This is a genomic window from Qipengyuania flava (genome assembly GCF_011762005.1).
GTDB classification, from domain to species: domain Bacteria; phylum Pseudomonadota; class Alphaproteobacteria; order Sphingomonadales; family Sphingomonadaceae; genus Qipengyuania; species Qipengyuania flava.
Genome location: NZ_JAASQU010000001.1, coordinates 1027350 through 1138672, shown reverse-complemented (window position 1 = coordinate 1138672; position 111323 = coordinate 1027350). Strand labels below are relative to the sequence as shown.

Genomic DNA, 111323 nt, shown 5'->3' with positions numbered 1-111323 from the left:
TCTCGACCTCGGCAGGCTTGCTGCCATTGCGCGTGACGAAGAAATCGACCGCCTTCGCGCGGCTCCAGCCCTTGGCGTGAAGACCCGTGTCGACCACCATGCGGCAGGCGCGGAAGGCAAGGCTCTGCAGGTAACCCAGCTTGCCGACTTCGAAATCCTCATAGGCGCCCAGTTCGTCGGCGATCTGTTCGCCATAGAGCGCCCAGCCTTCGCTGAAGGGATTGAACGCGAGGATCGAGCGGATCAGCGGCAGGCGGTTCGAATATTCGCCCTCCCATACGTGGCCCGGGATCGTCTCGTGATAGGTGAGATCGGCGAGGTCGTATTTGCGGTGCAGATCGGTGGTGCGCAGATTGATCCAGAACCGGCCGGGAATGCTGCCGTCCTTGCTGCCCGCGCCGCCATAGGCGCCCGGCGCGCCGACTTCCTCGGCAGGCGGGATACGGCGTACCTCCATCTTGGGATCGACCAGCGTGTTGAAGGCGCGCGGCATCTGCGCCTTGATCCACTCGACCCGCTCCGCGATGAAATCCATGATCTCGGCGCGGCCCGGATCGCCCTCGGCGAATTTGTAGCGCGGGTCCTGCGACAGCGCCTGCATGCGCTCGCCCACCGACCCGCTGGTGTAGCCGATACCGCGCAGGATCGGGTCCATGCGCGCATGCAGCGCATCGAGCTCCTCGAGCCCCTGCCGGTGGACTTCGTCGGGTGACAACATGGTCGTGGTGCTCGAACGCAAGGCCCAGCCGTAGAACTCGTCGCCGCGCGGACGTGCCGATATCCCCGGAGCGTTGCTGGCCACCGCGCGTTCGGCGCGCAATTCCTCGAGCTGCCGCGTCAGCGCCTCGGCAATCGGACCCGCTTCGAGGATCGCCGCGCGATTGGCATGGCTCTCGGGCATGCCCATCGCCTGCAGTTTGCCGCGCAGATCGGCGGCGAACAGTTCGCCCTTGCCCGCGCTTGCGATTGTCTGCTCCATCTGCCCGATCGCCTTGTCGAGCAGGAAGGCAGGCGGCACCACGCCCATGCCGCGGGCTTGGCGGATCCGCGCCAGTTCGCCATCGAAGGTGGCGGGCATCGCCTCCATCCGCTCGATATAGGCGTCGGCATCGTCACCGTTCTCGACCTTGTGGTTCGATTGCATGAACCGCGGCAGCGCGAGATATTCGCCGACGTTCTGGATCACGACATAGGGCGCGGTGCGCCAATTGCCGACGGGCGTGTCGCCATAGGGCAGGGCAAAGCCGTCGAGCGCGAGGTCGTAGGCGCTTTCGACCACGTCGAGGCTGGTCAGCGTCTCGCTGTCGAGCCCCTCGCGCGGGAAAGCGCGCACGCGCTCCAGATCCTGCCGCAGCGTCGCCGCATATGCGTCCTGCCCTGCTGGAGACTGGTCCTCCAGCCGGGCGCGCAGATAGGCATGACGGCCGGTGTCGACGCCCAGCGCCGTGGCGCGTTCGGGTTCGTGTTCGAGCAGATTGTATCCGACCACTTCGAGCAGGCGCTGTGCGCCGATCGCACGCGCTTGCGATATGGCTTCGGGGCGCGCGCTTGCGGCGCATCCGGAGAGCGCGAGCGCGGACGTGGCGCCGAGCCCGGCAAGGGCCTGGCGACGGGTGAGGGCGATGCTGGTCTGGGTCATGGGCGCGGGTGTGCGATGCGTGCGCAAGTCTGTCAAATCCCTCGCGGATCTGGCGGTGTCGTCGTTATCGGCCGGCGCGGATGATTTGCACGCGCCGCGGCACCCGCTAAAGGGAGGGCGATGCTCGACACCGTGCTTTCGATCACCGTCCTCGCCGCGATCCTGCTGGTCGTCGGCGCGTTCCTGATGTGGCGCCGCACCGGCAATGTAAAGAACGCGTTGCTGATGGTGCTGCTGGCCGTGGTCGCTCTGGTCAATGTGGCAATCTGGGTGGTCCCCGACGCGGGCGGAGAGGCCCCGCTCGAACGACTCGAGCAGGGCGTCCGCTGAACCCGACTATTCGGGCAGCTGCCACAGCACCGCGCCGTCGTAGCTGCCGGCCACGGCCTCGCCATTCCCGCCACGCGCAGGTTCGAACCGCGCGCGCTGCGATACGAGCTTGCAGGTCGCCGCGTCGAGCGGCGCATGGCCCGTCGATCCGGTAACCACGCAGTCGGTTACGCGCCCGGTAGCGGCGATGTCGAGACGGAACCGCGCCAGCCCGGTCATCTCGCGGCGGATCCAGCTGGGGCGGTAATCGCCGGTCGACAGCCACGCGCCGGGATCGTTGCGCGGCTTGGCGCCAACCGGATCGAAGCTGGGGCGCGGGTCGGGTCGCGGGAGCTCGAGGCCGGTTCCGGGCACGGTCGGCACGGTCGGCACGATGATGGGCGTCGTCTCGATATAGGTATCGGGCACGGTGAAGTCGCGTGGCGGCTTGGGCGCGTGGATGACGGTGGTGTCCTTGGGCGCCGGCTGCGGGTCGATCGCCTCGGGCGGGGTGGGCGGCGGCGGCTCGATCGGGATGTTCGTCGCTTCCGTCGACGTGATGATTGCGGGAATTGTCCCGGTAACCGTCAGCCCGGCAACGAGAATCGCGCCGATCGCGGCATGGACCCCGATCACCGCGACCATCCCGGCAGGCGATGGACGCGTGCTCTGGTCGATATAGGACATGGCTGTAACTCCTCTTCCAAATCCGGGGGCTTTGCGCCCCTCAGGCTGAAGATGTTACAACGTTACCCTATCTTTCCATAGACATTTCGCGTTTCTTTTCGAAACCTTAGCTGGTTGCCGTACGGGTTTCGAACCGGAGGTCCGGTCCCGCACGGCGCACCGCAATCAGGTGATCGGACAGCTCGGGTCGAGGCGGAAGTCGAGGTAATTGTCGACCGACTTCATCAGCTCTTCCTGCTCGTTTTCGAAGAAGTGGTTCGCACGCGGAATTTCTTCGTGATGCACTGTGATGTGCTTCTGCGTGCGCAGTTTCTCGACCAGCTTGGTGACCGCCTGCGGCTGCACGACCGTATCCTGCGCGCCGTGGATGAAGATGCCGCTCGCAGGGCAGGGGGCGAGGAAGGAGAAATCGTACATGCTGGCGGGTGCGCCGATCGACAGCCAGCCGCGGATCTCGGGACGGCGCATCAGCAGCTGCATGCCGATCAGCGCGCCGAAGCTGACGCCGGCGACCCAAGTCACCTGTGCTTCGGGATGGACCTGCTGCACCCAGTCGAGCGCGCTGGCCGCGTCGGACAATTCGCCCACGCCATTGTCGAAGCTGCCCTGGCTGCGCCCGACGCCGCGGAAATTGAAGCGCAGCGTGGCAAAGCCGCGATTGACGAAGGTCTTGTAGAGCCGCTGCGTGATCTGTTCGTTCATCGTGCCGCCGCCCTGCGGGTGCGGGTGGAGGATCATCGCCACCGGTGCGCGCGGGCGCGGGGCGGGGGAGAAACGGCCTTCGAGGCGGCCTTCGGGGCCGGGAAAGATCACGGTCGGCATGGGAGGTGTACCCTGGTCGAAAATTGGAGCGCTTGCGCCGGACGGGGCTTTGCGCGAAGTGGCGCGCTATATAGGGTTTGCCCACCAAATCGCAATCATTTCGAGCACGTATCATCATCGCGGACCGCATCTATCTCGACCATGCTGCCACCACGCCGCTGCGCCACGAAGCATGGGCGGCGATGGAGCAGGGCTTCCATCACTGGGCCAATCCTTCCAGCCCGCACGCCGCCGGCCGCAAGGCGCGCAGCCTGCTCGAAGATGCGCGCGACCGGGTGAAGGCGGCGCTCGGCTGGCAGGGCGAGGTGATTTTCACTTCCGGAGCAAGCGAGGCGGCAGCGCTGGCTTTGCACCATGCGCAGGCTGGCGCCCGGCTGGTGAGCACGGTGGAGCACGATTGCATCCTGCAGGCAGCCCCCGCCGCCGAACGCCTGCCCGTGCTGGGCGATGGCGCGCTCGATCACGACAATCTGGCCGAGGCGGTGCAACGCGAACGGCCGCTGGTGGCGGTTCAGCAGGTCAATTCGGAAACCGGCAATCGACAGGATATCGCGGCGATCGCGCGGCTCGTGCAGGCGGAGGACGGGCTGCTGCTGGTCGATTGCGCGCAGGGTGCGGGGCGGTTCGATGTGCCCGACTGCGAGATAGCGATCGTCTCGGCGCACAAGTTCGGCGGGCCGATCGGCGTCGGCGCGCTGCTGGTGAAGGACTACGCCATGCTCGCCCCCATTGGAGGGCAGGAGCGCGGCTACCGGCGCGGAACCGAGAACATGCCCGGCGTGCTCAGCATGGCGGCGGCGCTCGAGGCTTGCGGCGAAACCTATCTCGATCCGCGGGTCTTCGAACCGCTCGATACTCTGGCCGGGGAATGCCGCAGGATCGGCGGCACCTGGCTGGCGGATCGCCTGTCCGACCCGACACCCTATATCCGCGCCATCGCCATGCCGAACATGAGCGCCACCGCGCAGGTCATGCGTTTCGACATGGCGGGGATTGCCGTCTCGCAGGGCAGCGCCTGTTCGAGCGGCACGATGAAGACCAGCCGCGTGCTGGAGGCCATGCAGGTCGAACCCGAGATCGCCGCCAACACGATCCGCGTGTCGCTCGGCTGGAACACGACCCGCGCCGAGGTCGAGCGCTTCTGCGAGGTCTGGCTTGAGTTGGCGAAGGCATGACACTCCCCGACTCCAATATTCTCGTCGCCCCGGCGACCGAGCAGGGGTCAGGTTTCCTATTGCCTGCGCAAGCGAAGAAAAGCCCGATCCCCGATCAAGTCCGGGATGACGGCGTGGGGGTGCCGACATGATCTATCTCGACTACCAGGCCACGACCCCGCTCGCGCCCGAGGCGCGCGATGCCATGCTGCGCTGGCTCGACGGGCCGGGCGGCACCGGCTTCGGTAACCCGCACAGCCCGCACCGCATGGGCCGGCAGGCCAAGGCCGCCATCGAGATGGCGCGCGAACAGGTCGCCGCGCTGTTCCCGGCAGGCGGGAAAGTGATTTTCACCTCTGGCGCGACCGAGGCAATCAACCTCGCGATCCGTGGGTCGGGTCAGGACGGATCGGTCTCGGTCTCGGCGATCGAACATGCCGCCGTGCTCGACACGGCGCGCGCTGCCGGATCCTGCCACGTGCTCAACGTCGCGCAGGACGGGCAATGCAACACGCGGCAGGACCTGCCCGCCGATACGCGGCTGGTCTGCCTGATGCAGGTGAACAACGAGATCGGCACGATCCAGCCGACGGTGGAATGGCATCGCAAGGCGAAGCAGCACAACGCGCTGTATTTCTGCGACGCAGTGCAGGCCTACGGCCGGATCGAGGTGACCGGCGCGGACATGATCGCGATTTCGGCGCACAAGTTCCACGGGCCCAAGGGCGTCGGCGCATTATGGGTGCGCGATGGCGTCGGCCTAGAGGAGGTCCAGACCGGCGGCGGGCAGGAATTCGGCCTCCGCTCGGGCACCCTCAGCCCCGCCCTGATCGCCGGGATGGGCGCGGCGGCGGCCGAAGCGAAGGACCGGATGGAGCAGGACCGCGAGCATATCGAAATGCTGTGGGACATGGCCCGCGGCCTGTTCGCCGACTGGACGCTCAATGGCAGCGAGGAGGCGCGCTGGCACGGCAATCTCAACATTCGCCGCAAGGGGCTCGACGTGAACCGCCTGATGAGCGACGTGCGCGACGTGATGTTCTCGGCCGGGTCGGCCTGCGCCAGCGGTTCGGGGCGCACCAGCCATGTGCTCGAGGCGATCGGCTGTTCGAAAGCACAGGCGAAGGCGTCGATCCGGCTGGGCTTCGGGCGCTATACCACGCAGGAAGAGATCGAGCAGGCGGCGGCCCGGATCAATATGGCGGCGAAGGAGCAGGGATTGTGAAGGTCGAATTCGTCACGTCAGGCGGCGAAAGGGTCTCGGCCAATGCCGAGCCGGGCGACAATCTGTTGCGCGTGGCGCAGGCGGCGGGGTTGCCGCTCGAAGGCACGTGCGAGGGGCAGATGGCCTGTTCCACCTGCCATGTCATCGTCGCGGAGGATTGGTTCGACCGCTTGGAGGAGGCCAGCGAAGAGGAAGAGGACATGCTCGATCTCGCCGCCGGCGTCGCGCGCACCAGCCGCCTGTCCTGTCAGATCGATCTCACGCCCGAACTCGACGGCCTCGAAATCCGCATTCCGGCCGAGAGCCATGACATGCGGCGGTTCTAGCCACGCAAAAGCCCCACCGCATCGCTGCGGCGGGGCCCTCGCTGTGAACATAATGTGCCGGTTCAGGCGGCTTCGAGTTGGTCCTGCTCGACCGTTTCGCCGAGCATCTCGATCAATGCCTTGCTGAAGGCCGGAATGTCGCCGGGGTTGCGACTGGTGATGATCTTGCCGTCCTGCGCGACTTCCTGGTCAACCACAGTCGCGCCGGCGTTCTTGAGATCGGTCCGGATCGAGGGCCAGCTGGTCACGGTCTTGCCCTTGACCACATCGGCTTCCGCGAGCAGCCACGGCGCATGGCAGATGGCGGCGATCGGCTTGTTGGCCATGGCGAATTCGCGCACGATGGCCACCGCGCGCTCGTTCATCCGCAGGATGTCGGGGTTGATCTGGCCACCGGGCAGCAGCAGCGCGTCATAGCCGTCGCAATTTTCGATCGCGTCGACAGTCTTGTCGACGGCGACGCTTTCGCCCCAGTTCTTTTCGTCCCAGCCGCGGATCGAACCTTCCTCGAGGCTGACGACGACGGTTTCGATACCCGCCTTCTCCAGATTGGCCTTGGGCTTCATCAGTTCGGACTGTTCGAAGCCATCGGTGGCGAGGATCATTACGCGCTTGGTCATGGGAAACTCCTTGATTTTGTATTGCCCATGGAACGCGCGGAGAGATGGCGCTGTTCCGCCGCGCTCTATGAGGCGACGCTGAGGCGCGATGGGTCGCACGCCGGGGAACGGGTGGGTAACTTTAATCCGGATCGGACCTTGTTGCGCTGGACCGGGGACGCGCAAGACGATCAGCAAGGGGCAGGCAGCGGGAGGATCGGATGATACTCGGCGAGAAAGAAATCAGAGACGGCAGGGGCAATCGCTACACGCTCCGGCTGGACGTCGACGTGCACAGTGCGATCCTCAACGACGGGAAGGTCGAAACCAGCGTCGTCGCAATCCGTCATGTCGATGGTGGCGAGGATATCGAACTAACCGCGCTGGTACGGCTCGAATCCTTCGAGCGTCGGCTGGCGATTATTCTGCCCGAACAGGCGCTGATCTATCTCGATCTGGAATCCTTCGAAGGATTGCCTGCGCGCGAGGATTCAGAAGTGGGGCCGCATGACGACATCGAGCAGGGTGATGCGATCGACCAGGCCGCGCGCGACCTGCTCGACGCGGCGGGGCTGGACCAGGCGATCGAAACGGCGATCCAGTCGCTGCCGGTCCCCGAACCCGCTTTCGGTTGCGTGATCAAGGCGGGCATCAGCACCACCGTCGGCCAGATGATCCGCTGCCAAAACCGGCACCGGATGATCGAACAGCGCCGCAGCCGCGCCTGGGAGATCGTCAAGTGCCTCGGGATCAACGCGCCGGGTATGACGATCAAGGCCGCGCTGCGCACGCTCGGCTGCTGGCTGACCTTCGGTTACCTCTGACCAGCATCGCCGGGGGCTTAGCGGCAGCGGCTTGGCAGTGAGGCGCCGGGCGGCCAAAAAACCTGCCTATATGTGGCGAATGCCATCTCGTCGCGATGCGCGGGGGTTGCTAGTCCTCGACCATGTCCGCCGACGAAATCACCGATTCCGACCCCTTCGACGCGATCGTCGATGCGCCCTTCGACAGCGCGCTGTCCGAGCGATACCTCGTCTATGCGCTCTCCACCATCACCGCACGGTCGCTGCCCGACCTGCGCGACGGGCTGAAGCCGGTCCATCGCCGCTTGCTGTGGACCATGCGCCAGCTCAAGCTCGACCCCTCCAGCGGATTCAAGAAATCGGCACGCGTGGTGGGCGAGGTGATCGGCAAGTACCACCCGCATGGCGACACTGCGGCCTATGATGCGATGGTCCGGCTCGCGCAGGATTTTGCGCTGCGCTACCCGCTGGTCGAAGGGCAGGGGAACTTCGGCAATATCGACGGCGATAACGCCGCCGCCTATCGCTATACCGAGGCGCGGCTGACGAAGACCGCAATGCGCCTGATGGAAGGCCTCGACGCAGGCACGGTCGATTTCATCCCGACCTACAACAATGAGGAAGAAGAGCCGGAGATCATGCCCGGCCTGTTCCCCAACCTGCTCGCCAATGGCGCCAGCGGGATCGCTGTGGGCATGGCGACCAATATACCGAGCCACAATGTCGCCGAGATCGTCGATGCGACGCTCGAGGTGATCGACAATCCGCATGTCGAACACGCGCGGCTGATGGAACTGTTCAAGGGGCCCGATTTCGCCACCGGTGGGATTGTCGCCGAAAGCGCCGATGCGGTTGCACAGGCCTATGAGACAGGGCGCGGCAGCTTCCGCGTGCGCGGGCGCTTCCATGCCGCCGAAGCCGAGAAGGCGGAAGATCGCGAAGCGGGCATCGAACGTCTTGGTGGCGGCCAATGGCAGCTGGTCATCAGCGAGATTCCCTACCAGGTCGCCAAGGGCAAGCTAATCGAGCAGATCGCCGCTGCGATCGCGGACAAGAAGCTGCCCATACTCGAGGACGTGCGCGACGAGAGCGACGCGCAGATCCGCATCGTGCTGGTCCCGCGCAGCCGCAATGTCGACCCGGAACTGCTCAAGGAAAGCCTCTACAAGCTGACCGATCTCGAGACCCGTTTCGGGCTCAACCTCAACGTGCTCGACGCCAATCGCACGCCGATGGTGATGGGGCTGAAGGAGCTGCTCAACAACTGGGTCGCCAGCCAGATCGACATCCTCCAGCGCCGCAGCCGGCACCGGCTGGAACAGATCGCGCGGCGGCTGGAACTGGTTGAAGGGTACATCACCGCCTTCCTCAACCTCGACCGCGTGATCGAGATCATCCGCTACGAGGACGATCCGAAGGCGGTCATGATGGAAGAGTTCAGCCTCACCGACCGCCAGGCCGAGGCGATCCTCAACATGCGGCTGCGCAGCTTGCGCAAGCTGGAAGAAATGCAACTGCGCGGCGAGAAGGACGACCTGCTCAAGGAGCAGGAGGAGCTGGAGAAGCTGCTTGGCAGCCCGGCGCGGCAGCGCACGCGGCTGAAGCGCGATCTCAGTGCGCTGCGCAAGGAATACGGGCCCGAGACCGAACTCGGCCGTCGGCGGACCACGATCGCGGAAGCCGCACCCGCGGTGGAATTCAGCATGGATGCGATGATCGAGAAGGAACCGGTCACCATCATCCTGTCGCAGAAGGGCTGGGTGCGGGGGGCCAAGGGGCACCTGCCGCTGGACCAGGAGTTCAAGTACAAGGAAGGCGATGCGCCCGCCTATGTGCTGCATGCGCAGACCACCGACAAACTGCTGCTGGCGACCGACAAGGGACGGTTCTTCACACTGGGCGCGGACAAGCTGCCCGGCGCGCGCGGCTTCGGCGAGCCGGTGCGCAACACGCTTGACATCGATGCCACTGCGCAGATCGTCGCGGTGATCGTCCACAAGCCCGGCCAGCGCCTGCTGCTCGCGGCCGATACGGGCAAGGGTTTCGGTGCGACGACCGACGACTTGCTCGCCGAGACGCGCAAGGGACGCCAGGTGGTCAATCTCAAGGGCGATGCCAAACTGGTCGTCGCGCATGCGATCGAGGACGGCCACGATCATGTCGCGGTGGTGGGCGACAATCGGAAGCTGGTGGTGTTCAACCTGGAGGAATTGCCGCAGCTCGCGCGCGGGCAGGGCGTAACCCTGCAACGCTATCGCGATGGTGGCCTGTCCGACGCGACCACTTTCACGCTGGCCGACGGGCTCAGCTGGACCATGGGCGGCAAGGAAGGGCGCACGCGGACCGAAGGCGAAATGTGGCAGTGGAAGGTCGCGCGTGGCGGGGCCGGGCGCATGCCGCCGCAGGGTTTCCCGCGCGACAACAAGTTCGGCTGAAATCTACGGAACAGCCGCTGGCTGGCGATGGAAGCCGCCAGCCCGCGCAAGAGAGACTTTCCAACGAAAAGGACCGGAGGCGATCGCTCGCCTCCGGCCCTTATTTCGATAGCCCGAAAGCTGCGCGCTTATTCGCCGGTGGTGTCGGCGGCCGGGGCCGCAGAGGCCATTGCAGCGTCGATCTGCGCATTGGTCATCAGCGCCATCAGGCTGCCATCGGGCGCAGCGGCGAAGTGTTCACGCAGCAGCGTGATCTTCTTGGTTTCATCACCGCCACGGGCGATGATGACGTTGTCGCCTTCGATTTCCAGCACGGTGCCGAGCGGGGCGTTCTTGGCGGTCACGGCTTCGGCGCCGACAACCAGCGCGGCATCGCGCTTGGCCATCGCCTGCTGCTGCGCGGCCTGAAGCATGCCGACGATCTGCGCCTTGGTGGCGTTCAGCGTCGCGCCCTGTTCGCCCGTGCCGAAGGCGGCTGCGGGAACGGGAGCCTTCATGCCGTCGACCACGAGGATCGCGGTTTCGCCGTCGATGCTTTCGACAGTACCGATTTCGGCACCGTCATTGCCGTAGACGGTGGCACCGGCAGTGACTGCGGCGGCTTCCTGCGCGGTGGCAACTGTCGGAGCGACCGCGGCGGTGGTGGTGAGGGCGGCAGCGGCAAGGGCCAGCTTCGCGATTTTCATTCTGCAACTCCAAGACTTGTTATGTGAAACACGCGGCTTTCCCACACGCGAAACGCGCGATTAAGCCGATCAAACTGGAAAGAGCGGGCGAGAAAAATGTCCTGCGCCACCCGTAAGTCCCCAAGGGAGAACGGGTACTCTATTTCACGGATTGCTTTTTTGTGCAACCGCGTGGACCTTATGCTGCATTGCAGCTTAATTCAGCCTGAAGCCCGCGTTCGGCGCGGTTCAGCCGTCGTGCAGGCTCTCGTCGAGCATTTCCACGACGCGTGCGCGGGAAGGAAAGTGTTCGTCGATCCAGCGACGCTCGATGGCCTGTAGCAGACGCGCCACTTCGGGACCCCTGGCAACCCCGCGCGCGACGATTTCGCCGCCCTTGAGCGGAAAGACCGGGACCTCCCAGCCCTTCAAGGGCGACGTATCGGCCCCGGCCAGGAGCAGGCGATCGAGCGCGCATTCGATCCCGACGCTATAGGCGAGTCCGCGAGGATGCCCGGCGTCTTCGGTATCGCGGCGTGCGACGCAGGTCAGCCGGTCGCGCTGCGCGCGCGACAGCCGCAGCCGCGCGGCGACGGCTTCAGCCACCGGTACGATCGGCGGAAGCAAGGCGGCCATTCGGCGCATCGCATCGGGGGCCAATGCCGCATCGCGCTCGGTCTCGACGAGCCGGGCAAGCTCATGCACTTCGCGCGCGCCGCTTTCGGGCAGGATTTCCTGCAGCACGCCGAGTTCGCGCATGCGATGCACGGTGGGCGCCGGATCGGGGAGCGTGAGCAGGTTTTGCAGTTCAGCGCCTACGCGTTCGCGGCTCAGCCCCTTCAACGTCGGGGCCAGCGCCTGGCAGGCCGCACTCGCTTGGGCATCCCACTCGTCGCCGAACCGCGTGGCGAAGCGGAAATACCGCAAAATGCGCAGATGGTCTTCACGGATACGGGTCGCCGCATCGCCGATGAAGCGCACGCGGCGTGCGGCGAGATCGTCGAGGCCGCCGAAATAATCGTCCACCGCCAGCGTCAGCGGATGCGCATAAAGCGCGTTGATGGTGAAATCCCGCCGCGCCGCATCGTCGCGCCATTCCTGGCTGAAGGCGATCGTGGCGTGGCGCCCGTCGGTCTCGACATCGCGCCGCAGCGTGGTGATCTCGACATTGCCGTCGTCGAACACGGCTGTCACCGTGCCATGGTCGATCCCCGTGGGGATCGTGCGAATGCCTGCCGCCTTGCACCGGTCGATCACGGTCGCGGGCGAGTGGCGGGTCGCCGCATCGATATCGTTCGACGCGAGCCCGAGCAGCGTATCGCGCACGCAACCGCCCACCCAGCGGATGTCGTCGGGACCGAGCGCATCGACCAGCCGGGCGAGATTGTCGCGGGCTGTCCAGTCGGTTGCGGGAAGGGTCGTGGTCATCGTTCGGCTTCGTTTCGATTGCGGCAGGGCACCGCCGGGGTTCGCTTCGCCGGTTAGGTGAAGCCGCAGGACACGACAAGCGCGCTCAGTCGAACCAGGCGATCCGTCGCGACAGGTTCCAGCAGATTGCGGCGGTGACGCCCCAGATGCGGTAGCCACCGTGATCCAGTTCCAGATATTCGCGTTCGGCGCCTTTCCAGAACACCGAATTGCGCTGCCAGCTTGCAGCATCCATAAGTTTGTCGAGCGGGCATTCGAACCAGCTTTCGACTTCGCGCGGGTCGGGGCGGATGGGCAAGTCATGCGGAATGGTGGCGAGCACCGGGGTGATGTCGAAGCCGGTGCCGGTCTGGTAGCGATCAGTGGTGCCGATCAGCCGGACCTGTTCGGGCGCGATCGCCAGTTCCTCCCACGCTTCGCGCAGCGCGGCCTCGACTGCGTTCTCGCCCTCGTCCAGCTTGCCGCCCGGGAAGGCGACCTGCCCGGGGTGATCGCGCATGGTGCGCGGCCGCTGGGTCAGCAACACCGTGGGATCGGGGCGTTCGGTAACCGCGATCAGCACCGCTGCGTCGGCCGTCCGGTCGAGATCGGCGAAGCGGCTGTCGCTCATCAATTCGCCGACGTCGCGCGCATGGCCCTGCTCGAACAGTTGGGTCAGCCGGTCGAAGACCGCGCTCATGCAGGCAGCAGCGAGAAGCTTTCGCCGCCGCTGGTCACGGTCCAGTCGTCCCCGCGCTCGAGTGCGATGCGCGCGAGCTGTTCGTAGGTCGAACGGTTGAGCCGCGCCTCGCAGCCGCGCCGGACATGCAGGTAGATCGCCGGACTGTCGTGATCACCCGCCGCGCGGATCGGGTGGTCGGGGCCCGCCACCACCAGCTCGTCGGTGTTCAGGCGAAAGGCGAGGTCACCTTCCGTCTCGGTTACATCGGTGGCGATGAAGCAGGCGTCCTCGACCTCGATCGACAGCTTCTGATAGGGCACGACCAGCCAGTAGCTGCCATCGGCCTCGCGATTGAGCAGGCCCGCGAAGGCGCGGACCATCGCGGGACGCGTGATCTGCGAGCCTTCGTGATACCAGTTGCCGTCGGCGGCGATCCGCATGTGGCTGTCATCGACATTGTCAGGCGACCATTGCTCGACCGGGGGCAGCTTGCGCTCGGCCACGGCCTCGGCGATCTGCGCGAGCGACATTCCGGCGAGTTCGGGGGGCGGAGTGTAAGGCACGGTGCGAGCGATGGCAGAACACTCATGCTCACTCAATAGCCTGCCTGTAGAGACGACTGGGAGGATTTAGACCTGAGTTCCCATCCACGGCCCCAGCATGCCTTCGCCGGGCAGGATCGCCGGATTGCCGCTACGTGCGAGCAGGCGGTGTCTTTCGAACGGGCCGGGGCAGTGCCAGCCCTGCGTGTGATCGGCGAGGAAGCCCCAGCGATCGTAATAGTCGGGATCGCCGATCATCACCTGCGGCAGCGGCGCCGCGCCGTCATCGAATCCGGCATCGATCGCGCCCAGGCTGGCGGCCATCAGCGCCTTGCCGAAGCCTTCGCCCTGCCGACCGGGCATGACCGCGACCGGACCGACCATGATCATCGGATGCGCGCGCCCCTTCGGATCGGTCAGCGCGACGGGCCAGAGCTGGATCGTGCCGACGAGGTAATCCTCGTCGTCGAGCGCAGCGAAACTCAGCGCTTCGAGCCAGTCCATTCCCTCGCGGATGCGATAGGCCGTGCGGGCGTGCCGTCCGTCGCCGAAAGCGGCATCGAGCAGCTCTTCGACCAGCGCCGGGTCGATCGCGGAAAGGGGGACGATGGTCGCCATGGGGCGCGCCGATTAGGCGCGTGCAGCCCCCAAGTCGATATAATTCGCCTTAGCCGGGGCGAAGTTCGAGCAGTCGCCCGCCTTCGCCATCCTCGAGCACCCACAGCGCACCATCGGGCCCTTCGACGATCTCGCGGATCCTTGCGCCCATGTCGTAGCGGGCTGTTTCGGTGGCGCTTTCGCCGTCGATCGCCACGCGCACGATTGCCTGGCTCTTGAGCCCTGCGATCAGCAGGTTGCCCGCGAGACCATCGAACAGATCGCCCGTGTAGAAGGTCATGCTGCCCGGTGCGATCACCGGGGTCCAGCCGATCGCTGCCTTGGCGAAACCGTCGTCCGCGCTGTGATCGGTGATCGCGCCACCATCGTAATGTTCGCCGTTCGAGCGCAGCGGCCAGCCGTAATTGGCACCCTTCTGCACGAGGTTGAGCTCGTCGCCACCCGCCGGACCGTGCTCGACTTCCCACAGGCGGCCCTGCGCGTCGAAATCCATGCCGAGGATGTTGCGGTGTCCCATCGACCAGATATCGGGCAGCGCACCGTCGATAGCGCCGTCACCCGCGGGCGTACCGTCGAGTTCGAGCCGGACGATCTTGCCGAGATGACTTTGCTCGTCCTGCGAGGGCTCCATCTTCTGGCGTTCGCCGCTGGCGAGCAAAATGTGCTCGCCATCGGGGCTGAAGGCGATGCGATGCGAATAGTGCCCGCGGCCGGTGACCTTGGGCGCCTGCCGCCAGATGATTTCGAGGCCCTCGATCTGGCAGGCGGTGGCCTGCGCGCAGACCAGTTGCCCGCGGCCCAGCGCCGCGCCGCGCGTATCGCCGTCGCCCGCTTCGGCCCAGGTGAGGTAGATCGTCCGCGTGCCCACGGAATTATCGCTTTCCGAAGGCAGGAAAGCGACATCGCCGAGCCCGCCCTGGCCGCCGTAATCGACCGCGGGAAGTCCGGTGACGTCCAACTGGCGGTCGTTCGCGGTGTTGACGATCTTTGCCGACCCGGCCTTTTCAGTCACGAACAACATCTGCGTGCCGGGGATGAAGGCCGCGGCCCAGGGTTCGGCAAAGTTGCCGTGTTCGGTGATGGCGAATTCGCCGTCCCAGTCGCCCGCCTGCGCGGCGCCCGGCGTCTGCGCGCTATCCCCCGAACCGGTCGCGCCGCAACTTGCGACGAGCAGCAGCGGCGATAGTGTGGCGGCGAGGATCGAGGTCTGTTTCATGTTCAGTGCAACTCCGCATAAGGGTCTGGGTACCGCACCGCTGGTGGTGGGCGTCGACGAGGCCGGGCGTGGCCCGCTGGCGGGGCCTGTTGTCGCAGCAGCGGTGGTGCTGTGCAAGCCGTGTCCGGGCGGTCTCGACGATTCGAAGAAACTCTCGGCCAAGCGCCGCGCGGCGCTGGAACCGCAGATCCGCGAACGCTGCGCCTGGGGGCTGGCGGTGATCGAGCCTGCGGAGATCGACCGGCTCAACATCTTCCACGCGACCATGCGCGCGATGACGCTGGCGGTAGCGCGGCTGGTCGAAACTCTCGGATGCGAACCCGAGACGGTGCTGATCGATGGCAATATGACCCCGCATGGGCGCCAGTCCGATTGGCGCTGGGCCGATGCGCGCGCGATCGTGGGCGGCGACGGCAAGGAGCGGTGTATCGGTGCGGCGAGTATTCTCGCCAAGGAATATCGCGACCGCCTGATGCGCGAAGCGGCGAAGCGGTATCCTGGCTACGGCTGGGATCGCAACGCAGGCTATGGCACGGCAGAACATCTCGAGGCGTTGCGCACGCGCGGGCCCACGCCGCTGCATCGCCGCAGCTTCGCGCCGGTGGCGCAAGCCGATCTGTTTGCGGAAAGCGCGGCCTAGCCGGCTTCGGAAGCGTTCTCGACCGCCTTGGTCGCGGCGATCTTGCGGCGCTGTTCGGCCACAGCACGGGCCTGGTCGGCAAGCGCCTGCCAGGTCGCCTCGGCGCGCAGCGCGCGATCGCGCACATTGTCGAGCGTGGCCGCCTGGGCATCGGCTGCGGCCTCGGCCGCGCGCGCGGAATAGAATTCGTAGGTCTGGCCGGCCATGCAGCGTCTCCGGGTTCGGAAAAGGGGGGGAAGAAGATGGTCCGCGCGGCGCCGCCCCGTCATGGAAGCGGGCGCCGCGCGATCCGGGGCGCCGGTTAGTCGGCGGCCGACAGGTTGACCGCGCTGGCCTTGCCGTTGCGGCCGGTCTCGATTTCGTAGTTGAGACGCTGTTCCTTATCGAGCGAGTGCATGCCGGCGGCCTGCACGGCGCTGATGTGGACGAAGCTGTCGTCCGAACCGTCGTCGGGCTGGATGAAGCCATAGCCCTTGTCGGTGTTGAAGAACTTTACGGTTCCGGTCTTGCTCATGGTGGTTCCTTTCAAGAACGCGAGAAATTGCCGCGCCGCGACATGCGGAACGGTCGTGCGTCAAATCGTCCGATGAAAGGAAGTCGTCGTCTGGTTTGCGCCGGGGCCACTGAAGGCAAGCGGCGGTCGTCAAAAGCCGAAGTCCGTCGCAAATTTCGACGTCAGCGAACCCGCCCTAGCAGCTTTCGCCCGGTTTCCCTAACGGTTAAATCCGTGCAGCAATTGAGTCCTGCGCGCCACACCGCACCATCTTGAGTCCGCGGATTCGCAGGGGACTCAATATGTTGTGCCGGACACCTTCTGTTCTCTCCAGCATCTGCGCCGGGGTGAGTGGGCACCCCGATTTTCCCGCTTGACCGCGACTCCGTTTGGACTCACCCTGTGGATAACTCAGGACAGGGAAGCATATCATGGGGGTCATCGAGACCACGAAGAGTCGCGCCAAAGCGGCTGTAAAACCGGCGCAAACTCCGAAGGAACTGCTTCCGCTGGGGCAGATCCTCACCGGCGATTGCGTGGCCGCCATGCGCTCGCTTCCCGATGCCAGCGTGGACCTCGTCTTCGCCGATCCGCCCTACAATCTCCAGCTCGGGGGCGATCTCAACCGGCCCGATGGCAGCCACGTCGATGCGGTGACCGATCACTGGGACCAGTTCGACAGTTTCAAGATCTACGACGATTTCACCCGCGAATGGCTGACGGAGGCCAAGCGCGTGCTCAAGCCCGACGGCGGGCTGTGGGTCATCGGCAGCTATCACAACATCTACCGCGTGGGCGCGATCCTGCAGGACCTGGGCTTCTGGATCCTCAACGACATTGTCTGGCGCAAGTCCAACCCGATGCCCAATTTCCGCGGCACGCGCTTCACCAATGCGCATGAGACGCTGCTGTGGTGTTCGCAGGGCGAGAAGGCCAAGTATCACTTCAACTACCGCGCGATGAAGACGCTCAACGACGAATTGCAGATGCGCAGCGACTGGGTGCTGCCGATCTGCAACGGGGCGGAGCGGCTGAAGGAGGGTGGGCACAAGGTCCACCCGACGCAGAAACCCGAAAGCCTGCTCTACCGCGTGCTGCTCTCCACCACCGAACGCGGCGACGTGGTGCTTGATCCCTTCTTCGGCACCGGCACCACCGGAGCGGTGGCCAAGCGGCTGGGGCGCGAATGGATCGGCTGCGAGCGCGAAGGCAATTACCGCGACGCCGCGCTCAAGCGGATCGAGAAGGAACTGCCGCTCGACGAAAGCGCGCTCACCACCATGCAGAGCAAGCGCAGCGCCCCCAAGGTCGCCTTCGGTGCGCTGGTCGAGAACGGCTATATCGCGCCGGGCACGCAGCTGTTCGACAAGAAGCGCCGCTGGACCGCGACCGTCCGCGCCGACGGCTCGCTCGCGCATGAGAAACAGACCGGCAGCATCCACGGCCTCGGCAAGGATTTGCAAGGCGCGCCCAGCTGCAATGGCTGGACTTTCTGGCACTACGAGCAGGGCGGCGAGGTGAAACCGATCGACGCCGCGCGACAGCTATACCTGCTGGCGGTGGAGGACTGAGAGGAATTTGGGCACGGTCGGCAAGCCGCTAGGCGGCCCGATCGAACTGCCGGCTCGGATAGGTCGAGAAGATTCGGCGGTTCGTGCGCAAACAATCCAGATGTTCGTCGCTCTGCGGTGAGTCCGGGGCGACGAAAAAGGGGACGCCCTCCCTGTCCTACTCTCCTCCAACTCGCTAACACTCCGCGCATGATCCAGCGTCTCACAGCTAACGCCTCGTTCGGCCTCGCACCGCAAAACCCCTCTGCGACTTTTTTCGCAGTGGACCGTGTAACACTCGGTCCATGTCGCGGTCCTTGCGCTGGGGAAGTCCAACAATGAGCGGGCAGGTCTATATCCGGCCGATCGGTCTCGTTCCGGGGCCGCAATCCGAACATGGCAATGCGATCCGGCTGGCGGGTGGAATGGTCTATGCGAGCCGCCTTGCCGTGATCCTGCGAAGGGATGGCGAGGTGGTGGAGCGCTGGCTCGCCGCGCCCGATACCATGGGCGAGGTGCTTGGCCGTTTGCCCGATGAACTCGGTGCGGAGGGCGAGGCGCAATGGGCCAATCTCACCCTCGCACACCCGCCGTTGCAACTGGGTACGCGGACCGTGCCGCTCGACCAGCCGCAGGTGATGGGCATTCTCAACGTCACCCCCGACAGTTTCAGCGACGGCGGGCGTTTCCTCGACGACGCCGAAGCGGGGCGCGCGCATGCCGCGGCCATGGTCGAGGCCGGGGCGGCGATCATCGACGTGGGCGGCGAAAGCACCCGCCCGGGTGCCAAGCCGCTGTGGGAAGGTGACGAGATCAAGCGCGTCGTCCCCGCGATCGAGGCCTGCGCCGGCATGGGCGCGGCAGTCAGCGTGGACACGCGCAAGGCGGCGGTCATGGAGGCCGCGCTGGATGCGGGCGCGCATCTGGTCAACGACGTCTCCGGCCTCGCGCATGATCCGCGCAGCGTCGAAGTGGTCGCGCAGGCCGGATGCCCGGTGGTGCTGATGCATGCGCCGGGTGCCGCGCATGAAGACCTCCATACGGGCGGTGGCTACACTAGCGTGGTGTTCAACGTGTTCGACGCGCTGCGCGCAAGGCGCGATGCCGCGCTAGAAGCGGGGATCGATGCGCGCAACATCCTGCTCGATCCGGGCATCGGCTTCGGCAAGAGCCTGGCGGAGAACCTCGCGCTGATGAACGCGCTGCCGCTGTTCCATGCGCTGGGCCATCCGCTGCTGCTGGGGGCGAGCCGCAAGCGCATGATCGGTGCGCTGTCGAAGGAAGCGCCGGTCGATCAGCGGCTGGGCGGCAGCGTGGCGCTGGCGCTCGAAGGGATGCGCGCGGGCGTGCAGATGGTGCGTGTCCACGATGTCGCCGAAACTGTGCAGGCGCGCAATGTCTGGCGCGGTCTGCGCGATGCCGCGCTGACCGACTTCGCCGATCTGCCCGCCTAGGCGCCCGTCTAGCTTCCGGGCGAAGCGGCGCTGCCCGCGAGCAGGCCGCCGTCGAGCGTGAGTTCGGCACCGGTCATGTAGGCGCTGTCGGCGCTGGCGAGGAAGACGCAGGTCGCGGCGACCTCTTCGACCGTGCCGAAGCGCTTCAAGGGCGTATCGGCGACCAGCGCGGCCATCTTCGCGTCGCGGTCGGGCCCGTCGCCCAGCATCGGCTCCCAGATGTCGGTCAGGATCGCGGCGGGGTGGATCGAATTGCAGCGGATCGCCCAGCCTTGCTGCGCGGCGTAGAGCGCGACCGACTTGGTGTGGTTGCGCATCGCCGCCTTGCTCGCGGCATAGGCCGCCGCGCCGGGAATCCCGACGAGGCCCGAGCGCGAGGACATGTTGATGATCGAGCCCGTGCCCCCCGAACTCGCTTGGGCCTTCATCGCGCGCAGGGCATAGCGGCAGCCGAGGAAGCAGCCGTCGGTGTTGACCGCATGCACACGGTGCCATTCGGCGAGGCTCGCGTTCTCCGGATCGTGCTGCGCGGGGCCGTCCTCGAAGCCGGTGATGCCGGCGTTGTTGACCAGTACGTCGATCACGGGGAAGGCCGCCGCCAGCGCGTCCCATTCGCCCTCGCTGGCGACATCGAGGCGGTGGAAGCTGCAGCCAAGCTCGTCGGCGGCTTTCCTACCTTCGTCTTCGTCGATATCGGTAAGCACCACCACCTTGGCGCCCTCCGCAAGGAAAGCGCGGCAAACCGCCTTGCCGATCCCGCGTGCGCCGCCGGTGACCACGCAGACCATGTCGTTGAGCTTGCCCATGGCGACAGGGCTAGGCCGCTCAGGCGGCGTTGTCGATGCCGAGTTCGCTGAGCTTGCGGTAGAGCGTCGAACGGCCGATCCCGAGCCGGCGCGCGACCTCGGTCATCCGCCCGCGGTAATGACCGATGGCGAGGCGGATGATGTCGGCCTCGATCTCCTCGAGCGCGCGGACGTGGCCGTCATCGGTGTACAGCAGCACGCCAAGCCCGCGCGCGCGGCTCTCGCCGCGATCGGCCTGGTCGCCGAGCAGTTCGGCAAGCTGCGGGAAGCTGTGCGCGGTCAGCGCCTCGCGCTGTTCGAAGACGCAGGCGCGGAACAGTGCGGCCTGCAGCTGGCGAACATTGCCCGGCCAGTCGTAGCCTTCGATCAGGCTCAGCCCGCTGTCGGCGATCGAATGGTGCTTGAGCCCCGGTTGCTCGCCGATCTTGGCGAGGAAGTACCGCGTGAGCGCGGGGATATCGCCGAGCCGCTCGCGCAGCGCGGGCATGCGGATGCGCGTGACGGCAAGCTGATCGAACAGCGCCCGCGCGAAACCGCCCGCAACGACTTCCTGCTCGAGGTCGAAATCGCTGGTGGCGAAGACGCGCAGGTCGATCTTGAAGCCATGCGTTGCGCCGGTCGGGCGGACGATGCCGCTGTCGAGCACATCGGCCAGCCGCTCCTGCTGGTCGCGCGGTATGCGGTCGACGTCGTCGAGGATCAGCGTGCCCCCGTCGCATTGCTCGAGCAGGCCGGTCTGGCGGTCGAAGGCACCCGCGAAGGCACCCTGCTCGTGCCCGAACAGCAACGATTCGAGCGAGGCTGCGGGCAGGCCGCGGCAGCGCACGACGCGCAGATTGGCCTTGGCACGGGTGCTGGCGGCATGCATCGCGCGGGCGACCATGTCCTTGCCGGTTCCGCTTTCGCCCTCGACCAGCACATGCGTGTGGCCACGCGCGGCAGTGGCGGCCTTGGCCAGCGCGGTGCGGAACGGTGCTGCGGTTCCGACCATGTCGTCGAAATCCAGCGGGTGGGGCAGCCGCTCGGTCAGCGGCTGCAGTTCGGCATTGGGCTTGCCGCCGAGAACCGCGCCCGCCAGCGCGCCGAGCAGGCGCTCGGGATCGATCGGCTTGATGAGATAGTCGGTTGCGCCCGCGCGCATCGCTTCGACCGCAAGCAGCGGCGAGGTGCTGGCGGTGAGCATCAGCAGGGGAAGGTCGTCTTGTGCGGTGCGCAATTCGCGGATCAGTTCGCAGGCGCCGTCGCCCGGGACCCGTTGGTCGAGCAGTACGGCCGTGACCTCTTCCCCTTCGGGCGCGGCGAGCAGGGCGAGTGCATCGGAACCGGTGGCGACGATCTGGGTGCGCCAGCCCTCGCGGGCGGCGAGCGCGGACACCAGTCGCCCCTGGGCAGGGTCGTCGTCGATCAGCAGCAACAGGCGCGATTGCCGTGTGGGCATGGCTTGCTTGGTTCTCCCTCGGACCCGCATAGGTGAAGCACGTTAGCGTGCGAAGGCCCTATCCCAATAGGGTAAATAGCCGATTAAGCGTGTCGGGCAGGGGATGCGGCGATCGTGGGGCTTGAGCGCAATGCACCTCCGCGATAGACCGACCGCGACTTCAATTTCCAAACGGGAAGCACACACCATGGATTCCGCCAACGACCACAAGGCGCACAACCGAACCTACAGCTCGTTCATCGGCGCCCTCAAATGGTCGGTCCCGCTGGTCGCCATCCTTACTCTGCTCGTCGTCATCCTGATCGCCGAGTAAGCGCATGGCGCTACGCATCGCGGTGCTGAGCGAGCGCGCAGCCGGGGAGAACCGGGTCGCGCTGTCACCCGAAACAGCGAAGAAATTCGCTGCCCTGGGTGCTGTCGTTGCGGTGGAGCAAGGCGCGGGGCTGCGTGCCGCCGTCACCGACGAGGCCTATCGCGAAGCGGGGGCCGAAGTCGGCTCGGCCGCCGCGGTTATCAAGGATGCAGACATCGTCCTCGGCGTTCAGGCGCCGGACGTCGCCCTGCTCGCGGGCGCGAAGCCCGGGGCCTGGGTCGCGGCGACCTTCGATCCGTTTCGCGACAGGGAACGGGTCGAGGCCTATGCCAAGGCCGGGCTCGAAGCGCTGTCGATGGAGTTCATGCCGCGCATCACCCGCGCGCAGAGTATGGACGTGCTCTCCAGCCAGTCGAACCTTGCGGGATACAAGGCCGTGCTGACCGCGGCCAACACCTATGGCCGCGCCTTCCCGATGATGATGACCGCTGCGGGCACCGTTCAGGCGGCCAGGGTCTTCGTGATGGGGGTGGGCGTTGCCGGTCTGCAGGCGATCGCCACCGCCAAGCGTCTGGGCGCGCAGGTTTCGGCTACCGACGTGCGCAGCGCAACCAAGGAACAGATCCAGTCGCTTGGCGCGAAGCCGATCTTTGTGGAGAATGTCGCCGGGATCGAGGGCGAAGGCGCGGGTGGCTATGCCACCGAGATGTCCGAGGAATACCAGAAGGCGCAGGCCGAACTGGTATCGGGGCATATCGCCAAGCAGGACATCGTGATCACCACCGCGCTGATCCCGGGCAAACCCGCGCCGCGCTTGATCTCGGATGCGCAGATCGCCAGCATGAAACCGGGCAGCGTCATCTTCGACCTTGCGGTCGCGCAGGGCGGCAATGTCGAGGGCTCCGTGCCCGACGAGGTGGTGGAGAAGCACGGCGTGAAGATCGTCGGCTATAGCAACACCGCCGGCCATCTGGCCGCTGATGCCAGCGCGCTGTTCGCGCGCAACCACTACAATTTCCTCTCCGCTTTCTGGGACAAGGAGGCGGGCAAGCCCGTGCTCGACGAGGAAATCGGCGATGCCGTCCGGCTGACGCAGGGCGGCAAGATCGTGCACGAGAGGCTCGTATCGTGAATCGGGCCGGGTGGTTGATCCTGATCGGTATCCTTCTCATCCTGCTGTTTGTGGTCGGCGCAAATATGGGCTTTCAGGTGGGAGAACACTTGAATGAGGGCGAAGCGACGGCGGAGGGAAGAATCTGATGGACTTCATTTCGATCCTGTCGATCTTCGTGCTGGCGTGTTTCGTCGGCTATTACGTGGTCTGGTCGGTCACGCCCGCGCTGCATACGCCGTTGATGGCGGTGACCAATGCGATTTCCTCGGTGATCATCGTCGGCGCGTTGATCGCGGCGGCGGCGGCGGATGTGCCGGGGGCGAAGTGGTTGGGGCTGCTCGGCATCGTGCTTGCCAGCGTCAACATCTTCGGCGGGTTCGCGGTGACGGCGCGAATGCTCGCGATGTACAAGAAGAAGGAGAAGAAGTGATGGGTTCGCTCTTCTCCACATCCGTCACCCCCGCGCAGGCGGGGGTCCAGATGACGTCCGTGTTTCGTGCCCTCACCCGTAGCTGGATTCCCGCCTTCGCGGGAACGACGGTGTTTGGCTATACCGCCCCCGCCCACGCGGCGACCGGTGAAGCGGTGAACCCGTGGGTGGCGCTCGCGTATCTCGTATCGGGCGTGTTCTTCATCCTCGCGCTGCGCGGCCTGTCCTCGCCCTCGACCAGCCGGACGGGCAACCGCTTCGGCATGGCGGGCATGCTGATCGCCGTGGCGACGACGCTGGTGACGCACGACATCGCCAATATCGTCGAGATTGCCATCGCCATCGCGATCGGCGGATTGATCGGCTTCCTCATCGCCCGCCGGATCGCGATGACTGCGATGCCCGAGCTGGTTGCGGCTTTCCACTCGCTGGTCGGGCTTGCCGCGGTGCTGGTGGGCTGGGCGGCCTATCTCAATCCGGGTGCATTCGGATTGCTCGTCGGCGACAGCATCGGCGCGGTCTCTAAGGTCGAAATGGGCCTCGGCATCGCGATCGGCGCGATCACCTTTTCCGGCTCGGTGATCGCCTTTGCCAAGCTGTCCGGGCGGATGAGCGGTTCGCCTATCCTGCTGCCCGCGCGGCATGTGATCAATCTCGGCACGCTCGCCGCGATCATCGTGCTGACCGCGTTGTTCGCGATGGCGAGCGGACACGAAGAGACCATGCCGCTGATCATTGCGCTCACGGTGCTCGCTTTTGTCATCGGCTTCCTGCTGATCATCCCCATTGGCGGGGCGGACATGCCCGTCGTGGTGTCGATGTTGAACTCCTATTCGGGCTGGGCCGCGGCGGCGATGGGCTTCACGCTCGGCAACACGGCGATGATCATCACCGGCGCGCTGGTCGGTTCCTCGGGCGCGATCCTCAGCTACATCATGTGCCGCGCGATGAACCGCAGCTTCCTCTCGGTGATCGCGGGTGGCTTCGGTGCGGATGACAGCGCAGGCGGGGGCGAGGCAAAGGAACAGCGCCCCTACAAGCAGGGCAGTGCGGACGATGCCGCCTTCATGCTCGAACAGGCGGACAAGGTCATCATCATCCCCGGCTACGGCATGGCGGTGGCGCAGGCGCAGCACGCGCTGCGCGAGATGACTGACCTTCTCGAAGAGAAGGGCGTCGAGGTGAAGTTCGCCATCCATCCGGTGGCGGGCCGCATGCCCGGGCACATGAACGTGCTTCTGGCCGAGGCGAGCGTCGACTACGACAAGGTCTTCGAGCTGGAGGACATCAATTCCGAGTTCGCGCAGGCCGATGTCGCCTTCATCATCGGCGCGAACGATGTGGTGAATCCGGCGGCGAAGACCGACAAGTCCAGCCCCATTTACGGCATGCCCGTGTTCGACGTGGACAAGGCCAAGCAGGTCTTCTTCATCAAGCGCAGTATGGGCGGTGTGGGCTATGCCGGGGTCGACAACGACGTCTTCTACATGGACCAGACCATGATGCTGCTGTCCGATGCGAAGAAGATGGTCGAGGAAATCGTGAAGGCGCTCGACTGACATGAAACGCGTGCTGATCGTGCTGGCGCTGTTGCTGGTTGGCGGGATCATAGTCTGGGCTACGCTCGGCGGCGGGTTGCAGGGCACGGTCGAGGATCGGCTGGAAGAGGAGTTCGTCGCGCGCGGGCTGCCGCAACCGATGGCAGGCTGCCTTGCGGGGCGTATGGCCGAGCGGCTTTCGGTGTCGCAGTTGCGCAAGCTCGAACGGCTGCAGGCGGAAGAGGGCGAAGCCGACATCCCGCTGGGCGTTGTCGAATTGCTCGAGAGGATCCGTCGGGTCGACGACCCCGAAGTGGTCGAGGTCGCCGCGAGCTCTGTCGCGTTCTGTGCTTTCAGCGGGCGCTGACGCACTTGCATTCGTGACACCTTGCGGCAGAATGGGTTGCAAGGGAGAGACTCATGAGCATCAGACTGTCGTTCGCCGCCGCCTTGCTTGCTAGCGCTGCACCGGCGTGGGCTGCCACGCATTCGATCGAACCGGGTGAAGACGCGCAGGAGGCGCTGCAGGAAGCGCTGATCCTCGCCGAACCCGGCGACGAGATCGTTCTCGCGGCAGGCCGCTATGCGCTGACCGACGGGCTGAGCCTCGCAGTCGACGACGTTACCGTCCGGGGTGCGGGCATGGAGGGAACCGTGCTCGACTTCACTGGCCAGCAGGGTTCGGGCGAGGGGTTGCTGGTTACCAGCGATGGCGTGACGCTGCGCGATTTCGCGCTGGAGAACCCCAAGGGCGACGGGGTCAAATCCAAGGGGGCGGACAATATCGTCTATTCCGCGATCCGCGTGACCTGGACTGGCGGTCCCGACGCTTCGAACGGTGCCTATGGTATCTATCCGGTCGAGAGCACCGGCATCCTCGTGACCGGCTGCGAAGTGTCGGGCGCGTCGGACGCGGGCATCTATGTCGGCCAGTCGCGTGCGATCACGGTGCGCGATTCGGTGGCGACGGACAATGTCGCGGGCATCGAGATCGAGAACAGCCGCGATGCGATCGTCGAGCGCAACTACGTCACCCGCAACACTGGCGGTATCCTCGTCTTCGACCTGCCCGGCCTGCCGGTGACCAATGGGGGCAATGTGATCGTGCGCGACAATCTGGTCGCGGCCAACAACACGCCCAATTTCGCGCCGCCGGGCAACATTGTGGCGGGCGTGCCGCGCGGAACGGGCATCATGGTGATGGCCAATGAGAAAGTGTGGATCGGCGGTAATGTCGTGCGCGACAATCCCACCGCGCCCTTCATGGTGCTCGCCTATACCGAAACCTTCGACGATGATCGCTACAACCCCTATCCGCGCGAGGTCGTGATCGCGCAGAACAATGTCGATGCGGGCGCGACCGATCCCGATCTGGAGGGCGGGGAAATGCTGCTCGCCGCATTCGGCGGCACGCTGCCGCCGATCCTGTGGGACGGCATTGGCGCAGGCGAGGATCGCCATACGCTGATGGCGACGCCCGAAATCGGTGCTTGGTCGCTCAACCTGACTCAGCAAGGCCAGTCGCTTGGCGAAGCGCAACCCAGCCCGGCCGACCTGCCCGCCTATGGCCAGCCCTGGGACTTCGGCGCGATCGGTGCTCCGGCAGAACTCGAACAGCGCCTCGGCGCATGATCCGTCACGCCATCTTCGGGGCGGCGCTGCTGAGCGCCGTGGCGGCGATGGCTACGGCCTCCGCACCCGGGACGGCGAGCGATACCGACGCGGTAATCGGCGGCACCGGATTGCCGCGCACGCTGTCCGCCTACGGCTTTTTTGAGGATGCACGCGCGCAGCAGCCTGCGGCGCGTGTCACGCCCTACCGGCTCAACACACCGCTCTATTCGGACGGGGCGGACAAGCTGCGCTTCCTCTATCTGCCCGACGGCACGCCGATGGGGGCCGACGGCGAAGGCCTGCTCGACATTCCGGTGGGCGCGGCGCTCATCAAGACCTTTGCCTTCGGCGAGGGCGTCGAGCGCCGCCTGATCGAAACACGCGTGCTGCTGCACCGCGCCGATGGCTGGTTGGCGCTGCCCTACCTCTGGAACGACGAGCAGACCGATGCGCGGCTCGCCATCGCCGGCGCACGTGTCGATGTCACGACGCCGCAGGGTGAGGCGATCAGCTACCGCGTGCCCAACAAGAACCAATGCAAGGATTGTCACGGGCTCGATGGCGTGGTGGTGCCGATCGGGCCCAAGGCGCGCAATCTGTCGCATGAATGGCTCGGCGAGATGGTCGCTGCGGGCCGGCTCGATACGGTGCCGCAGGACGCCGACACGCTGCCCCTGTGGGAAGCGCGAGGGGGCGTGGATCTAACATCGGCCGCGCGGGCCTATCTCGATGTCAATTGCGCCCATTGCCACCGGCCCGGGGCCACTGCGTCCAACAGCGGGCTCGACCTGCGCTGGGAGCAGGGCGATCCTTACAAGCTCGGCATCGGCAAGCGCCCGGTTGCTGCCGGGCGCGGGGCGGGCGGGCATCTGTTCGACATCGTGCCAGGATCGCCCGACAGTTCGATCCTGACCTATCGCATGGCCAGCCCCGAACCGGGCGTGGCGATGCCCGAACTGGGCAAGGCCACTGTCGATGAGGAAGGGCTCACAATCGTGCGCCGCTGGATCGAGGAGATGGCCCCGTGAAATGGTTCTTGCGGTTGATCGGCATAGTCGCGGTCGCACTCGTCGCGACCTTCTTCATCTTTCGCGTCCCCGATACCGATCCGGCGGAAATGCAGGCAAAGTACGGCAGCGCACCGTCGCAAATGGTCGAAATCGGCGATGGCCGGCTGGTCCACCTGCGCGACGAAGGCCCGCGCGACGCACCGGTCATCGTGCTGCTGCACGGTTCGAATGCCGATCTCCATACATGGCAGCCCTGGGTCGATGCGCTGAGCGATGACTATCGCGTGGTACGCTTCGACCAGCGGGGGCACGGGCTGACCGGCCCTGCGGGCGATGGCGATTACACGCTGACCGCCTTCGGTGCGGATATCGACGCGGTAACCGCTGCGCTGGGCGTGGAGCGCTTCGTGCTCGCAGGCAATTCGATGGGCGGTGCGATTGCAATGGGTTACGCGCTGGCCAATCCCGAAAGGCTCGACGGGCTTGTCTTGGTCGATGCGAGCGGCGCGCCGATCGAGCGCGAGGCCGAGGGCAACATCGCGTTCAGGCTGGCCGCGATGCCCGGGGTAGGCTCGGTAATGAGCCAGTTGCTACCGCGTTCGCTGGTCGAGCGTAGCCTGACCCAGAGCGTGTCCAACCAGGACATCGTTACCGGTGAGTCGGTCGATCGCTATTGGGAACTGGCGCGCTATCCCGGCAATCGCGACGCCACGCGCCAGCGGTTCTCCACCCCGCGGTCGAGCTTCACCGCCGAAAGGGTCGCTGCGATGACCGTACCCACGCTGGTGATGTGGGGCGAGGAGGACCGCCTGATCCCGTACGAGGCGGCAGGCTGGTACATGGACAATCTGCCCAATTCGACGCTGGCGAACTACCCCGGTATAGGCCATTTGCCGATGGAAGAAGCGCCGCAGCGCAGTGCCGCCGACCTGCGAGCATGGCTGGCAAGCCTTCCGCTCGCAGGCAATCCGGAGGATGGCGGAACCGGGGCGTAACCCGCCCGTTGTAAGCCCCTGATACGCGGGATAACCGCGATCTCGCGACCATCAGGGTGACAAAAGGGACGGCAGCTTGCGCAAGCTTGGCATTATCGGGGGTCTGAGCTGGATCTCGACCCGCGCCTATTACGAACGCATCAACAAATTCGTGCAGAAGCGCTCGGCCCCGATGGCGAGCCCGCCACTGCTTATCGAAAGCCTCGATTACGCCCCGATTGCAGCAGCGAAGAATGCCGACGACTGGGATTCGATTGCCGCTGCCCTGGTCGAATCCGCGCGGCGCCTCGAAAGCGCGGGGGCCGAGGGGCTCGTTGTCGCCGCCAACACCATGCACAAGGTCTACGATCGGCTGACCGAGGCAGTGTCGATCCCCGTACTTCACATCGCCGATGCCGTGGGGCGCGAAATGGAAGCCGCGGGTTGCACCAACGCCGCCCTGCTCGGCACGCGCTTCGTCATGACCGAAAGCTTCTACCGCCAGCGGCTGGTATCGCATGGCGTGGACCTGCTTGCCCCCGATCCGGCCGATGTCGAACTCGTCGATGGGATCATCTACAAGGAACTGATGCTCGGCCGGGTGACCCGCGATGCGGAACGCGCCTTGAAGACGGTCATCACGATGAAGGAAAAGGCAGGGGCCGAAGCGATCGTGCTGGCCTGCACCGAGCTGGAACTGGTCGTCGACACTGATGCCAATGTCCTGCCTGTATACGATTCCACCGACATCCACTGCCGCGCCGCGGCCGACTGGATACTCGGCTGAACCTGCTCGCGGGGCTCCGGCTCCGCAAGCACACATTCTGCCGATAAGATCACGGGTTCGCTTTTCGTTCACGTTGTCGCCTGCCGGGGGAACACTTAAGCCTCGGCGCGCATGCAAAGAGCACCCTACGCTTCCGATCCCGCCGCCAGCCGCGGTCGCGAATTCACCGAGGAGCGCGAGGGTTCGCGCGGCCCGCGCAGCGAATTCCAGCGCGACCGCGACCGGATCGTCCATTCGATCGCCTTTCGCAGGCTGCGTTCGAAGACGCAGGTCTTCATCGCGCCCGACGGCGATCATTATCGCACGCGGCTCACGCACAGTCTCGAAGTGGCGCAGATCGGTCGCGTGCTGGCACGCGAGCTGGGGCTTGATGAGGATTTGACCGAAGCGCTGTGCCTTGGTCACGACATCGGCCATCCGCCCTTCGGCCATGCGGGCGAAACCGCGCTCGAAGAAGCGATGGCGCATGCGGGTGGCTATGATCACAATGCACAGGGGCTGCGCACGCTCGCGCGGCTGGAAAGCCCCTATTGCGATCACGATGGCCTCAACCTGACGTGGGAAATGCTGGAAGGGCTGGCCAAGCACAATGGTCCGATCTTCGAGCCGGGCTGGGCACTGGCCGAAATCGATCGCGCTTTCCCGCTCGACCTTCACAGCTGGCCTTCGCTCGAGGCGCAGGTCGCGGCGATTGCCGACGATATCGCTTATGACAATCACGATATCGACGACGGGCTGCGCGCCGGTTTCCTCGACCTGGACGACTTGCTGGCGCTGGACTGGCTGGCGGACCAGTGGCGCGCGGTCGAGCGGCGCTTTCCCCACGCCCCGCGTGACCGGCAGCTGCGCGAACTCGTGCGCACCCAGATCGGGCTGATGGCCAACGATCTGCTGATGCATACGCGCGAGCAGGTGAAAGGCATGGCAAGCGTCGATGATATCCGCGCTGCGGGTCGCCAACTGGCCGCGTTCTCGCCCGAAATGCGCGAGCAGGAGCGCGTGCTCAAGCGGTTCATGTATGACCGCCTCTATTACCACGAGGATCAACTCGAGACCGCGCAGCGCGCACATGATGTCATCTCGAAGCTGTTCACTGCCTATCACCGCGAGCCCGCGCATATGCCCGCGGAATGGCTGGCCACGCTGCCCGAGGCCGAGCCCCGGCGTAGCCGCCATATCGCGGATTTCATCGCCGGCATGACCGACCGCTATGCCATCACCCAGTGCGCGCGCATTTACGGCGAGATGCCCGAGGGGTTGAGCAATGTCTGACGCGCTGCGGATCGCACTGGTCGGGGCCACCGGTCTGGTCGGTTCGGCGGTGATCGCGCAATGCGTCGGGCGCGAGGACCTGCGGCTGACCGGCATCGCGCGCCGCGAAACGCCCTTGCCGCGCGGCATTCGCATGGAACTGTTCGTGGCGGATCCCGCCAACTGGGGCGAGGTGATCGAGGCGGTCCGCCCCAAGGCGATTATCTGCGCGCTCGGCACCACACGCAAGAAGGCCGGCGGCGACGAGGCCGCGTTTCGTGCGGTCGACCAGCAATTGGTACTCGATACCGCACGCGCTGCGCACGCGCTGGGTGTCGAACGCTTCGTCCATGTCAGCTCGGTAGGGGCGGACCCCATGTCCAAGGCGTTATACCTGCGGGTCAAGGGCGAGGTCGAACGCGATCTGGCGAAAGTCGGTTTCACCCGGCTTGATATCCTGCGCCCGGGGCTGCTGCGCGGGCGCCGCCGGGACGATCACCGGCCGGCGGAGCGTCTGGGCATCGCCGCTGCACCCCTGGCCAATCTGGTGCTGCATGGAAAATTCCGTCAGTATCGCGGCATTCGCGCGGAGACGGTTGCGCAGGCGGCTCTGGCATTGTCGCGCCGGGCAGCGCGCGGACGCTTCGTGCATGACAATGATGCGATCCTGCGCGCCGCGAAGACGCTGCCGCAGATCGCGCGGGAGGAATAGCGATGTGGGACACGGTGTTCGGCACGGCGAACGTGCTCGCAATGGTGATGTGGGCAGGTCTGATCCTGCTGCCACGCTGGCCCGCGCTTCTGGCGGGGGTGCTTTATGCGGGCGTCGGCCTGCTGTGCCTCGCCTATAGCGTGGGTTTGATCGGCATATTGACCGGCACATTCGACGCGGTGGGCGGCGAGGCACCCGCCAGCTTTTCCAGTATCGAAGGGGTTCGCGGCATATTCGCCAGCGATGGCGGCACCACGATCGGCTGGATCCACTATCTCGCCTTTGACATGTTCGCCGGGCTGTGGATCGCGCGCGATGCCGATGCCAAGGGCTTCTCGCGCCTGCTGCAGGCGCCTATTCTCTTCGCCACTTTCATGGCCGGTCCGCTCGGACTGTTCCTGTGGCTCGTTATCCGCGAACGGCGCGCGCGGACGGCTGGCCGCTGGGAATAGCAGCGGCGGAATCGGGTTGCGCATCGCAACCCTTATGCCATGATGCGCTCCAACTGCTGAAAACAGCGGAGAGGATGCATGGCGGATACCGAGAAGCTCACTTTCGATGAGCTGATAACCCATTGGGCGCAGGAAAAGCCCCACCAGACCGCGCTCGAGCAGGATGGCGAGGCGATCAGCTTCGCCGACCTAGAGGAACGCTCGCGCCGGATCGTGGCGATGCTGCGCGCGCGCGGGGTGGAGAAGGGTGACCGGATCGCGTGGCTGGGCAAGAATGCGCGGCATTACTTCGAATTGTTCTATTCGGGCGCGCGCCTCGGCGCAGTCATGGTCCCGATCGGCTGGCGCCTTGCTGCGCCCGAAGTGGCCTATATCCTTGCCGATACGGGGGCGAAGCTGTTGTTCATCGACGAGGGGTTCGATGATCTCGCGGCCAAGGCCTGCGCCGAGACGGAGGCTTCGCCGACAGTTCTCGATACGCCGACAGCCAAGGCGGAAATCGACGGGGCACCGGCGGCGCTATTTGATCCCGCGGGTGCGGACGATGCGGTGCTTCAGCTCTACACGTCGGGCACCACCGGCAATCCCAAGGGTGCGGTTCTGACCAATGCCAATCTGTTTTCACTGCGACTGCCCGCCGAAGCGGCGGCGCAGCCGTGGTCGAGCTGGGACGAGGACGAAGCAATCCTTATCTGCATGCCCTGCGCGCATATCGGCGGGACCGGCCTCGGCATCATGGCGATCGCCGCCGGCATCCGCGCGATCGTGCAGGCGGAATTCACCCCCGACGGGGTGCTCGATGCGTTCGAGCAGGGCATAACGCGATTGTTCATCGTGCCCGCCGCGCTGCAAATGGTCGTCCAGCACCCGCGCGCGAAGGACACCGACATGTCGGCGGTCAAATACGTCATGTATGGCGCCGCGCCGATCCCGCTCGACCTGCTGCGCGAGGCGGTCCAGACCATTCCCGGTGCAGGCTTCCTGCAATGCTACGGCATGACCGAGACGACCGGCACCATCGCCATGCTCCCGCCCGAAGATCACGCGCTCGACGGCAACCAGCGCATGCGCAGCGCGGGCAAGGCGGTGCCGGGCGCCGAGCTCAAGGTGGTCGGCGAAGACGGCGCCGAACTGCCGCATGGCGAAGTGGGCGAACTGGTGTGCAAGAGCCCGTCGAACATGCAGGGTTACTGGAACCTGCCCGATGCGACCAAGGGCGCGCTGAAGGACGGCTGGATGCACACGGGCGACGCCGCCTATATGGATGAGGATGGCTATGTCTATATTCAGGACCGCATCAAGGACATGATCATTTCGGGCGGCGAGAACGTCTATCCCGCACAGGTCGAAAGCGCGATCTACGGCCACCCGTCAGTGGGCGAAGTGGCGGTGATCGGCGTGCCCGACGATACCTGGGGCGAAGCGGTGAAGGCCTGCGTGGTGGCCAAGCCCGGCAGCGAAGTGGACGCCGAGGATATCATCAGCTTCACGCGCGAGCGGCTGGCGGGCTTCAAGGTCCCCAAGACGGTCGATGTCATTCCCGAAATGCCGCGTAACGCCAGCGGAAAAATCCTGCGCCGCGAATTGCGCGCGCCCTATTGGGAAGGGCGCGACAGGCAGGTCAATTGAAACGCCACGCTCCCGCCACCGCGCGCAATTCGGAGCCGCTGGCCGAAGTGCTGGCGGAGGAATTGCCTGATCGCGGGCTGGTCCTCGAGGTTGCCAGCGGCAGCGGCGAACACGCTGTATTTCTGGCGCGTCAATTTCCTGCGGTCGGGTGGCAACCGAGCGATGTCGATCTCGAGGCGCTGGCCTCGGTCGATGCCTGGGCGGCGGAAGCGGCGGTTGCGAACCTGCGTCCCGCGATCACGCTCGATGCAGCGCAGGCCAATTGGCCGATCGCGGCGGCGGATGCGGTGTTATGCGTCAATATGGTGCATATCAGCCCATGGCCGGCGGCGGTCGGGCTGTTCACGGGGGCGGGGCGGATATTGACCAGCGGCGCACCACTGGTGCTCTACGGCCCTTTCATCGAACCCGGCCGGGAAACCGCGCCCTCGAACCTGGCGTTCGACCAGTCGCTCAAACAGCGCAATAGCGAATGGGGCCTGCGCAACACCGCCGATCTCGACGCATTGGCCGCAGACCACGGCCTGCGCCGAACCGCGCGCCACACGATGCCCGCGAACAATCTGGTGCTGGTCTACCGGTGCGAGTGAACCGGCGGCTCCCGATTGACGTAACTATATGCGAAACGTATATGAAACGTGTATTCACTCAAGCGGGCAACACCATGGGTATCGTCAAGATCGATGAAACGCTGCACGAAGACGTGCGCAAGGCCAGCGCGGTCATGTGCCGGTCGATCAACGCTCAGGCCGAATTCTGGATGAAGATCGGCCGTCTGGCCGAAAGCAATCCAACGCTTTCGTTCAACGAGATTGTCCAGCGCGAGCTGGCTTCGGTGGCCGAGAGCGACAGCGACCGACGCGCGGCGGCATAGAATGGTCAAGACGCCCGACGAGATCGTGCTGATGCGCAAATCGGGCCGATTGCTCGCCTCGGTGTTCGAAATGCTCGATGAAATCGACCTCGTCGGCATGTCGACCATGCAGATCAACGATCTGGTCGAACGCTATATCACGGTCGATCTGGCTGCCCGTCCGGCAAGCAAGGGCCAATATGGCTTCCAGTTCGTTTTGAACTGCTCGATCAACGATGTCGTCTGCCATGGCGTGCCCGATGCGCGTCAATTCGTGCGCGACGGTGACCTGATCAATCTCGACATCACGCTCGAGAAGGATGGCTTCATCGCGGATTCGAGCAAGACCTACGTCGTGGGCAACGCGTCGGGCGCGGCCAAACGGCTGGCGCGCATCGCGCAAGGGGCGATGTGGGCCGGCATCCGGCAGGTTCGCCCCGGCGCGCATCTCGGCGATATAGGTTCGGCCATAGAAAAGCATGCCAGGAAGAACGGCTGCTCGGTCGTGCGCGAATATTGCGGTCACGGTATCGGACGCGAAATGCATGAAGAGCCGCAGGTGCTGAACTTCGGACGCCCGGGCCGCGGTATGCGCCTGCGCGAAGGCATGACCTTCACGATCGAACCTATGGTCAATCTGGGCGGCCGCCGGACCTACACACGCGATGATGGCTGGACGGTTGTCACGGCGGATGGAAAGCTGTCCGCCCAGTTCGAGCATACCGTCGCAGTCACTGCGGATGGTGTCGAAGTGCTGACCCTGCGCAGCGACGAACAGGTTCCATTCTGACAACGTATCGCTGAGCCTAGAATTCGTCTTCGTCTGCCGATTCGATGGCCGACGCGCCCGGGCAAGGGTTTTACGGCTGACAAACGAAAACGCCCGCCGGTGAGGGCGGGCGTCTCGCTGTCAAAACGTGGCTCGGCTCAGGTCGCGTCGTCGACCGTGTTTGCGGCGGACTGAAGGTCGCTGCCGGCGCCGCGAACGGTGTTGCAGGCGGCGGCGGTCAGCGTCATCGAGGTGATGCCGAGTGCGAGCAGGATCTTCTTGGTCATCGTCTTGTCCTTCCCAAAGGGCTCCCGGTGCGGGGTGCGCAAGGTTCAACGGGTTATAGCGGCTTCGGTTCCACAGCCGCCTTGCGCGCCATGCCCAGCGTGTGTTCGCGCCAGGCGATCAGCAATCCGGCGCTCACCACCAGTGGCGCGCCAAACCAGAAGGAAGCGCCGGGCAGGTTGGTGAAGACAAGCCAGCCGAACAGCGTCGCCCAGATCAGTCCCGAATAATCCATTACAATGACGTTCGCGACCGTGCCGTAGCGCAATGCCGCGGTCAGAAGCACCTGTCCGAGCACGCCGATGACGCCGCAAGCGAGCAACAGCAGCCAATCCTGCGGCGGATGCGCCTTGGCGACGAAGGGCATGGCCAGTCCGAGCACGGGGACAGAGAACAGCGAGAAGTAGAACACGATGGTGAAGGGGTGTTCGGTGCGACCGAGGTCGCGCAGCTGGACCGAGATCAGCGCGATCATCAGCGCAGCGCCCAGCGCGATTGCCGCGCCCAGCAGCGGGAGTTCGTCTCCCCAGGGCTGGGCGATGAGCAGCACCCCGGCAAACCCCATCGCCACCGCGCCCCAACGCCACGGCCCGGTCGGTTCGCGCAGCACAAGCGCCGAGAGCAAAACCGCGAAGATCGCCGAGCTGTAGTTGAGCGTGGTTGCGACCGCGAGCGGGAGCAGCGTCGCGGCACCGAAATTCATCGCCATGCCGACGAGACCGAAGCCCGAGCGACGCAGGTGAGAGCCGGTGCGCCGGGTTTTGAGCACGTCAAGGCGGCCACGCAGCGCGAACCAGCCGAACAGGATCGGGATAGTCGGCAACTGCCGCCAGAACATGATCTCCGCAAGATGGATGCCGCGTTCGCTCGCCAGTTTGACGCAGGCGAGCAATCCGGCCAGCACGAAAGCGGCGGCGAGGCGCAACACGAGCGCAAGCAGGGGCCGATGGTGGGGGTGATCGCTTTCGGGCTGCATCACCTAGTTCGCTAGACCACGCATGCTGCGGTGCAAACGGAAGATTGCAGCGTGGATGGCGGCCGCCCATATGGCGCGACGTGACCGAACCCGATTTCCTGCTTTTCGCCAGCGACGCCGAACTCGCCGCTTATTGGGGTGGGGCGTGCCTGCTGGCCGCGATGGTCTGCATGGCGATGGAACGGCGCCGGGTGAAGCGCCGCGAGATCAATCGTGTTGGCTGGGTGCCATGGACGGGGCTGTTCCTGGTTTTTGCTGTCATCGGCGGTGGATTGCTGGCTGCGGCAGTCCCCGCAATGCTGCAGGCCTGACCGATCAGCGCTTGGCGCTGCGTGCGCGCATCTCGGTAAAGCTCTGCATGAACAGCGCTTCGAAATGTCGTTCGCGAGCCAGATCGCGCAGCGTATCCTTGCGCTTGGCCTTGCGGTCGCCGGGGAAAAGAAGTTTGTCGAGCATTGGGTCGTCCTACCTTGGATGCCGGTATAGGACGATGCGCTGCCGCCGGATTGTATGAAGTCGCCTAAATGCGGCGCGTTCTTACAAGCAGGCCTCCAGGTAAGCCTGGTCGAAGCCGAACTGGCGCGCTTTTTCGAGCGTGTAGGGACGCAGGCCCGACGAACGGTATTCGCCCATGATCTTGCCGTCCTCGCTCTCGTCCAGATATTCGAACTTGAACAGTTCCTGCGTGACGATGACGTCGCCTTCCATCCCGATCACTTCGGTGATGTTGGTGGTGCGTCGCGAGCCGTCGCGCAGACGCTTCACCTGGACGATCAGATCGACCGATTCCGCGATCTGGCGGCTGATGGCTTCCTTGGGGATCTTGATGTCCCCCATCAGGATCATGTTTTCCATACGGCCGAGACATTCGCGTGGGCTGTTCGCGTGCAGCGTACACATCGAACCATCGTGGCCGGTGTTCATCGCGGCGAGCAGGTCGAAACATTCCGCGCCGCGGATTTCGCCGAGGATGATGCGGTCCGGACGCATACGCAGGGCGTTCTTCACAAGGTCGCCGATCGTGATGGCGCCCTGGCCTTCCAAGTTGGGCGGGCGCGTTTCCAGCGGCAGCCAGTGAGGCTGCTGCAAGCGAAGTTCGGCCGCGTCCTCGATGGTCAGCACACGCTCGCCCGGGTCGATCATCTTCGACAGGGCATTGAGCATGGTCGTCTTGCCCGAACCGGTACCGCCCGAGATGACGATATTCATCCGGCATGCGCCCGCGATCTTGAGCGCGGTACACATCTTGTCCGACATCGAGCCGAATTCCTTCAGCATATCGAGCGTGATCGGCTTCTCGGAGAATTTACGAATTGAGATAGCTGTACCGCGCAGCGATAGCGGCGGCACGATGACGTTCACACGGCTGCCGTCCTTGAGACGGGCGTCGGCCAGTGGCGTGGTCTGGTCGACGCGGCGGCCGACCTGGTTCACGATACGTTGCGCGATCTGGAACAGGTGGGTCTCGTCGCGGAACTTGATCGGCGCGATGACCAGCTTGCCCTTCTTTTCGATATAGGTCTGGTCGGGGCCGTTGACCATGATGTCCGATACATCGGGATCGTTGAGCAATTCCTCGAGCGGACCGAAGCCAAGCAGTTCGTCAACGAGGACCTTTTCGAGCGCGAATTGCTCGCGGCGATTCAGCGTGACCTTGAGCTCGGCCAGCACTTCCATGATGATCGGGCGAAACTCTTCGGACAGTTCGTCCTTGGACAGTGTCGCCGCAGCTTCGGGATCGACGCGCTCGAGCAGCCGCGGTAGCACCTGCTCCTTGATCTTGTGGACGCTGGCTTCGAATCCGCCGACTTCGCTCTCTCCCGAATGGGTCGAGTTCATCCGCTCCTGCAGACGCGACATCGCATCCGAACTGGCTGGGCTCGAGGAGGAAGGCGGAACATCGTCGGGCAGCGGGGGGAATTGTTCGCCCGCATCGTCGTGTTCGACGCGTGTCGGAGTGGGCGTTGGCGTGCCGCCACGCATGGGCTTGGCGACACCGAACTGCGGACGACTGCTGGCACCCATGCCGGCCGGCCCGTTCTTGCGTCCGAATGCGCTCATTCCGGTAAACCCCCGAGAAAACTCTTTAATCGTGCGACAAGCCTTGTCCGAATATGACGAAGCTCATCCTTCGAAGCATGGTGAATAGGTTGGAAACCTTGATTATTCCCTAATCATGAAAGGCGGGTTTGCCGCATAGTTACTGCCAGAAGCGGGGGCCTGCGTTTCGACTGCGTGAGCATAACGCCAAGCTATGATTGATCGCGTGGTGCAAACCGCTAAGGCTTCCGCGCAGTATTGCTTCGGAGATCATAGTGAATGTGCGGCATCATCGGTATCGTTGGCAAGGAACCGGTAGCGGATCGGCTGGTCGACGGCCTCCGCAGGATGGAATATCGCGGTTACGACAGTGCCGGGGTCTGCACGCTCGATGACGGCGCGCTGATCCGCCGCCGCGCCGAAGGCAAGCTCAACAATCTGGTCGCCGAACTGGTGCAGCAACCCGCGCCCGGCGAGATCGGCATCGCGCATACGCGCTGGGCCACACATGGGGCGCCAACGGCACAGAACGCGCATCCGCATGCTACCGAACAGGTCGCGCTGGTGCACAATGGCATCATCGAGAATTACAAGGAGTTGCGCGCCGAACTGCGCGATGCCGGTCGCACGCTTGAGAGCGACACCGATAGCGAGGTCGTCGCGCATCTGGTTTCGCGCCTGGTCGAGGAAGGCAGCACACCGCAGGATGCGGTCGCATCGGTCCTCCCGCGGCTACGCGGTGCCTTCGCGCTGGCGATCGCCTTTCGTGATCATCCCGACTTGCTGATCGGCGCGCGGCGCGGTTCACCGCTAGTCGTGGGCTTTGCGGATGGCGAAACCTATATCGGTTCTGACGCACTGGCGCTCGCGCCGCTGACCCAGCAGATCAGCTATCTCGAAGAGGGTGACTGGGTCGTCGTGACGCGCGACGGCGCGACGATCTTCGACGCGGAGAACGCCCAGGTGGAGCGCGAGATCACTACCTCGGGGGCTTCTGCTGCGGCCGTCGAGAAGGGCAATTACCGTCACTTCATGCAGAAGGAGATTTTCGAGCAGCCGACCGTCGTCGCCCAGACGCTTGGCTCCTATCTGCGCCAGTCGGACAATTCGGTCGCGCTGCCCCAATTCGACTTCGACCTTTCGCAAATCCGCCGCGTAACGATCGTCGCCTGTGGCACCTCCTTCTACGCGGGCATGGTCGCCAAATACTGGTTCGAACAGTTCGCGCGCGTACCCGTGGACATCGATGTCGCGTCCGAGTTCCGCTACCGCGATCCGGTGCTCGAGGAGAGCGGGCTTGCGCTGTTCATCTCGCAAAGCGGCGAGACCGCCGATACGCTTGCGGCGCTGCGCCATTGCAAGGAAAATGGACAGACGATCGGCGTAATCGTCAACGTCCCGACGAGTTCGATGGCCCGTGAAGCGGATTTGCTGCTGCCGACCCATGCAGGCCCCGAAATCGGGGTCGCATCGACCAAGGCCTTCGCCTGCCAGCTGGCGGTTCTCGCCGCACTGGCTGCGCATATGGCGGTGAAAAAGGGACTGATGAGCCGCGACGAGGAGCAGGAGGTTGTCCGTCACTTGCTCGAGGCTCCCGCCTGTCTCAATGCAGCGCTCGATCACGATGACGATATCGCGAGCATGGCGCATCTGATCGCGCCGGCGCGCGACGTGCTTTATCTGGGCCGTGGGCCCGACTATCCGATGGCGCTCGAAGGGGCACTTAAGCTCAAGGAAATCAGCTACATCCATGCCGAAGGCTATGCTAGTGGCGAAATGAAGCACGGGCCGATCGCGCTGATCGATGACAAGGTACCGGTGATCGTCCTCGCGCCGTCGGGGCCGCTGTTCGAGAAGACCGTCTCCAATATGGAGGAAGTTCGCGCGCGTGGCGGGCAGGTGGTGCTGATCTCGGATGCCGATGGGCTGGAGCAGGCGGGCGAGGGCTGTCTGGCCACTATCGAAATGCCCAAGGTGCACCCGCTGATCGCGCCGCTGGTATACGCGGTTCCGGTGCAATTGCTGGCCTATCACGTCGCCTGTGTGAAAGGCACCGACGTCGATCAGCCGCGCAATCTGGCAAAATCCGTCACGGTGGAGTGATGAAGCGCGGAAGGTCGTTTCCGGGCACCTCCCGGGGGCATGCCGCATCGGGCCTTTACCCGGAGATAAGACTTTCGCGTTAACCGTGCTCTCGTGAGCGAGCAGTCCAACACCCTCAAGGCAAAAGCGGCGTCGCTGTCGATTCGTCAGGTGATCGGGTTCGAGACGCCGGAAGGAACCGACTGGGCGCTTGTCCATGGCCAGCAATATGCGGTTCTCCGCGACCGCGTCATGGCGCGTGCCGTGTTGCATCTGGTCGGCTTCGCCATGGTCGCGGTCATGGCATATCAGGTCATACCCACCGTTGCGCTGGCCCTGTGGGGCGTAACGCTGATTGCTGCGGTCGCATACTCCGCGCGCGCCGATTTCAAGCTCGGCGATGCCGACCGCCGCGCCATTTCGGTCACCGAGATGGAAGCACATGCACTCACCACTGCGGCCAAGGGAGCGATCTGGTCGGCAGGATTGCTGCTGTGCGCCGTATATGCGGGCGCAGGTGCCACGCTGTTGGCCTGGGCCGTGGTTGCGATGCTGGTACTGGGCAGCAGCGCCAGCCGCTATGGCGCGCCGCTCAGTTCGATTGCCTTTGCATGTGCTGCAAGTCTCGGGGGCCTGATCGCCAGCCTCGTGACGGGCCAGTTCATGCTTGCCGCGATCGTTACGCTCTCGACGCTGCTCGCGGTCTTCGGAATCATCGAAAGTGCCCGTGTGGCGGTGGCCGTCCGACTGGCCGAATCGGCGATGCAGGAGAAAAGCGAAGTCGTTTCGATGCTGCTGCGCGAATTCGAGGAAGGCCAGGCCGACTGGCTGTGGCAGGTCGATACCAGCCGTCGTTTGCGCGGCGTGTCGCCCCGCTTCGCTTTTGCGCTCGGCCTCGAACCCGGAGAAATCGAGGGCGAGTCCTTCCTCCAGCTTATTTCGGGCGATGGCTGGAAAACCGGCCGGTTCCCGCAAAGCCTTCACGATCTTGCCGACAAGCTGAAGCGGCGCGAGAACTTCTCCAACCTCACGGTCAAAGTATCGATTGGCGGACAGACGCGCTGGTGGGAGCTTTCCGGCACACCGATCGTCGACGAGCTGGGTAAATACCAGGGTTTCCGCGGGGTCGGTTCCGATGTGACCGAACAGCGGGAATCATCGGAAAAGATCGCTTACCTCGCGCGCTACGATACGCTGACGCAGCTTCCGAACCGGCGCATGCTCAACGAGGGGCTGGGCGAGGCGCTCGAACATGCTGCGGCATGGCGTTCGCGCTGTGCGCTGATGATGATCGATCTCGACCGCTTCAAGGCGGTCAACGACTCGCTTGGGCACCTGGTCGGCGACCGCATGCTGGCCGAAGTCGCGGCGCGGCTGAAGAGTCTGATGCGCGACGGCGAGGTCTGCGGTCGGCTGGGCGGCGACGAGTTCGCCGTGGTGCTGCGCGAAGCACCCAATCGCGAACGCATCGACCAGCTGGCGAACGATATCATCCAGCGATTGTCCGAGCCCTACAAGATCGACAATCACCTGCTCTATGTCGGGGCGAGCGTCGGCTCGGCCTTCGGTCCGCGCGATGGACGCACGGTGGAAGAACTGCTGCGCAACGCCGATCTCGCTCTGTACCGTTCGAAGGGCGAGGGTGGCGGGTCGCATCGCGAATACGAACCATCGCTGCACGCCAACGCGGAGGAACGCCGCCAGCTTGAGCATTCGCTGCGCCATGCGCTCGAGCGCGACGAGTTCACGCTGCACTACCAGCCGGTCGTCGATGCCCGCTCCGAAGAGGTGGTCAGCTTCGAAGCGCTGTTGCGCTGGAACAGCGCCGATCACGGGTTCGTCAGCCCGGCCAAGTTCGTGCCGCTGGCCGAAGATACCCGCCTCATCGTCCCCATCGGGACATGGGTCATGGAACGCGCCTGCCACGAGGCCGCGCAACATTGGCCCGAGCATATCAAGGTGAACGTCAATGTTTCGCCCGAGCAGCTGCTCGAAAGCGATTTCGTCGCCAATCTGGTGCGCGCATTGTCGGAAAGCGGGCTCGATCCCAAGCGGCTCGAGATCGAGGTGACCGAGAGCATCTTCCTGCGCGATGCAAGCGTCGCACGCGAAGCGCTGGAAAGCTGTATGGCTTTGGGATGCTCGGTCGCGCTCGACGATTTCGGGACCGGCTATTCCTCGCTCGGTTATCTGCGCAAGCTCAAGTTCTCGACGATCAAGGTCGATCGCCTGTTCGTCCAGGGTGCCGCGCAGCAGAGCCCCGAATCGATCGCCATCATTCGCGCGGTGGTCGCCATGGCGGACAGCCTCGGCATGACCACGACCGCCGAAGGCGTGGAGAACGAAGAGGAGGTCGAAATGATCTGCTCGCTCGGCTGCACCAAGATCCAGGGCTATCACTTCGGCCGGCCGATGCCGCTCGAGGATGTGCGCGCCATGCTGGCACGGGCACCGCAGGATCAGCGGCTCAAAAGCGCCTGATCAGGCGTCGGCGAGCGTACGCATCGCGCCTTCGAACAGCGCCAGCCCGTCTGTGCCGCCATGCGCCGTGTCGACCGCGCGCTCGGGGTGCGGCATCATGCCGAGCACATTGCCTGCGGCATTGAGTACCCCCGCGATGTCGCGGCGCGATCCGTTGCAGTTCTCGGCATAGCGGAACGCCACGCGGCCTTCACCCTCGAGCCGGTCGAGCGTGTCCTCGTCGGCGAAGTAATTGCCGTCGTGATGCGCCACCGGGATACGGATCGTCTGGCCCTGGTCATAGCCGCCCGTGAACAGCGACTGGCTGTTCTCGACAGTCAGTGCGACGGTGCGGCAGATGAAATTCTGGCTGGCATTGCGCATCAATGCACCGGGCAGCAGCCCCGCCTCGGTCAGCACCTGGAAACCGTTGCACACGCCCAGCACGGGTACACCGCGTTCGGCCTGCTCCTTGACGCCGCGCATCACCGGGCTGTTCGCCGCCATCGCGCCCGAACGCAGGTAATCGCCATAGGAGAAACCGCCGGGCAGGGCGATGAAATCGAGCCGCTCGGGCAGTTCGGCATCGGCATGCCAGACCCTGAGCGGAGCACTGCCGCTCGCCCGTTCGATCGCCACCGCCATGTCGCGATCGCAGTTCGACCCGGGGAAGGTGATAACAGCGGCACGGAAAGCCATCAGGCGACCTTCTCGATACGGAAATTCTCGATCACCGTGTTGGCGAGCAGCTTCTCGCACATGTCGGTCAGCGCGGCATCGCTGGTATCGTCGGCCACGTCGAGTTCGATCAGCCGTCCGACCCGGACATCGTCGACTCCGGCGAAGCCGAGTCCTTCGAGCGCATGGTGGACGGCACGACCCTGCGGATCGAGCACACCGGGCTTAAGCGAGACATGGACGCGGATCTTCATCGGGGCAGCCTTTCGTTTGGCGCGCCTATGGCGCAGGCTAGGCGCGCATTCAAGCATCGAGCGCGCTTGCCGGGCTGCGGTCATGCGAGTGACATATGCGCCGCGCTTGTAGCCAAACTGCAACATCGGTAATGATTCTGCCGCAATGGGCCGCGCGGAACCCCACAAATGCGCCCGACCTGCTATCGGGGTGCCACGGCAAACGATGCCGCAACCCTCCAAATGCCGCAGTCGTCAGACGAGCGTGCTCAAGCAGGAACCCCTCAAGACATGACCATCCGTTCGACCGCTGCCCGTTTTCTCGGTGCCAGCACCTTCGCCCTCGTGGCTTTCGCCGCGCAGCCCGCTCTGGCGCAGGATGCCGACACCGCCGGTGCCGAATCCACCGACGGCCAGCTCAATACGATCATCGTGACTGCCAACCGGCGTGAAGAAAACCTGCAGGACGTACCCGTTTCGGCAGCCACGCTCGATGCCAGCACCGTGCGCACGATCTTCGATGCGGGCGCGGAAATTACCGCGCTGGCCGCGCGCGTCCCCGGCCTGTTCGTCGAAAGCTCGAACGGCCGCGCTGCCCCGCGCTTCTACATCCGCGGGCTCGGCAACACCGACTTCGATCTCGCCGCATCGCAGCCCGTTTCGGTGGTGATGGACGATGTCGTGATGGAAAACGTCACGCTCAAATCCTTCCCGATCTTCGATGTCGAGCGCATCGAAGTGCTGCGCGGTCCGCAGGGGACGCTGTTCGGCCGCAACACGCCCGCCGGCATCGTCAAGATCGACACGGTCAAGCCGGGTGACGAGTTCGCCGTGGACGGTTCGGTCAGCTACGGCAGCTTCAACAGCATTTCCGCCGATGGCGGCGTCACCATCCCGCTTGCTCCGGGCGTGGTGTCGCTGCGCCTGTCGGGCCTGTGGCAGCAGCGCGACAACTGGGTCGACAACGGCTTCACCGGTGAAGAGGATGCCTATGGCGCCTACAGCGAAGTCGCCGGCCGTGCGCAGCTGCTCATCACGCCCGGCGATCGCCTCTCGATCCTCGGCAGCTACTCGATCCGCGACCTCGATGGTCAGTCGACGCTGTTCCGTGCCAATATCCTCGGGCCGGGCGACAACGAGCTGAACGACAATTACGACCGCGACACCGTGTTCTACGATGCCGGTGGCCGCAACGAAGCCGCCTACAAGGCCGAGATCGCAACCGCCAAGGTCGATTACGAAGCCGATTTCGCGACGTTCACCAGCATCACCAGCTGGGCCAACAGCGAAGGCCGCAGCCGCGGCGATATCGATGGCGGCTTCGGCGCGAGCTTCCTCCCGGTCATGGGTCCGGGATTCATCCCGTTCCCCAGCGACACGCAGGATTCGATCGATCTCGAACAGTTCACGCAGGAAGTCCGCATCGCTTCGGCTGCGAACGGTCCGCTGCAGTGGCAGGTCGGCGGCTTCTACTTCGACAGCGATTTCGATGTCACCACTGTCGGATTCGATTTTCCCCCTGCCGTCACAGTCAACCACACCAATGAAAGCTGGGCCGTCTTCGGTCAGGTGACGGGCGAAATCACTCCTGCGCTCAAGCTGACCGGCGGACTGCGCTATACCGAGGACGAGAAGCAGTTTGCGGTCACGCAGACCTCGTTCATCTCGGGCCCCGGGGCGCAGAACCGCACTGTCGAGGACGAGCGCATCAGCTGGGATCTTGCGGCATTCTATGACGTCAGCCTCGATGCCAGCGTTTATGCACGCGTGGCGAGCGGTTTCCGCGCGCCTACCATCCAGGGCCGCGACGTGGCCTTCGGTTCGGCCCCGTCTATCGCGACATCTGAAAAGATCATGAGCTACGAAGCCGGCTTCAAGTCGGAATTCGCAGGTCGCAGCATCCGCCTCAACGGTGCGGTCTATTACTACACCATCGAAGATCCGCAGTTCACCGCGGTCGGCGGCGCGGGCAACCTCGTGCAGCTGGTCAATGCCGACAAGGGCCGCGGCTACGGCTTCGAACTGGACAGCGCGTTCCAGGTCACGCCGGACTTCCTGATCACCGCGGGCGTCAGCTGGAACAACACCAAGATCCAGGACGATACGCTGGCGGTCGGCATCTGCGGCCAGTGCACCGTGACCGATCCCACCGTGGTCCTGTCGGGCAACACCCGCGCCCTGGTGGATGGCAACCCGTTCCCCAACGCTCCCGAATGGATCGCCGATGTCACCGCACGTTATGGCGTTCCGGTCGGCAATGGCGGCGAGATCTTCGCCTTCACCGACTGGGCATATCAGGGCAAGACCAACCTGTTCATCTACGAAAGCGCGGAATTCAATACGAACAACCAGATCGAGGGTGGCCTCCGCGTCGGCTACGCCAAGACCGACGGTTCGTTCGAAGTCGCCGCTTTCGTGCGCAACATCACCGATGCCGACAATGTGAAGGGCGGCATCGACTTCAACAACAACACCGCCTTCGTCAACGATCCGCGCGTGTTCGGTATCTCGGCCCGCGTCAGCTACTAAGCGCGCGAGCTACCGCCACGAAAAAGGGCCGGGGGGAGCGATCCCTCCGGCCCTTTTCTTTGCTGCGGCAGCGCCGTGCAGCCCGTGCCGGGCACGGCGGCGCGCGTTACTTCTTGGGCTTGGCCGGCGTCCGCAGGCGCCCGCGGTGCGCGTTCATGTCGAGCACTTCGCCGGGGCCGTTATCGTCGTTTTGCAGCAGGCCGAGACGGCGCGCGACTTCCTGATAGGCTTCGCTCTCGCCGCCCATGTCGCGGCGGAAGCGGTCCTTGTCGAGCTTTTCGCCGGTGTTGATATCCCACAGGCGGCAGCCATCGGGGCTGATCTCGTCGGCCAGGATCACGCGGCTGTAATCGCCGTCCCAAATGCGACCGAATTCCAGCTTGAAGTCGATCAGGCGGATGTCGATCGCGCTGAACATGCCGCACAGGAAGTCGTTGATGCGGATCGCCATGCTCGACATGTCCTGCAACTCTTCATGGCTGCACCAGTTGAAGCAGGCGATCTCCTCTTCCGAAACCTTGGGGTCGCCCAGCGCGTCGTCCTTGAGGCAATATTCGATCAGCGTGTGCGGCAGCAGTTCGCCTTCCTCGATCCCGAGGCGTTTTGACAGCGATCCGGCGGCAACGTTGCGCACCACCACTTCCAGCGGGATGATCTCGACCTGCCGGACCAACTGCTCGCGCATGTTGAGGCGACGGATGAAATGCGTCGGAATGCCGATATGCGACAGGCGCGAGAACACATATTCGCTGATGCGATTGTTGATCACGCCCTTGCCGTTGATCGTGCCCTTTTTCTCCGCGTTGAACGCGGTGGCATCGTCCTTGAAGTACTGGATGATCGTGCCCGGTTCAGGACCCTCGTAGAGGATCTTGGCCTTGCCTTCGTAGATCTGGCGACGACGAGCCATGGATATGCATTCCTTCGCGCTTGAAAAGCTTGCGCCCCGGCGGCGGAATCGACGAGCGATCACGACTGCCGGGGCGATGCGCGAGCCATACAGAAGCACGGGGGCGAAAGCAATTGCAGCCGCGCGGCGCGATGGGTAGCTGGCGCGCGATGGATTTCCCCGCCGCCCAACCGCATCCGCTGACCGCGCAGCAGGCCGATCTCGCCGCGCTTGCCGAGCGTTCCCGGCAACGCTTCCTGTCGCGCGCGCAGGGCGCCGATTTCTCGTCCAACGACTATCTCGCGCTGGCGGGCGATCCGCGTCTCGGGCAGGCCATCACCGATGCGCTGGCGCGCGGGGTTCCCGTGGGCGCGGGCGGGTCGCGATTGCTGCGCGGCAATCACGAAGAACATGAATTGCTCGAAAGCGAGGCCGCGGTTTTTTTCGGCTGCGAAAGCGCGCTGTTCCTTGCGAATGGCTATACCGCCAACAGCGCCTTGCTGGCGACGTTGCCGCAGCGTGGCGACGCGATCTTCCATGACGCGCTGGTGCACGCGAGCGCGCATGAAGGCATGCGGCTGGCCCGCGCCGAATGTGTCGCCGTCGCGCATAATGACGCCGATGCCTTTGCCGATGCGCTGCGACGCTGGCGGGCCGACAATGCGCGCGGAACCGCTTGGATCGCGGTTGAGTCGCTCTACAGCATGGACGGCGACCGCGCGCCGCTGGCCGAACTGGCCCAGATTGCCGATCGATACGGTGCGGTGCTGCTGGCGGACGATGCGCATGCCACCGGCGTTTTCGGTGCCGGGGGGCGCGGTCTGGCGGCAGAGCTGGACGGGCGCGAGAACGCTATCGTGCTGCGTACCTGCGGCAAGGCGCTGGGGGCGGAAGGCGCGCTTCTGTGCGGCCCGCGGATCATGCGCGACCATCTCGTCAACCGCGCGCGCAGCTTCATCTTCTCGACTGCGCCGTCGCCGCTGATGGCCGCCTGCGTGCGCGAGGCCCTGCGCGTGCTGGACGACGAGCCCCAGCGGCGCGCGCGGCTTGCAGATCTGATCGCTTATGCGGAGGAGGCACTCGGTCCGCTCGGAGTGACGCGGAGCGGCTCGCAGATCATGCCGCTGGTGGTGGGCGAGGACGCGCGTACCATGGCACTCGCGCGGCGCCTTCGCGAGGCGGGCTTCGATATTCGCGGCATCCGTCCGCCCACCGTGCCTGCGGGCACCAGCCGCCTGCGCATCTCGCTCACGCTCAATATCGGCAAGCCGCAGATCGATGCGCTGGCCACCACGCTTTCGGAGTTTCTCGCATGACCGCGTTCGTCGTTACCGGCACCGACACCGATGTCGGCAAGACCGTCTTCGCCGCTGCGCTGACCGGCGCGCTCGACGCGCATTACTGGAAGCCGGTGCAGGCGGGGCTCGACGAAGGCGGCGATCGGGCGCAGGTCGCGCGCCTGACAGGGCTGCCCGAAGCCCGGGTGCTGCCCGAAGCCTATCGCCTCGTAACGCCGTGTTCGCCGCATCGCGCCGCAGAGATCGACGGCATTGCGATCGACCCCGAACGCCTTGCGCTGCCAGCACAACGTCCGCTGGTGGTCGAAGGCGCGGGCGGGGCGCTCGTCCCCCTCGGCGGGGGGGTACTTTATGCCGATATGTTCGCGCGCTGGGCGCTGCCCGCCATTGTCGTCGCGCGCACGGCACTCGGCACGATCAACCACTCGCTGCTGACGATCGAGGCGCTGCGTGCGCGCGGCGTGGCGGTGCACGGCGTCGCCTTCATCGGCGGTCCGGTGGAGGACAGCGAGGCGACGATCTGCCGTTTGGGCAATGTCCGCCGGCTGGGCCGATTGCCGATACTGCCGACGCTTGATGCGGAAACGCTGTCCGCCGCCTTTGCCGACAATTTCGACCTGGACGATTTCGCATGACCCAATCCCCCGTCTGGCATCCTTTCACGCAGCACGGTCTCGGTGATCCCGTCCCGCTGGTCACGCATGCCGAGGGCGCCGCGTTGTACACCGAGGACGGACGCCGGATCGTCGATGCGATCTCGAGCTGGTGGGTGACCACGCATGGCCATTGCCACCCGCGCATCATGCAGGCGATCGCCGATCAGGCGCAGCGGCTCGACCAGATGATCTTTGCCGGCTGGACGCACCAGCCCGCCGAAGACGTGGCGCATGAATTGCGCCGCATCCTCCCCGATGCGCTCACCCGCGTGTTTTTCTCCGACAGCGGGTCGACCGCGGTCGAGGTCGCGCTCAAGATGGCGCTCGGTTACTGGGCGCATCGCGGCGAGGCGCGCAGCCGGATCGTGGTGATGGAGCATTCCTACCATGGCGACACGATCGGCGCGATGTCGGTCGGCGCGCGCGGCGTGTTCAACGCCGCCTATGCGCCGATGCTGTTCGATGTCGGGCGAGTGCCATTTCCCGCCGAGGACCCGCAACCCACACTTGACGCGCTGGAGGCAGAATGCGCTGCAGGCGCGGCGGCATTCATCGTCGAGCCGCTGGTGCTGGGGGCAGGGGGCATGCTGATGTATCCGCCCGCAGTGCTAGCCGAGATGAGCGCGATCTGCGCCGCGCATGGCACGCTGTTCATCGCCGACGAGGTCATGACCGGATGGGGCCGCACGGGCACGCTGACCGCCTGCGAGCAGGCCGGCGTAGTGCCCGACATCATGTGCCTGTCGAAGGGGCTGACCGGGGGCGCGATACCGCTCGCGGTGACGATGGCGAGCGAGCCGATCTGGGAGGCGCATTATTCGACCGACCGCACGCGGACCTTCTACCATTCGTCGAGCTACACTGCCAATCCGCTGGCCTGCGCCGCAGCGGTCGCCAATCTGGCGATCTGGCGCGAAGAACCCGTGCGCGAACGTGTCGCAACGCTGGCAGAAAAGCAGCAGACGCATCTCGATGCGCTGTCGGGACATGCCATGGTGCGCAATGCCCGGCGCTGCGGCACGATCGCCGCGCTCGAACTGGGCGATCCGGCGGGGAGCTATCTTTCCGAACTCGGACCGCGGCTGTTGCGCCGGTTCCGCGAGGCGGAGCTGTTGCTGCGCCCCCTCGGCAACACCGTCTACGTCATGCCGCCTTATTGTATCGAGGATGAAGACCTGGCGCGCATCTGGGCCGAAATCGGCGCCGCGGCGGACGATCTGGCGACGCAATAGTCGGCCGCGCGCTGGTAGGAGCGGCGAGGCAAGTTTTCTACGATTGGCCGGGGTAGCGAAGTGGTGCCCAGGGGCGGAGTCGAACCACCGACACGACGATTTTCAATCGTCTGCTCTACCACTGAGCTACCCGGGCACACTGCTTCGGCGAGAGGGGCCGGTGCGGCCCCGCGAGCAATGAGAGCGCGCCTATGGCGAAGCTGGCACGCCTTGGCAAGGGGGGAATTTCACTCTTCCGTCCCGCGCGTCACTTCGGCGGCAATTTCCTCGGGCAGCGCAGCGCGTCCGGGCACCGAATAACCATCGCCGAACCATTGCGAGAGGTCGCGGTCGCGACACCGGCTCGAACAGAAGGGCGCGTATCGGTCCGCCTCGGCACCATCCTGCGCTTGCCATTGGTCGCGCGGTTTCTTGCAGATCGGGCAGGGGCGGGGCTTACTCGTCATGCGGCACGATCTGGGCGGTGGCCGCGTGGATCGCAAGCCCCGGGTCGGTCTCTATCCGCACCGGGCGCGCGGTGCGCCGTTCGAGTTCGCGCAGCCATTCGTCCTTTAGCTTGGCGGCAAGCGCGGGATGGACGCGGAGCAGCGTCATGCCAGGGCCTTCGACCCGCTCGGCACGCCGCAGCGCCATGCGCGCCGCCGCGCCCACGCGCGCGGTTGCGAAACGGTGCAGCAGCGACGGCCCTTCCAGCCGCGCGACGATCTGCACGAAGCCGAAGCCGTTCATCGCGGTGCGTTCATGCGGCCAGCCGTCGAGCGCTGCCGCCAGTGCTTCGTCCACCGCCCTGCGATCGGCCTTCGCCTGCAGGGTGGGAAAATCGATCCCGATCGAACCGCCGAGATCGAACAGACGCAGCCAGCGTGCGATTGCGGGTGCTGCGGCCACCGCCAGTTCGCGCGGAGGCAGGTCGCCATCGATATCGATCAGCGTCATTGCCGGGGTCACGCTGAACAGCAGCGCTCCGCCCGCGAAAGGCACTTCGCCCGAAGAAGCCGCATCCCAGATGTCCTCCCACGCGCCTGAGGGCAACTGCCGTACCGTGTCGCCCAGCGCAAAGACATCATCGGCCTGGACCGACCTGCCAGGATCGGATTCCTCGATCACCCGCGCCTGCGCGCGCTTGAAGCGGCCACGTTCCGCAATCGCTGCGCGTGTCACGACCAGTGGCAGGCGCGCGCCTTCGGTAAAGCCGGCAGGGATGCGGTCGACCAGCAATTCGATGCCATTGTCCGTCCGCGCGAGGCCGCGGCTGCGCCCGGCCGGCTTGGAGTACAGCGCTGCCGAAACAGGGGTGCCGACCGGCAAATCGCCCGGCCAGCGCAGCTTCGCCGCGAGTGTTTTCTCTCCGTCGACCAGCAGGGCGCGGCTTTCGCCGATGCCATGCTCGACCTGCCACTCAGGCAATGTCGAATCCGGCGGATTTGAGCAGTGTACGCGTCTCGTAGAGCGGCAAGCCGACCACGCCCGAATGGCTGCCCTGGATACGCCGGATCAGCCCTTCGGCGATGCCCTGGATGGCGTAACCGCCTGCCTTGCCTTCCCATTCGCCACTGGCGAGATAGGCGTCGATTTCCTCGCGCGAGAGGCGCTTGAAGATGACCACGGTCTCGTTCAGCCGCTCGCGCAGGCTGCCGTCGGGTGCGCGCAGCGCGACAGCCGACAGCACGCGGTGGCGACGGCCCGACAGCAATTCGAGACAGCGCCGCGCGGTCGCTTCATCCTCGGCCTTGGGCAGGATTCGGCGGCCGGCGCAGACCACCGTGTCGCCCGCCAGGACATGGCCATCGTCCGAGGCTGCCGCTTCGGCCTTCTCGCGCGCCATGCGCCGTGCGTAGTCGCGCGGCAGCTCGTCCTTGTGCGGGGTTTCGTCGATATCGGCAGGATTGATCGCAGCCGGCTCCACGCCGAGGCGCGCGATGAGTTCGCGCCTGCGGGGACTGGCCGATGCGAGGATAAGCGTGGGCTGGCCCACCGTGGGTTACTGCGGGCCGGGGCCGCCGCGACCGGGCATGAAGCGGTAGGTGATGCGCGCCTTGGTCAGATCGTAGGGCGTGAGTTCGCAGAGCACTTCGTCGCCGACCAGCACCCGGATGCGGTTCTTGCGCATCTTTCCGGCCGTGTGGCCGAGCACTTCATGGCCGTTCTCGAGCTCGACGCGGAACATCGCATTGGGAAGCAGTTCAACCACCCGCCCGCGCATTTCGAGAAGTTCTTCTTTCGCCATGTAGTTCCTTGGATCGTGTCGTTGGTCGATTTGTGTCGCGCGCCCATAGCCGCAGTAGTCGAAAAAGGGAAGTCCGGCGTTAATCGCCACGCAAGGCCGGTGCGACACTTTGTTACGCGACGCTTCTTGCCCGTCGGTCGAAGCTCGTCCAGCAGCAAGGGCGGGGGGAGGACACAGGCTCAAGAACTAGGATTGCAAGCTTTCTCATGCATTTGTTCCCTCGGATATCTGCCATTGCGCTGACAGTTGCGCTTGCCACGCCTGCCCTTGCACAGGATGCCGAGCAGTCACCTGCTACCGGCCAGGCGCCCGATAGCGGCGAAGCTTCTTTGCCCGACAACGCCATCGTCGTTACCGGCGAACGTATCCGCGGGCAGGTCGAAACCGATGTCCCGCCCGTGGTCGAACTCAATGAGGCGGATATCGCCGCCTATGGTGCGGATTCGCTGGCCGACCTGATCGAACAGCTGGCGCCGCAGACCGGTTCGGCCAGCGGCCGTGGCAGCGGGCGCCCCGTGTTCCTCGTCAACGGTCGCCGGGTTTCGGGTTTCCGCGAGTTCCGCCGCTATCCGCCCGAAGCGATCGTGAAAGTGCAGGTCTTTCCCGAAGAGGTGGCGCTGCAATATGGCTATCCCGCCGACCAGCGGGTCATCAACTTCATCCTCAAGGACAATTTCTCCAGCCGCGAGGTTGAGCTCGAATACGGTCAGCCGACGCGCGGAGGCCGGTCGAACGGCGAAGTCGAATTCTCGCAGCTGACGATCAATGGCGGGAACCGCCTGTTGTTCGGTGCCGAATTCAACACGTCATCGCTGCTGACCGAGGTCGAGCGCGACATCATCCAGACCGAGAGCAATACGCCTACCGTAGCGGGCGACCCCGATCCGGCCGAGTTTCGCAGCCTCGCGTCCGACAGCGAGAGCATTGAACTCGAAACCACCTGGAACACGACTTTCGGCGAGGGCGCACGCGTGCCCAGCCTGTCGCTCAACGCCAATCTCGATCGCAGTTTCTCGCGCTCGCTCTCGGGACTCGATACGGTCCTGCTGACCGATCCGGACGGAAATTCCCAGCTGCGTGCGATCGACGACGACTCGATCACGCGGCGGACCAAGTCGACCACCGCTTCGCTTGGCAGTTCATTCAACGCCCCGATCGCCGATTGGGATCTGGCCCTCACGGTGGATGCGACCCGCGGGTGGAACACCACGCGGACCGACCAGCGACGCGACACAAACGCACTCGTGGAGGCCGCGGCCGCGGGTGAAATCGACATTGCCGGCGATCTCGGTTCGCTGCCGACCGGCGGGATCGAGCAGGCCGACAGCAGGACCTATACGCTCGACAGCCTGCTCACGCTGACCGGGCGACCGATCCTGCTGCCCAGCGGCGAGGTCAACGTCACCGCGAAGGCAGGCTTCAATCTCGACGGGATCGACAGCGAAGACACGCGCAATCCCGGAGTCGAAACCTCGCTTGATCGACGTGAATTGCTGGCGGGGCTCAACCTGGCCATCCCGCTCGCCAGCGCGCGCGAGGATTTCCTCGCGCCGCTGGGCGAACTGACGCTCGATCTCGGCGGCGGGGTCGAGGACCTGTCGGACTTCGGCTTGCTGACCAACTGGAACGCTGGGCTCAACTGGCGCCCATCGGACAGCCTGTCACTGCAGGCCAGTTACGGAATGCGCGAACAGGCGCCGGGGATCGCGCAGCTCGGCAACCCGCAGATCGTCGACGTCAATCAGCCAGTCTATGATTTCGCGACGGGAGAGACCGTGCTCGCCAATGTCGTGACGGGAGGCAACCCCAACCTGCTGGCCGAGACTCAGCGCGACATCAAGCTAGCGGCCTCTTACGATTTCGACCTGTTCGACCGGTCGAATTTCCGCGTCGAGTACGTCCGCAATCGGTCGGATGACGTGACCGAAAGCTTTCCGCTGCTCACCCCCGCAATCGAGGCGGCGTTCCCCGACCGCGTCACGCGCGAGAACGGCCAGCTGGTCGAACTCGACAGGCGCGCGGTCACCTTTGCCGAGCGCGGTTCGTCGCGCATTCGCTACGGCTTCAACTTCTTCGGCCGTGTCGGCTCGGAATCGGAAGGCGGTTCGCGCGGTGGGCGTGGCGGGATGATGGCGCGGATCGCGTCCGCAGCCCGAGGTTCGAGCTCTCAAGGCGAGGGCCAGGGCCAAGGGCAAACAGGTGGCGCGCCCGATCGCGCGCGTTTCCAGCAGATGCGCGAACAGTTCTGCTCATCCGAGGGTCAGCCCGATATCTCGCAGCTGCCGGAACGGATGCAGCAGCGCCTGCGCGGCGAGAATGGCGAGGTCGACCCGGCGCGTGTGGCCGAGGCGCGCGAGCGTATCTGCAGCGCCGAGGGTGCACGGAACCGTGAAGAGATGGACGCTGCGCGCATACGGCTATGCACCGGCTGGAATGCGACCGATCCCGCCGCTTCGACCCCGGTCGACCTCGCGGCCTTGCCCGAGCGCGTGCGTGAACGGCTCGCGGGCCCAGATGGCCAGGTCGATCCCGAGCGGCTGAACCAGCTTCGTGCGCGCGTCTGCGCCGCTCCCGATGGCGAAGGTCGTCCGGGCGGTCAGGGCGGCGATGCTGGGGATCCGCCACCCGCGGATAACGAAGCGCGTGGCGGCGGTGGCCGCGGTCGTAGCGGTGGCGGGGGCCCGGGTGGCCCCGGTGGCGGCCAGGGCCGCTGGAACCTGTCGGTCTATCACACGATCGAACTGGAAAATTACGCAGTCATCGCGGACGGCATACCGCAACTCGACCTGCTCGACGGCGATGCGCTGAGCGGCAGCGGGGTAAGCCGGCACAATGTCACGATGGAGGGCGGGCTGTTCCACAACGGTCTCGGCGCGCGCCTGTCGGCCAATTACGCCAGCGGATCGCAAGTCGACGACCTCAGCTTCCACGACCTCGCGACCTTCGACCTGCGATTGTTCATGAACCTCGAACAGCAGCAATGGCTTGCGGGCGAGGATCCCGGTTTCCTCAAGGGCGCGCGGCTCTCGCTGCGAGTGGACAATCTGTTCGATGCGCATCAGCGCGTGACCGACGAGACCGGCACGGTGCCGCTGAGCTACCAGCCGTGGCTGGTCGACCCGCTGGGCCGGACGTTCGAGATCGAATTCCGCAAGGTCTTCTGATTGACCGCGACGGGCGGGGCGCGGCGGGCAATCCGGCTAGAGCGCTTCGCCCGCAGCGACCCCGCTGGCCCAGGCCCACTGGAAATTATAGCCGCCCAGCCAGCCTGTGACATCGACGGCCTCCCCGATCGCGTAAAGGCCGGGCACGCGCCTGGCTGCCATCGTCTTGGAGGAGAGCTCGGCCGTGGCGATCCCGCCCACCGTGACTTCGGCCTTGGCGAATCCCTCGGTCCCATTGGGCTGGAAGGTCCAGCGCGTCAGCCGTTCGCCCGCCGCGCGCAAGGCCTTGTGGGGCGCATTGCCGAACTCGACCTCCAGACCCAGCCGGTCGGCCAGGATATCGGCCAGCCGTGCGGGCAGGCGATCGCGCAGCCAGCCCCGCAGCGTTGCACGTGGGGTTTCGCGTTTGGCCTCAAGCAGGAAGTCGCCGCTTTCCTCGGGCAGGAAATCGATGAACAGCGGCTCGCCCGGCCGCCAGTAGGAACTCGCCTGCAGGATCGCGGGACCCGACAGCCCGCGGTGCGTAAACAGCGCCGCCTCAGCAAAGCGCGCCTTCCCCGCGCTGGTCACCACCGGCGCGGAAACCCCGGAGATGTCGCGGAACAGCACTTCCTCGCCGCCCAGCGTCAGCGGCACCAGCGCTGGGCGCGGTTCGACGATCTTGAGGCCGAATTGGCGTGCGAGATCATAGGCATAGCCGGTCGCGCCCATCTTCGGGATCGAGGGGCCGCCGGTGGCAATTACCAGCGACGGCGCGCGACAGGTGCCCGATTGCGTGGTGACGGTGAAACCGTCGCCCCGTTCGACCGAGACGACTTCCTCGCCGCAGCGGATTTCGACGTCACCCTTCGCGCATTCGTCGAGCAGCATCGCCACGATCTGCTTGGCCGAACCGTCGCAGAACAATTGGCCCAACGTCTTCTCGTGCCAGGCGATGCCATGGCTTTCGACCAGTTCGAGGAAGTCCTGCGCGGTGTAGCGCGCCAGCGCCGATTTGGCGAAATGGGGGTTGGCGGACAGGTAGTTCGCCGGGCCTGCGCCGATATTGGTGAAATTGCAGCGCCCGCCGCCCGAGATCAGGATCTTCTTGCCCGGCTTCTCCGTGCGTTCGAGCACCAGCACGCGGCGCCCGCGCTGCCCCGCACGCGCCGCGCACATCAGGCCCGCGGCCCCGGCGCCCAGGACGATCGCATCGAATGCTTCGGCCATCTATGCCTCGTCGAGCGGGTACTCGGGCTTCTGCCGCGCCGCGATGAAATAGAGCAGCGTGCCCGCTATCAGCAGCCCACCGAAAACCAGCCACGACTGCGCTTGCGCCTGCGCAGAGATGAACAGCGAACTGGCAACCGCGAAGATTACACAGAACAGGTGCAGCGGGACGATCCGCCCCTCGCGGTGTTCGAGTACCGGCAGCGCGCAACTGGTCACGACATAGGTCACCAGCCGTACCAGCGTACCGGCGATAGCAAGCACTTCGAAACCCTCCCACAGGCCGAACAGCACCGCGGCCACGCCGTAGAACAGGATCGCGTTGAAGGGCGTAAGGAAGCGCGGATGGACATATTCGAACCATCGCGGGAGCATGCCGCGCTCGGCCATGCCGTACATCAGCCGCGGCTGCGCCACGCCGCTGGCGAAATTGTTCGCGCCGATGCTGAAGCTGGCCGCAACGACGATCGCCAGCGAACCCAGCTGCCCCATCGAAGCGCCCGCCACGCCCGCCAGCGCATTGTCCTCGCCCGCAAATTCCGGGCCGATCGCGTTGAATGCCCAGATGATGGCCATGTAGAGCAGCGTCACCCCGCTCACCATCGTCACGATCGACAGCGGAACGTCGCGCTTGGGATGCTTGAACTCGCCCGCCGCCTCGACCACGCCCTCGAAGCCGATGAAGGCATAGAAGGTCAGCAGGATGACCGTTTCGACCTGGCTGAACTGCGGCAGCGTCACTGCACCGGTATCGCCGCCTGCGAAGAGCGCGGAGACGATCAGCGCGCCCAGCGGCAGCAGCTTGATCGCGGTCATCACGCCCAGCGTGCCGACCGAGGCGCGCATGCCATAGAGGTTGACGATGGTGATCAGGGCCAGTCCGATGCCCGCCGCGACCGGCGTTACCCCGGGCTCGCCCAGCCATGGGAAGATCGCGGCGAGATAGGCGATCATGACATGCATGTTGGCCGCCGCGGTCACGATCGCGCTGGCATAGCGCGCCCAGCCCGCCTGGAAGCCGACGAAGCGCCCGAAGGCAGCTTCGCCATAAAGCACCGATCCGCCACTGTGTTCGAACCGGCTCGCCATCCAAGCATAGCACAGCGCCAGCGGCAGGAAGAGGATCCCGCCGACCAGCATCATCCACGGGGCGAAATTGCCCACTGCCGCCACCAGCACGGCGGGCAGCGCGAAAATGCCCGCGCCGATCATCCCGTTGAGCGGGAACAGCGAGGTGCCCCAGAAGCCGACCGTGCGCGGCGGTGCAATTTTGGTTGGGTCCATCGCCCGGGGGATGGCGGCAAAACCGGCTTTGCACAAGCCGATGCGGCGCACTATCTCCGATCGCATGTCGCGCACGAAAGCCGGTTCCCCGCATGATCCGAGAGGCAAGGAGCGGTTCCACGAGGAACGCGCGACCAAGACCGTGGCCGGTGCGCAACCCGATCTTGAAGCCGGCATCACCGCGATCCGCGAAACGGTGAAGACGCTCAAGCCGCGGCCCGGGGTTTACCGGATGCTCGATGCGCGCGGCGATGTGCTTTATGTCGGCAAGGCGCGCAGCCTCAAGGCGCGGGTGGCCAATTACACGCAGATCAAGGGGCTTTCGAACCGCATCCAGCGGATGGTCAGCCAGTGCCGCGCGATGGAAATCGTGGTCACCAATTCGGAGGCGGAGGCGCTGCTGCTCGAAGCGCAGTTGATCAAGCGCTACCGCCCGCCGTTCAACGTGCTGCTGCGCGACGACAAGAGCTTCCCGTTCATCCTGCTGCGCGCCGACCATGCCTTCCCGCGGATCCAGAAACACCGCGGCGCGCGCAAGGCCAGGGGCAATTACTACGGGCCCTTCGCCAGTGCCGGGTCGGTCAACAAGACGCTCAACGCCTTGCAGAAACTGTTCCTGCTGCGCAGCTGCACCGACAGCTTCTTCAACAATCGCGACCGCCCCTGCCTGCTCTACCAGATCAAGCGCTGCAGCGCGCCCTGCGTCGGGCGGATCGACGAGCCCGGGTACGAGAAGCTGGTGCGCGAGGCGAAGGACTTCCTCGGCGGCAAGTCGAGCGTGGTGCAGCAGGATCTCGAAAAGCAGATGGCCAAGGCGGCCGAAGACCTCGATTTCGAGACCGCTGCGATCCTGCGCGACCGGCTGCGCGCGGCGACCTTCATCCAGGGCAGCCAGGCGATCAACGCGCAAGGCGTGGGTGATGCCGATGTCTTCGCGCTCGCCGCCAAGGGCGGGCAGGTGGGCGTGCAGGCTTTCTTCATCCGCGGCGGGCAAAACTGGGGCCACCGCACATTCTACCCGCGCAATACGGGCGAGCTCGAGAAAGAAGAGGTGCTCTCCGACGTATTGCTGCAATTCTACGAAGAAGTGCCGCCGCCGCGCACCATCCTCGTCGACCGCGCCTTGCCCGAACAGGACCTCGTTGCCGAGGCGCTGTGCGAGAAGGCGGGGCACGGCGTGGCGATCTCGATCCCGCAGCGCGGCACGCGGCGCAAGCTGATGCAGCAGGCAAGCCGCAACGCGGTCGAGGCGCTCGACCGGCGGCTGGCCGAAACCGGCACCAAGGCGAAGGTCCTGCGCGAACTCACCGAATTCCTCGAACTGGAAGAGGTCCCGCAGCGGATCGAGGTCTATGACAACAGCCATATCCAGGGCGACAAGGCGCTGGGCGCAATGGTCGTCGCCAGCCCCGAAGGCTTCGAGAAGGGCCAGTACCGCAAGTTCAACATCAAGACCGCGCAGACCAATGACGATTTCGCCATGATGCGCGAGGTGATGGAACGCCGCTTCCGCAAGCTGGCCGAAACGGGGCGCGATCTCGACGCGCGCACCGAGGGCAAGGGGCACGAGGCGATCTGGCCCGACCTGGTGCTGATCGATGGCGGGAAGGGGCAGATGTCGAGCGTGCGCGACACGCTGGAGGAAATGGGGATCGAGGACGTTCCGCTGATCGCCATCGCCAAGGGCCCGCATCACGGGCGCGAGGGGCGCGAGGTGTTCCATTTCCCCGACGGGCGCGAGAAGACCCTGCCGGTCAACTCGCCGCTGCTGTTCTACCTCCAGACGCTGCGCGACGAAGTCCACCGCTACGCCATCGGCGCCCACCGCGCCAAACGCAGCCGCGCCATCACCGCCTCACCGCTCGACGAAATCCCCGGTATCGGCCCCTCGCGCAAACGCGCGCTGCTGCTGCATTTCGGCACCGCGGGGAAGGTGAGGGCTGCCGCACTGGACGACCTCAAACGCGCGCCCGGCATCAGCGCAGGCGTGGCGCAGCAGGTGTATGATTTCTATCATGCGGGGGGGTGAGGGTTGGTAGGGCGCCTTGCGGCTTGATCGCGGGCGGTACAAATCCCTCATCGACCACAACGTCACCCCGGACTTGATCCGGGGTCGGGGCTTCCTTCGGCAGCGTTCGATTGAGCAGCACCAGCCCCGGATCGGGTCCGGGGCGACGAGGATGGTGCTGCGTTCTAGTTGAGGGTGTCGAACAGGTCGTTCCAGTCGGGATTAGCCTTCTCGATCAGCGCGAACTTCCATTCGCGGCGCCAGCGTTTGAGGCGTTTCTCGTGCGCGATGGCGGCGTCAATGGGGTTACTGAACTCTGCCCAGACCAGGCGGGTGAGGCCGCGGCGTGCGCAATAGTCGGAGCCGCTGCCGTCGTAATGCTGGCTGACGCGGGAAGCCAGATCGGCGGTCACACCGACATAGAGTGCGCCGCGATAGCGGTTGGCCATGATGTAGACCCAGCCTCCATGCGTTTCGCGGTCCATTGGCGCAGGTGAGGTGACTGGGGGTTGCGGGTCAAGGGTGGAAGGTTTGGAAGTGGCGATTTCGCGTCTTACGTCACCCCGGCCCCCGAACCGGGGCGGCGCTGCTTTCTGTAAGGGCAGCCGGTTTCGAACCCTCGCGAGTAATAGCACCGGCCCCGGATCAAGTCCGGGGCGACGGCGGGAGGGGTTTCCTACAGTGCTTTCCTCGTGCCTTAACCTTGCGGATGAAGCACTACCCACCGCGCTCCCACCGCCCGCGCACGCCCTCCATCTCCATCCCGCCGTTCCACGCCGTCCCGCTGCGCCATCGCACCGACGGGTGGACGCCCGTGCGGCAGGCGGAGTTCATCGGGCACCTTGCCACGACGCGTTCGGTCGCGGCGGCTGCGCGCGGCGTTTCGATGGCGCGCGAGACCGCCTATCGCCTGCGCGCGCGGCGCGGGGCGCAAGGGTTTGCAGCGGCGTGGGACGTCGCGCTGGGGTCGGTGCGTTCGGAGGCGGGGCGGGCGCGGCTCGATGCGGCGCTGGAGGCCGCACGCGCGGCGAAGCAGGCCGATCGGAAAGTCACGATCCCCGAGCTCGAATGGCGTGTCGCGAGCGGGCTATGGCAGGTCATGCTGCGCGGCGGGCGCTATGTCGGCGTGGTCCGCAAGCCCGACGAAACCGCGCTTCTGGCGCTGTTGTCGCGCACGCGCGCGGCCGCGGGACGGGCATGATGCGCGGCGAAGGTCACACTTTCCCGAAATGCGGTTCGCGGTCCATGTCCGGCGCGCGGTTTGATCTCGATCAAGGCGGGACGTCGCCCGGCTGCTATACTCGCAGGATCACGCGGGGATTCGGCCCCCTGGCCGTTCCCGCCACATGGGAGACGAGCAATGAAGACGATCCTGTTCAACGCTGCCGACGACGATGGCTTCCCGGGGCGGCTCGACGCCGCGCTCGATCTTGCGCGGCACTTCGATGCGCATCTCACGCTGTTGCACGCCATGCCCTATGAAGCCGCCGCCACGGTCGACTTCCACGGTGCCGCCTTCGCCGCGCTGGTGCCGGTCTGGCGCGAGGAAGCCGCCAAGCTGCGCGAACGCACGCTGGCGGATCTCGGCAATGAGGGGGTGTCGTGGAACTGGGTGGAATCGGCGGGGCCGGTGGCGCTGGCGCTGCTGCGCGAATCCTCGCTCAACGATCTCGTCGTGGTCAGCGCGCGCGATGCCAGCGCGGCCGAGGGAACGCCCTCTTTCACTGCGGGCGAGCTGGCGCTGACCGCATCGAGCCCGGTGCTGGTGCTGCCCGAGAGCTGCTCGCGCTTTGACCCCGCCGCCTCCGCACTGGTGGCATGGGACGGTTCGGCCGAGGCCTCGCACGCGCTGCGCGCCGCAGTGCCCTTCCTGAAGAGCGCGACAGCGGTCTACCTCGCCACCGTCAAAGAAGACGAGCGGCGCGCGAAGGCGCACGACCTGCCTCCGGTCAACGGCGCCGACTACCTCTCGCGACACGGCATCTCCTGCGAGATGGTGGAGCTCGAATGCAGCGATGGCGATGTCGCCAAGACGCTGTGCGACGCCGCCGAAGTGCGCAAGGCGGGGCTGCTGGTAATGGGCGCCTATGGCCGCACCCGGCTGACCGAGCGCATCTTCGGCGGGGCAACGCGGCGCATGCTGTGCGACGTCACGATCCCGCTGCTGATGACGCATTGATCGCCGGCGGTGCAGCCGGGTCTGCAGCGGTCGGGCAGGATCAGTCGGTGCGCTTGCCCTTGGGCTGACCCTTGAACTTCGGCTTGCCCTTGAACCGGGGCTTGCCGCCCGCAGGCTTGCCACTGCCGCCACCGCCGGGCTTGTCCTTGCGGAAAGCCGGCTTGCCACCGGGCTTGCCGCCCGGCTTTCCTGCGGGCTTGCGGCCGGGACCGCGACCCATCGGGCGCGGTTCGACGCGCCCGCCGCCTCCGTGGTTGCGGCGGTTCTCGCGCGCCTCGATGCGCGGGCCGTCGGGGGCTTCCTCGATCGCGATCGCGTCCTGCTCGTCTTCGGGCGAGGCGGTGCGCGCGATGGTGTCGGCGAACTTGGCGGCGACCGGGCGCGGGACCTGGAACCAGCTCTCGTGCTGCCCGATACGGATCGCGCCGATCTCGTTGCGCGTGATGTGCCCGCGGCGGCAGATCAGCGGCAGCAGCCAGCGCGGCTCGGCGTTCTGGCGGCGGCCGATCGACATGCGGAACCAGACCACGTCCTCGAAGCCGGGGCGATGGCGTTCGGCCTTGGCCTGTTCGCGCGCTTCGGGCGTGTTGGCGATCAGCTCCTCGGGGGCGGGCATCTCGGCGCGCTGCGTCTGCACCAGCGTTGCGGCGATGTCTTCGGGCCTCATCCGCGCCATGAGATCGGCGGCGAGTTCGCGGTCGTATTCCTCGAACTCGCGCGGTTCGGTGAGCCGTTCAATCAGGCGCGTGCGGTCCTTCGCGCGGATCGCCTCGGGGGTGGGGGCATCGATCCACTGCGCCTCGATCTGTGCGCCGCGCAGCATGCCCTCGACACGGCGGCGGCGATTGTAGGGCACGACCAGCGCGGCGGTGCCCTTCTTGCCCGCGCGGCCGGTGCGGCCCGAGCGGTGCTGGAGAGTCTCCGCATCGCGCGGGATCTCGACGTGGATGACGAGGCTCAGCGTTGGCAGGTCGATGCCGCGCGCGGCGACGTCAGTGGCGACGCAGACGCGCGCCCGGCGATCGCGCAGCGCCTGCAGCGCGGTGTTGCGCTCGCTCTGCGAATGCTCGCCCGACAGCGCGACGACGCCGAAGCCACGGTTCTGCAACGTGGCGTGCAACCGGCGTACGCTTTCGCGGGTGGCGCAGAAGCAGATCGCGGTCTCGGCTTCATGGAAGCGCAGCAGGTTCACCACCGCGTTCTCGATCTCCGAGGGGCTTACGGTGATCGCCTGGTAGGCAATGTCGCCATGGCCGCGGGTCTCGCCGACGAGGCTGAGGCGCAGCGCGTCGCGCTGGTAGCGTTCGGCAAGACGCGCGATCGGGCGCGGCATGGTCGCGGAGAACAACAGCGTGCGGCGCGTCTCGGGAGTCGCGTCGAGGATCTCCTCGAGGTCCTCGCGAAAGCCCATGTCGAGCATCTCGTCGGCTTCGTCGAGGACGACACCGGCGAGTTCGGACAGATCGAGCGCGCCGCGTTCGAGGTGGTCACGCAGGCGTCCGGGCGTCCCGACGACGATCGCCGGCCCGGCGCGCAGCGCGCGGCGTTCCTTGCTCGCATCCATCCCGCCGACGCAGGTGGCGATGCGCAGTCCCGCACCGGCATAGAGCCAGCCAAGCTCGCGGCTGACCTGCAGCGCCAGTTCGCGCGTCGGGGCGATGACCAGCACCAGCGGGCGTTCGGATAGCGGCGTGCCGCCGACCGCATCGAGCAGTTCGGGCGCCAGCGCGAGACCGAAGGCGACGGTCTTGCCGCTGCCGGTCTGGGCGGAAACGATCAGGTCGCGACCTGCCGCTTCGGGTTCGGTAACGGCCTGCTGGACCGGGGTAAGCGCGTCGTAGCCACGAGCGCCAAGGGCCTCGCCGATAACCGGCGGGAGGTGGGAAAAGGGCATGATTGTCTTTCGGTTGCGCATATGCGCGGGTGGGGGGACCCGGCTGGTCGCGGCGGGTCGCACCCGCAGTCGCGGCTTCCCCTACACGCTTTCGTCGCGTTTGGCGCGCATTTTCTTGATCTACGCAGTAAACCGCGGAATACCGCTCTTCATGTCCCGTTTGTGACAATGCAATGTCACCGGTGACATCAATGAAATCAAACTGACACCCTGCGGCAATCACGTAGTCAAAAACAGTCCCTAGGCGCCCTTCCAACACTTCGGAGGGCACTATGAAACTCAAGAATGCTTTATTCGCCAGCGCCGCGCTGGCCGCGCTCGCGCTTCCTGCGGCGGCGCAGGCAGGCGCCGTAGAAGGCACCGTTTCCGATGCGAGCGACACGATCGCACTGCGCAGCGCGCAAGTCCGGATCGTCGAACTCGATCGCGTCGTTGCCACCGAGCGCGACGGCTCGTTCCTCCTGGCCGATGTTCCGACCGGCGAATATACGCTCGAAATCAGCTATGTCGGCGCCGAAACCGTCTCCCGCACGGTCAGCGTTCCTGCGACCGGCACGGTCCGCGCCGATATTGCAATGTCCGGCTTCGGCGACAACGAGATCCTCGTCATCGGTCAGGCGGCCAATCTGTCGAGCGCGCTGTCGCGCAAGAAGGAAGCCGACGGCGTTTCCGACGTGCTCACCCGCGACGCGATCGGCCAGTTCCCCGACCAGAACGTGGCCGAAAGCCTGCGTCGCCTGCCCGGCAGCAACGTGCTGAACGACCAGGGGGAGGGACGCTTCGTATCGGTTCGCGGGCTAGCGCCCGACCTGGTGTCGTCCTCGCTCAACGGCGTGCGCCTGCCGTCGCCCGAATCCGATGTGCGGTCGGTCGCGCTCGACGTGATCTCGTCGGACATCATCGAATCGATCGAAGTGAAGAAGACGCTCACCCCCGACATGGATGCCGACACGATCGGCGCCTCGGTCGAGATCGAGACCACCAGCGCCTTCGACCGCAAGACGCGCCTGCTGACAGTCAAGCTGGAGGGCAGCTACAACGACTATGCCGACGAAGTCAGCCCCAAGGGCAGCTTCGATTTCTCCACGCGGCTGGGAGACAATGTCGGCGTTTCGGGCGGGCTGAGCTATTACAAGCGCACCTTCGAAACCGACAATATCGAGGCCGACGACTGGGTCGAGGCGGGCGGCACGATCTTCCCCGCCACCGTGGAATATCGCGACTACGACGTCGAGCGCGAACGCATAAGCGGCACGCTCGGCTTCGATTTTCGCGCCGGCGACAGCACCGAACTTTACGTGCGCGGTGTCTACAGCCAGTTCGACGATCAGGAATACCGCCGCAGGCTCACTTTCGACCTCGGCGATTTCGAAGACGACGGTCCGAGCACGGTTAGCGGCAACCAGATCACCTTCGACGATGGTGACCAGGAATTCACGGTCGAACGCGACGTGAAGGACCGCTTCGAAAGCCAGAAAATCCGCTCGATCGTGGCTGGCGGCGAAAGCGATTGGGGTACCTGGTTCGCCAATTACTCGCTCAGCTGGGCCAAATCGAGCGAGCGCGAGGACGGCAGTCTCGACCCGATCGCGTTCGAACGCGACTTCGACGGTGACGGGCTCAACATCGGCTTCGACTATTCGGACCCGCGTATCCCGCTGTTCTCGGTCAATTCGGGGGCAGCACTGTTCAACGATGCGGGCGAATACGAACTCAACGACATCGAACTCGTCTCGCTGTCGGACGCACAGGACGAGGAATGGGCCGTGCAGTTCGATCTCGGCCGCCGGTTCGCCGCCGACAATGGCGAATTCACCGCACAGGTCGGGTTCAAGGGCCGCTGGCGCGACAAGAGCTTCAACAAGAACGTCGCGTTCTACGAGAACGATGCGATGACGCTCAACGACGCGATCGGTCTTGGCCAGACCTACCGCCTCGCAGACCTCGGTCCGATTGCGGGCTATACTGCGGGATCGGATTTCTTCCGCGCGAACTTCGGCGATTTCGAGCTGGTCGAGGTCGACAGCGACTTCGACAGCGCGGTGGAGGATTTCGCGGTCGATGAAGACATCATGGCGGGGTACTTCCTCGGTCGCTGGGACAGTTCGGATCTGCGACTGGTCTATGGCCTGCGCTACGAGCACACGGACAACACGCTGGCAGGCAACAATGTGTTGCTGGTCGAGGAAGACGGAACGCTACCCGACGGTTCGATCGCCGGTGACGATACGGTCATCGTGACCCCTGTCGCCATCGACAAGAGCTACGATCACTGGTTGCCGAGCTTCAACCTGCGGTACGAGGCGCAGACCGATCTCGTGCTGCGCGCTGGGTTCTATCGCTCGATCGTGCGTCCTACGCCATTCCAGCAGGCGCCGCACTTCGCGGTCGAGGAAGCCGATGATGGCGAACGCTCGGGCGAGTTCGGCAACCCCGCACTGCGTCCCACCGAAGCGTGGAACTTCGATGCGGCGGTCGAATATTACATGAGCTCGACCGGCGCGCTGCATGCTTCGGTGTTCTACAAGAGCCTCGACAATTTCATCGTCGATGTGAACACCGATGTGGCGGGCACTTTCCGCGGTATTCCCTTCGATGAAGCAACCATCGCGCAGAATGGCGACGAGGCCGACATCTTCGGCATCGAGCTTGGTTTCGCGCAGGCCTTTACCGGCATGCTCGATGGCTTCGTGGTGCAGGCGAACTACACCTTCACCGATGCGGAAGGCACGGTGACCACGCTGGCCAGCGAGGGGCCACGCGATATCGCATTGCCCGCCACCGCCAAGCACACGGCCAATTTCTCGGTCGGATACGACAAGGGTCCGTTCGATATTCGCTTGTCGGGCACCTATCGCGACAAATATCTGGATGAGTTGTCGGATACGGCCGATCTCGATCGCTATGTCGACGATCACTTCCAGCTCGACCTGTCCGCGAAGTACCGCGTGAACGACACGGTGCAGGTGTTCTACGAATGGGTGAACATCAACAATGCGAAGTATTTCGCCTACAACCGGCTCGGCGGGTCGCGTAACCTCTACCAGTACGAGGAATACAACTGGACGATGAAGGCCGGCGTGAGGGTGAACTTCTGATGCAACGCACTGTAAAACTGCTCGCCTTTGCCAGCCTCGGCGTCCTTGCCGCCTGCACGACCGTACCCGCGCCGGGCGATCCGGCGGTCCCGGTCTTCGCGGTCGCGGAAACCGAGCCGGTGGTCACCGCCAACGAGGATGCTGCCGACGATCCGGCGATCTGGCGCAATGCCGCATCGCCCGCCGACAGCCTGATCGTCGCGACCGACAAGAAGGCCGGGCTCTACGTCTACGGGCTCGACGGAAAGGTGAAGAGCTTCAGCGCTCATCCCGCGCTCAACAATGTCGATCTGGTCGATATGGGCGAACAGGGCGTGGTGGTTTTCGCCAGCGACCGCAGCGATCTGGCGCAGGCACGCATCGCCCTGTTTCGGCTCGACACCGTGAAAGGGACGCTTGTCGAACTGGGCAGTGTAGCTTCCGGTCCTGGCGAAGCCTACGGTATCTGCGGGACGCGACGCGGTGACAGCCTGATCGTCTATACCGCGCCAAAGAGCGGACGGATCGGCGAATGGGAAATCGCGCTGGGCGGGACGCCGACCGCGCGCGAATTGCGCACCATGCAGGTGCCCTCGCAGCCCGAGGGCTGTGCGGTCGATCATCGCGACGGCACGCTGTATATCGGCGAGGAAGCGGCCGGCATCTGGCGGTTCCGCAAGGGCACCACTTCGGGCGAAATCGTCGCCCCGGTAGATGGTCGCAAGCTGGTGGCCGATCTCGAGGGGCTGGCTCTGGTGCCTGCAGGAGAAACCGGCGGTTGGCTTTATGCATCGAGCCAGGGCGACAACACCTACATGCGGTATGCACTGCCCGAGGTGACACCCGCGGGCCGGTTCCGGATTGCAGCGGACATCTATGGCAGCACCGAGGAAACCGACGGCATCGAAGTGATGGCGGGCGACTTCGGTCCGGCTTTTCCCGGCGGCCTCTTCATCGCGCAGGACGGCATGAACGAGGGCCAGGCACAGAACTTCAAGCTCGTGCCGCTCGGGACAATCGAAAGGGCGCTCGGCGACTAGTTCCCGAACGGCGCGCGGGACCGGTTACTCGGCAGGTACGAGAACCGGTCCGGCAGTACTTGTACCGCATTTGCGCTTACGCAGCAGCGCGACGCCGACGGTCAGCGCGAGAACGCCCCAGAACAGCGCGACGAAGGGCGCGGTATTGCCGATTGCGAGCCGCGCGATGAAAGTCGCGACCAACGCAACGGGAACGCCGTAGACCATGCCCCACCAGGCGGCAGCCAGACGCGGCGCAGGGCGGCCCTGACGCGCGCGCTTGTTCAGCCAGATGAACGTCCCGGTCGCGATCACCACGGTCAGTGCAAGGCCGAACACGATATAGGCGATCTTGACCGGCAGCCCGCCGTAATTGCCAAAATGCAGATTGTAGATGGATGCGGCCAGCTGCTGGCCGACCGTACCGTCGGCCATGCCTGCGGTTCCGTGAAACTCGCCTTGCGGCCCGAAGGCGTAATATTCGCCGAAGATAAGCCGGCGCTCGTGTTCGCCGACGATCTGGACGTGCTGGCCCGCGGTGCGCGGATCATGCAGGATCACGTAATAAGGCGTCACATCGGGGTATTCGCGCGCCATGTAGGTCAGCGCGGGCACCGCATCCGCTACCGGTGCAGGGGTCAAATCGGCTTCGGCTTCCGCGCCGAAGATCGGTGCGATCGCAGCTTCGCTGTCACCACCGTAGGCGCTGGCCGCCATACTGCCCCCGCTGACGTAGAACAGGCCGATCATTGCGCCGGTCAACGCGATTGCGAGCGCGAAGGGCAAGCTCCAGACCGCGAGGCGGTTGTGCCAGTCGACCGTGGCGACATCGTCGCGGCGCCGTGCGCGAAGACGGAACGCATCACGGAAGATGCGCGGATGAGCGACGATGCCGGAAATAGAAAGCGCGACGATCATCGCGCCGAAGGCTCCGACCAGCGTCATGCCGTACACGGCGGGCAGGTTGAGCCGGTAATGCAGCGCGAGCAGGAATTCGGCCCAGGCGTTTTCCTCAGGCACGACGATCGCTCCATCGGCGTCGACATGGAAGGCCTGCGTGTCGGTGGTGATGGTGGTCCGCGGCAATGCCTCGGTCGGCATGTGCACGTAGAGATGGGTGGTGGTGTCGCGGTCGCTCTCGGCCGCAAGCACGTTCTCGATGCCCTGCTGTACCGCCGCGGGTGCGATGCTGGTCATCTCGGGGGCGTCGGGCTGCTCGAACCGCTGCCATTCTTCGTAGAGGACGACGGCGGTGCCGGTGGCGCAGATCAGATAGAGCAGCGCGCAGCACACGAGGCCGATCGCCGAGTGCGCGTCCAGCCCCTTGCGCACGGTATCCTTGGCAAAGGCGAAACTCATGCTTGTCCTCCCACCAGCACGACCGACAACAGCGTAGCGATTGCAACAGCACCGGTCACAAGAAACTGGGTTGTGCGGCGTTCGAACATCAACAGGGCAAACGCCAGGATCGGCCACACCAGCGGCACCAGGCCGAGCACGGCGACATTGCCGTCCGCTTCGCTCGCCCCGGTGGCGATCAGGGCAATCCGTGCGGCCAGTGCGAACAGCGTACTCACGGCCAGTGCGATCGGGCCGGCGAGCAGGAAGGTGACGATCCCGCGCGACAAGCCTGCTTTCGGATCATTGCCGCTGCCATCGACTTCGCGAGACTGTTTGGCGGGGCGCTTCCAGCGGGGCTGCTCGAACACTGCCTTGGCCAGCAGGAGCATGGCCGCACCGGTTGCGACCAACGCCGTCACGGCCATGCCCCAAGCCCCCGCCTCGATGCCGCCGACGATTGCTGCGGCAAGCAGAGCCAGCCAAGCGCAAAGGTTGAGCGGTGTCGAACGCACGGGCCGTGCCCAGGATGCGCGCAGCAGCAGTATGCCCGCCACCGCAAGCGCTGCCGCCAGCCACATCAGCCCCCCGCCGGCCATCAGAAGTTGAAGGCCAGCGAGCCGTTGATCGAACGGCGTTCACCCGGGAAACAATCGCCGCGAACGAGACAGACCGAGAAATAGTCCTCGTCGGTCACATTGCGTGCGGTGACGCGCAGCTCGAATGCGCCGAAATCGTATCCAGCGGAAAGGTCACCCACGGTACGCGCATCCACGCGATAGGTCAGCAGGCTGTTATCGAGCGCGGAAATGCCGCTGCTTTCATTGCCGCCAACATAGCGAATGCCGCCGCCGAAACTGAAGCCGTCGAGCGCGTCCGCGAATTCATACATGGCGAAAAGCGAAGCCTGCCAGTCGGAAATCGAGGTAAGCGGCAGGCCGTTGGGGTCTTCCGCATCGAGATAGCTGACATTGCCGTCGAGCCGCAGGCCGCCCAGCAGGGCATTCGCTTCGAACTCGACCCCGCGGACCTTCGACACGCCTTCCTGCTGGCTGGCGCCGCCCACCAGCGAGTTGGGGTTGGGCAGGTTGGAAATCTCGATATCGAATGCGGCCAGCGTCACCAGCGCGCGCACGCCCACCGGCTGCCATTTCACGCCGACTTCGTACTGCCGGCCTTCCTGCGGCTTGAGCTGCTGGTTGGTGATGGTGTCGACACCGATCACCGGCTGGAAGCTTTCGGCATAGCTCGCATAGGGCGAGATGCCCGCTGGGCCGCGATAGAGCAGGCCGAAGCTGACGCTGGCGGCGTCGTCCTTCTGTGTCGCGCCATTCTCCACCGCGTTGGTCACATCGTCGAAACGAACGCCTGCGGTGGCGACGAAGTCGCCCACGCTCATCGTGTCCGACAGGTAATAGCCGGTCGCATCGACGTAATTACGCGGGCCGTTGCCCTTGAACTGGCGTACCTGCTCGACGGTCGGCGCGTTCTGGTATTGCGGGTCGAAGGCGTTGAGGACGCCCGCGGCGTAGAGATAGGCGGTGTCGCTGTCGGTGAAGACGTCCTGATACTGGATTCCGGCAAGCAGTTCGTGCTCGATCGGACCAGTTGCAAAATCGGCGCGGACGCGCACGTCGAAGGCCATCTGTTCGCTGCGGTTCTCGGCAAGGTAGAAGGTCCATCCGCCATTGCCTGCAGCATCGATCCGCGGCACGCCGTTGCCGGTGAAGGCAACCCACGCCTGGCGGTAGTCGGCATCGGAACGCATGTAGCGGCCGATGCCTTCGAGCGAGACGTTCTTGGCCAGTTCCTGCTCAAAGATGAGCGAGAGCGCGAAGCTCTGCGTGTCATAGGTATTGAAGCCCGGCGCGCCGTGATAGACGTAGGGATCGATTTCCTGCCCGCTGGCTGATGGGAACAGCGTGCCGGTTACCGGAAGGAACTGGTGTGCAGTATCCGATTCCTGGTCCGAATAATTGGCAAGGATCGTGATCTCGGTGCCCGGCGCAGGACGCGCGGTGAACGACGGCGCGATGACGAATTTGTTGTCCTTCACCTCTTCGATCTGCGAATCCGCGTCGCGGTAGAGACCGACGAAACGGAACTGTGCCTCGTCCTCCGCACCGGGAATGGCGATATTGATATCGGTCGCGATCTGCTTGCGGTCGAAACTGCCGTAATCGAGGCGGATCTCGCCTTCGCTGGTGCCGTGGGGTCGCTTGGTCACGACGTTGAGAATGCCGCCCGGCGCGCCCGACCCGTAGAGCACGGAGGCCGGACCCTTGAGAACTTCGACCTGCTCGAGCGTGTAGAGATCCTGTCTCGTGTTGTTGTAGAAACCGAACAGATACTGGAGGTTGTCGCGGTATTCGGGCGCGTCGAGACCGCGTACCTGAACGAAATCGCCGCGCGTCGAGAAACCGAAGGGCTCTGCGGTGACGCCCGCCGTATAGGTCAGCGTGTCGTCGAGCGATTGCGCGCCTTTCATGACGAAATCTTCCTGCGTCTCGATCGAGATCGACCGGGCGACTTCGACAATGGGCGTATCGGATTTGACAGCGCCGAATTCGCTCAGCGCACCGGTGACGACGATCAGGTCTTCATCGGTCTGCTGCTGTACTTCGTCGGCGGTCTGCGTGTCCTGGGCCAGCGCAGGCGCCGAAACAGCGAGCGCGAGCGTGGCGGTGGTGGTGGCCAGAATAGCCCTCATTGACGAATCCCTCATGTCGGTCATTTGATGTTGCGGGCGCTAGTAATGAGAGTCACTCGCATTATCAAGGCAGGTGATGGGCGAGGCGCGCCTTTTTCGGATATGCATTCGTCACTGTGGCAAATCTGCCTTCCGCGCATTGATCAGCGAAGTCGGGGGGGAAGGGCCTGCGCCTTCGGAGATTATTGCCCCTTGCGTCGACGCATCATGCCTTCCTGTGCCACGCTGGCCACAAGCTCGCCTTGCCGGTTGAAGATGCGGCCGCGGTTGAAGCCGCGGCCACCACCACTCCACGGTGCATCGGTGGCGTAGAGGAGCCATTCGTCGGCGCGCGCGGGACGGTGGAACCAGATGGCATGATCGAGGCTGGCGCCGACTAATTCGCCGCGCATCCAGCTAAGCCCGTGCGGCAGCGCACTGGTGCCCAGCAGCGTGTAATCGCTGGCATAGGCGATCACGGCGCGGTGCAGCGCCGGGTTCTCATCGATCGAAGGGAGCGGCGCGACAGTGCGGAACCAGCTATGCGCGCGCGGCTCGCGCGGTTCGCTGTTCATCCAGTGCAACCGGTCTACCGTCCGCATGTCGATCGGGCGCGGACGCAGGACCAGATTGCGCTGCGCCTCACTCATCTTGTCGCCCGCGCTTTCCACCAACTTGTGGCGCGTTTCCATGTCGCTCTTGAGATCCTCGGGAGGTGTGACATCGGGCATCGTCACATCGTCATGTGCCAGCCCGTCTTCGGGGCGCTGGAAGCTGGCGGTCAGATTGAGGATCGGGCGCGGCTTGCCATCCTCGTCTGTCTGGCTGGCGACCACGCGCCGATTGGCAAAGCTGCGGCCATCGAAATCGCGCGCGGTGGCATAATCGATATCCACCCCTTCCTTGCCGCCGCGCAGGAAGTAGGCATGCAGCGAATGCGCTTCGAGACCGTCGGGGGCGGTTGCCTGAGCGGCCTGAAGCGCTTGCGCGATGACCTGTCCGCCGAACACACGACCTATGCCATCGGGTTGCATGCGACCGGTGAAGGCATCGTCGCTCTCGCGTGATACGGTGAGCAGGCGGATAAAGCCCGCCACGAGTTCCTCGGCTGTCTGTACTCTTCCCATGATTGCGGCATGGCGGAAGCCTTACGTTAACGTCAAGGGCAAGTACGCAGGCGTCGGCGAGGAATTCTCTTTCGCTGTAAAGCTTTGCGCGAGAGTGCGCGCGGCGGTTCCCTTCAGCCGCGCATCCACAAGGGGCTCAGGAGTGCAGCCAATATGGCCGGACGCACCAGCAGTACATCGATCATTTCCGCATCGGGCCGGGCGCCCATGCCTTCCTTGTAGCCCGCATCGCCCAGTCCCCAGTCGATCCGTTCGATGCCGCGTTCATAAGCGGCTTCGAAATCGGCATAGAGCAGTACGCGGCCCGGGCTGAACTTTGCAAAGGCCTGATCGTAGCCATTCGCGATGCAATAGCGCATCGGCCCGCTATCGAGCCCGAAGGTGAAGGCGATCGGCCGGTCCGCAACCGACATGATCATGCCGTGGATCATGCGGGCGAGATCCGGATCGGCACAGATGCCTTCCCAGAAGCGCCGCATCGCCGGATCGGCGAATTTGGTGTCGCCACCCTGTTCAAGCTGGCCGACCCAGGACCGGCGCTCGATCTCGGCGATCGCGTCGCGGTCTTCCGTTAGCCAGTCACTGCCGGTAAAGCTGCGTATCGCGACTGGTCCGTCCTTTTCGATCTGCCTGACCCGCCAGCGGTTCTTCTGCGCGCCCCGCGAGGACGGCCACGTCCCTCGCTCCTTGAGCGTCTTGAGGTCGATCTCGAAAATCTGCCCGACCGCGCGTTCGAGCGTACGCCAGCCAGCCGCGCGTGCACCATCCAGCAACTTGCGCGCCTCCGGGTCGTCGGCACGCAGCGGACCGATGCGCCAGATGCGGCCGATCTCGCTACGGAGAGCACGAAGGGCTCGCGCGAGGCTTTCTCTGCTGGCCCGCGACGCCAATGGTATACCGCGAAAGGGCCAGTAAGAACCTGCGACCTGTTTGACAGATAGCGGACCAATCCTGCGATGGTCGAACGCGAGGCCGGCCAATGGCGCGTCCTCATTATCGCGCGCAATTAAGACCCTGTCGGCGGGGGTATCCCCGGCCGCAAACCATGCACCGCGCAGAAAGCCGCGCTCGGCAGGTCCTTCCTGCGCGAGCGTATCCAGCGCGAACGTTTCCGGACAGGCGGGTGCAGCCTCGGTCATCGCGTCAGCCGAAAACTCCGGTCGCCTTGCGCCATGCGCGGAAAGCGAGGGATTTGACCTGATTATTTGCCGGCCAGCGGCCAGGAGCGCGCGGTGACACGCCCAATTTGCGGACCAGGCCATTGAAGCAGCGCGAACCCGCTTCGGCATAGCTCCATTCGCTGCGCCAGGTGATCGAAAGCGAAAGCGAAGGGGCAGGGCCGTTCCGCACGAAATGGGGCGCCATCACCGGGACGTAGACGGCTTCGCCGGGCTCGATCGCGAAGGGCGTACCGCCTGCGAGCAAGGCATCGTCCCACGGCAGTTCGCGGGGACCGCCCAAGTGGTAGCTCTCGTGCACTTCATCGGGGGCATAGCGCGGATTGCCCGCGGGGAACTGCGTCATCACCTTGCTGCCCTGCAACTGCAGCAGGATGTTGTGCTCGGGGTCGAAATGGTATGGCGTGACCGCATTGGGGCTGGAGATGAACACGAAGCCCTGCGGCGTCAGCAGCTCGCCGGTCGTCGCTTCGATCCGAGGGCGCAATTCTTCCAGCAGCGCCATAAGCAACGCCTGATAATCTGGCACCTGTTCGATGTTCTTGAGCACGGCCCAGCTCTGGCTCGTGGCGATCTGGCGGATGGTTTCGCCGATGCTCAGACCATTGCTGCCGGGTTTCCCATCGATCCCGATCGGCAGGTCGCCACGATTGTACTCGATCGACTTCGCGGGAAGCGCTTCGCCCAGCGAAGCCAGTGCATCGAGCGAGAAGCGTTCGTCCGCCTCCAGCGCGTGACGCAGTACATGCGGCGTCTCGGGATAGCCTTTGGCGAAGGCGACAAGCGATTCGGACGGGAAGACCCGTTGCGCTGCGGCAGCAATGGCAGGATTGTGCTTGGTCATTGGCGTCTTTGCGTCCTGTAAATCTCGAGCGCGATCAAACCGGCTCCCACAGCGCGGCGCAGCGCGCCGCCTATTGCCACCGAAAGCAGGGCGATCTCGCGACGATCGGGCCAGATCTGGCCGATCATGGGATGATCGGGCGCGGCACAACTGTCCGACATCACGATTTCGTCATGTTCGAGGATGGCGAGGTTTTCCACCTGCAGCAGCATGCCCGGCGACAGCTTGGCCAGATCGGCTGCATAGGCGGTCTTGAACCCGAAGCCTTGTGATCCGGAGAGAAAGCTGCTGAGCATGGCGACCGGGCGGCCGTCGAGGTGGAAGGCAAGCCGTTCGAGCTTTCCGGCCCGTGCCGCACCCTCGAGGCTTTCACGAAACAGCGCCTCGGTTGCAGGCGCGCTGGCGAGCGCGGAACCCTGCTCGCCTTTCCAGCTCGACGCTTCCAGCGTGAGGAATTCGTCGATCCAGGGCGTGAGGTCGGTCGCGTCCGATTGCCGGGAGAAGACCAGTGTGCCCGCTTCTTCCAGCCGCCGCCGTTTGCGCTGCAATTCCTTGCGCCGTTTCCGCTCCAAGGCCTGACGCAGATGCTCTTGCGGCGTCGGTCCGCGATGAAGCGCGGCGCGCTCGATCGCCTGCACCATCCGTGCGCTGCGCCCATCTCGGCCCGCGGCCGTGGAGATCGCGTCGAAGGCTAGCCCGTCGCGGGGCAGGCCAGACAGGCTGAGAAACAGTGCCTGCTGCGGATTGCTGTCGCACCAGCCAAGCAATGCTCGTGCAAAAGCATCGGCATGCTCGGCCACCACCAGCGGCTCGCCGCAAAATATGTTGGGATGCTGCCAATTCGTCAGATGCGGGAGGGGGAGGCCGTAATAGCGCGGTTTGCGTGCCAGTGGCATCAGGGCGACGAGATTTCCGCCCACGACCAGCGTGGCAAGACGTGCCTCACCCCCGGGATCGAAGTGCCGGAACGAAGGCGTGAGATACCATCGTTCATAGAATGGGTTGGGGACTGCGCAGGATGCCGCGAGCCGGTCCCAATGCGCGTCGAGCACCGGGCCAAGCGCGTCAGGCCAAGGCCGAACGCTGAAGCCGTCCGCCAGCGGCGCTTCGGCAGGCGCTGCGCGCTGGGCGGATCCGCCAGGGGCGACAAGCTGTTCAAGATGCGACACGCAATCCCTCCATGCCGCAAAGACATAGCGCCAAGGCGCTTAAAGACGGTTAACCCGCCGCAAGGAAAGGGCGGCGGAACCGTTCTGGTCCCGCCGCCCCCTTCATGTCGAGAGTGATCAGCCCGCCGCGAGCGCTGCCAGCAGCAGCAAGGCGACGATATTGGTGATCTTGATCATCGGGTTCACCGCAGGACCGGCCGTATCCTTGTACGGATCGCCCACCGTGTCGCCGGTGACCGCGGCCTTGTGGGCTTCGCTGCCCTTGCCGCCGTGGTTGCCGTCCTCGATGTACTTCTTCGCATTGTCCCATGCGCCGCCGCCGGCGGTCATGGAGAGGGCAACGAAGATCCCGCCGACGATCACCCCGAGCAGAAGCGCACCGACTGCCGCGAAAGCGTTTTCCTGACCCGCGAGCAGGTTGATCGCGAAATAGACCACGATCGGCGCCAGCAACGGCAGCAGCGAGGGCAGGATCATTTCCTTGATCGCCGCCTTGGTCACGAGGTCCACCGTCTTGGCATAGTTCGGCTTGCTGGTGCCGGCCATGATGCCCGGATCGGCAGCGAACTGTTCGCGCACGTCGACCACCACGTCGCCCGCGGCGCGGCCCACCGCGGTCATGCCCATCGCCCCGAACAGATAGGGCAGCAACGCCCCCAGCAGGAGACCGACGATGACGTAGGGGTTCTCGAGGCTGAAATCGACATCGGCCTCGGGAAACAGCTTCGCCAGATCGGTGGTGTAGGCGGCGAACAGCACCAGCGCGCCGAGGCCCGCCGAACCGATCGCATAGCCCTTGGTCACGGCCTTGGTCGTGTTGCCCACCGCATCGAGCATGTCGGTCTTCTCGCGAACGCTGTCGTCGAGACCCGCCATTTCCGCGATGCCGCCGGCATTGTCGGTCACGGGGCCATAGGCGTCGAGCGCGACCACCATGCCCGCCAGTGCCAGCATGGCTGTGGCGGCATACGCAATCCCCATGAGCCCGGCGAGCTGGAAGGTCGCGATGATGCCGGCGACAATCACCAGCGTGGGCAGGGCGGTCGATTCGAGACTGATAGCGAGGCCTTGGATCACATTGGTACCATGGCCCGTCTCCGAACTCTTGGCGATCGAGCGCACCGGACGGTAATTGGTGCCCGTGTAATATTCGGTGATCCAGATGATCAGGCCGGTGATGGCGAGACCGATGATCGAACACAGGAACAGGTCCATCCCGGTGAAGCCGATCACCTGCTCGGCAGTGCCTTCCTCGGCCAATGGTGCGCCGGTATCGACCCCGGCCACGCTGCCTCCGATCTCGACACCCATTCCGCCGAGGGCATAGCTGATGACAAAATAGATCAGCGGGATCGCCAGCACCGCGGAAATGAGGAAGCCCTTGTACATTGCCCCCATGACATTGGTGCTGCCCTTGCCGAGCTTGACGAAGTAGGTCCCGATGATGCTGGTGACGATGCACGCGCCGCCGATAAGCAGGGGCAGCGCCATCATCGGCATGAACAGTTCGCCCAGCGCAGATCCGAACAGGATCGCGGTCAGAACCATGGTGACACCTACGGTGACGACATAGGTCTCGAAGAGGTCTGCCGCCATCCCGGCGCAATCGCCGACATTGTCGCCGACATTGTCCGCGATCACCGCGGGGTTGCGCGGATCGTCCTCGGGGATGCCTGCTTCGACCTTGCCGACGAGATCGGCGCCGACGTCGGCGGCCTTGGTGAAGATCCCGCCGCCGAGACGCGCGAAGATCGAGATGAGCGAGGCGCCGAAGGCGAGGCCGACGAGGCCGTAGACCACTTCGTCGCTATCGGCGGCATAGCCGGCCGGGCCGACAAGGTACCAGAAGAACACCGCGATCGAGAGCAGCGCGAGACCTGCCACCAGCATGCCGGTGATCGCCCCGGCACGAAAGGCGAGGGTAAGACCCTGTTGCAGCCCGCTCTGTGCGGCGGCAGCGGTGCGGACGTTGGAGCGCACCGAGATGTTCATCCCGATGAAGCCGGCGACACCCGAAAGGATCGCGCCGATGACGAAGCCGATTGCCGGCATGGTGCCCAGAAACAAGAACACCAGCACGGCGACGCCGACGCCGACGATACCGATGGTCGTGTATTGGCGCTTGAGATAGGCCTGCGCGCCTTCCTGGATCGCGCTGGCGATTTCCTGCATCTTTTCATTGCCGGCACCGGAGCTCAGTACCTGGCGGCTGGTGACGAAGCCGTACACGACGGCCAGAAGTCCCAGCACAATTGCTATGAGAACTAGGTCCACGAAATTCCCCCTCCCGCTATGTTTATATGTTTTGGCGAACCGGCGCGGGAAACGCCGGAACGGGGAAGAGGTATAGGGGCTTCTATTGCGTGGCAAGACCCCGGCGCGCAGCATTGAAATCGTGTACTTGGCCGCATGCGCAAGTAATCAATGACGGTAACCCAGAACCTCGTCTTCGGCGGGGGGGCGACCGTCAAGCCAGACCCCTGCCGGACCTTCGCATACGGTGCCGATCCGTGCTGCTTCGATCGGAATTTTCACTTCCTCGGGGACCGTGAACAGCAATTGGTAGTCGTCGCCCCAGCGCATGCATTCGTCGGCCCGCCCCCGGTCGGCCACCGGGACCCGCGCACTGTCGATTTCGAACCGGGTGCTACTGGCATGCGCCATCCGGCTCGCATCGAGCAGGAGGCCGTCGGACACGTCCATCATGGCAGTGACGAGCGGGGCGAGTGCGCAGCCCTCGGCCAGCAGGGGGCGCGGCTGGCGGTAGGCGAGATCGTCGTCGCTTCCCGATCCGCGATCGTGCAGTCCCAGCATGGCGCGGCCCAGCGTGCCCGTGACGTATATTGCATCGCCGGGGCGGGCGCCGCGGCGGTCGGGGACGGGGGTATGCGTCGCGCGTCCGATCGCAGTGCATCCCCATACGCGGCGGCCCTCTGCGCGGACCGTATCCCCCCCAAGCAGCGGCACCCCGAATGCCTCGATCACGGTACGCAATCCGGCGAGGAAGCGCTCGTCTGCTTCACCCAGCATATGCGAAACCAGCAGACCCATGGGCGCAGCGCCCTTCGCGGCAAGGTCGGACAGGTTAACCGCGATCAGTTTCCACGCGATATCGGCCGGATCCTCGTCCCCGCGGACATGAACCCCCTGGACCAGCGTGTCGTGAGTTATCACCAACGTGTCATCGCCGAGGGCAAGGACAGCTGCATCGTCTTCCAGGCCGCGGGCGGCGGGATCCTTTGCCAGCGCCTGCAACGCGGCGACAAAGTCGCTTTCGTTCAGCGCCCCGCCTCTTTGGCGATCGCGTCGAGGATGCCGTTTACGAACTTGGCTTCGCGGTCGTCGAAGAAGGCCTTGGCAACATCGACATATTCGCTGATCGCGCTGGCCTTGGGAACGTCGGGACGTGCCAGAAGCTCGTATGCGCCCGCCCGGAGGATCTGGAGCATTGTCTTGTCCAGCCGCGCCAGCGTCCAGCCATCGGCCAGCCGACCGGTCAGCTTTTCGTCGATCTCGGCGCGGCGCGCGTCGACCCCGGCAACAATGTCGTCGAAGAAGTCGACATCGGCTTCGGCATATTCCTCGTCCTCGATCACGCGACCGAGGCGGTACTGGTGGAATTCATTCAGCAACTTCGCGAGGGCAGTGCCCTCCATCTGCTGCTGGTAGAGCGCCTGCACCGCGCCGAGGCGGGCGGCACTGCGCGCTTGGGATTTGGGGTTCTGGCTCATTTCAGTCTCGTGGAAATCGACAGGGCATGCGCGGGAAGGCCTTCGGCTTCGGCCAGCCGGACCGCTGCCGGGCCGATCGCGGCGAGCGCCGCGGCCGAAGCGTCGATGAAGCTGGTGCGCTTCATGAAATCGAGCACCGACAAGCCACTGGCGAAGCGGGCGCGGCGGCCGGTGGGAAGGACGTGATTGGGGCCGGCAATGTAATCGCCGACAGCTTCGGGCGTGTGGCGTCCCATGAAGACGCTGCCCGCGTGGCGCATCGCGTCGAACAGCGGCTGCGGTTCGTCGACCATCAGTTCGACATGCTCAGCCGCGAGCCGGTCGGACAGGGCCGGGGCTTCGGCGAGGTCGTCAACCACGACCATCAGTCCGTGCGCTTCCCAGCTTGCCTTTGCCGTCTTGGCGGTGGGCAGCTTCATCAACGCAAGGTCGATTGCGTCCTCGACCTGCCGGGCAAGTGCTTCGCTGTCGGTGATCAGGATCGACTGGCTGGTCGGGTCGTGCTCGGCCTGGCTGAGCAGGTCCGCCGCGATCCATTCGGGGTCGTTGTTGCCATCGGCGATCACGAGAATCTCGCTCGGCCCGGCAACCATATCGATCCCGACCACGCCATAAAGCTGGCGCTTGGCCTCGGCGACCCAGGCATTCCCCGGCCCGGCAATGACATCGACCTTGGCGATGCGCTTCGTACCATAGGCAAGCGCGGCAACCGCCTGTGCGCCGCCGACACGCCAGATCTCGTCGACGCCCGCGATGTGCGCTGCGGCCAGCACCAGCGGGTTGACCTCGCCCTTGGGCGTCGGCGTGGTCACAACCAAGCGCTGGACACCTGCAACCTTGGCGGGAATGGCATTCATCAGCAGCGAAGAGGGATAGGCCGCGCGTCCACCGGGAACGTAGAGTCCCGCCGCGTCGACTGCATTCCAGCGGGCACCGAGCCGCATGCCGATGTCGTCGACATAATCGCGATCAGCGGGCAGCTGCCCTTCGTGATAGGCACGAATACGACCCGCGGCTGTCTCGAGCGCATCGCGGAGATCCGAATCGAGCGCCTCGTATGCGGCGCGGCATTCGGCCAGATCGATCCGCCAGTCGGCGTCCTGCGACAGGCCATGGCTGTCGAAACGGGCGGTGTAATCGGCCAGCGCATCGTCGCCGCGCTCGCGCACTTCGTTGATGATCGCGGTGACATCGCGTCCGACCTGTACGTCGCTTTCGCGCCGGTCGCGCACGATCCGACCGAAAGCGGTCTCGAAATCCGCCTGCGAGCTGCGGAGCATGCGCATCATGCAACCTCTCGTGCGGCGGCATCGGCGCGAAACGCCTCGACCAGCGCGGCAACGCGCGGATCGGTCTTGAGCGCGGCGCGATTGACGATGAGCCGGGCGGAGATGTCGAGGATGCGGCTGGTTTCGACCAGCCCGTTCTCGCGCAGCGTGGTTCCGGTCGACACCAGATCGACGATGCGTCCTGCGAGGCCCAGCGCGGGCGCGATTTCCATCGCGCCGTTGAGCTTCACGCATTCGGCCTGAATGCCCTGCCGCTCGAAATGGCGGCGGGTCAGGTTGGGATATTTCGTCGCGACGCGCAGGTGGCTTGCGCCATCGACGCTTTCCGCACCCTCGCGCGGCTCGGCAACGGACAGGTGGCAGTGCCCGATGTCGAGATCGACCGGGGCATAGAGATCCGCATAGTCGAACTCCTCGATCACGTCGGATCCCACTATCCCCATCTGCGCTGCGCCATGCGCGACGAAGGTTGCCACATCGAAGGCACGCACGCGGATCAGGTGCATGTCGTCGCGCGTGGTGGCGAAGGTCAGCGAGCGGTTGGCCTTGTCGTGGAAGCCCGCCTCGGGCACCACGCCGGCGCGTGCCATCACGGGCAGCGCCTCGTCGAGGATGCGGCCCTTGGGAACGGCGAAGGTCAGGCGATCGTTCATGGGGTGCGCAGATAGGCAGCAGGGGGCCAAAGGGCAATGCCGATCGACAAGGCACAATATGTCGCGACCGATCCGGGGGCCTGTGGGCCCGACGCGGTGGCGCGCGCATTCGAGAACCAGGTCGCCTATTGCCGCGACAATGGCGCGCCCATCACCGCGCTGGTGTGCGATGCGTTGCGCCAGTTGCTCGATACCGAACGCGGGGGCGCGGTCATGCGGCGCGTGCGCCGCTGGGCCGGGCCTGCGCTGGCCGATGCGCTGCCATTGCGTGTCGCCGGCGGGCTACACGCGTTGCATCTTGCCGGCGAGGAACCCGCACTGGCCCCGATCTATGAAGGGCTTGGCCCGACCCATGGCGCCGAATTGATCGCCGATGCGATCGAGCGGCACGAGCCCTATCTGATGCCGTGGCTCGACGGGCCGCCCCAGACCAATGAGGCAGGGCGGTCGGCCAATTTTGCTGCCGCTTTCCTGTGGCTGGTCGATCAGGGATTGCCCGCCGATTTCGAATTGATGGAGATCGGATCGAGCGCGGGGATAAATCTGATGATGCGCCGCTATCGCTATGAACTGGGCGGCGTGTCGGCCGGTCCGGCCACATCGCGCATGAAGCTCGTGCCTGAGTGGCGCGGCGACCCACCCCCCGCGCGAACATTCGACATAGTCGATGCACGAGGGTGCGATGTCGCACCGGTCGATCTCACCGATCCAGCACAGGCGCTGCGCCTGAAAGCCTATATCTGGCCCGAGTTTACCGAACGCTTCGCAAGGATGGACGCGGCGATCGATGCCGCGAACAGCTTCCCGCCCGAGATTGCGCGGATGCGAGCCGTGGACTTCCTCCAGCGACAGCTCGGAAAGCCTCATAAGGAGGGCGCCACGCGCGTGCTGATGCATTCGGTGGTCTGGCAATACATTCCCGCCGAGGAGCGCGAGCGCATAACCTCGCTGATGGAGGATGCAGGTGCAAGGGCGACGGCGGATGCGCCGCTCGCCTGGGTCAGCCTCGAGGCCAATCGCGACACGCATCGCCACGAACTGTCGGTCCGGTACTGGCCCGGCGGGGAAGAGTGGCGCCAACTCGCCACTGCGCATCCCCATGGCGCGTGGATCGAATGGTCCGGCTGATCAGCCGGTGCGGGACAGGAAGTCTTCCATCGCAGAATTGAACTGCTCGGGCGCCTCCCACTGGACGAAATGACCGCAGCCCGGGACCTGGACGATTTCGAGATGCTCCACTTTCTCTTCCAGCCCGTCGAGATTGGCCGGCGGCAGGGCGGCATCATCCATCGCCCAGATGACCAGTGTTTCCATGCCGAGCTTCGGCAGCGGGAAATCCTGATAGTCCGCAGGAAGGTCGTAGGGCGCGTCGAGATCGAGCACTTCCATCGGGCTGGCGCGGTAGTAATTGAGCATGCCGATCGCGGCATCGGGGTCGGACCAGTCCTCGAGAAGCGCTGCCTGTTCCTCGGGCTCCATCGTGACGGTAAGGTCTCCGGTGAACACTTTCATCAGCAGTGCACCGAGACCGTGCTTGCGCACCAGCGTGTCATTGGCGGGATCACGGAACTCGCGAAAGTACTGGCTCGCCTCGCGTTGCTGGCGATTGGTGTAGAGCAGTCGCGGAAAGATCACCGGATGCGGCGCATTGGCGATGATCGCGCGCGTCACGCGGCCGTTGGCCATTCCGGCATAGGCGACGCCCCAGGCGATCGCGCCGCCCCAATCGTGGCCGACGATGGTGAAGGTTTCGACCCCCAGCGCGTCGGCCATTAGGAAAACGTCACCGACGAGCTTGTCGGGCGTATAGGCCTCGACCTCCTGCGGCTTGGACGATCCGCGATAGCCGCGCTGGTCGGGCGCGATGCAGCGATATCGATCTGAAAAGCGCGCGATCTGGTTGCGCCACGTGCGATGGCTTTCGGGAAATCCGTGCAGGAAGATCAGTACCGGCGCATCGCGCGGCCCCTCGTCGACCACATCGAGTTCGATGCCATTGGCCAGCGCAACCCGCTGCTGGGCAAGCGCCATGATCAGCTCTCCGCCTTCATCTTGTCCATATACCCCGCGGCGACCATGCCCGCGACCTGGTCGAGCAATTGGTCCTGGGTGCGGCGCAGTTCGCCCATCGCTTCTTCCATGCCCTCAGCGACGATGATCTCGCGCTGGTTGGCCGCGACCGCATCGATAATCCGCCTGGCCGCCTCGTCGGGGGCAATGCCGTTGTCGATCACCTTGTCGCTACGTCCGCGCTTGCTGCCATCGGCGGTCAGCGCGTTGCGGCTGACATCGGTGGCGACCGATCCGGGGCAGACGACATGCACTGAAATGCCCTGCTGCGACAGTTCGGCGCGCAGCGCGTCGGCATATCCCACCAGCCCGAACTTGGCCGCGCAATAGGCGGTGCGCATGGGCACGCCGACTTTGCCCGCGATCGAGCTGATGAACAGCAGATGCCCGCTGCCCCGCGCGGTGACGTGCGGCAGCAGCGCCTGCGTCGCCGCGATCTGTGCGGTGAGGTCGATGTCGATGATCTCGCGATAGACCGCCATGTCGGTATCCACCGCCGCGCTGCGTTGCGATACACCGGCGTTGGCGACGAAGATATCGACCCCGTCCCGCCAGCCGATCGCTTTCTCGGTCGCAGCGAGCATCGCCTCGTCATCGCGGACATCGAAGGGCAGGACCAGCGTATCGGTCGCGATGTCGCCAGCCACTGCGGCCAATCTGCCTTCGTCGCGGCCCGACAGGATGATGCGTGCGCCGCGAGCGGCCCATTCGCGCGCGAGCGCCGCGCCGATCCCGCTGCTAGCCCCGGTAATCCACGCGGTCTTGCCTTCGAAACTCATATGTCCTCCCTCAAGGATAGGTTACCGTCTTGGGCGTGCCTTGGGGCAGGGGAATATGTTCCTCCTCGTCGCCCGGGACCACCGGAAAGCGGCCTGCACGCCAATCGCTCTTGGCCTGGTTGATGCGTTCGCGGCTCGAACTGACGAAGTTCCACCAAGCATGGCGTTCGCTGGTGAAGGCTTCTCCGCCGAGCAGCATCACGCGCGCGCCCGTACGGCTTTCGAGCGTCATGTCACGCCCGGGTTGCAGCACCGCAAGTTCATACAGCCGCAGCGGGTGGCCATCGACGGAGGCTTCTCCGCCCACCAGCATGACCGCGCGTTCGTCGGCGTCTTCCTCCAGCGGGATCGCACCGCCGGCGCCGAGCATGATCTCGGCATAGATCGTGTGCGCATGCGTGGTGGTGGGAGCGCGTTCACCCCACAATTCTCCCATGATCACGATCGCCTTCGCGCGCCCGTCCTCGACAATCGGCAAGTTCTTCACTGCCTCGAATGCGGGATCGATCTCCTCGCGCCCGTCGGGAAGAGCGAGCCAGGTCTGCATGCCGTAGAGCTTCGGACCCGCCCGTCGCTTTTCTGCCGGCGAGCGTTCCGAATGGACGATGCCGCGACCCGCAGTCATCAGGTTTACCTGTCCCGGGCGAATGGTCGAGAACGTGCCGAGGCTGTCGCGGTGGTCGATCGCGCCCTCGAACAGCCAGGTTACGGTGGCGAGGTTGATATGCGGATGCGGGCGAACGTCCATCCCGCCGCCCAGATCGAGCTGCGCGGGGCCGAACTGATCGACGAAGATGAAGGGTCCGACCATGCTGCGCGCCTTCGCGGGCAGCACACGTCGGACCTGGAACTGGCCGAGATCGTGCGTGGTCGGGGTGAGGACCTGATCGATCTGGCTCATTGTCGCTGTCCCTACTAGCTTGTCGGTGCCGAAGCCTGGATGGCGAGTGCGTGCACCCGTTCGCCGGGGATGTCACCCAGAGCCCGGTTGACCATGCGCTGGCGTTCGAGCCGCGACTTGTCTGCGAAGGCGGGCGCCTCGATCACGACGGTAAAATGCGATTCGCCGCTGCCATCGTCGCCCGAATGTCCGGCGTGCTTGGCGCTATCGTTGATGACGTCGAGCCGGGTAGGGCTGAACGCCTCTTTCAAAAGTCGTTCCATTTCCTGCTGAACGGGTCCTGCCACGAGGTCGAATCTCCTTGTCCGGGGTTTTCTTAGCGTGTTTCGCTCCCCATCCTAGAACGAATGCGCCAGACAAAGTTTCACGGACGATACGAAGACACCGGGCGAGAATGCGCCCACCCGCGGTGTAGCGAGCCGGGCGAATTCCGCGCGCCGGGCGGGCAGGGGCACGGTTTCGACGGGCCGGGCGAATGGCGTTGGCTATGCCTGGAACATGTCCGCGAATTCAACGCAGGCTATGACTGGTTCGAAGGCATGAGCGCAGAGGAAGTTTTCGCCGCACAATCGCCCGCGTCGGGCTGGCGTACCGAGAGCCCCAGTTTTCGCCCGACTGCGGGTGTCGACGGCATGCCGCGATGGAGCGATTTCGACGATCCGCTCGATGCGATTTCGGCGCGCGCCAGCGGCATAAAGAGCCGCGCCCGGCGCGAAGCGGAAATGGCGATGGACGGGCGGTTCAGTCGCGAGGAGGCCGAAGCGCTTGAGACAATGGGGCTTGGACTGGACACGGATCGCAAGGGGTTGAGGCGGCGATACTCGGAACTGGTGCGCCGTTATCACCCCGACCGCAATGGCGGGAACCGGCAATATGAAACGCGGCTCAACCGCGTGGTGGAAGCTTACCAGACGCTGCGCAAGGCGCGTGCTCTCGCGTGACGTCAGGCCGCCAGGGAGCGGCTAAATTCCGGCAATCGCTTGCTCGATGACGGCATGATCGATCTTGACCATTTCCTGCATGGCGGCAAACACCCGCGCACGCACTTGAGGTTCGGCATGCTCGAGGCCTTCCATCAGCACGCGCGGGATTATCTGCCAGCGAATGCCCCAGCGGTCACAGCACCAGCTGCATGCCATTTCGCTTCCGCCATTGGCGGTCAGGGCTGACCAGTACCGATCCGTTTCGGCCTGCGTTTCGGTAAAGACCTGAAACGATACGGCGTCGGTGAAGTCGTTCTTCTCCTTGCCGTTGAGAGCCATGAAAGCGCTGCCCAGCAGCATGAAACTCACGGTCAGCACGTCTCCGGCTCGCCCACCGGGATAATCGGCCGGCGCGGTGTCGATCCGTTTGACATGGCTATCGGGGAACAGGGCGCAGTAGAATTCTGCAGCGTCCTTCGCGCCGCCATCGAACCAGAGGCAGGTCGCCAGGCGTTGGTCAGCCATTTGCTTTTTCCTCGATCAGCTTGGCATCGATCGCCTTGGCCTCGATATAGGCGGTGCGTTCGGTAAGCCGGGAGGCATAGGCTTCGAAAGCGGGACGCTTGGGCAGGGTCCCGAACTGGACTCCCCAGATTACCTGGCTGCCTACGTAGACATCGGCCATAGTGAAGCGTTCGCCGCACACGAAGTCACGGCCTTGCAGCAGCGTTTCGAACGCATCGACCGTTCGCTCGTAGCTGCCGAAGCCCGTCGTCGCCTGCTTTTCGGGTTCGGCCGGATCCCATCCCATGTTCCGCGCGGTTATGGCCTGTTCCAGCGGTCCCGCTGCGAAGAACAGCAGGCGGAAATACTCGGACTTCTCGGCATCGTCCGCGAGCAGCCCGGGCGCTGCGGTTTCGGCCAGGTAGTGACAGATCGCTGCGCATTCGGTGATGATCCGGTCGCCACCTTCACGGTGGTGGACCAGTGCCGGGACTTTGCCCATCGGGTTGATCGCCAGATAGGCCGGCTCGGCAATGGTGCCGCCATAGGTCAGCAGGGCCTGCTCGTAATCCGCCTGCGCTTCGTGCAGCGCCCAGCGGACGATCTGCCCGCGGCTCATGGGGTTGGTGTAGAATGTGTAGTCGGCCATCGTTTCACTCTCCGCGTTTGCCGATAAGCGAGAACATCGCGCCTTGCGGATCGACGCCCTGCAGGACAAATTCGCCGCCGGGGACTTCCATCGGGCCGTTGACCACCTGTCCGCCGTGGCGTTCGACCGACGCTTGCGCGGCATCAATGTCGGGAACGCGGAAATAATAGCACCACAGCGAAACCGGCATTGCATCGGGGCGCTTCATCATCGCGCCCAGGGTGTAGTCGCCAGCCGCATACATCTGGTAGGGGCCCATCTCGCCCATATCCATGCATTCGCCTTTCTCCCACCCCACCAGAGCGGAGTAGAACGCACCCGCGGCGGCGGGGTCATCGGTGACCAGTTCGTTCCATGCGCAATGGCCAAGTCGTGCCTCGTACCTGGCGAAGGACTCGCTCGGCTCGCCCTCGGTCTGGATCAGGTAGAATGGCGCCCCCTGCGGGTCGGTGACCATCGCCATGTGACCGACGCCCTCCATATGGTCGGGCCCCATCAGGACGCGCCCGCCCAGCTCCTCGAGCCGCGCCAGCGCGTCGTCGATCGCGGTCACTGCGATATAGCCGATCCATGCCGGTCGCGCGCCGCCTTCGTGCATCTCGGCGGTCAGTTGCATGACGCCCACGACTTCGGTGTCCGTCATGCTACCCAGGCGATAGTCGATACCGGGCGCATCGCCGGAGGCGAATTTCCAGCCGAGCAGGCTGCCATAAAAATCCTGCGCGGCATCGGCATTGTCGGTCATCAATTCGTACCAGACGAAATCGCCTTCGCGGTCCTGCATGCTCATGCCGCTTCTCCCCTCCCGAGCGTATAGATCGGTGTGAAGCCGCCATAGATGAGACGGGGCCCGGCGAAGGGCATCTCCGCCGGCATCTCCATTTGCCCGTCCGCTTCCATCTGGCTGGCGGCCTCCTCGCACGTGGCCTTGTCGGGCCAGACCACCCAGGAGAAAACGATATGCTCGCCATCCTCTGCCTGCACTGCCTTGCGAAAATCGGTGTGGGTGCCGGGCTTGATGTCGTCCTCGAAAGCCTCGACGATTTCGAGTGCACCGTAACGGCGGAACATTTCTCCGGCATCCTTCGCCACTGCCAGATAGGCTTCCTTCTTTCCCGGTAGCACCGGCACTACGAAACCCTGGATATACATACTCGCTCTCCTTCAGTGCTGCGCCTCGGCCAGTTCCCCTGGGCCGTTTTCCATGGCTTCGGGATCCATCCATGAGATTTCCCAGATGTGCCCGTCGGGGTCCTCGAAGCTGCGACCGTACATGAAGCCCATGTCCTGCGTCGGCGTGGGATCCGCACGCCCACCGGGTATCGCGGCTGCGCGTTCGACCATGGCATCCACCGCCGCACGGCTTTCGAGCCCGAGGCAAAGCAACACCTGCGCCACCTTGGAAGCATCGGGAATCTGCTTGTCGGTAAAGGTTTTCCAGAACTCGTGGGTCAGCAGCATGACATGGATCGTATCGGTCCAGATCATGCCCGAAGCGAGTTCGTTGCTGAACTTGTCGTTCTTCACGAAGCCGACGGCTTCATAAAAGGCGGTCGAGCTTGCCAGATCAGCCACCGGCAGGTTCACGAAAATGGTTTTGTCCACGCGCTTCTCCTCAATCCCCGGCGACTCGGAACTTGAGTGTGATGCGCGCATGAGTTACTAAAAGCAACGATGAAGTTACAAAAAGAAACCAAAGGTCATGGCAAGTGGTATGACGACGCCTGCGGCACGGCTTTCGCCATGGAGTTGCTCGGCGAACGCTGGGCGCTGCTCGTCGTCCGCGAGTTGATGTTGGGGCCGCGGCGTTTTTCCGACTTGCGCGCCAGCCTGCCGGGGATCTCGGCAAAGGTGCTGACCGAACGGCTGGGTAGCCTGGAAGATGTGGGCGTGCTGGCAAGGCGGCGGGTCCCGTCGCCCGCTCCGGCGCAGGTTTATGAGCTCACCAGTTGGGGATATGCGGCAGAGCCGTTGATCCAGGAATTGGGGCGCTGGGCGGCGATGTCTTCACGCCACGATCCTACGCTGCCTTTGTCGGCAGTGTCGCTTATGCTGTCGATGCGCACCATGTTCGACCCCGCCAAGGCGACGGCGATGTCGGCCACGATCGGGTTCGATATCGGCGGCGAACGTTTTCTTGCGCGCCTCGCCGATGGTGAATTGCCGATCGAGCGCGGCGCCATCGACGCGGCCCGGGCGATCATCCGCGCGCCGGCAGCGCCAGTCGTTGCGGGCTTGCTTTATGCGGGAGTCGCGGTCGGCGCGCTCGAAGCCGAGGGCGGTCTGGTGATCGAAGGAGACCGCAATCTTGCGCTTGCCTTTGTCGACCTGTTCGAGCTGCCGCCACCGCTCGCCTAGGATTGCCGGAAGGCCCAGCGCAAGGTCTTGCCCATTCCCCATGTCGCGGCGCGCGCGGGGAGGGCGGCGAGACCCGGGCGCTCCAGTCCCAGCATGGACCGGGCGAAGGGAGGCAGCAGCGCCACCGCCTCTGCCCCCAGCATGGCCTGTACTGCAGGGGGAGCGCCTTGCGGTCGCTGCCGCAGCACGAGATCGGCCACTTCGCGTGCGGCGGGTGTGGCGGTGAGATCGGTCCGCAAGTCGCGGAAGATCGTGTCTGCTTCGCGCCGGTCGAGCGGGACCGGATCCGCGCCGAGCGCGCGAGCGACCACCGCGAACTGGCGATAATATTCGTCTTGCTCGGAGCCGGGCATATCGGGCCGCACATGGCGCAGATAGGCGGCGAGGAAGCTGGTCGCCTCGGCGACGTGGACCCATGCCAAGACACGCGGGTTGCTGGCGGAATAGGACGACCCATCGGGCAGCCTGCCCCCGACTGCGGCATGTATTCGGTTGACCCGCTCGATCGCCACCTGCGCATCGTCGCGATGGCCGAAGGTGGTCACCGCGATGAAGCGCGCTGTGCGTCGCAGCCGTCCGTGCATGTCGCTGCGGAAGTTCGAATGGTTGAGTACCCCTTGCAATGCGTGCGGGTGCAGCATCTGCAGCAGCAGTCCGCGGATCCCGCCGACCATCATCGCCACAATATCCGCATGCACCATTCGGATCGGCGTATCCTTCGCGAACAGGGCCTCGTCGGACACGGGCACCGGGGCTTCGCCTCCATCCACGTCGTTGAACACGCCGCGCACTTGCTCGACGAGCTTGAGACGCAGGCGTTCGGACAGCGGGACGGGCGGCATGGCGACAATATGTGATGCAGCCAGCGCCAAGTCGAGAGCAGCTTGGGGCGCATCGCAATTTCGTTGCTTGCAGCTACCTATCCATCCGTCTAACCCGCCCCACGCGATGAACGATATGACCGACAAGAGCTTCGACGCTTCCGCCAAGACCGTCCTTCCCGCGCCCGACACCACCGTCGATGTGCGCGAGACATTCGGGATCGATATCGACTGGCAGGTGCCCGCTTTCTCCAAGCCGGACGAGCGTACGCCCGATCTGGACGAGGCCTATGTCTTCGATCCGGATACCACGCTGGCGATCCTGGCGGGTTTCGCGCACGACCGCCGCGTGATGGTGCAGGGCTATCATGGCACGGGTAAATCGACGCATATCGAACAGGTCGCCGCGCGGCTCAACTGGCCCTGCGTGCGGATCAATCTCGACGCGCATATCAGCCGTATCGACCTGGTCGGTCGCGACGCGATCGTGCTGCGCGACGGGCTGCAGGTGACCGAATTCCGCGAAGGCCTGCTGCCCTGGGCACTGCAGCACCCGGTGGCGCTGGTGTTCGACGAATACGACGCGGGCCGCCCCGATGTGATGTTCGTGATCCAGCGCGTGCTCGAACAGCAGGGCAAGCTGACCCTGCTCGACCAGAACCGCGTGATCCGGCCCGATGCGAACTTCCGCCTGTTCGCCACAGCCAACACCGTCGGCCTCGGCGATACCTCGGGCCTGTACCACGGCACGCAGCAGATCAACCAGGGCCAGATGGACCGCTGGAACATCGTCGTCGGCCTCAATTATCTGCCGGCGGAAACCGAAGAGGCGATCGTTTCGGCGAAGAATCCCGATATCGATCCGAAACTCCTCGCCGACATGATCAAGGTCGCCGACCTGTCGCGGCAGGGTTTCATCAATGGCGATATCAGCACCGTAATGAGCCCGCGGACGGTCATCACCTGGGCGCAGAACTACGCCATCTTCAAGGATGTCGGCTTCTCGTTCCGCCTGTCCTTCCTCAACAAATGCGACGAGGAAGAACGCATGCTGGTGGCCGAATATTATCAACGCGTCTTCGGCGAGGATCTCCCCGAGAGCGTTGTTGGCAAATCGGCGTAAAGCCGCGTTCATCCGCGATCCCCTATCCATTGCTGTGTTGTTCGTTTAACACAGTAGTCGATGGGCGTATTCGATTCTTTCCGCCGCAAGTCGCAACCGGAGGCCGAACCCGCGGGCCACCGGGGCTATTACGCTACGCATGAGGCGCTCGACTATGACGATTGGGACGCACGTCTCGACCGTCTGGACGGGGCTCTCGATGCCGAAGAAAAGCGCCGCCAGCGATGGTGGCAGCGCGACTACTGGCGCAGCCGGCGCAAGCGCTGGTGGGCGGTGCGCATCCTTGCCGCGATCGTCGCGCTCTTCATCGCCCTGTTCGCCTGGCTCGCGATCACCGCACCGCTGTCCAAATCGCTCGAGCCGATCGCCGCGCCGCAGATTACCCTGCTCGCTGCCGACGGCACGCCGATCGCGCGCAACGGGGCGATAACCGACGAACCGGTCGAGGTGGCCGCCCTGCCGCCGCATGTGATCCACGCATTCCTGGCGACCGAAGACCGGCGGTTCTATTCGCACTGGGGTGTTGATCCGCGCGGTATCGCCCGCGCCGCGCTGACGGGCACCGGCGGGGGCAGCACGATCACGCAGCAACTGGCGAAGTTCACTTTCCTCACGCCCGAACGCACCCTCACCCGCAAGGCGCGCGAGGCGTTGATTGCCTTCTGGCTCGAAGGCTGGCTGACCAAGGACGAGATCCTCGGCCGTTACCTCTCGAACGCCTATTTCGGCGACAATGTGTATGGGCTGCGTGCGGCGAGCCTGCACTATTTCTACCGCAAGCCGGAAAACCTGAAGGCCAACCAGGCGGCGATGCTTGCCGGGCTGTTGCAGGCGCCAAGCGCCTATGCTCCGACCAAGCATTACGACCGTGCGGAGCGGCGCATGCGGATCGTGGTGCAATCGATGGTCGATGCGGGCTATATCACCGAGGCCGAAGCGCGCGCGATGAAACCGCCAGCGCTCGATGTGCGCACACGCAATGATCTGCCGACGGGAACCTATTTCGCGGACTGGGCGCTGCCCGAGGCGCGCGAACTGACCGAGCAGGGCTATTCGCGCCAGACCTTGACGACGACGCTCGACAGCCGGCTGCAGAACATTGCCCGCCAGGTAACGCAGCGCGCGCCGCTGGGCGAAGCACAGGTGGCGCTGGTCGCGATGCGCCGCAACGGCGAAGTGGTCGCGATGATCGGCGGCAAGGATTACGCCAAATCGCCCTTCAACCGCGTGACGCAGGCCAAGCGCCAGCCGGGCTCGACGTTCAAGCTGTTCGTCTATCTCGCCGCTCTACGGGCGGGTTGGAGCCCCGCGGACCGGATCGCCAATTCCGCGATCACCGAGGGCAGCTATCGGCCCAAGAATTCGCGCGAGCGCTATTCCGACAGCCTCACGCTCGAAGAAGCTTTCGCGCAATCTAGCAATGTCGCGGCGGTCCGATTGCTGGGCGAGGTGGGCAGCGAGAAGGTGATCGCCACTGCGCGCGATCTGGGCGTGCGCGCTCCTCTACCCGAAGGCGATCCCAGCCTGGCACTCGGCACTTCGACCATGACGCTGCTCGAACTGACCTCCGCCTATGCCGCGGTGGCAGCGAATGAATATCCGGTCGAGCCCCACGCCTTCGCACGCCCCGAGCGCGGCTTCTTCGAAAACCTGTGGGACGGACCCTCGAGCCTGTCTCGTGCGACGCATTCGGAGATGGAGCGCATGCTGCGTGCGGCGATCAACAAGGGCACGGGCCGCGCCGCGATGCTGAGCGGGCCGAACTTCGGGAAGACGGGGACCACGCAAGACAATCGCGATGCGCTGTTCGTCGGCTATGCGGGCGATCTCGTGGTCGGCGTGTGGATAGGCAATGACGACAATTCGCCGCTGCAGGGCGGCATCAGCGGCGGCGGACTGCCCGCACGCATCTGGCGCGATTTCATGAACCGCGCGATGAATGTCAGAGCTGCGCCCACGCAGCCCGCTCCGCGCGAACAGCAAGACCCCGGCACGCCCATCGAACCGCTCGACGTTCCCGATCTGGGCGATATCCCGCTCGGCGATGGCAATTCGCGGCTGCGCATCCGCGATGGCGAAGCGGTCTTTTCGACCGAGATCGACGGCATCCCGGTCGACATCAGCATTGGCGACCAGGGGGTCGCGGTGGACGAGGCAGCGATCGAGGAAGCACGAAGACGCGCGGACGAACGACGCTATGAGGCCGTCCGCAACCGCCGCGAGGAACTGGAAGACGCCGCCAACTAGGTTGCAGGTTCTGCCATCAGCACGTTCATGACGGCGGTCGCAATCGGCCGCTCGCGGTCGTCCTGCCACGCCTCTACGGTCAAATTCGCGCTTCGCCGGCCGAGTTTGGTAATGCGCCCGCAGGCGAAGCTGGCGCGGCTCTTGCCCGCGGCGAGATACTGGACGGTTATGTTGATCGGCTTGAGCATGGCGACGCGATCCTGCCGCGCCAGTTCCGCGCGCAATACGGCATAGCCTGCGGTTTCGAGCAACCCGCCGGTTGCACCACCGTGGTAATGGTCGGGTCGCCCCTCCACCGTCTCGTCGAATGGGACGGTCAGGATCGGCGTGCCGTCTTCCCAGCGATCCAGGGAAATGCCGAGCGAACGGGCATAGGGCGTCAGGGCTTCGATCTCGGGTGCGTCCGCCATGCTCACAGCCTCGCCGTCGATGTGATTTTCATGAAGACCGCCTGGATATGCGCCACCGGGTCGTCGGCATCGCCGTCATGCGCGAGTCCGCGGACGAAGGCGGCGCTGCGGGTCAGGCGATAGCATTGCGCGCGCCCGAAAACGCTGGCCTGTTCACGCGCGGGCCGTACGTAGTCGACACGCAGATCGAGCGTCGCGATCGCTGTGAATTCGTCCATCGCGCGCCAGATCGCCATTCCGCTGGCCATGTCCATCAGGCTTAGAATCGGGCCCGAGGCAAGCACCCGCTGACCTTCCTCGCCGAGCAGGTCTTCGCGCCACGGCAATTCGAGTTCGACCCAATCGTCGCCGTGGTCAGAATAGCGCAGACCGAGCCATCCGGGGTGCCCCCGACCGGTAAAGAAGTCGGTCGCCTGGGATGGATCGAATTTTCGCGCCTGCTCGCTCATCACATGCTGCGTTAGCCGTGCGTCTCATGATCTTACAATGTTTTAATTTCCCTCGCAGCGATACCCGGGGCAACCTTCATCGGGCGGGCCGGATGGGGATCGGTCGGGCATGAGGGGGAAGAATGCAGAACACGGGTATCGAACTCGACAGCTTGCCGGAACTGGATACGGCAGCAGGTCTTTTTGGCAGCGCCCCATGGGCAAGCGGAGGTGACGATGTGATCGGCATCATCGTCTATCTCTACGATCATATGCAGGTCGATATGCTTCTCTGACGGGCCGGAACAGATGTTCGTCCGTGACGAGCTCAAAGCGCTGCGCGGAGACGATAGGGAAGCCCGAACCCATCGGGTCGCGATGGAAGAGGCTTTGGAAGACTGCCGCCGCGAGCCGAGGCTGGCGGCAGTCCTCGAAGAACTGCTCCGTTATGGCGAAGGAGGCGATTTTGCCCACTGTCCGGCCCTTGTTGCCTTGTTCGAGCACACAGGGGCCGCGCGCGACCTACTACGGCCTCTGATTGGCCGGCTCACCGCGTTGCATCGTGCCTATCCGCTTGCGCAATTGGCCTTCCGGCATCGCTCGCAAGCCGGTGCGCATGTGTTGCAGATTGCCGCCAAGGCGCGCGCGACACTGTCGCTTGTGTTGCAAGACGCAGCAGCTTTTTCAGAGCTTCCAATAGCGACATTCGTCGATGCCGAGCAACGGGAAATGGTGCTGGCAGGTAAGGCCAGCGCAAGCCTGTTCGCAATCGAGGCCGAGGATCGCGGTCGCGTGACCCTCAATTCTGTGCGTACGGAACTTCAGTCCGGTGCGCGCATGAAATGCACGGGGCCGAGGCGATCCCGCCTGATCCAGCCGTCGCACGAATCTTTGCTGACGCTGCGGTTGGCGAGGACTGCCGGCCGCCCCGGTCCGACGCGACGGATCGATGTGCGGTCGGGGCGCATCGTCCATCGTGCGAGCGGAAATGCGGCCGACAGCCGCGCCGAACTTGCCATGCTGTTGCTTGGCCGGATGGGGCGAAGCGACGCTTTGCCTGTCCTTGCGGCGCGGACGCGCACCGGCGATGCGCAACTGCGCTGGCAGGCGGTCCGGCATGCCTTGCGCTCGATCCGGCGACAGGTTTGCCGCTCCTCGAGGGAATTGCGCAGGATCGCGAAGATCCGCTCTATCAGCCAGCTCGGGCACTGCTGGCGCAATTGCAACGTGAGCGTCCATCTCTGCTTTCCGAGCCCGGTTGATGCCACGGGAGATCCCTTCGCCGGTGGCTGGCGCTGCCACGCTCGAGGAGACTGTCGATGCGATCGCCGCGGGCTTCGATCCCCGCGTGGAAGAAAGCGTCCAAGCCGCCGCTGAGCATCTCGCGCGGCTAGCCAACAACCGGACCTTTCTCGGAGACCTGCTGCTGGATCAGTTGCGCGATGCCCATCGAACAGAGATTGTGGCAAGCGGCTACGGCCCGCAGGCGATCGTGCTTTCGCCGGTCGTCGGTGGCTGCTTTCTCAGGGCGAATATCTGGCCGGGTGAAGCCGATAAGTGCCTTCAGGCCAGCGGCGCTACGAGCCTCGTCTACGGGATCGCGCATGACCACAATTTCGATTTCCTTACCGCGGGTTATTTCGGGCCCGGCTATCGCAGCGACTATTACGAGATCGAATATGGCGACATCGCGGGCTATCGCGGGGAAGCCGTGGCGCTGCGGTTCGTCGAGCGCAGCGCCTTGCATCGCGGGCGAATGTTGCATTACCGCGCGCATCGCGACGTCCATTCCCAGCATCCGCCGAGTTCGACTTCGGTCTCGCTCAACATCGTGCATGTCGATCCGGGGCAGGAATGGTACGATCAATACGGTTTCGATCTCGATGGTTTGCGCATCTCCGGCATCCTCAACCCCTCGGCAAGCGAGACCTTCCTGCGCTGCGCCGTGGCGCTGGGCGAGGGTGGCGCGCTCGATCTCGCGGCCGATTTCGGGCGCAACCACCCGAGTACGCGCATGCGACTGGCGTGTTTCGAGGCGCGCGCAGCGCGCGAAAGTTGCGCGGCCGCGCGCGACCGCCTGTGGCGCGAAGCCGAGACTGCGGGCGATCTGATGCTCTCGCGTGAGGCCCACGCCCGGCGAACTCAGCTATAGAACAGCACGAACAGCGCAAAGCTCAGGATAACGAAAGCCCCGCCGACGATCATGAGCGCGCGTGACAGAACGCGGTCACGGTCGGCGAGGCCGGTGTCCGGATCGTGGCCCTGGCCGCTCACCAGGAATTTGAGGGCATCGATAAGCCGCATCGCGGCGGTGTTTATAACCCGCCACCCGCCAAGGCGTCTATCGCGCCTTGCAGGATGATCGCCGCAGCATGGCTGTCGATTCGCTCGGCACGCTTGGCCCGGCTCATGTCCTGTCCGATCATGGCGGCTTCGGCGCTCGAGGTGGACCAGCGCTCGTCCCACAACAGGACTGGCAGCGCGAAAGTTTCGGCAAGATTGCGGGCATAGGCGCGGCTCGCTTGTGCGCGCGGGCCTTCGCTGCCGTCCATATTGCGGGGCAGGCCGATCACCACGCCGACTATCGCGCGTTCCTCGACGATCGCGCGCAGCTTGGCCGAATCCTTGGCGAATTTGCTGCGGGGGATGGTCTTGCCCGCGGTGGCGTAACGCCAGCCCGCGTCGCAGGTGGCTACGCCGATGGTCTTGGTCCCGAGGTCGAGCCCGATCAACGCACCGCCATCGGGCAGCGCATCGCCGTAATCGAGCGCGTTCTCGATTACGCTTCCCGTGCGCTGGCCCATGCTTTCACTCGTGCAATGACGTCCTCCTGCAGGTTCTTCCAGAACAGCGGGATATCGTAGACATGGTAGTTTCCGCCGGGAAGCACGCCCTGTCCCAGCTCGGGCGGATCGCCGATATAAAGCAGGCCGTTCTCGCCGCAGCGGGCGGGAACGGCGCCTGAAACCAGTTCGCCCTTGGCCAGCGCTTCGTCGGGAACCAGCGTGCCGAGGTTGGCACTTGCCGGTGCACTGCCATTGGTACCGCCGGTGATCGGGTTGACGCAAAGGATCGGGCCGGTCCCGCGCGGCTCGCCGTTATAGCCCACCGTTGCCTCGTAGCGGCGCATGATCATGTCGGCATTGCCATCGTCGGAAAAGGCCGACCAGGCGAGCAGACACTGCGCCTGGCCAGCGGCAGCGCAGGCGGGGAAGGGCAGTGCGGGAAGGTCGTGTTCGACCGAAACGGGCCAGCCGGGTGCGTAGACAGCGGCAATCCGGCCGGCCAGCGGGCTGTCGGCAACCTTCTCCCGCAACAGACGCAGGATATGCGATGCCCCCTGGCTATGCCCGGCGAGCACGATCGGCTTGTCGGCGTCGATGCTCTGGAGGAAATAGTCGAAAGCCTGGCTGACATCGGCATAGGCGGCGTCGATAGCCTGCTGGGCCTCGGGCTTGTCGGTCAGGAAGGCGCCGGCCGCTGCCTGGCGGTATTTCGGCGCCCAGATTTCGTCCGCCCTGTTGAAGGGGCTCGCCAGCCCGCGAAGGAATATGCGCGCGCGGTTGTCGGTCGTGGGATCGCCAAGCGTGGCGTTCCAGTCGCCGCCGGCCTGGATATAGCTGGTGGGCGGAACGAAGAAGACTGCGAATTCGGGCAGCTCTTGCGGATCGGCGGCTTCGCCCGCGGTCGAACCGGTGCTTTCCAGTGGATTGCCCGCTGATAGGCTTTGTTCGGCCGCGGGTGAGTCGGGTGCGGCTTCGCGTGTAGCGGGATCGGGCGCGGTCTCCGCTATTGCCGGCTGGTAGCGTGCCGGATCGGCGGTTCCGAGGCCGGGCCGCGAATACCACATATCCGGGTCCTGATAGGCATTGGCTGCCAATGGTTCCTGTTCGACGAACTCACCACGCGGAACGAAGGCGATCTCGGTCGCCTCGCGCGACCAGATCGTCAGCGCAATCGAGCCGACGATGAACAGCACGATGCAGACGGCGATGAAATACAGGAATTTACGCGCCATTCGTCGCTTCCTTTGCGAGCTTGTCCTGATCGACCTGTTCGGCGCGGCGTTCAAGCGCCACCTTGATCATCGCCAGCAACGGGTCGGCGAGGAACAGGCCGAGGATACCGAACAATATGCCCATGATGAGTTGGAAGGCCAGCACGAGCGCGGGCGCCAGATCGACCGTCTTCTTGGCAATCATCGGGATGACGATGTAGCCGTCGAAATTCTGGACGAAGAAATAGACGAAGATGGTGTAAATGCCCATCTCGGCCCCACCCGAGAACCCGACCAGTATCATCAGCGCGCCCGAGATGATCGCGCCAAGATTGGGCACGAATGCCAGCAGACCGGTAAGTATGGCAAGCAATGCGGCCATCGGTACTGCCCCGATCCCGACGAGCGGCGCCACCCAGGCCAGCATGACGTAGGTAAAGATCGCTTCGACAACCATCCCGAGCAGGCGTCCCGCCATGAGGCGTCGCATCGTCTGGCCCATCTTGGCCGCGGTGTCGTAGAACCGCCCGCGGTGCTCGCGTGGCAACATCCAGGCGACCCCGCGTTCGTACAGCAGCGGGTCGACCGCGACATAGACGCCTATCACGAGGATCAGCAATATCGTGGTTGCACCACCGAGGATGCCGCCCAACGCCTTGGTGACGGTGCTGATGCCGCTGCCGATATTGCCGAGGTAGTTCTGCAGCTGCGTCTGTTCGATCTGGAAACCCTGATCGCGGGCCCAGTCGAACAGTTCGTTGAGCTGGCGTTCGACTATCGCAGGAAACTGCGCGGCTTCCTGCGAAATGGTCGAACCGGCGAAATAGCCGAGCCAGACCAGGAAGGCGACGGTGCCCGCCAGCACGATCGCCACGCGCCAAGGGCGTGGGATCGACAGCGCACGACCGAGCAAGCGGGCGCCGCCATCGATCATCGCGGCGAAGACCATCGCACCGAAGATGACCAGCAGCGGGCGCGCGATCCACACCGCGAGGACGGTGACGCCAACTACGCCGACCCATGCCATCGCGCGCGACACCTCGTGCCGGATCCGTGGATCGTTGATGCGCGAGGGGCTGGTACCGAGATCCTGCTCGTTCAAGTCCTGCGTGTCATCGGTCATACGCGCCCCCTGTGCCAGGACCCAGCTGCATCAGCTTCCTAGCGCTCGGCAGCCGCTTTTCGTTCCGCGATCGCGGGACGCAATGTCGACCAGGCGCGACCCTCGCGCAGCGAGGTCCACCAGCTGACCGGATTGAGAGAGGTCGTACCGTCGAGCGAGAAGGTGATGAATTCTGCGCGTCCGCCGATGTTTTCCAGCGGGATCGGCCCGAGCAGACCGCGCGAATGGTTGAGTTCGCGGCTGTCGGCGGAATGGTCGCGATTGTCGCCCATCACGAAGACATGGCCTTCGGGGATCGTGATCTCGGCGAAATTGTCGAGCTCCTGCGTCTGGTGGTCGATTACCAGATAGGTCGCGCCATTGGGCAGCGTTTCGCGCAGGACGGGCACGCGGCAGACGGGCGTGCCGTCACCGGTCTCGCCGCGGAAATCGTCGAAGCCGAAGCCGTCGCAGCGCGAATTGGCATCGAGCGGCAGTGCGATCGCGGGCTCGACCTTCTGTTCCACCGGGGTACCGTTGAGGATGATGCGCCCGTTCTGCACCGCGATCCGGTCACCGGGCAGCGCAACCACGCGCTTGATGTAGTCCTCGTCGCGCTCGGGATGTACGGGGATGACGATATCGCCATATTCGGGCGTCGACCCCATTACCCGCCAATCGCCGCGCGGGGCGAGATGGAAGCTGATCGAACTCCAGTTCCAGCCATAGGGATATTTGCTGACCACCAGCCGATCGCCCACCAGCAGGTTGGGCATCATCGATTCGGACGGGATGTAGAACGGCTTGGCGATGAAGCTGTGAAAGGCGAACACCGCGAGCAGCATGAGCGCCAGCCCGCGGATCTCCGCGATCCAGTCGACCTTTTCGTCGGATTTTTCGGATTTCTTGTTCACTGCCGTGGCGCCGTGGTCACTGGGGTAGGGCCTCGATGATGACGTAGGCCTGTGCCCATGGATGGTCGTCGGTGAGGGTAAGATGAATGCGCGCCTCATGGCCGGACGGCACCATTTCCGCAAGCACGATCGCCGCGCCGCCGGTCAATGCCAGCGTCGGTGCGCCCGAGCGCGCGTTGACCACGCCGATGTCCTTCATGAAGACCCCCTGCCGGAAACCGGTTCCGACGGCCTTGGAGAAGGCTTCCTTGGCCGCGAAGCGCTTGGCGTATGTGCCCGCGATGGTGAAGGGGCGCCGGCGGGCCTTCGCGCGCTCGACTTCGGTGAAAACGCGATTCTCGAAGCGTTCGCCGAACCGCTCGAGAGAGTTCTGGATACGCTCGATATTGCACAGGTCGGAGCCGAGACCGATGATCATGCGCGGCTGCTCCAATGACAGATGGCTTCACCTGCGAAGTGGTTGATCGCGCGGCGACACAGTTCTGCGAACAGTCCCGCAAAGGCAATCAGGCCGAGTGCCGGAGCCGCGAGTTCGCTCCAACCGGTTCCCGCGCCGTCATCGCCTCGGCCATTGGCCAGTATGACAAGTGGCACGACGATAAGGAACAGGACGAAGGTCGTCCTGATCGACCGCCATACCGACAATGCGTAAGTGGGTGACACCTAGCGTGCCTCATCCATCAGTTCGCGCATGCGGCGGACCGCCGCTTCGAGACCCACGAACACCGCCTCGCCGACGAGGTAGTGGCCGATGTTGAGCTCTGCCAGTTCCGGAATCGCAGCGATCGGTTTCACGTTTTCATAGGTCAACCCGTGGCCCGCATGCGGTTCGATGCCGAGATCGCGGGCCATGCGCGACATGGCCGCGATCCGCTCCAGTTCGCGCGCTTCGCGCTCGTCATCGCCATCGAGCCCGGCATGCGCATATTCGCCCGTGTGGAATTCGACCACTGGCGCCCTGAGGCGATGCGCGGCCTCGAGCTGGCGTTCGCTCGCCTCGATGAACAGGGACACGCGGATGCCCGCATCGGCCAGCCGCCCCACGATCGGCGCAAGCTGGTTGTGCAGCCCGGCGGCATCCAAACCGCCCTCGGTGGTGCGCTCCTCGCGTTTCTCGGGGACGATGCATGCCGCGTGCGGGGCGTGCGCCAGCGCGATCTGCAGCATTTCGTCGGTGGCTGCCATCTCGAGGTTTAGCGGCAGGTCGGTCGCTTGCTGGATCCGCTGGAGGTCGGCATCGCGGATATGGCGCCGGTCCTCGCGCAGGTGCGCGGTGATCCCGTCGCCGCCCACTGCCGCCACGATTTCCGCAGCGCGAACCGGATCGGGATGATCGCCCCCGCGCGCGTTGCGGATCGTCGCCACGTGGTCGATGTTGACGCCCAGACGCAGCGCTGCCGTCACGCCGCGCGGCTCCCCGGCTTGGTGACTTCGATCGCGGCCAGTTCCGAGGGCAGCTCGTCTTCCGCATAGGTGGGGAAATTGATATCGACGAGCGGATAGAAGGGCACGCCTAGATCGGCTTCATCGTTGCTCCGGTCGACCAGCGCCACTTCGGCCACCACTTCGCCTCCCTCGCGTGCCACCGCCGCGATTGCCTCGCGGCTCGACAGGCCGGTGGTGACGACGTCTTCGACCATCAGCACCTTGGCGCCGGGTTCGAGGCGGAATCCACGCCGCAGGTGGAATTCACCGTCGGGCCGCTCGAGAAACATGGCGTCCTTGCCCAATGCACGACCCATTTCCTGGCCGATGATGATCCCGCCCATCGCAGGGCTGACGACCACATCGATCTGGTTTCGCGTCTCGCGCGGGATCTTCTGCGCCAGCGCGAAGGCGAGGCGACCGGCGCGTTCGGGGTTCATCAACACCCGTGCACATTGCAGATAGTGCCCGCTGTGACGCCCGCTGGAGAGCTTGAAATGGCCTTCGAGCAAAGCTTCGCTGGCGCGGAATTCGTGGAGGATTTCTTCATCGGTCATGGTGCTTGGGTCCAAAGCGCCTTGCGCGCGATTGCGCAAGAGGCAAAGCCGCTTGCACATTTTTATCGGTCACACGCTTGAGGCACAGCCATTCCCTGCCTATAGGGCGGGCGAAATCGGGCCCCGGCAGGGGTGCGTCCAGCGCCCGACGCCGGACATCCGCTCTCCCATCGGCCCGACAAGAGAGACGACACGAAAGAGTGCCCAGACAATGAAGAATCTCGGCTCCCTCAACGGGTTCCATCGGATTGTAGCCAGCCTGGCAATGGCGGCGATGCTGGCCTTCGGCGCGCAGGGTGCCGTAGCGCAAACCGCGGCTGAAGCGGCAGTCGCCGAACAGGCGGAAGCGGCCGATCCGGCGGTTGCCGCCGATGCATCGAGCGAAGACGTGGCTGCAGGTGCAGCCGCTTACACACCGATGAAGCCGACCGAAGGCAAGGGCATGCCCGTCGCCAAGGGAATCGATGTCCAGGAACAGTTTTCGCCGATCGGCCAGCAGGCCAATGCATTGCATATCGGCCTGGTCTGGGTGATGGCGTTGATCAGCATCTTCGTGCTCGCGCTGTTCGTTTATGTCATTCTGCGCTTCAACAAGCGCGCCAATCCGGTGCCGTCGAAGACCAGCCACAACACGCTGATCGAAGTCATCTGGACGGTCGTTCCCGCACTTATCCTGCTCGCCATCGCGGTGCCGTCGATCGGCCTGCTGAGCGCGCAGTACAAGTCGCCGCCCGAAGACGCGATTACGGTCAAGGCGATCGGCTACCAGTGGTACTGGGGTTACGCCTATCCCGACAATGGCGACTTCGAAGTCGTGTCGAACATGCTCGACAAGGAAGAAGCCGAAGCGCGTGGCGAACCGCACCAGCTGGCGGTCGACAACCGGATGGTCGTGCCTGCTGGCGTGCCGATCCGCTTCCAGACGACCGCGGCCGACGTGATCCACTCCTTCGCGGTGCCCAGCCTCTGGTTCAAGCTCGACGCGGTTCCCGGCCGGCTGAACGAGAAGATGCTCTTCATCGACGAGCCCGGCGTCTATTACGGCCAGTGTTCGGAACTGTGCGGCGCGCGCCATGGCTACATGCCGATCGCGATCGAAGCGCTGCCGATGGATCAGTACAATGCATGGGTTCTGGCGCAGGGCGGCACGATCGCCGGTGCCGAAGCGGAAGCGGCGGAAGCCGCGCCGCTGCAGGAACCGGAAAGCTCCGTCCCCGGCGCAGCCGGTGCCGGCACTGCCCCGACCGTCTAAGAATTACGATTAGCTCGAGAGTATAGCACGATGGCTACCACCGCCGACAGCTTCCAGGCCCATACCGAGGACCATGCGCACGACGCCGACCACAAGCCCGGCTTCTTCGCTCGCTGGTTCATGTCCACCAACCACAAGGACATCGGTACGCTCTACCTGATCTTCGCGATCATCGCGGGTATCGTCGGCGGCGCGATCTCGGGCATCATGCGCATGGAATTGGCCGAACCCGGCATCCAGCACCTGCAGTGGTGGGCGCAGTTCATGGGCGGCAGTGCCGATTTCGATACGGCGCTGCACATGTGGAACGTGTTCATCACCGCGCACGGCCTGATCATGGTCTTCTTCATGGTCATGCCCGCGATGATCGGCGGCTTCGGAAACTGGTTCGTCCCGCTCATGATCGGGGCGCCCGACATGGCCTTTCCGCGCATGAACAACGTCAGCTTCTGGCTGACCGTCGCCGGTTTCGTCTCGCTGCTGTTCTCGCTCTTCGTGCCGGGTGGCACGGGTCCGGGTGCGGGCACGGGCTGGACCGTCTATGCGCCGCTGTCCACCACCGGCTCGACCGGTCCCGCAGTCGATTTCGCGATCTTCTCGCTGCACCTTGCCGGTGCGGGTTCGATCCTCGGTGCGACCAACTTCATCACCACCATCTTCAACATGCGTGCGCCGGGTATGACCCTGCACAAGATGCCGCTGTTCGTGTGGTCGGTGCTGGTTACCGCCTTCCTGCTGCTGCTCGCACTGCCTGTGCTCGCGGCCGCGATCACCATGCTGATTACCGACCGTAACTTCGGCACGACCTTCTTCGATCCCGCCGGCGGCGGCGACCCGATCCTGTACCAGCATCTGTTCTGGTTCTTTGGACACCCCGAAGTGTACATCATGATCCTGCCGGGCTTCGGCATGATCTCGCAGATCGTTTCGACCTTCAGCCGTAAGCCGGTGTTCGGCTATCTCGGCATGGCCTACGCCATGGTCGCGATCGGCGTGGTCGGCTTCGTCGTGTGGGCGCACCACATGTACACCGTCGGTCTCGACGTGAACACGAAGATGTATTTCACCGCGGCGACCATGGTCATCGCGGTCCCGACCGGTGTGAAGATCTTCAGCTGGATCGCCACGATGTGGGGCGGCTCGATCGAGTTCAAATCGCCCATGGTGTGGTCGATCGGCATGATCTTCCTGTTCACCGTCGGCGGCGTGACCGGTGTTTACCTCGCCAACGGCGGCGTCGACGACGTGGTCCACGACACCTACTTCGTGGTGGCGCACTTCCACTACGTGCTGTCGATGGGTGCGGTGTTCTCGATGTTTGCCGGTTTCTACTACTGGTTCCCGAAGATGAGCGGCCGGATGCACTCCGAACTGCTTTCGCACCTGCACTTCTGGGGCTTCTTCATCGGCGTGAACGTGATCTTCTTCCCGCAGCACTTCCTCGGCCTGCAGGGCATGCCGCGTCGTTACCCCGACTATGCGGATGCCTATGCCTACTGGAACGAAATCAGCTCGTTCGGCTACATGCTGATGGCGGCGTCGATGATCTTCTTCTTCGTCAACATCGTCTACGCCTTCGTCGCGGGCAAGAAGGCCGCCGACAATCCGTGGGGCGAAGGCGCGACGACGCTGGAATGGACGCTCTCCAGCCCGCCGCCGTTCCACCAGTTCGAAACGCTTCCCGTGATCGAGGACCACCACACGGCCCACGACCACATGAGCAAGCCGCAGCCGGCCTGAAGCCTGCAGCTAGGCACTGGACAGAAAAGAGCGGCCGGTCCCATGGTGGGCCGGCCGCTTTTTCATGTCCGCCGGGGAGAGAACACATGCCTGAAATGCGCACGATCGATACTGGTGAAGCAGCCCTGCGTTGCGCCGTGGAAGGCGAGGGGCCGCTTGTCATCATGGTCCATGGCTTCCCCGAAAGCTGGTATTCCTGGCGCCACCAGATCGGTCCGGTTGCCGATGCGGGCTTCACCGCCTGCGCGGTCGACGTGCGTGGCTATGGCGGATCCGACAAGCCGCAGCCGGTCGAAGCCTATGCGATGGAGTGGATTGTCGGCGATCTGATCGGCCTACGCAAAGCGTTGTCACCCGATGCCCCCGCCGTGCTCGTGGGACATGACTGGGGCGCGCCGATCGTCTGGAACAGCGCGCTGACGCATCCCGAACATTTCCGCGCGGTTGCAGGCATGTCGGTGCCATTCTCCGGCGTCCCGCAAAGACCGTTCACCGAAGTCTTCCGCGAGCATTTCACCAGTCAGGGCCGGTTCTTCTACCAGGAGTATTTCCAGGAACCGGGCGTAGCGGAAGCCGAGGCCGGGGCGGACCCGCGCGATTTCGTCCAGCGGATGATGTATTCGATCAGCGGCGATGTGCCGCCGGGCGATTACTGGGACAAGCCGCTGGGCGCGACTTTCTTGGAGGGTCTGCCCGACCCGGCTCCGGTTGCCTGGCTCACCGAAGACGACCTCGATTTCTACGAGGCCGAGTTCACCGCGTCGGGCTTTCGCGGTCCGCTCAACCGCTACCGCAACCACGAAGCCGATTACGCATGGTTGCAGAACTGGGCGGGCAAGCGGATCGAACAACCCGCGCTATTTATCGGCGGAACCCGCGATCCCGCGACCTTCCTGTTCGGCGCGATCGAGGATCCCGTTGCGCTGGTGAAGATGTTCGCACCGCGTGCCGAAGGACATATCCTCGACGGGGTCGGCCACTGGACGCAGCAGGAGCGCCCCGAACAGGTCAATGCAGTGCTGATTGACTGGCTAAAGCGGCTCTGACGCCCTATATGGCGCCCGATTCCATGACCCAGACCGTTCCCACACAGCTTCCCGCGGAATGGCGCGATTTCTTCGCGCTGACCAAGCCGCGCGTGATGAGCCTGGTTATCTTCACCGGCCTTTGCGGACTGCTGGCCGCGCCCGGCAGCATCCATCCGGTGCTGGGTTTCACCGCGATCTTGTGCATCGCTCTGGGCGCAGGCGGGGCGGCGGCGCTCAACCAGTGGTGGGAAGCCGATATCGATGCAGGCATGAAGCGGACCGCGGCGCGTCCCCTGCCTTCGGGACGAATGAACCGCACCGATGCGCGCGATTTCGGCGTGCTGATCTCGGCCGCCTCGGTAATGATCATGGGGCTGGGGGTAAACTGGCTCGCTGCCGCGATCCTCGCGCTGTCGATCTTCTATTACGCGGTCATCTATACCGTATGGCTCAAGCCGCGGACTCCGCAGAACATCGTGATCGGTGGCGGGGCGGGGGCATTCCCTCCGCTGATCGGCTGGGTGGCGGTGACCGGCGAGATTTCGCTGATGCCCGTCTTGCTGTTCCTGATCATCTTCATGTGGACCCCGCCGCACTTCTGGGCGCTCGCGCTGTTCGTGAAGACCGATTACGCCAATGTCGGCATTCCGATGATGCCCGTCGTGCGCGGAGAGGCTTCGACCCGCCGCCAGATCCTGGCCTATGCCGTGCTGCTGGTTCCGGTTGCCGCCGCGCCATGGTTTATTGGCGGAACGTCCTACGTTTATGGTGTTGCTTCGCTTGCGTTGACGCTTGCCTTCCTTGCGCTTTCGGTTCCGGTCGCTTTCCGGCAAACCGGGCTCAACGACACGATGAAGCCCGAGAAGCGCCTGTTCGCTTTCAGCATCATCTACCTTTTTGCCCTGTTCGCTGCGCTTGTGGCGGATCGGGTTCTGGCCAACCAGGGATGGATCGCATGACCCCCGAAGAAGAAACCGAACTCAAGCGCCGCCAGAAGAGCCGCAACCTCGTCTTGGGCGGCGTGCTGCTGTTCCTTGCCGTCCTGTTCTACGTGATTACCATCGCCCGGATGTGAGCCACGCCATGACTGCCGCTACTCTCGAAACCCGCAAAAATCGCACCGCGCTGCTCGCTTTCGGTGGCGCGCTGGCCATGCTTGGCCTCGGCTATGCTGCGGTCCCGCTTTACGAACTGTTCTGCCAGGTCACGGGCTTTGGCGGTACGACGCAGCGGGCGACCGAGAGCCAGGCCGCACTGGCCGAACGGCTTGGTGCGAGCGCGGGCGGAAAGACGGTTTCGATCCGCTTCGATGGGACCACCGCGGGCGACGTGCCATGGAGTTTCCGGCCCGAGCAGGTGACGGACACGATCACCATCGGCCAGCGCGATATGGCAATCTACATCGCCAAGAACAATTCCGACGAGACGATCACCGGTACCGCCACCTTCAACGTGGAGCCCGAGCAGGCCGGCGCCTATTTCAACAAGATCCAGTGTTTCTGCTTCACCGAGCAGGTGCTCGAGCCGGGCCAGGAAGTGCGCATGCCGGTGCTTTATTTCGTCGATCCGGCAGCGCTGGACGACCCGAACATGGAGGGCGTGGAGCAGATCACGCTGTCCTATACTTTCCACCGGGCTCTGGAATCTGCCGAGTAGCCCCTAGACCCGCGCGCAATGCCGCATTAAGGGCACCCGCGAAGCGAAATCCCAGGACGCGAGTACAATGGCTGGCAACGTCAATCACGAATATCACATCCTCGAACCCGATATCTGGCCCTTCGTAGCCTCGGTATCGGCGCTGACCTTCACCAGCGGCATGGTGCTTTACATGCACGAGATGGCTAGCGCTCACCTCGTGCTGGGTCTCGGCATTGCGGGCCTGATCGCCACGTTCTTCGGCTGGTTCGCCAAGATCGTGAAGGAAGCCGAACGCGGCGACCACACCCCGATCGTCCAGCTGCACATGCGTTACGGCATGATCTTGTTCATCGCGTCGGAAGTGATGTTCTTCGTCGGCTGGTTCTGGAGCTGGTTCGATTTCGCGCTGTTCCCCAGCGAATTGTCCGACGTCGTCGGCGGGACTTTCCCGCCCGCAGCGATCGAATATGTCATCGATCCCTTCAGCCTCCCGCTGCTCAACACGCTGATCCTGCTGTGTTCGGGCACCACGGTTACCTGGGCGCACCATTCGCTGATCCACGGTGATCGCGAAGGGCTGAAGAAGGGCCTCTGGCTGACCATTCTGCTGGGTGCGGTCTTTACCGCGATCCAGGCTTACGAATACGCAGCGGCGCCGTTCGCGTTCGGCGGCAACACCTACAGCTCGGCCTTCTACATGGCGACCGGCTTTCACGGTTTCCACGTGCTCGTGGGAACGATCTTCCTGATCGTCTGCCTCGTGCGCACCTACAAGGGCCACTTCACCCCGCGCCAGCACTTCGGCTTCGAAGCTGCGGCATGGTACTGGCACTTCGTCGACGTGGTGTGGCTGTTCCTCTTCATCGTCGTCTACATCTGGGGCGGCTGGGGCGCTGCCGTTCACTGATGCCACTCGGCATGGCTGAAACACGCGAAGGGCAGCCCGGCATCGCCGCGGCTGCCCTTCACGCATTCCCAAAAGGCTGATCCACCGTGCGGATACCCATCATCCCGACCGTCATCGTCGCCGCGGCCATCGCCACAATGATCGGGCTCGGTATCTGGCAACTCGATCGCAAGGACGAAAAGGAAGCGCTGATCGCGCAGGCCGAGCGCTCGCTGGCCGCACGCGACGAGGTGATCCTGCCGAGCGATGCCGAAGCACGCGAAGAGCTGCTTTATCGACGTACGCGCGTGGAGTGTGCGACGGTGCAGTCGCTTACCACGGTCGCGGGAACCAGTCTGCGCGGGGAAAAGGGGCTTGCCCAGCGCGCCACTTGCCTGCTTGCGGATGGGACGACCGCACGGGTGGATATCGGATTCTCGCGCAGACCGGAGCCGGTCGAATGGGATGGCGGCAGTGTCGTCGGTACGATCGCTCCCGGTGGGCGCATCGTCGCGACCGAGCCGCTCGCTGGACTCGAGCCGCTGGCCGCACCCGATCCGCGCGACCTGCCCAACAACCATCTCGCCTACGCCGGTCAGTGGTTCTTCTTCGCGCTGACCGCGCTGGTCATTTACATCCTCGCGCTGCGCCGCCGCTCCACCCGGGCTAGGGCGGATTAAAGAGCCGCTTGCTTGCCCGCCGGGGGCTGCGCGGCTAACCGCCGGAAACGATGAAATACGTCTCCACTCGCGGTAGCGCCCCGGCGCTCGATTTCGCCGGCGTCACGCTGGCCGGCCTCGCATCGGATGGCGGGCTGTATGTGCCCGCAAGCTGGCCGCAATTCTCGCATAAGGAAATCGCCGCAATGCGCGGGCTTCCCTATGACGAGATCGCGGCGCGGGTGATGGAGCCCTTCGTCGGCGATTGTCTCACGCCGGCGCGGCTGCGCGAACTTACCGCCAAGGCTTACGGGCGTTTTTCGCACAAGGCGGTGACGCCGCTGGTGCAGCTCGACGAGCGCCAGTGGCTGCTCGAACTCTTCCATGGCCCCACGCTCGCCTTCAAGGATGTGGCCTTGCAGATGCTGGGCTTGTTGTTCGAGGAATTCCTGGCCCGCGATGACGGCAAGCTTACCATCGTCGGTGCCACCAGCGGCGATACGGGTAGCGCCGCGATCG

At 64.8% G+C, this 111323-nt stretch carries 117 protein-coding genes and 1 tRNA gene (2 of these 118 cut by a window edge); 55 read left to right on the top strand and 63 right to left on the bottom strand.

The window, feature by feature from the left end; translation table 11 throughout:
- On the bottom strand, window positions 1-1639 hold the 5' portion of the coding sequence (locus FHS69_RS05630) for a DUF885 domain-containing protein (RefSeq protein WP_166776847.1). 215 nt of this gene lie to the left of the window's left edge; the window shows 1639 of its 1854 coding nt (coding positions 1-1639); the start codon lies at window positions 1637-1639; its stop codon lies beyond the left edge, outside the window.
- Window positions 1640-1759: 120 nt separating this feature from the next.
- Between FHS69_RS05630 and FHS69_RS05625 the strand changes: the two genes are divergently transcribed.
- Complete coding sequence (locus FHS69_RS05625) at window positions 1760-1969, top strand: hypothetical protein (RefSeq protein WP_067469215.1); 210 nt, start codon at window positions 1760-1762, stop codon at window positions 1967-1969.
- Between the two features lie 6 nt (window positions 1970-1975).
- Here the strand turns inward: FHS69_RS05625 and FHS69_RS05620 are convergent, their stop codons facing one another.
- Together FHS69_RS05620 and FHS69_RS05615 are read right to left on the bottom strand one after the other, a co-directional pair.
- Entirely contained in the window at window positions 1976-2635 is a 660-nt protein-coding gene (locus FHS69_RS05620) for an energy transducer TonB (RefSeq protein WP_166776846.1), read from the bottom strand.
- A gap of 165 nt (window positions 2636-2800) precedes the next feature.
- Window positions 2801-3457 (bottom strand): alpha/beta hydrolase, encoded by a 657-nt coding sequence (locus tag FHS69_RS05615; RefSeq protein ID WP_067469221.1) that lies wholly within the window; start codon window positions 3455-3457, stop codon window positions 2801-2803.
- A gap of 77 nt (window positions 3458-3534) precedes the next feature.
- Here FHS69_RS05615 and FHS69_RS05610 point away from each other — a divergent pair, with 77 nt between their 5' ends.
- From FHS69_RS05610 to FHS69_RS05600, 4 genes are read left to right on the top strand one after another with little or no spacing between them, the layout of a single operon-like run.
- Window positions 3535-4632 carry a cysteine desulfurase family protein gene (locus tag FHS69_RS05610; RefSeq protein WP_208380091.1) on the top strand — a complete coding sequence of 366 codons (1098 nt, stop codon included), beginning with the start codon at window positions 3535-3537 and terminating at the stop codon, window positions 4630-4632.
- The gene (locus tag FHS69_RS13900; RefSeq protein ID WP_279588304.1) at window positions 4629-4763 is read left to right on the top strand and encodes a hypothetical protein; all 135 of its coding nucleotides are present in this window, start codon (window positions 4629-4631) and stop codon (window positions 4761-4763) included. The genes FHS69_RS05610 and FHS69_RS13900 overlap by 4 nt, the downstream gene beginning before the upstream one ends.
- Entirely contained in the window at window positions 4760-5836 is a 1077-nt protein-coding gene (locus FHS69_RS05605) for a cysteine desulfurase family protein (protein ID WP_067469224.1), read from the top strand. The genes FHS69_RS13900 and FHS69_RS05605 overlap by 4 nt, the downstream gene beginning before the upstream one ends.
- Window positions 5833-6162 (top strand): 2Fe-2S iron-sulfur cluster-binding protein, encoded by a 330-nt coding sequence (locus FHS69_RS05600; protein WP_067469227.1) that lies wholly within the window; start codon window positions 5833-5835, stop codon window positions 6160-6162. The genes FHS69_RS05605 and FHS69_RS05600 overlap by 4 nt, the downstream gene beginning before the upstream one ends.
- 62 nt (window positions 6163-6224) lie before the next feature.
- Here FHS69_RS05600 and FHS69_RS05595 read toward each other — a convergent pair whose 3' ends face one another.
- A complete protein-coding gene (locus FHS69_RS05595) occupies window positions 6225-6782 on the bottom strand; it encodes a type 1 glutamine amidotransferase domain-containing protein (protein ID WP_166776845.1) in 558 nt (185 codons plus the stop codon).
- A gap of 200 nt (window positions 6783-6982) precedes the next feature.
- Between FHS69_RS05595 and FHS69_RS05590 the strand changes: the two genes are divergently transcribed.
- Both FHS69_RS05590 and parC read left to right on the top strand, forming a co-directional pair.
- Complete coding sequence (locus tag FHS69_RS05590; RefSeq protein ID WP_166776844.1) at window positions 6983-7585, top strand: hypothetical protein; 603 nt, start codon at window positions 6983-6985, stop codon at window positions 7583-7585.
- 122 nt (window positions 7586-7707) lie between these two features.
- Window positions 7708-9999 carry a DNA topoisomerase IV subunit A gene (gene parC, locus FHS69_RS05585; protein WP_166776843.1) on the top strand — a complete coding sequence of 764 codons (2292 nt, stop codon included), beginning with the start codon at window positions 7708-7710 and terminating at the stop codon, window positions 9997-9999.
- 128 nt (window positions 10000-10127) lie between these two features.
- On the opposite strand, the gene FHS69_RS05580 is transcribed toward parC, so the two are convergent.
- The 6 genes from FHS69_RS05580 to FHS69_RS05555 form a co-directional block, all read right to left on the bottom strand.
- On the bottom strand, window positions 10128-10685 hold the full coding sequence (locus FHS69_RS05580; RefSeq protein WP_067469239.1) for a hypothetical protein: 558 nt from the start codon (window positions 10683-10685) through the stop codon (window positions 10128-10130).
- Between the two features lie 228 nt (window positions 10686-10913).
- Window positions 10914-12092 (bottom strand): CCA tRNA nucleotidyltransferase, encoded by a 1179-nt coding sequence (locus FHS69_RS05575; RefSeq protein WP_166776842.1) that lies wholly within the window; start codon window positions 12090-12092, stop codon window positions 10914-10916.
- A gap of 85 nt (window positions 12093-12177) precedes the next feature.
- On the bottom strand, window positions 12178-12771 hold the full coding sequence (locus tag FHS69_RS05570; protein WP_166776841.1) for a CoA pyrophosphatase: 594 nt from the start codon (window positions 12769-12771) through the stop codon (window positions 12178-12180).
- On the bottom strand, window positions 12768-13316 hold the full coding sequence (locus FHS69_RS05565; protein ID WP_166776840.1) for a DUF1285 domain-containing protein: 549 nt from the start codon (window positions 13314-13316) through the stop codon (window positions 12768-12770). Before FHS69_RS05565 ends, FHS69_RS05570 begins: the two co-directional genes overlap by 4 nt.
- A gap of 66 nt (window positions 13317-13382) precedes the next feature.
- Complete coding sequence (locus FHS69_RS05560) at window positions 13383-13913, bottom strand: GNAT family N-acetyltransferase (protein ID WP_166776839.1); 531 nt, start codon at window positions 13911-13913, stop codon at window positions 13383-13385.
- A 49-nt stretch (window positions 13914-13962) separates the two neighbouring features.
- On the bottom strand, window positions 13963-15129 hold the full coding sequence (locus FHS69_RS05555; protein WP_166776838.1) for a PQQ-dependent sugar dehydrogenase: 1167 nt from the start codon (window positions 15127-15129) through the stop codon (window positions 13963-13965).
- Between FHS69_RS05555 and FHS69_RS05550 the strand changes: the two genes are divergently transcribed.
- The gene (locus tag FHS69_RS05550) at window positions 15128-15769 is read left to right on the top strand and encodes a ribonuclease HII (protein WP_166776837.1); all 642 of its coding nucleotides are present in this window, start codon (window positions 15128-15130) and stop codon (window positions 15767-15769) included. The genes FHS69_RS05555 and FHS69_RS05550 overlap by 2 nt on opposite strands.
- Here the strand turns inward: FHS69_RS05550 and FHS69_RS05545 are convergent.
- Together FHS69_RS05545 and FHS69_RS05540 are read right to left on the bottom strand one after the other, a co-directional pair.
- Window positions 15766-15975, bottom strand: a complete 210-nt coding sequence (locus tag FHS69_RS05545; protein WP_067501859.1) for a hypothetical protein — start codon at window positions 15973-15975, stop codon at window positions 15766-15768. The two genes, FHS69_RS05550 and FHS69_RS05545, sit on opposite strands and share 4 nt — an antisense overlap.
- Before the next feature lie 95 nt (window positions 15976-16070).
- Window positions 16071-16283, bottom strand: a complete 213-nt coding sequence (locus FHS69_RS05540) for a cold-shock protein (protein WP_166776836.1) — start codon at window positions 16281-16283, stop codon at window positions 16071-16073.
- A 410-nt stretch (window positions 16284-16693) separates the two neighbouring features.
- On the opposite strand from FHS69_RS05540, the gene FHS69_RS05535 reads away from it, so the two are divergent.
- Entirely contained in the window at window positions 16694-17833 is a 1140-nt protein-coding gene (locus tag FHS69_RS05535) for a site-specific DNA-methyltransferase (RefSeq protein WP_166776835.1), read from the top strand.
- A gap of 317 nt (window positions 17834-18150) precedes the next feature.
- Window positions 18151-19266, top strand: coding sequence for a dihydropteroate synthase (gene folP / locus FHS69_RS05530; RefSeq protein ID WP_166776834.1), 1116 nt, complete (start codon window positions 18151-18153; stop codon window positions 19264-19266).
- Between the two features lie 8 nt (window positions 19267-19274).
- Here the strand turns inward: folP and FHS69_RS05525 are convergent, their stop codons facing one another.
- Together FHS69_RS05525 and FHS69_RS05520 are read right to left on the bottom strand one after the other, a co-directional pair.
- The gene (locus FHS69_RS05525) at window positions 19275-20072 is read right to left on the bottom strand and encodes an SDR family NAD(P)-dependent oxidoreductase (RefSeq protein ID WP_166776833.1); all 798 of its coding nucleotides are present in this window, start codon (window positions 20070-20072) and stop codon (window positions 19275-19277) included.
- Window positions 20073-20091: 19 nt separating this feature from the next.
- Window positions 20092-21510: a sigma-54-dependent transcriptional regulator gene (locus FHS69_RS05520; RefSeq protein ID WP_166776832.1), complete on the bottom strand. Its 1419-nt coding sequence runs from the start codon at window positions 21508-21510 to the stop codon at window positions 20092-20094.
- Between the two features lie 187 nt (window positions 21511-21697).
- On the opposite strand from FHS69_RS05520, the gene FHS69_RS05515 reads away from it, so the two are divergent.
- From FHS69_RS05515 to map, 16 genes are all read left to right on the top strand, one after another.
- Entirely contained in the window at window positions 21698-21823 is a 126-nt protein-coding gene (locus FHS69_RS05515; RefSeq protein ID WP_130586232.1) for an aa3-type cytochrome c oxidase subunit IV, read from the top strand.
- Window positions 21824-21827: 4 nt separating this feature from the next.
- Window positions 21828-22955: an NAD(P) transhydrogenase subunit alpha gene (locus FHS69_RS05510; protein ID WP_166776831.1), complete on the top strand. Its 1128-nt coding sequence runs from the start codon at window positions 21828-21830 to the stop codon at window positions 22953-22955.
- A gap of 127 nt (window positions 22956-23082) precedes the next feature.
- Entirely contained in the window at window positions 23083-23367 is a 285-nt protein-coding gene (locus FHS69_RS05505; protein ID WP_006833497.1) for an NAD(P) transhydrogenase subunit alpha part 2, read from the top strand.
- Window positions 23367-24926 carry an NAD(P)(+) transhydrogenase (Re/Si-specific) subunit beta gene (locus FHS69_RS05500; protein ID WP_243844531.1) on the top strand — a complete coding sequence of 520 codons (1560 nt, stop codon included), beginning with the start codon at window positions 23367-23369 and terminating at the stop codon, window positions 24924-24926. Before FHS69_RS05505 ends, FHS69_RS05500 begins: the two co-directional genes overlap by 1 nt.
- Window position 24927: 1 nt before the next feature.
- Window positions 24928-25272, top strand: a complete 345-nt coding sequence (locus tag FHS69_RS05495) for a hypothetical protein (protein WP_166776830.1) — start codon at window positions 24928-24930, stop codon at window positions 25270-25272.
- A 53-nt stretch (window positions 25273-25325) separates the two neighbouring features.
- The gene (locus FHS69_RS05490; RefSeq protein ID WP_166776829.1) at window positions 25326-26537 is read left to right on the top strand and encodes a parallel beta-helix domain-containing protein; all 1212 of its coding nucleotides are present in this window, start codon (window positions 25326-25328) and stop codon (window positions 26535-26537) included.
- Window positions 26534-27547, top strand: coding sequence for an SO2930 family diheme c-type cytochrome (locus FHS69_RS05485; RefSeq protein ID WP_166776828.1), 1014 nt, complete (start codon window positions 26534-26536; stop codon window positions 27545-27547). Before FHS69_RS05490 ends, FHS69_RS05485 begins: the two co-directional genes overlap by 4 nt.
- Window positions 27544-28524, top strand: a complete 981-nt coding sequence (locus FHS69_RS05480; protein WP_166776827.1) for an alpha/beta fold hydrolase — start codon at window positions 27544-27546, stop codon at window positions 28522-28524. The genes FHS69_RS05485 and FHS69_RS05480 overlap by 4 nt, the downstream gene beginning before the upstream one ends.
- A 76-nt stretch (window positions 28525-28600) precedes the next feature.
- Entirely contained in the window at window positions 28601-29290 is a 690-nt protein-coding gene (locus tag FHS69_RS05475) for an aspartate/glutamate racemase family protein (RefSeq protein ID WP_067501889.1), read from the top strand.
- A 111-nt stretch (window positions 29291-29401) separates the two neighbouring features.
- A complete protein-coding gene (locus FHS69_RS05470; protein WP_166776826.1) occupies window positions 29402-30562 on the top strand; it encodes a deoxyguanosinetriphosphate triphosphohydrolase in 1161 nt (386 codons plus the stop codon).
- A complete protein-coding gene (locus FHS69_RS05465) occupies window positions 30555-31253 on the top strand; it encodes an NAD(P)H-binding protein (protein ID WP_166776825.1) in 699 nt (232 codons plus the stop codon). The genes FHS69_RS05470 and FHS69_RS05465 overlap by 8 nt, the downstream gene beginning before the upstream one ends.
- A gap of 2 nt (window positions 31254-31255) precedes the next feature.
- Window positions 31256-31705 carry an ABA4-like family protein gene (locus FHS69_RS05460; RefSeq protein WP_166776824.1) on the top strand — a complete coding sequence of 150 codons (450 nt, stop codon included), beginning with the start codon at window positions 31256-31258 and terminating at the stop codon, window positions 31703-31705.
- 78 nt (window positions 31706-31783) lie between these two features.
- On the top strand, window positions 31784-33334 hold the full coding sequence (locus FHS69_RS05455) for a fatty acid--CoA ligase (RefSeq protein WP_166776823.1): 1551 nt from the start codon (window positions 31784-31786) through the stop codon (window positions 33332-33334).
- Window positions 33331-33924, top strand: coding sequence for a DUF938 domain-containing protein (locus FHS69_RS05450; protein WP_166776822.1), 594 nt, complete (start codon window positions 33331-33333; stop codon window positions 33922-33924). Before FHS69_RS05455 ends, FHS69_RS05450 begins: the two co-directional genes overlap by 4 nt.
- A gap of 74 nt (window positions 33925-33998) precedes the next feature.
- Window positions 33999-34208 (top strand): ParD-like family protein, encoded by a 210-nt coding sequence (locus FHS69_RS05445; RefSeq protein WP_166777074.1) that lies wholly within the window; start codon window positions 33999-34001, stop codon window positions 34206-34208.
- A gap of 1 nt (window position 34209) precedes the next feature.
- Entirely contained in the window at window positions 34210-34977 is a 768-nt protein-coding gene (map, locus tag FHS69_RS05440) for a type I methionyl aminopeptidase (RefSeq protein WP_166776821.1), read from the top strand.
- 137 nt (window positions 34978-35114) lie between these two features.
- On the opposite strand, the gene FHS69_RS13895 is transcribed toward map, so the two are convergent.
- Complete coding sequence (locus tag FHS69_RS13895) at window positions 35115-35243, bottom strand: hypothetical protein (RefSeq protein WP_257605014.1); 129 nt, start codon at window positions 35241-35243, stop codon at window positions 35115-35117.
- A 53-nt stretch (window positions 35244-35296) separates the two neighbouring features.
- Window positions 35297-36217: a DMT family transporter gene (locus FHS69_RS05435; RefSeq protein ID WP_166776820.1), complete on the bottom strand. Its 921-nt coding sequence runs from the start codon at window positions 36215-36217 to the stop codon at window positions 35297-35299.
- An 80-nt stretch (window positions 36218-36297) separates the two neighbouring features.
- Between FHS69_RS05435 and FHS69_RS05430 the strand changes: the two genes are divergently transcribed.
- Window positions 36298-36528: a hypothetical protein gene (locus tag FHS69_RS05430; protein ID WP_067469330.1), complete on the top strand. Its 231-nt coding sequence runs from the start codon at window positions 36298-36300 to the stop codon at window positions 36526-36528.
- 4 nt (window positions 36529-36532) lie between these two features.
- Here the strand turns inward: FHS69_RS05430 and FHS69_RS05425 are convergent, their stop codons facing one another.
- Window positions 36533-36673: a hypothetical protein gene (locus tag FHS69_RS05425; protein ID WP_156492774.1), complete on the bottom strand. Its 141-nt coding sequence runs from the start codon at window positions 36671-36673 to the stop codon at window positions 36533-36535.
- Window positions 36674-36754: 81 nt separating this feature from the next.
- Entirely contained in the window at window positions 36755-38278 is a 1524-nt protein-coding gene (locus FHS69_RS05420) for a TadA family conjugal transfer-associated ATPase (protein ID WP_130586244.1), read from the bottom strand.
- 258 nt (window positions 38279-38536) lie between these two features.
- Here FHS69_RS05420 and glmS point away from each other — a divergent pair, with 258 nt between their 5' ends.
- Window positions 38537-40360, top strand: coding sequence for a glutamine--fructose-6-phosphate transaminase (isomerizing) (glmS, locus tag FHS69_RS05415; RefSeq protein ID WP_166776819.1), 1824 nt, complete (start codon window positions 38537-38539; stop codon window positions 40358-40360).
- A gap of 93 nt (window positions 40361-40453) precedes the next feature.
- Window positions 40454-42820, top strand: a complete 2367-nt coding sequence (locus FHS69_RS05410; protein WP_341801717.1) for a putative bifunctional diguanylate cyclase/phosphodiesterase — start codon at window positions 40454-40456, stop codon at window positions 42818-42820.
- Here the strand turns inward: FHS69_RS05410 and purQ are convergent, their stop codons facing one another.
- The gene (gene purQ, locus FHS69_RS05405) at window positions 42821-43498 is read right to left on the bottom strand and encodes a phosphoribosylformylglycinamidine synthase subunit PurQ (RefSeq protein WP_067501911.1); all 678 of its coding nucleotides are present in this window, start codon (window positions 43496-43498) and stop codon (window positions 42821-42823) included.
- Complete coding sequence (gene purS, locus FHS69_RS05400) at window positions 43498-43731, bottom strand: phosphoribosylformylglycinamidine synthase subunit PurS (protein WP_067469935.1); 234 nt, start codon at window positions 43729-43731, stop codon at window positions 43498-43500. Before purS ends, purQ begins: the two co-directional genes overlap by 1 nt.
- A 270-nt stretch (window positions 43732-44001) precedes the next feature.
- Between purS and FHS69_RS05395 the strand changes: the two genes are divergently transcribed.
- Window positions 44002-46239 (top strand): TonB-dependent receptor, encoded by a 2238-nt coding sequence (locus FHS69_RS05395; RefSeq protein ID WP_166776818.1) that lies wholly within the window; start codon window positions 44002-44004, stop codon window positions 46237-46239.
- 106 nt (window positions 46240-46345) lie between these two features.
- On the opposite strand, the gene purC is transcribed toward FHS69_RS05395, so the two are convergent.
- Window positions 46346-47149: a phosphoribosylaminoimidazolesuccinocarboxamide synthase gene (gene purC / locus FHS69_RS05390; RefSeq protein WP_166776817.1), complete on the bottom strand. Its 804-nt coding sequence runs from the start codon at window positions 47147-47149 to the stop codon at window positions 46346-46348.
- A gap of 131 nt (window positions 47150-47280) precedes the next feature.
- Between purC and FHS69_RS05385 the strand changes: the two genes are divergently transcribed.
- The 3 genes from FHS69_RS05385 to FHS69_RS05375 are packed head-to-tail and all read left to right on the top strand — an operon-like array spanning window position 47281 to window position 50314.
- Window positions 47281-48444, top strand: a complete 1164-nt coding sequence (locus tag FHS69_RS05385) for an 8-amino-7-oxononanoate synthase (protein WP_243844530.1) — start codon at window positions 47281-47283, stop codon at window positions 48442-48444.
- Window positions 48441-49061, top strand: coding sequence for a dethiobiotin synthase (gene bioD, locus FHS69_RS05380; RefSeq protein ID WP_166776816.1), 621 nt, complete (start codon window positions 48441-48443; stop codon window positions 49059-49061). Before FHS69_RS05385 ends, bioD begins: the two co-directional genes overlap by 4 nt.
- Window positions 49058-50314, top strand: a complete 1257-nt coding sequence (locus FHS69_RS05375) for an adenosylmethionine--8-amino-7-oxononanoate transaminase (RefSeq protein ID WP_166776815.1) — start codon at window positions 49058-49060, stop codon at window positions 50312-50314. Before bioD ends, FHS69_RS05375 begins: the two co-directional genes overlap by 4 nt.
- A gap of 61 nt (window positions 50315-50375) precedes the next feature.
- Here FHS69_RS05375 and FHS69_RS05370 read toward each other — a convergent pair.
- From FHS69_RS05370 to infA, 5 genes are all read right to left on the bottom strand, one after another.
- A tRNA-Phe gene (locus FHS69_RS05370) sits at window positions 50376-50450 on the bottom strand.
- Between the two features lie 91 nt (window positions 50451-50541).
- Entirely contained in the window at window positions 50542-50760 is a 219-nt protein-coding gene (locus FHS69_RS05365; protein WP_067469364.1) for a DNA gyrase inhibitor YacG, read from the bottom strand.
- Window positions 50750-51721 (bottom strand): ribonuclease E/G, encoded by a 972-nt coding sequence (locus FHS69_RS05360; RefSeq protein ID WP_166776814.1) that lies wholly within the window; start codon window positions 51719-51721, stop codon window positions 50750-50752. Before FHS69_RS05360 ends, FHS69_RS05365 begins: the two co-directional genes overlap by 11 nt.
- Window positions 51714-52289, bottom strand: a complete 576-nt coding sequence (locus FHS69_RS05355; RefSeq protein WP_166776813.1) for a Maf family nucleotide pyrophosphatase — start codon at window positions 52287-52289, stop codon at window positions 51714-51716. Before FHS69_RS05355 ends, FHS69_RS05360 begins: the two co-directional genes overlap by 8 nt.
- A 6-nt stretch (window positions 52290-52295) precedes the next feature.
- Complete coding sequence (infA, locus tag FHS69_RS05350; RefSeq protein WP_007163491.1) at window positions 52296-52541, bottom strand: translation initiation factor IF-1; 246 nt, start codon at window positions 52539-52541, stop codon at window positions 52296-52298.
- Window positions 52542-52747: 206 nt separating this feature from the next.
- On the opposite strand from infA, the gene FHS69_RS05345 reads away from it, so the two are divergent.
- On the top strand, window positions 52748-55705 hold the full coding sequence (locus tag FHS69_RS05345; RefSeq protein ID WP_166776812.1) for a TonB-dependent receptor plug domain-containing protein: 2958 nt from the start codon (window positions 52748-52750) through the stop codon (window positions 55703-55705).
- Window positions 55706-55741: 36 nt separating this feature from the next.
- On the opposite strand, the gene FHS69_RS05340 is transcribed toward FHS69_RS05345, so the two are convergent.
- Both FHS69_RS05340 and FHS69_RS05335 read right to left on the bottom strand, forming a co-directional pair.
- Window positions 55742-56914 carry a BaiN/RdsA family NAD(P)/FAD-dependent oxidoreductase gene (locus tag FHS69_RS05340; RefSeq protein WP_166776811.1) on the bottom strand — a complete coding sequence of 391 codons (1173 nt, stop codon included), beginning with the start codon at window positions 56912-56914 and terminating at the stop codon, window positions 55742-55744.
- Window positions 56915-58198 carry an APC family permease gene (locus FHS69_RS05335; protein WP_166776810.1) on the bottom strand — a complete coding sequence of 428 codons (1284 nt, stop codon included), beginning with the start codon at window positions 58196-58198 and terminating at the stop codon, window positions 56915-56917. It lies immediately after the preceding gene.
- A gap of 64 nt (window positions 58199-58262) precedes the next feature.
- Here FHS69_RS05335 and uvrC point away from each other — a divergent pair, with 64 nt between their 5' ends.
- Window positions 58263-60227, top strand: coding sequence for an excinuclease ABC subunit UvrC (gene uvrC, locus FHS69_RS05330; protein WP_208380089.1), 1965 nt, complete (start codon window positions 58263-58265; stop codon window positions 60225-60227).
- A gap of 164 nt (window positions 60228-60391) precedes the next feature.
- Here the strand turns inward: uvrC and FHS69_RS05325 are convergent, their stop codons facing one another.
- Window positions 60392-60691, bottom strand: a complete 300-nt coding sequence (locus tag FHS69_RS05325; RefSeq protein ID WP_166776808.1) for a GIY-YIG nuclease family protein — start codon at window positions 60689-60691, stop codon at window positions 60392-60394.
- A 224-nt stretch (window positions 60692-60915) separates the two neighbouring features.
- Between FHS69_RS05325 and FHS69_RS05320 the strand changes: the two genes are divergently transcribed.
- Window positions 60916-61407: a hypothetical protein gene (locus FHS69_RS05320; protein WP_166776807.1), complete on the top strand. Its 492-nt coding sequence runs from the start codon at window positions 60916-60918 to the stop codon at window positions 61405-61407.
- Between the two features lie 159 nt (window positions 61408-61566).
- Window positions 61567-62385 (top strand): universal stress protein, encoded by an 819-nt coding sequence (locus FHS69_RS05315; protein WP_166776806.1) that lies wholly within the window; start codon window positions 61567-61569, stop codon window positions 62383-62385.
- 40 nt (window positions 62386-62425) lie between these two features.
- Here FHS69_RS05315 and FHS69_RS05310 read toward each other — a convergent pair whose 3' ends face one another.
- Window positions 62426-64279 (bottom strand): DEAD/DEAH box helicase, encoded by a 1854-nt coding sequence (locus tag FHS69_RS05310; RefSeq protein ID WP_166776805.1) that lies wholly within the window; start codon window positions 64277-64279, stop codon window positions 62426-62428.
- 272 nt (window positions 64280-64551) lie between these two features.
- On the opposite strand from FHS69_RS05310, the gene FHS69_RS05305 reads away from it, so the two are divergent.
- Both FHS69_RS05305 and FHS69_RS05300 read left to right on the top strand, forming a co-directional pair.
- The gene (locus tag FHS69_RS05305; RefSeq protein ID WP_166776804.1) at window positions 64552-67377 is read left to right on the top strand and encodes a TonB-dependent receptor; all 2826 of its coding nucleotides are present in this window, start codon (window positions 64552-64554) and stop codon (window positions 67375-67377) included.
- Window positions 67377-68396, top strand: coding sequence for a phytase (locus FHS69_RS05300; RefSeq protein ID WP_166776803.1), 1020 nt, complete (start codon window positions 67377-67379; stop codon window positions 68394-68396). Before FHS69_RS05305 ends, FHS69_RS05300 begins: the two co-directional genes overlap by 1 nt.
- A gap of 24 nt (window positions 68397-68420) precedes the next feature.
- Here FHS69_RS05300 and FHS69_RS05295 read toward each other — a convergent pair whose 3' ends face one another.
- The 12 genes from FHS69_RS05295 to hisG form a co-directional block, all read right to left on the bottom strand.
- Window positions 68421-69734, bottom strand: a complete 1314-nt coding sequence (locus FHS69_RS05295; RefSeq protein ID WP_166776802.1) for a PepSY-associated TM helix domain-containing protein — start codon at window positions 69732-69734, stop codon at window positions 68421-68423.
- Window positions 69731-70312, bottom strand: a complete 582-nt coding sequence (locus FHS69_RS05290; RefSeq protein ID WP_166776801.1) for a hypothetical protein — start codon at window positions 70310-70312, stop codon at window positions 69731-69733. The genes FHS69_RS05295 and FHS69_RS05290 overlap by 4 nt, the downstream gene beginning before the upstream one ends.
- Window positions 70312-72423 carry a TonB-dependent siderophore receptor gene (locus tag FHS69_RS05285; RefSeq protein WP_166776800.1) on the bottom strand — a complete coding sequence of 704 codons (2112 nt, stop codon included), beginning with the start codon at window positions 72421-72423 and terminating at the stop codon, window positions 70312-70314. The genes FHS69_RS05290 and FHS69_RS05285 overlap by 1 nt, the downstream gene beginning before the upstream one ends.
- 182 nt (window positions 72424-72605) lie before the next feature.
- Window positions 72606-73529, bottom strand: a complete 924-nt coding sequence (locus FHS69_RS05280; protein WP_166776799.1) for an acyl-CoA thioesterase — start codon at window positions 73527-73529, stop codon at window positions 72606-72608.
- 113 nt (window positions 73530-73642) lie between these two features.
- Window positions 73643-74668, bottom strand: a complete 1026-nt coding sequence (locus FHS69_RS05275; protein WP_166776798.1) for a GNAT family N-acetyltransferase — start codon at window positions 74666-74668, stop codon at window positions 73643-73645.
- Between the two features lie 4 nt (window positions 74669-74672).
- Complete coding sequence (locus FHS69_RS05270; RefSeq protein WP_208380087.1) at window positions 74673-75551, bottom strand: cupin domain-containing protein; 879 nt, start codon at window positions 75549-75551, stop codon at window positions 74673-74675.
- Entirely contained in the window at window positions 75548-76720 is a 1173-nt protein-coding gene (locus FHS69_RS13945) for a GNAT family N-acetyltransferase (RefSeq protein WP_166776797.1), read from the bottom strand. Before FHS69_RS13945 ends, FHS69_RS05270 begins: the two co-directional genes overlap by 4 nt.
- 117 nt (window positions 76721-76837) lie before the next feature.
- Window positions 76838-78994: a sodium-translocating pyrophosphatase gene (locus tag FHS69_RS05260; RefSeq protein ID WP_166776796.1), complete on the bottom strand. Its 2157-nt coding sequence runs from the start codon at window positions 78992-78994 to the stop codon at window positions 76838-76840.
- A gap of 147 nt (window positions 78995-79141) precedes the next feature.
- Window positions 79142-80002: a thiamine-phosphate kinase gene (thiL, locus tag FHS69_RS05255; protein ID WP_279588314.1), complete on the bottom strand. Its 861-nt coding sequence runs from the start codon at window positions 80000-80002 to the stop codon at window positions 79142-79144.
- Window positions 79999-80451 (bottom strand): transcription antitermination factor NusB, encoded by a 453-nt coding sequence (nusB, locus tag FHS69_RS05250; protein ID WP_166776794.1) that lies wholly within the window; start codon window positions 80449-80451, stop codon window positions 79999-80001. Before nusB ends, thiL begins: the two co-directional genes overlap by 4 nt.
- Window positions 80448-81737: a histidinol dehydrogenase gene (hisD, locus tag FHS69_RS05245; RefSeq protein ID WP_166777070.1), complete on the bottom strand. Its 1290-nt coding sequence runs from the start codon at window positions 81735-81737 to the stop codon at window positions 80448-80450. Before hisD ends, nusB begins: the two co-directional genes overlap by 4 nt.
- Window positions 81737-82393, bottom strand: coding sequence for an ATP phosphoribosyltransferase (gene hisG, locus FHS69_RS05240; RefSeq protein ID WP_166776793.1), 657 nt, complete (start codon window positions 82391-82393; stop codon window positions 81737-81739). Before hisG ends, hisD begins: the two co-directional genes overlap by 1 nt.
- 36 nt (window positions 82394-82429) lie before the next feature.
- On the opposite strand from hisG, the gene FHS69_RS05235 reads away from it, so the two are divergent.
- Entirely contained in the window at window positions 82430-83521 is a 1092-nt protein-coding gene (locus FHS69_RS05235; protein WP_166776792.1) for a DUF2332 domain-containing protein, read from the top strand.
- On the opposite strand, the gene FHS69_RS05230 is transcribed toward FHS69_RS05235, so the two are convergent.
- From FHS69_RS05230 to FHS69_RS05215, 4 genes are read right to left on the bottom strand one after another with little or no spacing between them, the layout of a single operon-like run.
- Window positions 83522-84424, bottom strand: a complete 903-nt coding sequence (locus FHS69_RS05230; RefSeq protein ID WP_166776791.1) for an alpha/beta fold hydrolase — start codon at window positions 84422-84424, stop codon at window positions 83522-83524.
- Between the two features lie 2 nt (window positions 84425-84426).
- Window positions 84427-85242, bottom strand: a complete 816-nt coding sequence (locus FHS69_RS05225) for an SDR family NAD(P)-dependent oxidoreductase (protein WP_166776790.1) — start codon at window positions 85240-85242, stop codon at window positions 84427-84429.
- Between the two features lie 10 nt (window positions 85243-85252).
- Window positions 85253-86143: a pirin family protein gene (locus FHS69_RS05220; protein WP_166776789.1), complete on the bottom strand. Its 891-nt coding sequence runs from the start codon at window positions 86141-86143 to the stop codon at window positions 85253-85255.
- A 14-nt stretch (window positions 86144-86157) separates the two neighbouring features.
- A complete protein-coding gene (locus FHS69_RS05215; protein ID WP_067469451.1) occupies window positions 86158-86430 on the bottom strand; it encodes a BolA family protein in 273 nt (90 codons plus the stop codon).
- Between the two features lie 60 nt (window positions 86431-86490).
- Between FHS69_RS05215 and FHS69_RS05210 the strand changes: the two genes are divergently transcribed.
- Complete coding sequence (locus FHS69_RS05210) at window positions 86491-87084, top strand: J domain-containing protein (RefSeq protein WP_166776788.1); 594 nt, start codon at window positions 86491-86493, stop codon at window positions 87082-87084.
- 21 nt (window positions 87085-87105) lie between these two features.
- Here FHS69_RS05210 and FHS69_RS05205 read toward each other — a convergent pair whose 3' ends face one another.
- From FHS69_RS05205 to FHS69_RS05185, 5 genes are read right to left on the bottom strand one after another with little or no spacing between them, the layout of a single operon-like run.
- Complete coding sequence (locus FHS69_RS05205) at window positions 87106-87591, bottom strand: VOC family protein (RefSeq protein WP_067672997.1); 486 nt, start codon at window positions 87589-87591, stop codon at window positions 87106-87108.
- The gene (locus FHS69_RS05200) at window positions 87584-88219 is read right to left on the bottom strand and encodes a glutathione S-transferase family protein (RefSeq protein ID WP_166776787.1); all 636 of its coding nucleotides are present in this window, start codon (window positions 88217-88219) and stop codon (window positions 87584-87586) included. The genes FHS69_RS05205 and FHS69_RS05200 overlap by 8 nt, the downstream gene beginning before the upstream one ends.
- A 4-nt stretch (window positions 88220-88223) precedes the next feature.
- Window positions 88224-89009: a VOC family protein gene (locus FHS69_RS05195; protein WP_243844529.1), complete on the bottom strand. Its 786-nt coding sequence runs from the start codon at window positions 89007-89009 to the stop codon at window positions 88224-88226.
- Window positions 89006-89371 (bottom strand): DUF1428 domain-containing protein, encoded by a 366-nt coding sequence (locus FHS69_RS05190; protein ID WP_166776786.1) that lies wholly within the window; start codon window positions 89369-89371, stop codon window positions 89006-89008. Before FHS69_RS05190 ends, FHS69_RS05195 begins: the two co-directional genes overlap by 4 nt.
- Before the next feature lie 12 nt (window positions 89372-89383).
- Entirely contained in the window at window positions 89384-89824 is a 441-nt protein-coding gene (locus tag FHS69_RS05185; RefSeq protein ID WP_166776785.1) for a VOC family protein, read from the bottom strand.
- Between the two features lie 69 nt (window positions 89825-89893).
- Between FHS69_RS05185 and FHS69_RS05180 the strand changes: the two genes are divergently transcribed.
- Window positions 89894-90577, top strand: coding sequence for a winged helix-turn-helix transcriptional regulator (locus FHS69_RS05180; RefSeq protein ID WP_166776784.1), 684 nt, complete (start codon window positions 89894-89896; stop codon window positions 90575-90577).
- On the opposite strand, the gene FHS69_RS05175 is transcribed toward FHS69_RS05180, so the two are convergent.
- Entirely contained in the window at window positions 90574-91419 is an 846-nt protein-coding gene (locus tag FHS69_RS05175; RefSeq protein ID WP_166776783.1) for an oxygenase MpaB family protein, read from the bottom strand. The two genes, FHS69_RS05180 and FHS69_RS05175, sit on opposite strands and share 4 nt — an antisense overlap.
- Window positions 91420-91525: 106 nt before the next feature.
- On the opposite strand from FHS69_RS05175, the gene cobS reads away from it, so the two are divergent.
- Window positions 91526-92521, top strand: a complete 996-nt coding sequence (gene cobS / locus FHS69_RS05170) for a cobaltochelatase subunit CobS (RefSeq protein ID WP_166776782.1) — start codon at window positions 91526-91528, stop codon at window positions 92519-92521.
- Window positions 92522-92581: 60 nt separating this feature from the next.
- A complete protein-coding gene (locus tag FHS69_RS05165) occupies window positions 92582-94768 on the top strand; it encodes a transglycosylase domain-containing protein (protein WP_166776781.1) in 2187 nt (728 codons plus the stop codon).
- Here FHS69_RS05165 and FHS69_RS05160 read toward each other — a convergent pair.
- Window positions 94765-95178 (bottom strand): PaaI family thioesterase, encoded by a 414-nt coding sequence (locus FHS69_RS05160; RefSeq protein ID WP_067469481.1) that lies wholly within the window; start codon window positions 95176-95178, stop codon window positions 94765-94767. The genes FHS69_RS05165 and FHS69_RS05160 overlap by 4 nt on opposite strands.
- Window positions 95179-95180: 2 nt before the next feature.
- A complete protein-coding gene (locus FHS69_RS05155) occupies window positions 95181-95627 on the bottom strand; it encodes a PaaI family thioesterase (protein WP_067469484.1) in 447 nt (148 codons plus the stop codon).
- A gap of 122 nt (window positions 95628-95749) precedes the next feature.
- Here FHS69_RS05155 and FHS69_RS05150 point away from each other — a divergent pair, with 122 nt between their 5' ends.
- Genes FHS69_RS05150 through FHS69_RS05140 form a run of 3 tightly spaced genes read left to right on the top strand, consistent with a single transcriptional unit; the run spans window position 95750 to window position 97758 of the window.
- Window positions 95750-95902 carry a hypothetical protein gene (locus tag FHS69_RS05150; protein ID WP_166776780.1) on the top strand — a complete coding sequence of 51 codons (153 nt, stop codon included), beginning with the start codon at window positions 95750-95752 and terminating at the stop codon, window positions 95900-95902.
- A gap of 13 nt (window positions 95903-95915) precedes the next feature.
- Complete coding sequence (locus FHS69_RS05145; RefSeq protein WP_166776779.1) at window positions 95916-96983, top strand: hypothetical protein; 1068 nt, start codon at window positions 95916-95918, stop codon at window positions 96981-96983.
- Window positions 96892-97758, top strand: a complete 867-nt coding sequence (locus tag FHS69_RS05140; RefSeq protein ID WP_341801698.1) for a transposase — start codon at window positions 96892-96894, stop codon at window positions 97756-97758. The genes FHS69_RS05145 and FHS69_RS05140 overlap by 92 nt, the downstream gene beginning before the upstream one ends.
- Here FHS69_RS05140 and FHS69_RS05135 read toward each other — a convergent pair.
- From FHS69_RS05135 to pyrE, 9 genes are read right to left on the bottom strand one after another with little or no spacing between them, the layout of a single operon-like run.
- Entirely contained in the window at window positions 97749-97910 is a 162-nt protein-coding gene (locus tag FHS69_RS05135; RefSeq protein ID WP_161940297.1) for a hypothetical protein, read from the bottom strand. The genes FHS69_RS05140 and FHS69_RS05135 overlap by 10 nt on opposite strands.
- A gap of 11 nt (window positions 97911-97921) precedes the next feature.
- The gene (gene ruvX / locus FHS69_RS05130) at window positions 97922-98410 is read right to left on the bottom strand and encodes a Holliday junction resolvase RuvX (RefSeq protein ID WP_067469493.1); all 489 of its coding nucleotides are present in this window, start codon (window positions 98408-98410) and stop codon (window positions 97922-97924) included.
- Window positions 98386-99624, bottom strand: a complete 1239-nt coding sequence (locus FHS69_RS05125; protein WP_067673017.1) for a DUF3089 domain-containing protein — start codon at window positions 99622-99624, stop codon at window positions 98386-98388. The genes ruvX and FHS69_RS05125 overlap by 25 nt, the downstream gene beginning before the upstream one ends.
- Window positions 99614-100726 carry an AI-2E family transporter gene (locus FHS69_RS05120; protein WP_166776777.1) on the bottom strand — a complete coding sequence of 371 codons (1113 nt, stop codon included), beginning with the start codon at window positions 100724-100726 and terminating at the stop codon, window positions 99614-99616. Before FHS69_RS05120 ends, FHS69_RS05125 begins: the two co-directional genes overlap by 11 nt.
- A gap of 38 nt (window positions 100727-100764) precedes the next feature.
- Window positions 100765-101619 carry a signal peptidase I gene (lepB, locus tag FHS69_RS05115; RefSeq protein ID WP_232036773.1) on the bottom strand — a complete coding sequence of 285 codons (855 nt, stop codon included), beginning with the start codon at window positions 101617-101619 and terminating at the stop codon, window positions 100765-100767.
- Between the two features lie 16 nt (window positions 101620-101635).
- Window positions 101636-102037, bottom strand: coding sequence for a holo-ACP synthase (acpS, locus tag FHS69_RS05110; protein WP_166776776.1), 402 nt, complete (start codon window positions 102035-102037; stop codon window positions 101636-101638).
- Window positions 102034-102282: a hypothetical protein gene (locus tag FHS69_RS05105; protein WP_166776775.1), complete on the bottom strand. Its 249-nt coding sequence runs from the start codon at window positions 102280-102282 to the stop codon at window positions 102034-102036. Before FHS69_RS05105 ends, acpS begins: the two co-directional genes overlap by 4 nt.
- Window positions 102283-103023: a pyridoxine 5'-phosphate synthase gene (locus FHS69_RS05100; RefSeq protein ID WP_166776774.1), complete on the bottom strand. Its 741-nt coding sequence runs from the start codon at window positions 103021-103023 to the stop codon at window positions 102283-102285.
- Entirely contained in the window at window positions 103020-103601 is a 582-nt protein-coding gene (pyrE, locus tag FHS69_RS05095; protein WP_166776773.1) for an orotate phosphoribosyltransferase, read from the bottom strand. Before pyrE ends, FHS69_RS05100 begins: the two co-directional genes overlap by 4 nt.
- 211 nt (window positions 103602-103812) lie before the next feature.
- Between pyrE and coxB the strand changes: the two genes are divergently transcribed.
- From coxB to thrC, 8 genes are all read left to right on the top strand, one after another.
- Window positions 103813-104853, top strand: a complete 1041-nt coding sequence (gene coxB, locus FHS69_RS05090) for a cytochrome c oxidase subunit II (RefSeq protein ID WP_243844528.1) — start codon at window positions 103813-103815, stop codon at window positions 104851-104853.
- A 30-nt stretch (window positions 104854-104883) separates the two neighbouring features.
- On the top strand, window positions 104884-106593 hold the full coding sequence (gene ctaD / locus FHS69_RS05085; protein ID WP_067469515.1) for a cytochrome c oxidase subunit I: 1710 nt from the start codon (window positions 104884-104886) through the stop codon (window positions 106591-106593).
- A gap of 86 nt (window positions 106594-106679) precedes the next feature.
- Entirely contained in the window at window positions 106680-107639 is a 960-nt protein-coding gene (locus tag FHS69_RS05080) for an alpha/beta fold hydrolase (RefSeq protein ID WP_166776772.1), read from the top strand.
- Window positions 107640-107662: 23 nt separating this feature from the next.
- Window positions 107663-108580, top strand: coding sequence for a heme o synthase (locus FHS69_RS05075; protein ID WP_151885529.1), 918 nt, complete (start codon window positions 107663-107665; stop codon window positions 108578-108580).
- Window positions 108581-108704: 124 nt separating this feature from the next.
- On the top strand, window positions 108705-109277 hold the full coding sequence (locus FHS69_RS05070; RefSeq protein ID WP_166776771.1) for a cytochrome c oxidase assembly protein: 573 nt from the start codon (window positions 108705-108707) through the stop codon (window positions 109275-109277).
- A gap of 67 nt (window positions 109278-109344) precedes the next feature.
- Window positions 109345-110166, top strand: a complete 822-nt coding sequence (locus FHS69_RS05065; protein ID WP_067469521.1) for a cytochrome c oxidase subunit 3 — start codon at window positions 109345-109347, stop codon at window positions 110164-110166.
- Between the two features lie 137 nt (window positions 110167-110303).
- Window positions 110304-110825: an SURF1 family cytochrome oxidase biogenesis protein gene (locus FHS69_RS05060; protein WP_166777067.1), complete on the top strand. Its 522-nt coding sequence runs from the start codon at window positions 110304-110306 to the stop codon at window positions 110823-110825.
- Between the two features lie 50 nt (window positions 110826-110875).
- On the top strand, window positions 110876-111323 hold the beginning of the coding sequence (gene thrC, locus FHS69_RS05055) for a threonine synthase (RefSeq protein WP_166776770.1). 944 nt of this gene lie beyond the right edge of the window; the window shows 448 of its 1392 coding nt (coding positions 1-448); the start codon lies at window positions 110876-110878; the stop codon falls past the right edge of the window.

Coding starts and splice junctions, on each gene's coding strand:
- FHS69_RS05625 (WP_067469215.1), top strand. CDS start 1,760: ATGCTCGACACCGTGCTTTCGATCACCGTCCTCGCCGCGATCCTGCTG.
- FHS69_RS05620 (WP_166776846.1), bottom strand. CDS start 2,635: ATGTCCTATATCGACCAGAGCACGCGTCCATCGCCTGCCGGGATGGTC.
- FHS69_RS05615 (WP_067469221.1), bottom strand. CDS start 3,457: ATGCCGACCGTGATCTTTCCCGGCCCCGAAGGCCGCCTCGAAGGCCGT.
- FHS69_RS13900 (WP_279588304.1), top strand. CDS start 4,629: ATGACACTCCCCGACTCCAATATTCTCGTCGCCCCGGCGACCGAGCAG.
- FHS69_RS05605 (WP_067469224.1), top strand. CDS start 4,760: ATGATCTATCTCGACTACCAGGCCACGACCCCGCTCGCGCCCGAGGCG.
- FHS69_RS05595 (WP_166776845.1), bottom strand. CDS start 6,782: ATGACCAAGCGCGTAATGATCCTCGCCACCGATGGCTTCGAACAGTCC.
- FHS69_RS05590 (WP_166776844.1), top strand. CDS start 6,983: ATGATACTCGGCGAGAAAGAAATCAGAGACGGCAGGGGCAATCGCTAC.
- parC (WP_166776843.1), top strand. CDS start 7,708: ATGTCCGCCGACGAAATCACCGATTCCGACCCCTTCGACGCGATCGTC.
- FHS69_RS05580 (WP_067469239.1), bottom strand. CDS start 10,685: ATGAAAATCGCGAAGCTGGCCCTTGCCGCTGCCGCCCTCACCACCACC.
- FHS69_RS05575 (WP_166776842.1), bottom strand. CDS start 12,092: ATGACCACGACCCTTCCCGCAACCGACTGGACAGCCCGCGACAATCTC.
- FHS69_RS05570 (WP_166776841.1), bottom strand. CDS start 12,771: ATGAGCGCGGTCTTCGACCGGCTGACCCAACTGTTCGAGCAGGGCCAT.
- FHS69_RS05560 (WP_166776839.1), bottom strand. CDS start 13,913: ATGGCGACCATCGTCCCCCTTTCCGCGATCGACCCGGCGCTGGTCGAA.
- FHS69_RS05550 (WP_166776837.1), top strand. CDS start 15,128: ATGTTCAGTGCAACTCCGCATAAGGGTCTGGGTACCGCACCGCTGGTG.
- FHS69_RS05555 (WP_166776838.1), bottom strand. CDS start 15,129: ATGAAACAGACCTCGATCCTCGCCGCCACACTATCGCCGCTGCTGCTC.
- FHS69_RS05545 (WP_067501859.1), bottom strand. CDS start 15,975: ATGGCCGGCCAGACCTACGAATTCTATTCCGCGCGCGCGGCCGAGGCC.
- FHS69_RS05540 (WP_166776836.1), bottom strand. CDS start 16,283: ATGAGCAAGACCGGAACCGTAAAGTTCTTCAACACCGACAAGGGCTAT.
- FHS69_RS05535 (WP_166776835.1), top strand. CDS start 16,694: ATGGGGGTCATCGAGACCACGAAGAGTCGCGCCAAAGCGGCTGTAAAA.
- folP (WP_166776834.1), top strand. CDS start 18,151: ATGAGCGGGCAGGTCTATATCCGGCCGATCGGTCTCGTTCCGGGGCCG.
- FHS69_RS05525 (WP_166776833.1), bottom strand. CDS start 20,072: ATGGGCAAGCTCAACGACATGGTCTGCGTGGTCACCGGCGGCGCACGC.
- FHS69_RS05520 (WP_166776832.1), bottom strand. CDS start 21,510: ATGCCCACACGGCAATCGCGCCTGTTGCTGCTGATCGACGACGACCCT.
- FHS69_RS05515 (WP_130586232.1), top strand. CDS start 21,698: ATGGATTCCGCCAACGACCACAAGGCGCACAACCGAACCTACAGCTCG.
- FHS69_RS05510 (WP_166776831.1), top strand. CDS start 21,828: ATGGCGCTACGCATCGCGGTGCTGAGCGAGCGCGCAGCCGGGGAGAAC.
- FHS69_RS05505 (WP_006833497.1), top strand. CDS start 23,083: ATGGACTTCATTTCGATCCTGTCGATCTTCGTGCTGGCGTGTTTCGTC.
- FHS69_RS05500 (WP_243844531.1), top strand. CDS start 23,367: ATGGGTTCGCTCTTCTCCACATCCGTCACCCCCGCGCAGGCGGGGGTC.
- FHS69_RS05495 (WP_166776830.1), top strand. CDS start 24,928: ATGAAACGCGTGCTGATCGTGCTGGCGCTGTTGCTGGTTGGCGGGATC.
- FHS69_RS05490 (WP_166776829.1), top strand. CDS start 25,326: ATGAGCATCAGACTGTCGTTCGCCGCCGCCTTGCTTGCTAGCGCTGCA.
- FHS69_RS05485 (WP_166776828.1), top strand. CDS start 26,534: ATGATCCGTCACGCCATCTTCGGGGCGGCGCTGCTGAGCGCCGTGGCG.
- FHS69_RS05470 (WP_166776826.1), top strand. CDS start 29,402: ATGCAAAGAGCACCCTACGCTTCCGATCCCGCCGCCAGCCGCGGTCGC.
- FHS69_RS05465 (WP_166776825.1), top strand. CDS start 30,555: ATGTCTGACGCGCTGCGGATCGCACTGGTCGGGGCCACCGGTCTGGTC.
- FHS69_RS05460 (WP_166776824.1), top strand. CDS start 31,256: ATGTGGGACACGGTGTTCGGCACGGCGAACGTGCTCGCAATGGTGATG.
- FHS69_RS05455 (WP_166776823.1), top strand. CDS start 31,784: ATGGCGGATACCGAGAAGCTCACTTTCGATGAGCTGATAACCCATTGG.
- FHS69_RS05445 (WP_166777074.1), top strand. CDS start 33,999: ATGGGTATCGTCAAGATCGATGAAACGCTGCACGAAGACGTGCGCAAG.
- map (WP_166776821.1), top strand. CDS start 34,210: ATGGTCAAGACGCCCGACGAGATCGTGCTGATGCGCAAATCGGGCCGA.
- FHS69_RS13895 (WP_257605014.1), bottom strand. CDS start 35,243: ATGACCAAGAAGATCCTGCTCGCACTCGGCATCACCTCGATGACGCTG.
- FHS69_RS05435 (WP_166776820.1), bottom strand. CDS start 36,217: ATGCAGCCCGAAAGCGATCACCCCCACCATCGGCCCCTGCTTGCGCTC.
- FHS69_RS05425 (WP_156492774.1), bottom strand. CDS start 36,673: ATGCTCGACAAACTTCTTTTCCCCGGCGACCGCAAGGCCAAGCGCAAG.
- FHS69_RS05420 (WP_130586244.1), bottom strand. CDS start 38,278: ATGAGCGCATTCGGACGCAAGAACGGGCCGGCCGGCATGGGTGCCAGC.
- glmS (WP_166776819.1), top strand. CDS start 38,537: ATGTGCGGCATCATCGGTATCGTTGGCAAGGAACCGGTAGCGGATCGG.
- purQ (WP_067501911.1), bottom strand. CDS start 43,498: ATGGCTTTCCGTGCCGCTGTTATCACCTTCCCCGGGTCGAACTGCGAT.
- purS (WP_067469935.1), bottom strand. CDS start 43,731: ATGAAGATCCGCGTCCATGTCTCGCTTAAGCCCGGTGTGCTCGATCCG.
- FHS69_RS05395 (WP_166776818.1), top strand. CDS start 44,002: ATGACCATCCGTTCGACCGCTGCCCGTTTTCTCGGTGCCAGCACCTTC.
- purC (WP_166776817.1), bottom strand. CDS start 47,149: ATGGCTCGTCGTCGCCAGATCTACGAAGGCAAGGCCAAGATCCTCTAC.
- FHS69_RS05385 (WP_243844530.1), top strand. CDS start 47,281: ATGGGTAGCTGGCGCGCGATGGATTTCCCCGCCGCCCAACCGCATCCG.
- bioD (WP_166776816.1), top strand. CDS start 48,441: ATGACCGCGTTCGTCGTTACCGGCACCGACACCGATGTCGGCAAGACC.
- FHS69_RS05375 (WP_166776815.1), top strand. CDS start 49,058: ATGACCCAATCCCCCGTCTGGCATCCTTTCACGCAGCACGGTCTCGGT.
- FHS69_RS05365 (WP_067469364.1), bottom strand. CDS start 50,760: ATGACGAGTAAGCCCCGCCCCTGCCCGATCTGCAAGAAACCGCGCGAC.
- infA (WP_007163491.1), bottom strand. CDS start 52,541: ATGGCGAAAGAAGAACTTCTCGAAATGCGCGGGCGGGTGGTTGAACTG.
- FHS69_RS05345 (WP_166776812.1), top strand. CDS start 52,748: ATGCATTTGTTCCCTCGGATATCTGCCATTGCGCTGACAGTTGCGCTT.
- FHS69_RS05340 (WP_166776811.1), bottom strand. CDS start 56,914: ATGGCCGAAGCATTCGATGCGATCGTCCTGGGCGCCGGGGCCGCGGGC.
- FHS69_RS05335 (WP_166776810.1), bottom strand. CDS start 58,198: ATGGACCCAACCAAAATTGCACCGCCGCGCACGGTCGGCTTCTGGGGC.
- uvrC (WP_208380089.1), top strand. CDS start 58,263: ATGTCGCGCACGAAAGCCGGTTCCCCGCATGATCCGAGAGGCAAGGAG.
- FHS69_RS05325 (WP_166776808.1), bottom strand. CDS start 60,691: ATGGACCGCGAAACGCATGGAGGCTGGGTCTACATCATGGCCAACCGC.
- FHS69_RS05320 (WP_166776807.1), top strand. CDS start 60,916: ATGAAGCACTACCCACCGCGCTCCCACCGCCCGCGCACGCCCTCCATC.
- FHS69_RS05315 (WP_166776806.1), top strand. CDS start 61,567: ATGAAGACGATCCTGTTCAACGCTGCCGACGACGATGGCTTCCCGGGG.
- FHS69_RS05310 (WP_166776805.1), bottom strand. CDS start 64,279: ATGCCCTTTTCCCACCTCCCGCCGGTTATCGGCGAGGCCCTTGGCGCT.
- FHS69_RS05305 (WP_166776804.1), top strand. CDS start 64,552: ATGAAACTCAAGAATGCTTTATTCGCCAGCGCCGCGCTGGCCGCGCTC.
- FHS69_RS05300 (WP_166776803.1), top strand. CDS start 67,377: ATGCAACGCACTGTAAAACTGCTCGCCTTTGCCAGCCTCGGCGTCCTT.
- FHS69_RS05295 (WP_166776802.1), bottom strand. CDS start 69,734: ATGAGTTTCGCCTTTGCCAAGGATACCGTGCGCAAGGGGCTGGACGCG.
- FHS69_RS05290 (WP_166776801.1), bottom strand. CDS start 70,312: ATGGCCGGCGGGGGGCTGATGTGGCTGGCGGCAGCGCTTGCGGTGGCG.
- FHS69_RS05285 (WP_166776800.1), bottom strand. CDS start 72,423: ATGAGGGCTATTCTGGCCACCACCACCGCCACGCTCGCGCTCGCTGTT.
- FHS69_RS05280 (WP_166776799.1), bottom strand. CDS start 73,529: ATGGGAAGAGTACAGACAGCCGAGGAACTCGTGGCGGGCTTTATCCGC.
- FHS69_RS05275 (WP_166776798.1), bottom strand. CDS start 74,668: ATGACCGAGGCTGCACCCGCCTGTCCGGAAACGTTCGCGCTGGATACG.
- FHS69_RS05270 (WP_208380087.1), bottom strand. CDS start 75,551: ATGACCAAGCACAATCCTGCCATTGCTGCCGCAGCGCAACGGGTCTTC.
- nusB (WP_166776794.1), bottom strand. CDS start 80,451: ATGAGCCAGAACCCCAAATCCCAAGCGCGCAGTGCCGCCCGCCTCGGC.
- hisD (WP_166777070.1), bottom strand. CDS start 81,737: ATGCGCATGCTCCGCAGCTCGCAGGCGGATTTCGAGACCGCTTTCGGT.
- hisG (WP_166776793.1), bottom strand. CDS start 82,393: ATGAACGATCGCCTGACCTTCGCCGTTCCCAAGGGCCGCATCCTCGAC.
- FHS69_RS05235 (WP_166776792.1), top strand. CDS start 82,430: ATGCCGATCGACAAGGCACAATATGTCGCGACCGATCCGGGGGCCTGT.
- FHS69_RS05230 (WP_166776791.1), bottom strand. CDS start 84,424: ATGGCGCTTGCCCAGCAGCGGGTTGCGCTGGCCAATGGCATCGAACTC.
- FHS69_RS05225 (WP_166776790.1), bottom strand. CDS start 85,242: ATGAGTTTCGAAGGCAAGACCGCGTGGATTACCGGGGCTAGCAGCGGG.
- FHS69_RS05220 (WP_166776789.1), bottom strand. CDS start 86,143: ATGAGCCAGATCGATCAGGTCCTCACCCCGACCACGCACGATCTCGGC.
- FHS69_RS05210 (WP_166776788.1), top strand. CDS start 86,491: ATGCGCCAGACAAAGTTTCACGGACGATACGAAGACACCGGGCGAGAA.
- FHS69_RS05205 (WP_067672997.1), bottom strand. CDS start 87,591: ATGGCTGACCAACGCCTGGCGACCTGCCTCTGGTTCGATGGCGGCGCG.
- FHS69_RS05200 (WP_166776787.1), bottom strand. CDS start 88,219: ATGGCCGACTACACATTCTACACCAACCCCATGAGCCGCGGGCAGATC.
- FHS69_RS05195 (WP_243844529.1), bottom strand. CDS start 89,009: ATGAGCATGCAGGACCGCGAAGGCGATTTCGTCTGGTACGAATTGATG.
- FHS69_RS05190 (WP_166776786.1), bottom strand. CDS start 89,371: ATGTATATCCAGGGTTTCGTAGTGCCGGTGCTACCGGGAAAGAAGGAA.
- FHS69_RS05180 (WP_166776784.1), top strand. CDS start 89,894: ATGAAGTTACAAAAAGAAACCAAAGGTCATGGCAAGTGGTATGACGAC.
- FHS69_RS05175 (WP_166776783.1), bottom strand. CDS start 91,419: ATGCCGCCCGTCCCGCTGTCCGAACGCCTGCGTCTCAAGCTCGTCGAG.
- cobS (WP_166776782.1), top strand. CDS start 91,526: ATGAACGATATGACCGACAAGAGCTTCGACGCTTCCGCCAAGACCGTC.
- FHS69_RS05165 (WP_166776781.1), top strand. CDS start 92,582: ATGGGCGTATTCGATTCTTTCCGCCGCAAGTCGCAACCGGAGGCCGAA.
- FHS69_RS05160 (WP_067469481.1), bottom strand. CDS start 95,178: ATGGCGGACGCACCCGAGATCGAAGCCCTGACGCCCTATGCCCGTTCG.
- FHS69_RS05155 (WP_067469484.1), bottom strand. CDS start 95,627: ATGAGCGAGCAGGCGCGAAAATTCGATCCATCCCAGGCGACCGACTTC.
- FHS69_RS05150 (WP_166776780.1), top strand. CDS start 95,750: ATGCAGAACACGGGTATCGAACTCGACAGCTTGCCGGAACTGGATACG.
- FHS69_RS05145 (WP_166776779.1), top strand. CDS start 95,916: ATGTTCGTCCGTGACGAGCTCAAAGCGCTGCGCGGAGACGATAGGGAA.
- FHS69_RS05135 (WP_161940297.1), bottom strand. CDS start 97,910: ATGCGGCTTATCGATGCCCTCAAATTCCTGGTGAGCGGCCAGGGCCAC.
- ruvX (WP_067469493.1), bottom strand. CDS start 98,410: ATGGGCCAGCGCACGGGAAGCGTAATCGAGAACGCGCTCGATTACGGC.
- FHS69_RS05125 (WP_067673017.1), bottom strand. CDS start 99,624: ATGGCGCGTAAATTCCTGTATTTCATCGCCGTCTGCATCGTGCTGTTC.
- FHS69_RS05120 (WP_166776777.1), bottom strand. CDS start 100,726: ATGACCGATGACACGCAGGACTTGAACGAGCAGGATCTCGGTACCAGC.
- acpS (WP_166776776.1), bottom strand. CDS start 102,037: ATGATCATCGGTCTCGGCTCCGACCTGTGCAATATCGAGCGTATCCAG.
- pyrE (WP_166776773.1), bottom strand. CDS start 103,601: ATGACCGATGAAGAAATCCTCCACGAATTCCGCGCCAGCGAAGCTTTG.
- coxB (WP_243844528.1), top strand. CDS start 103,813: ATGAAGAATCTCGGCTCCCTCAACGGGTTCCATCGGATTGTAGCCAGC.
- ctaD (WP_067469515.1), top strand. CDS start 104,884: ATGGCTACCACCGCCGACAGCTTCCAGGCCCATACCGAGGACCATGCG.
- FHS69_RS05080 (WP_166776772.1), top strand. CDS start 106,680: ATGCCTGAAATGCGCACGATCGATACTGGTGAAGCAGCCCTGCGTTGC.
- FHS69_RS05075 (WP_151885529.1), top strand. CDS start 107,663: ATGACCCAGACCGTTCCCACACAGCTTCCCGCGGAATGGCGCGATTTC.
- FHS69_RS05070 (WP_166776771.1), top strand. CDS start 108,705: ATGACTGCCGCTACTCTCGAAACCCGCAAAAATCGCACCGCGCTGCTC.
- FHS69_RS05065 (WP_067469521.1), top strand. CDS start 109,345: ATGGCTGGCAACGTCAATCACGAATATCACATCCTCGAACCCGATATC.
- FHS69_RS05060 (WP_166777067.1), top strand. CDS start 110,304: ATGATCGGGCTCGGTATCTGGCAACTCGATCGCAAGGACGAAAAGGAA.